This window comes from Streptomyces sp. NPDC006872, from assembly GCF_040635845.1.
In the GTDB taxonomy this organism is placed as follows: domain Bacteria; phylum Actinomycetota; class Actinomycetes; order Streptomycetales; family Streptomycetaceae; genus Streptomyces.
The window spans coordinates 179742-292588 of the sequence record NZ_JBEYIL010000009.1; the positions used below are offsets into that span (position 1 = coordinate 179742).

The window sequence follows — 112847 nt, forward strand, 5'->3', positions numbered from 1 at the left end:
TGTCGACGACGAACTTGTGGAACCAGTCCTCCTTCTCGCCGACCGTGCCCTCCTTCGACCAGAAGGACGGCATGCACCGCTTGGTGTTGGTCTCGGGGGTGGGCAGGCTGGAGGGGGTGCACTCGTTCGGCTTGTAGTTGACCGAGATCGTGCCGCCGGTCTCCGACTGGATGGCCCGGATGCGCCACTTGTACATCGGCAGCCGGTCGTCGGCGCCCGTGTCGACGCGGTTGGCGTCCTGCCGCTCGAAGAAGGTCAGCTTCGGGAGCTTGTTCGCGCCGTCCTTGCCGGAGTGGGTGATGGACTCCAGCCACATCGCCGGGGAGTGGGTGGTGTCGGCGCTCTGGTATTTGTGCGCCAGGTCCCACACGTCGACGTCCCCGTACGTCTTGCCGTCGGAGCCCAGCACCTGCGTGGTGACCTTCGACAGGCGCTTACGGGTGAAGAAGGTCGGCGACCACTGGTCCTTGCACTCGGTGTCGGAGGTGCAGATCTGCTCGAACGGCACGTCCGGCCAGCGGGTGGCGGTGGACTCCTTCAGGTCGCCCGGCTCGCAGTCGGCCGCCGCGCCGGTGCAGCGCTCGACGGTGGTGAAGACGACCTGCGCGGGGGCGGCGGTGGTGTTCTCCTTGCCCTCCTGCTCGCCGTACTCGACCCGCTTGAGCCAGCCGCCGCGGTCGTAGGAGACGACCTTGTCGCCGCGCACCGAGTCGTACTTGTTGGTCTCGGTGCCGTAGTAGTACGTCATCGTGTTGCCGTGGACGTCGACGACGTAGTCCAGGTTCCAGCGCCAGGTCTGCTGGCAGCGGGACTCCTTGAAGGTGTCCTTGTGGCAGGGCTCGTCCTTGTCGTCGCCGAAGACCGGGACCTCCCAGGAGGAACCGGTGTTCTCGGCGTCTGCGGCCTCGGACTCCCGCTTGCCCTTGCCGAAGTGGTAGCGGGTGCCGTCGGTGGTGGTGACGACCCAGTACTCCTTGTTGTCGTCCGAGTTGAAGCCGCCGGTCCTCCGCTCGATCTTCGTGCCGTCGTCCTGCTTCAGCCGCCACTCGTTCGCCGACTTCTTGACCAGCTCGCCGGCCCGGCCGCCGAAGTTCATGGTGGCGTTGTCGGAGTGCCAGCACAGGTCGTACTTCTGCGCGCCGGCCTCGTCGTGGCCGTCGTCCGTGCAGGAGCGGTAGGCGCGCTCGATGTAGCCGGCGCTGAGGTCGAAGCCCTCGCCGACCCAGGAGGTCTGGTTGTTGCTGGAGGCCGTACGGCCGTCCGTGGACGCCGAGTTGTAGCCCAGGCCCAGCTGCGGCGACGGGCCCGCGAGGGCGGGCGGCACGCGCAGCGGGTACTGCCAGGTGAAGGCGCCGGTCTGGCCCGCGACCTGCCAGGACGCCGAGGGCGCCAGCGAGGTCGCCGTGTAGGAGCCGGAACCGCCCGCGGGCGCCGCGGAGACGGCGAGCAGCGGCGCCTTGGCCCCCGCGACGGCCGCCGGGACGTCGGCGGTGAGCTTCTGGCCGCGCACGTCGTTGCTCGTGGCGAGCGGGGTGACGCCCTGACAGGCGGGCGCGTTCGGCGTGGTCAGCGCACAGGCGGGCAGCTGCACCAGCCGCAGCCGCTGCGCCCAGTCGCCGCCGTAGGCCTGGGCGAAGGAGGCGTAGTCGACCTGGACGGAGACCTTGCCCCCGACCGTCGTACGGCCGTCCGCGCGCGTCACCTTCAGCAGCAGGCCGTCGATGCCGGCCTTGCGGGCGGCGGCGTGGCCGAGGAGGTCGACCTTGGCCCGAGTGGGCGCGGCGGCCCGCGACTTGGCGGCCTTGGGGGCCGCGAGCCGGACGGGGAGACCGCCCGCGCGCAGCCCGTTACGGGCCGCCGTGGTCTGCCCCAGGGTGACGGTGGCGCTGCCCGGCTCGGGCCAGGCGGCCTTCGCGCTGGGCGTGGCGCCGTATCCGGTGAGGTGCTTGAGCGGGGTGCGCTGGCCGTCGGCCTCCACCACGGGGGTGGAGGTCACATCCTGCGTCTTGGGCCGCCGCTGCTCCCGGGAGTCGTCGTCACCGAGGGCGGGGACGGCCTGGAGCAGGGTCAGGGTCAGGGCCGCGGACACGGTCCCGGCCAGAGGTTTCGCCCACCTTCGGGCGTAATGTCTCCATGTTGAGCGCATGCGCGCTCCTCCCGTTTGTGATGTGGAATTCCCGGGCGCCCGAAGGGTGTTCGGGCGCCCGGGACAGCGGGTCTGGTCAGGAACCGCTCGCTGTTCAGGTGCTGGGCCCGTCCTGAGGCGGCCTTGGCGAAGTCCGGTGCGGTACCGCGCCCCGTAAGGGGCGCGGGGAACTGCGCGACCAGCCCCCACCGGCCCGCAGGATCATCACCTGGACTTCCAGCGGAGCGCTCAGTCGTTCGCGAGCCGGTAGATCTCCGTGCCGGAGAGCAGTCCGGGTACGAGGCGGACGTCGTCGATGTCGCCGGCGAAGAAGTCGTTCCACGCGCCCTTGTACTGGGCGCGGCCGATGTTCAGGCCCTTGGTGGCGTTCCAGACGTCGGTGACGGCGGCGCTGCCCTGCTCCTCGCCGTCGACGAAGAGGGTGAACCTGCGGGCCGCCGGGTCGTACGTGCCCGCCAGGTGCGTCCACTTGCCGACGACGGCCGGCCGCTCGCCGGTCGCCATGGCGCGGATGATTTCGGAGTCGGCGGTGTCCGAGACGTGCCGGCCGAAGATCCAGCGCTTCAAGGCCGTCGAGTAGTAGAGGTTGAAGCCGTTGCCCTGGCCGCCGGACTGGCCGATCACCGCGATGTTCTGGCTCAGCGAGGTGGGCCGCACCCACGCCGACACGGTGAACGCCTGCCCGGTGTGGACGGCGGAGGCGGCGGTGGCGTAGTCGCTGCTGCCGTTGAACCGCAGGGCCTTGTCGGCCGGCTGGTCGGCGGAGTGGTTGCCCGCGACCCAGTCGGCGCCCTTGACGGTCAGGGTGCGGTCGTGGCCGGAGGCGTCGGGCGCGGTGGCGCCGGTGGTCTGGTCGAGGCCGTAGACGGCGGCGGCGCAGGAGTCGGCGAGGACGTCGGCGCAGGCGCGGTCGGCGGTGAAGACGTACTTCTCCATCGGGCCGCGGTTGCCGGCCTGGTCGACGCTGCGCACGTAGAGCACGTTCGGCCCGAACGTGGACGGCGCCACCTCGATGGTGGCGTTGCCGCCGAGGCTCGCGGGTGTGGCGTGGCGGCCGGGGGTGTCGCTGCCGAGGTCCCACTCGTAGTACTCGACGTCGTTCTTGAAGACCGAGTCGGAGTTTCCGTTGGCGGAGACGGTGAAGTGCCGCTTGGCGCCCGCCGGGAGGTCGGCCTCGCCGTCCGTGGGCTTCACCAGCGGCTTGGTGTCGGGCCGCTCGGTGTCCACCACGAACTCGCACCAGTCGGACCAGTCCGAGTAGCCGGAGTCCTTCAGTTTGCCGGTGGAGCCGTCGTAGGTCTGGGCGTGCCACTTGTAGCCGTGGCCGTGCGCCAGCTCCTTGACCGGGATGCCCTTCTCGAACACGCCCTCGTTCTGCGGCCCGTCCTTGCCCTCGTACACCATGGGCCGGCCGTCGACCTGGTCCCAGACGCGGAAGGTGGCGGTGAGGTTCTGGCCGGTGCCGTCGGTGTAGGAGTCGGCGTCAGTGCCGTTGACCGCCATGGTCGGGGTGTCGTCACGGATCCACGGCCGCTTGGTGTTGTCGGTCGTGCAGGCCTTCTCCTCCGGGTTGCTCAGCCGCTCGTTGTACGGCTTGCCCGGGGTGGTGTTGTAGGTGACGACCAGCTTGGCGTTGTCGCCGCGGAACCGCTTCCAGGAATTCGGGTCGTCCTCGTCGGCGGCGCGCAGCGAGAAGGCGATCGGGTCGCCGGCGGCGGCCTTCTTACGGACGGTCGGGGTGAGGTTCTCGTTGTCCTCCTTGCTGCTGTCCTGGAAGTCGACCCAGCTCGCGGGCGCGTCGGGGCTGCAGCTGCTGCCGCGCCCGTAGGCCACCGTGCGGTCGACCATCAGGTCGCCGTCCTTGGGCTTGTTGTTCCAGTTGGTCGCGGAGTCGACGCCGCCTTCGTTCACCAGGTGCAGATTGACGGTGCTCGCCTGGCAGGAGAAGGAGAAGGTCTCGTAGACCTCGAAGACCGCCTTGGAGATGGTGCGGTTCTTCCACCCCGCGGTGGAGAACTGGAAGTACATGCGGTTGGTGTACGGCGAGGAGCTGCACACGTAGTACGTGCCGCCGATGGACTTGTACGAGCAGCGGCCCACGCCCTCGTCGTCCTTGAACTTGTGGAACTCGGTGCCCGGGTGGGCGCTGGAGACGTACAGCCACTCGCTCTTGGACATGCCGGCCTCCGGGTCGAGGTAGACCGGGAAGTCGGTGTCGGCGGCGGTCAGCACGGAAGCGTCGGGGACGACGGTGACCGCGTCCGCGGAGACGTCCAGGCCCATGTCGGCGACCTTCGCGGCGGCGTCGGGCGTGTCCTGGACGGGGGCGTCGGCGCCGGAGGCGGCCACGGCGTCGGCCGGGACCTGCTGCGCGGCGGTCGCGGAGTCCCACATCTTGGGGGCCTGGCCGCCGAAGAGACGCGCGCCGGAGGCGTCGACGGCTTCCAGACCGCCGTCCGCGCCGGCCTTGAGGTCGAGCCCGTCCGCCCGCACGGGCAGCCGCAGCCGGGCGAGCTCCGGGTTGCGGGCGGCCTCGGGCGTCTTGACCTCCAGCACGTAGGCGTACCCGGTGACCGAGGCGCTGGCGAGCAGGTCCACGCCGGGCAGTACCTCGCGGTACTCGGCGGTGTCGCCTGCCAGCACGGGCTCGGGCAGCGGCTTCGGCCAGCGCAGCGTGAAGGACCTGCCGTCCTCGCCGAGGGTCACGAAGTCCTGCGAGCCGCCGGCCGCGAAGGCCAGGTCGACGACGGCGGCCTTGGGGCCGACGGTTCCGTCGGCCCGGCGCACCAGCGTCGGATCGGCGGCGGCCCAACTGCCGTCCGCCCGGTGCACCCGCTGGGGTTGCACGCTGGTCTCACTGGTGAGCGAGCCGTCCGGATTGGCGAAGACGAGTTCGTCCTCGGTGCGTCGCGCCACGATCTCCACCGGTTCGCCGGTGGCGGCGGCCGCGGCGAACTCGGTCGCCTCGGCGCTGGTCGGTGTGGTGCCGGTCATGGCATCGGCGGCCTCGGCCGCGCTGGTGACGGCGGGCAACGCGCCCAGGACGACGGCGCTGCCGAGCAGCACACCGAGCGTCCGGGTACGACGAAGCCGCCGGAACCAAGGGTTGGTCATTCCCTTGTCTCCCCCTTGGAGCTCTCCCCAGAGCTCCCTACGACGAATATGAAGTTGATGTGGTCATGAAGTACTTGAGTGGCGAGGGAGAACGTATGGGACTTCCTTTACTGATTCAAGCCACTTTCCGTATCGACTGACCAGTTCCCTCGCGCCGGCGATGTGGATCCAGGGGGCTTGCCGAGGCCTCTTACCGCTCGCCCCGGGGAGCGCCGTACCACCGCCACCGGCTGAGACGCGCATGCCCCGGGATCTCCCCCCGGCCGGTGGCCCAGAGCAAGGTGGGCCACCGGTCGGTGCCGGTCGGCGCATCGGGAAACAGCCGCACGAGCACCCGGTCACAGAGCCCGGCATCCGGCGCCCACCCGATGCCGAGCCCCTCGGCGACGTCGTGCAGGTGCACCAGCGTCTCGACGACCCCCATGGCAGCGAAGCCCTCGGCGTCGGAGAGCCCGAAGACGTGATGGGCCCTGACGGTCGCCGGGGTCACCCGCACCATGGCCGCCAACAACCCCCCGCAGGCGTCCAGCACCCGCACGAGCCCGGCCGGACCGGCGCCACGGTCCGCGAAGATGACGTTCGCCGGCGCACCGGGCCTCTCCGCCCGCCACACGAAGGGCACCTCGGTGTCCAACGGCGGCTGCTCGGGCCCGAGTTGGGCGGCGTAGGCAAACAGATCATCGGCCAGATGCTCGACGGTCTCCCGACAACTCCACTCCAGGGAACCGGCATTGGCGTCCCAGTCGGCCGCCGCATCGGCACCTCGAAGTGCGGCGACGGCCAGCCGGACGGCGTACTGCACATCATCGGCGGTGACGGGGCCGGGGCCGGGGCCGGATGATCGGTTCACTTCAAGCATGGCGGGACCGTATCAACGATCACCTGACGGGAACCGCGCCTCTTCATCAGCCCAGGTGCGTAGGCGCGAACATCCGTAGTACCGCCGGGAGTACGAGCACCGACGGGCCGGAGGCGGACAGGGCCTTCGACAGGTCCGTCTCCAGGGTTTCCGGGGACGTCCGCACGGCCGGGACGCCGAAGGACTCCGCCAGGGCCACGTAGTCGGGGCGGGTCAGTTCCGTGGCCGTGGGTTCACCGAAGGCGTCCGTCATGTACTCGCGGAGGATGCCGTAGCCGCCGTCGTCGATGATCAGCCAGGTGACGTCGAGGGCATACTGCTTCGCCGTCGCCAGTTCCGCGATCGAGTACAGCGCGCCGCCGTCGCCGGAGACCGCGAGGACCGGGCGGGTGGGGTCCGCGACCGCCGCGCCCAGGGCCGCCGGGAAGCCGTAGCCGAGGCCGCCGGCGCCCTGGGCGGAGTGCATGTGGTTGGGGCCCTTGGCGTCGAACGCGGACCACGCCCAGTAACTGAGAATGGTCATGTCCCAGAAGGACGGGGAGGCTGCCGGGAGCGCCGCTCGCACCGACGCCAACACATCCTGTTCCAGGGTGAGTTCCTGGGCCGCGATACGGTCGGCCACCTTCGCCAGGACCTCGCGGACGCGCTCGGGCGCGGAAGGGTCCGGCCGCTCGGACACCGTCTCCAGCAGTGCCTGCAGGGCGAGGCGGGCGTCCGCGTGGATGCCGAGGGCCGGGTGGTTGGACTCGAGTTTGCCGAGGTCCGCCTCGATCTGGACGACGCGGCCGCGCGGCTTGAACGTGTGGTAGTTGGACGAGAGTTCGCCGAGGCCCGAGCCGATGACGAGGACGACGTCGGCGTCCTCCAGGAAGTCCGTGGTGTGCCGGTCCTCGATCCAGGACTGGAGGGAGAGCGGGTGCTTCCAGGGGAAGGCGCCCTTGCCGCCGGGGGTGGTGACCACGGGGGCCTGGATGCGCTCCGCGAGCTCGCGCAGCTTCTTCGACGCGTCCGCCCGCACCACTCCCCCGCCCGCGATGATCGCCGGGCGAGCGGCCGTCGACAGCAGGTGTGCCGCCACCGCCGTCAGTTCGGGGCGGGGCGGGAGTTCCTCCGGGAAGGCGTCGCCGCCCGTCACCACCGGGATCGCCGTCTCGGCCAGCAGCACGTCCTGCGGGATCTCCACCCACACCGGGCCGTGCGGCGCCGTCAGCGCCGACTTCCAGGCCGCCTCGATCGCGGACGGGATCTGGGACTGGGTGCGGACCGTGTGGACGGACTTCACCACGCCCCTGAAGGAGGCCGACTGGTCCGGGAGTTCATGGAGGTAGCCGTGCCTGCCGCCGCCCAGGCCGGCTGTGGGGATCTGGCTGCTGATCGCCAGTACCGGGGCCGAAGCCGCCGCCGCTTCCTGGAGTGCCGCCAGCGACGTCAGCGCTCCCGGGCCCGTCGAGAGGAGCAGCGGGGCGGCTTCCCCCGTGATCCTGCCGTACGCGTCCGCCGCGAAGCCCGCGTTGTTCTCCACCCGCAGGCCGATGTAGCGCAGCGAGGAGCGGCGCAGGGCGTCGAACATGCCCAGCGCGTGCTGGCCGGGCAGGCCGAAGACCGTCGTCGTGCCGAGCGCGGCCAGGGTCTCCACGACCAGGTCTCCGCCGATACGGCCGGGAGGAGGGCTGAGAGCAGCAGAGATCTGCGCCTCCGTCGGGCGGAGCACCAGGTCGTGGTCGTGAGTCACTTCGCTTCCGAGTCCTTCCGGGCCGCCGCGATCTGGCGGGACATGATCGTGGTCAGTTCGTACGCCGTGTGGGACGCGGCCACCGACGTGATCTCCGCGTGATCGTACGCGGGGGCCACCTCGACGACGTCCGCCGAGACCAGGTTGCAGGACGCCAGACCGCGCAGGATCTCGAGGAGTTCGCGGGAGGTCATGCCGCCCGCTTCCGGGGTGCCGGTGCCGGGGGCGTGCGCCGGGTCCAGGCAGTCGATGTCGATGGAGATGTAGAGCGGGCGGTCGCCGATGCGCTGCCGCAGCTGGTCGGCGATCTCGTCGGCGCCGCGGCGGTAGACGTCCGCCGACGTGACGATGCCGAAGCCCATCTTCTCGTCGTCGGTCAGGTCCTGCTTGCCGTACAGCGGGCCGCGCGTGCCGACGTGCGAGAGGGCCTCGGTGTCGAGGATGCCCTCCTCCACCGCCCGGCGGAACGGCGTGCCGTGCGTGTACTCCGCGCCGAAGTACGTGTCCCAGGTGTCGAGGTGGGCGTCGAAGTGGAGCAGGGCCACGGGTCCGTGCTTCTTCGCGACCGAGCGCAGCAGCGGAAGCGCGATGGTGTGATCGCCGCCGAGGGTCATCAGACGGGCGCCCGTGCCGAGCAGGTCGTCCGCGGCCGCCTCGATCGTCTCCACGGCCTCGTGGATGTCGAACGGGTTCACCGCGATGTCGCCGCCGTCCGCGACCTGGGCGAGGGCGAAGGGGGAGGCGTCCTGTGCGGGGTTGTACGGCCGCAGCAGCCGGGACGCCTCGCGGATCGCGTTGCCGCCGAAGCGGGCGCCCGGGCGGTACGAGACGCCGGAGTCGAACGGCACGCCCACCACGGCGACGTCGGCGCGGCCGACCTCGTCGAGCCGGGGCAGCCGGGCGAAGGTCGCGGGGCCCGCGTACCTCGGGATGCGGGAGGAGTCGACGGGGCCGCGGGGCGTCTCGTTGCCGCTCATGGTCGTATGCCTCTTTCTCTCGCTTCGTCGCCTGGTCCGCCATCGAGCGTAGGTGGCGGGAGAGCCGGCACGAAGTGTACGTTTCCACCATCCGTGGGGCAGATAATGGAGGGAACGCACACCATGGCGGAGCAGTCGGCCGTACCTCTCACCCCACCGGTACCCCTCGCCGCCCTCCTGGCCCGGGAGGATCTCGCCCTGCGCCAGATCGCCGGGCCCGCCGATCCCGGTGTCGTGCTGCACGGGGCGCACGCCTCGGAGATGACCGACCCGTATCCGTACCTGCTGGGCGGCGAGCTGCTGCTGACGGCGGGGGTGCACATTCCGCGGACGGCCGGGTCACGGGCCTACTTCGACGACTATGTGACGCGGATCGTCTCCGGCGGCGGCGCTGCCCTCGGGTTCGGGGTGGCGCCGGTGCACGACACGGTGCCGGAGGCGCTGGTCGCCGCCTGCGAGGCGCACGGGCTGCCGCTGCTGGAGGTGCCGCCGCGGACGACCTTCGCGGCCGTCGCCCGGGCCGTCTGGCAGCTGATGGAGCGCGCCCGCACGGCCGAGCTGCGCCGGGTGACGGAGGCGCAGGCGAGCCTCGCGGCCGCCGCCTCCCGGCCGGACCCGGTCCCTGCCGTCCTACGGCAACTGGCCCAGCGGGTCGCGGGGCGCGCGGTGCTGTACGGGCCGGAGGGGACGGAGATCGCGGGGGCGGGGCAGCCGTCCCCGGACGACCCTCCCCTCGCCGACCTCGCCCGCATCCTCACCGCCCGAGCCTCGGCCACCCCCACCTCGACCACCCCCACCTCGACCACCACTGCGACCACCACCTCGACCCCCACCTCCACCGCCAGCGACACCGCCCCCTCCGGCGCCCATCTCGCCGCCTACGCGCTGGGCGCCGGTCAGGGGTTCGTGCTCGGGGTCGCGGCGCCTCGGCGGGACCCCGGTGACCACACCATCGCCTCCGTCGCCGCCGTCCTGCTCTCCCTCCTCACCGGCGAGCAGCAGAGCGGCTCGGGAGCGGCTCGCTCCTCCGCGCTCGTCCGGCTGCTGCTGGGCGGCGCGCCCGAGGAGGTGGCGCCGCTGCTCAGCCGGGAATCCGGTCAGCGGTGGCTCGTCGTGCACGCACGGCCCGAGGGGCAGGCGCCCGACCCCGTGGCGGCCTCGGCGCTCGGGGCGGCGCTCGGGTCACCGCTGGTGGACCTGGCCGCCGACGTCGTCCGGGTCCTCATGCCGGCCGACCGGACGCCGGGGCCGCAGCCGGGCTGGACCCTCGGCGTCAGCGCGGCCGCGGACCCCGCCGGCTGGCCGGCCGCCGACGCGCAGGCGGCCCGCGCGCTGGCCCGGGCCCGCGCCACCCGCGCGGCCCTCGTCCGGCACGGTTCCGGCGCCGGTCTGCTCGGCCTGTTGCCGCCGGACGAGGCCCGCGCCCACGCCCGGACGCTCCTCGCCCCGCTCGCCGCGAGCGCCCCGCTCACCGAGACCCTGCGCACCTGGCTCTCCCTGCACGGCAGCTGGGACCGTACGGCGGTGGCGCTGTCCGTGCACCGCAACACCGTGCGGCAGCGGATCACCCGCTGCGCAACCCTGCTGGGGACGAACCTGGACGATCCAGACGTACGGATGGAGCTGTGGTTCGCGCTCAGAAATCAGTGAGTGACGCGTGTCCCAGCGGCCGGAACAGCCACGACGTGCACCGCCCGCTGCCTCACAATGGAGACCATGCCGATACCCGGGACGCCCAGCCGCGCCGAACTCGTCGACCACCTCGTCAGAACCCGTATCGCAGGTGATGTCGCCACACCGCGCGAGAACAACCTCTCCCACTACCGCCAACTGGCCAACGGCGTCCGCAACTTCTGGCTCGGCCTGGAACTCGGCGACCGCTGGAGCGACGAGCAGGACGTGCTCGCGGTGATGGCGGAGCGGGTCGGCGTGAACGACGATCCCGAGTACCGCTACGGCCAGGACACCATCGACCCCGAGCTGACGGTCGACGGCCTGGACCGGCTGGCGGCGCGGCTGCGCAAGGCGGCCGAGGGACGGCAGCGGGTCCTCTTCGCCACCGGACACCCCGGCGGCCTCCTCGATGTGCACCGGGCCACGGCCGCCGCCCTGCGCGCGGCCGGCTGCGAGATCGTCGTCATCCCGGAGGGGCTGCAGACGGACGAGGGGTACGTCTGGCAGCTCGCCGACGTGGCCGTCCTCGAACACGGCGCCAGCCTGTGGCACACCCACTCGGGCGAGCCGATGAAGGCCATCCTCACCGCGCTGGAGCGCGAGGGCCGCCCGCTGCCCGACCTGGTCGTCGCCGACCACGGCTGGGCGGGCTACGCGGGCCGGCACGGCGTCGACTCCGTCGGGTACGCCGACTGCAACGACCCGGCGCTGTTCATCGCCGAGGCGGAGGGCACCGTCCAGGTGGCGGTCCCGCTGGACGACCATGTCGTCAGCCCGCGCCACTACGACCCGATGGTCGCCTACCTCCTCGCCGAGGCGGGCCTCGGCGAGGAATCCGAGCAGGACTAACGGGGAGCCCGGACCACGCCTTCCTGGATCACCGATACCGCGAGGCGGCCGTCCTGCGTGTAGATGCGGGCCTGGCCGAGGCCGCGGCCGCCGTGCGCGGACGGCGACTCCTGGTCGTACAGGAGCCATTCGTCGGCGCGGAACGGGCGGTGGAACCACATCGCGTGGTCCAGGGACGCGCCGACGACGTCACCGACCGCCCAGCCGCCGCGGCCGTGAGCGAGCAGGACCGAGTCGAGGAGCGTCATGTCGGAGACGTAGGTGGCGAGGACGACGTGCAGCAGCGGGTCGTCGGCCAGCTTGCCGTTGGCGCGGAACCAGACCTGGGAGTGCGGCTCGCGCGGCTCGCCGTACTGCCCGTACGGCGGCTCGTCGACATACCGCAGGTCGACGGCCTGGCGCGCCTCCAGGAACTTCTCGACGATCTCGGGGGCGAGATGGCCGTAGCCGCGCAGCCGCTCCTCCGAGGTGGGGAGGGTGGCCGGGTCCGGGGCGGGCGGCATGGGGGCCTGGTGCTCGAAGCCCTCCTCGTGCCGCTGGAAGGAGGCGGACAGCGCGAAGATCGGCTGTCCGTGCTGGACCGCGAGGACCCGGCGCGCGGTGAACGAACGGCCGTCGTTCATCCGGTCGACCGTGTAGACGATCGGCGCGCCCGGGTCGCCGGGGCGCAGGAAGTACGCGTGCAGGGAGTGGGCGAGACGGTCCTCGGGGACCGTCCGTCCGGCTGCGACCAGCGCCTGCGCCGCGACCTGCCCGCCGAAGACGCGCGGGACGACGGCGGAGCGGGACCGGCCGCGGAAGATGTTCTCCTCGATCTGCTCGAGGTCGAGCAGATCGAGGAGATCCTGAAGTGCCTGGCTCATGGCGTCTAGTTGTAGCGGCCCGTAGTTGCGGGCTGCTTACAGACCCATGTCCTTCGCGATGATCGACTTCATGATCTCGCTGGTGCCACCGTAGATGCGGTTGACGCGGTTGTCCGCGTACAGGCGGGCGATCGGGTACTCGTTCATGAAGCCGTAGCCGCCGTGCAGCTGGAGGCAGCGGTCGATCACCCGGTGGGCGACCTCGGTGCAGAACAGCTTGGCGCTGGCGGCCTCGGCCGGGGTCAGCTCACCGGCGTCGAGCGCCTCCGTGGCGCGGTCGGCGACGGCCTCGGCCGCGTCCACCTCGGCCTGGCAGGCGGCCAGTTCGAACTTGGTGTTCTGGAACGCGGCGACCGGCTGGCCGAAGACGACACGGTCCTGCACGTACTGCTTGGCGAACCGGACGGCCGCCTTGGCCTGCGCGTACGCGCCGTAGGCGATGCCCCAGCGCTCGGAGGCGAGGTTGTGGCCGAGGTAGTAGAAGCCCTTGTTCTCCTCGCCGAGGAGGTCCTCGACGGGCACCTTGACGTCGACGAACGCCAGCTCGGCGGTGTCGGAGGTCTTCAGGCCGAGCTTGTCCAGCTTGCGGCCGACCGAGTAGCCCTCGGCCTTGGTGTCCACGACGAAGAGGGAGATGCCGTGGCGGCGGTCCTCGGCGGTGGGCGCGGAGGTGCGGGCGCAGACGATCATGCGGTCGGCGTGCACGCCGCCGGTGATGAAGGTCTTGGAGCCGTTGAGGACGTAGTGCGTGCCGTCCTCGGAGAGCTTGGCGGTGGACTTCATGCCCGCGAGGTCGGAGCCGGTGCCCGGCTCGGTCATCGCGATCGCCCACATCTCCTCGCCGGAGACGAACTTCGGCAGGAAGCGCTTCTTCTGCTCGTCGGTGGCGAGCAGCTTGATGTAGGGCAGGCCGAGCAGCACGTGCACGCCGGAGCCGCCGAAGGAGACGCCCGCGCGGGCGGTCTCCTCGTAGAGGACGGCCTCGAACTTGTAGGAGTCGATGCCGGCGCCGCCGTGCTCCTCGTCGACGCGGATGCCGAAGACGCCCAGCTCGGCGAGCTTGTAGTAGAAGTCGCGCGGCGCCTGGCCGGCCGCGAACCACTCGTCGTAGACCGGAACGACCTCGGCCTCGATGAAGGCCCGCAGGGTCTCCCGGAACGCCTCGTGATCCTCGTTGAACACCGTACGGCGCACCGCCGCCACCTCCACCTGGCTCAAGGGTCCATATCTAAGCGCTTGCTCAGAGTTTCACCGTACCGGCGGGTAGGGAGGGGCGTCCAGGGGGATCAGTCCGTAACGCTCGTCACTCCCCGGCCGCCGCGAAGGCCCCCCGCGCCATCCGGTGCAGCAGTCGGGCGGTGGCCGCACGGCCCGGCAGGGAACCCGGTCGGCCGAGGTGCGGGGTGGAGTTCAGCAGGCCGAAGACGGAGTGCACCGCGGAGCGGGCCGCGGGCTCGGCGAGGCCCGGGTACACCGCGCGCAGGGCCTCCACCCACAGCTCGACGTACTGCCGCTGGAGCTGGCGGACCAGTTTGCGGTCGCTCTCGCGCAGGCGGTCCAGCTCGCGGTCGTGCAGGGTGATCAGGGGACGGTCGTCGAGCGCGAAGTCGATGTGCCCTTCGATGAGCGAGTCGAGGACCGCCGCCGCAGACCCCCCGTCAGCCTCCGCCAGACGGTGCTTCGCGCCCGTCAGGAGCTGGCCGCTGATGCCGACCAGCAGCTCCGCGAGCATCGCGTCCTTGCCCGGGAAGTGCCGGTAGAGCCCGGGGCCGCTGATGCCGACCGCGGCTCCTATCTCGTCGACCCCGACCCCGTGGAACCCGCGCTCGGCGAAGAGCCGCGCGGCCTCCTTGAGGATCTGCTCGCGGCGGGTGGGGGCGTCGGTTCTCGTGGCCATGGAGGCAATTCTAGACAGGGGCGTTAGCGGTCGTTAACCTGGAGGAAATGGTTAACGCTCATTAACAGGCGATCACTGGGTGAGGGGACCGCGAGGATGGAACAGGCACCGGAGCTGACGAGCGCGGCCGATCCCGCCTCTCAGGCCTGGCGGGCCAACGAGCAGGCGCACCGCGCGCTCGTCGACGAGCTGCACGGCAAGCTCGCCGCGGCCCGCCTCGGCGGCGGGGAGAAGGCGCGGGCGCGGCACACCGCGCGCGGGAAGCTGCTGCCCCGGGACCGCGTCGACACCCTGCTGGACCCCGGGTCGCCGTTCCTGGAGCTCGCCCCGCTCGCCGCCGACGGGATGTACGAGGGACAGGCCCCGGCCGCCGGGGTCATCGCGGGGATCGGGCGGGTCGCCGGCCGCGAGTGCGTGGTCGTCGCCAACGACGCCACCGTCAAGGGCGGCACCTACTACCCGATGACGGTGAAGAAGCATCTGCGGGCCCAGGAGATCGCCCTGGAGAACCGGCTGCCGTGCCTCTGTCTGGTCGACTCCGGAGGCGCCTTCCTGCCCATGCAGGACGAGGTGTTCCCGGACCGGGAGCACTTCGGGCGGATCTTCTACAACCAGGCCCGGATGTCCGGGGCCGGTATCCCGCAGATCGCGGCCGTGCTGGGCTCGTGCACGGCCGGCGGCGCCTACGTCCCGGCCATGAGCGACGAGGCGGTCATCGTGCGCGGCCAGGGCACGATCTTCCTGGGCGGGCCCCCGCTGGTGAAGGCCGCCACCGGCGAGGTCGTCACGGCGGAGGAGCTGGGCGGCGGCGAGGTGCACGCGCGTGTGTCGGGCGTGACCGACCATCTGGCGGAGGACGACGCGCATGCGCTGCGCATCGTCCGGAACATCGTCGCCACGCTCCCCGCGCGCGGGCCGCTCCCCTGGTCGGTCCGGCCGACCGTCGAGCCCAAGGTCGACCCCTACGGGCTCTACGGCGCCGTCCCCGTCGACTCCCGTACCCCCTACGACGTACGGGAGGTCATCGCGCGCGTGGTCGACGGCTCCCGGTTCGCGGAGTTCAAGGCCGAGTTCGGGCAGACCCTGGTCACCGGCTTCGCCCGGATCCACGGCCACCCGGTCGGCGTCGTCGCCAACAACGGCATCCTGTTCTCCGAGTCCGCCCAGAAGGGCGCCCACTTCATCGAGCTGTGCGACCAGCGCGGGATCCCGCTGGTGTTCCTGCAGAACATCTCCGGGTTCATGGTCGGCCGGGACTACGAGGCCGGGGGCATCGCCAAGCACGGCGCCAAGATGGTGACGGCCGTGGCGTGCACGCGCGTGCCGAAGCTGACGGTCGTGGTCGGCGGGTCGTACGGCGCCGGGAACTACTCGATGTGCGGCCGGGCCTATTCACCCCGGTTCCTGTGGATGTGGCCGGGCGCGAAGATCTCCGTCATGGGCGGCGAGCAGGCCGCGTCGGTCCTCGCGACCGTCAAGCGGGACCAGCTGGAGGGGCGCGGCGAGGAGTGGCCGGCCGAGGCGGAGGAGTCCTTCAAGGCTCCGATCCGCGCCCAGTACGAGCGCCAGGGGAACGCCTACTACGCCACGGCCCGCCTCTGGGACGACGGCGTGATCGACCCGCTGGAGACCCGGCAGGTGCTGGGCCTGGCCCTGACCGCCTGCGCCAACGCGCCACTGGGCGACCCCCAGTTCGGCGTCTTCCGGATGTGAGGACCCATGTTTGAAACGGTGTTGGTGGCCAACCGGGGCGAGATCGCCGTCCGGGTCATCCGCACGCTCCGGGCGCTCGGCGTGCGCTCGGTGGCCGTCTTCTCCGACGCCGACGCGGACGCCCGGCACGTCCGGGAGGCCGACACGGCGGTCCGGATCGGCCCGCCGCCCGCGGCGCAGAGCTATCTGTCGGCCGAGCGGCTGCTGGCGGCGGCGGCCCGCACCGGCGCGCAGGCCGTCCACCCCGGGTACGGCTTCCTCGCGGAGAACGCGGCCTTCGCACGCGCCTGCGAGGAGGCGGGGCTGGTCTTCGTCGGGCCGCCCGCCGACGCGATCGCCCTGATGGGCGACAAGATCCGCGCCAAGGAGACCGTGCAGGCCGCCGGGGTGCCGGTGGTCCCCGGCGGACGCGACCCCGACCTGGCCGCCGCCGCCCGCGAGCTGGGCGCGCCCGTGCTGCTCAAGCCGTCGGCCGGCGGAGGCGGCAAGGGGATGCGTCTGGTGCGGGATCTGGCCGTGCTGGACGAGGAGATCGCCGCCGCCCGCCGCGAGGCCCGCGCCTCCTTCGGCGACGACACGCTCCTCGTCGAACGCTGGGTGGACCGCCCCCGGCACATCGAGATCCAGATCCTGGCCGACGGCCACGGGAACGTCGTCCACCTCGGCGAGCGCGAGTGCTCGCTGCAACGGCGGCACCAGAAGGTCGTCGAGGAGGCGCCCAGTGTGCTGCTCGACGAGAGGACCCGGGCCGCGATGGGCGAGGCGGCGGTCCAGGCGGCCCGCTCCTGCGGGTACCGGGGCGCGGGCACGGTGGAGTTCATCGTGCCGGGCGTCGACCCGTCGTCCTACTACTTCATGGAGATGAACACCCGTCTGCAGGTGGAGCATCCGGTGACGGAGCTGGTCACCGGGCTCGATCTGGTGGAGTGGCAGCTGCGGGTGGCGGCCGGCGAGCCCCTGTCCTTCGGACAGGAGGACGTCCGGCTGACCGGGCACGCGGTCGAGGCGCGGATCTGCGCCGAGACCGTGTCCGTCAAAGAGGGCGCGCGCGGGTTCCTCCCCTCCGGCGGGACGGTCCTGCGGCTGCGCGAACCCCAGGGCGACGGCGTCCGCACCGACTCCGGGCTCAGCGAGGGCACGGAGGTCGGCAGCCTGTACGACCCGATGCTGTCCAAGGTGATCGCCTACGGCCCCGACCGGGAGACCGCGCTCAGAAAGCTCCGGGCGGCCCTCGCGGAGACGGTCACGCTGGGCGTGCCGACCAACGCGGGCTTCCTGCGCCGGCTGCTGGCCCATCCGGCGGTGGTGGCGGGCGAGTTGGACACGGGGCTGGTGGAGCGGGTGGTGGACGAGCTGATCGCCTCCGAGGTGCCGGGGGAGGTCTACGCGGCGGCGGCGCTGCTGCGCCAGGCCGCGCTCGCCCCGGCGCCCGGCGCCGGCTGGGCAGACCCCTTCTCGGCCGCGGACGGCTGGCGCCTGGGGGGCGAGCGGGCCTGGACGGCACACCACCTGCAGGTGCCGGGGCACGACCCGGTGACCGTCCGCGTCCGCGGCGCGGCCGACGGCGGAGCCGAGGTGCTGGTGGCCGGGGAGGTCGCCCCGCGCCGGGGGTCCGGAGGCCTGCCCCCGCGGCCCGGCGGGGACGCCCGGTTCTCCTGTCTGCTCGACGGCGTCACGCACACCTTCACCGCGCTGCCGGACGGCACCTGGCTCGGCCGGGACGGCGACGCCTGGCAGGTGCGCGACCACGACCCCGTCGCCGCCTCCCTCACCCGCGGGGCCCACGCGGGCGCGGACTCGCTCACCGCGCCCATGCCCGGCACCGTCACGGTCGTCAAGGTGGCCGTGGGGGACGAAGTGGCCGCGGGGCAGAGTCTGCTGGTCGTCGAGGCGATGAAGATGGAGCACGTCATCTCCGCCCCGCACGCCGGCACGGTCGCCGAACTCGACGTGACCCCGGGCACGACGGTCGCCATGGACCAGGTGCTGGCCGTGATCACCCCGGCGGAGGAGGACCAGTGACACTCCCCATGGTCGTACCGGCCCCGGAGCTGCCCGCGCGGGTGCGCATCCACGAGGTCGGCCCACGCGACGGCCTGCAGAACGAGAAGTCGACCGTGCCGACGGCCGTCAAGGCGGAGTTCGTCCACCGCCTCGCCGAAGCCGGCCTCACCACCATCGAGGCCACCAGCTTCGTCCACCCCAAGTGGGTGCCCCAACTCGCTGACGCCGAGCAGCTGTTCCCGCTGGTATCGGACCTGCCGGTGGCGCTGCCGGTCCTCGTGCCGAACGAACGCGGGCTGGACCGCGCCCTCGCGCTGGGCGCGCAGCGCGTCGCCGTGTTCGCCAGCGCCACCGAGTCCTTCGCGAAGGCCAACCTCAACCGCACGGTGGACGAGGCGCTGGCCATGTTCGAGCCGGTGGTGGCCCGGGCGAAGGCGCAGGACGCGTGGGTGCGCGGCTATCTCTCCATGTGCTTCGGCGACCCGTGGGAGGGCGCGGTCCCGGTCGACCAGGTCGTCCGGGTCTGCCGCGCCCTGCTCGACCTGGGCTGCGACGAGTTGAGCCTGGGCGACACGATCGGCGTGGCCACCGCGGGGCACGTCCGGGCGCTGCTGAGCGCGCTGAACGAACAGGGCGTCCCCACGGGCGCGTTGGCCGTGCACTTCCACGACACCTACGGCCAGGCGCTCGCCAACACCCTCGCCGCACTCCAGCACGGCGTCACCACCGTCGACGCCTCGGCGGGCGGTCTCGGCGGCTGCCCGTACGCCAAGTCCGCCACCGGCAACCTCGCCACCGAAGACCTCGTGTGGATGCTGCAGGGCCTCGGCATCGACACCGGGGTCGACCTCGGCCGTCTCGTCGCCACAAGCGAGTGGATGGCCGCCCGACTGGGCCGACCCAGCCCGTCCCGTACCGTCCGCGCCCTCTCCCACCAGGAGTGAACGACCATGGACCACCGTCTCTCCCCCGAGCTGGAAGAACTCCGCCGTACGGTCGAGGAGTTCGCGCACGACGTCGTCGCGCCGAAGATCGGCGACTTCTACGAGCGCCACGAGTTCCCCTACGAGATCGTCCGCGAGATGGGCCGCATGGGCCTGTTCGGGCTGCCGTTCCCCGAGGAGTACGGCGGCATGGGCGGCGACTACCTCGCGCTCGGCATCGCGCTGGAGGAACTCGCGCGCGTCGACTCCTCCGTGGCGATCACCCTGGAGGCGGGCGTCTCGCTGGGCGCCATGCCGATCCATCTCTTCGGCACGCCGGAGCAGAAGCGTGAGTGGCTGCCGCGGCTGTGCTCCGGCGAGCTGCTGGGCGCGTTCGGCCTGACCGAGCCGGACGGCGGCAGCGACGCGGGAGCCACGCGCACCACGGCCCGTCTCGACCTCGACACGGACGAATGGGTGATCAACGGCACCAAGTGCTTCATCACCAACTCGGGCACCGACATCACCGGGTTGGTCACGGTCACGGCGGTGACCGGCCGCAAGCCGGACGGCCGGCCGCTGATCTCGGCGATCATCGTCCCGTCCGGCACCCCGGGCTTCACGGTCGCGGCTCCCTACTCGAAGGTCGGCTGGAACGCCTCCGACACCCGCGAGCTGTCCTTCTCCGAGGTCCGCGTCCCGGCGGCGAACCTGCTGGGCGAACAGGGCCGCGGATACGCGCAGTTCCTGCGGATCCTCGACGAGGGCCGCATCGCCATCGCGGCCCTGGCGACCGGGCTGGCGCAGGGCTGTGTGGACGAGTCGGTGAAGTACGCCAAGGAACGGGAGGCGTTCGGCCGTCCGATCGGCGCCAACCAGGCCATCCAGTTCAAGATCGCCGACATGGAGATGAAGGCGCACACCGCCCGCCTCGCCTGGCGGGACGCGGCCTCGCGGCTGGTGGCCGGCGACCCCTTCAAGAAGGAGGCCGCCCTGGCGAAGCTGTACTCGTCGACGATCGCCGTCGACAACGCCCGCGACGCGACCCAGGTCCACGGCGGCTACGGCTTCATGAACGAATACCCGGTGGCCCGGATGTGGCGCGACTCCAAGATCCTGGAGATCGGGGAGGGCACGAGCGAGGTGCAACGGATGCTGATCGCCCGTGAGTTGGGGCTGACCGGCTGACCCACGCGAGCCCCGCGCGTCTTCACTTCCGCGGGGCCATCGGCGATCTCGTACCTGAAACAGTCTCCCGAAACCCCTCACGCCTTCAATGCACAGGTATGGCACAGAGAGCGGGCACCCCCTGGACACGAGCTGAGGTTAGGCTAACCTTCGTTCCGAATCGTCCCCGGGTGATCCACCCCGTTCGAAGGTAGCCAGACACATGTCCAACGCCAGAGCCGCTCGTCCCACCCGCCGTGGCATCCTCGCCGCCGGCGGCGCCCTCGGCCTCGGTGCCGTGCTCGCCGCCTGCGGTGACGAGGACGCGAGCAGCAGCGGCTCGGAATCGTCGTCGGCGGCGAGCGCCTCGGCCAAGTCCGGCCCCTGGACGTTCAAGGACGACCGCGGCACCACGGTGAAGCTCGACAAGATCCCCGCGAACATCGTCGCGTTCACCGGCGTCGGCGCCGCCCTCTACGACTACGGCATCCAGGTCAAGGGCGTCTTCGGCCCGACCAGGACCACCGACGGCAAGGCGGACGTCCAGGCGGGCGACATGGACGTCGCCAAGGTGACGATCCTCGGCAACGTCTGGGACGAGTTCAGCGTCGAGAAGTACGCGGCCCTCGCGCCCGACGTGCTCATCTCCACGATGTTCGACAACGCCGGCACCCTCTGGTACGTCCCCGAGGCCTCCAAGGACAAGATCGCCAAGCTCGCCCCGAGCGTCGGCGTCTCCGTCTACGACCGCCAGCTGACCGCTCCGCTGGAGCGCATGTGGGAGCTGGCGGAGTCCCTCGGCGCGGACCTGACCGCGGCCGCCGCCACCGACGCCAAGAAGAAGTTCGAGGACGCGGCCGCCCGGCTGCGCGCCGCCGCGAAGGCCAAGCCCGACCTCAAGGTGATGGCCGGTTCCGCGAGCGCCGACCTGTTCTACGTCTCCGGCACCAATCTCTCCATCGACCTGGAGTACTTCAAGGCCCTCGGCGTGAACTTCGTCGAGCCGCCGGAGAGCGCGAAGGCGCAGGGCGGCGGCTGGTACGAGTCGCTGAGCTGGGAGAACGTCGACAAGTACGCGGCGGACATCATCATGATGGACGACCGCTCGTCGACGATCCAGCCTTCGGCGATCACCGAGGCCACCTGGAAGAAGTTGCCTGCGGTGAAGGCTGGGCAGGTCATCGCTCGTTCGCCGGAGCCGATTCTGTCGTATGCGAAGTGCGTGCCGCTGCTGGAGAACCTTGCTGAGGCTCTTGAGAAGGCGAAGAAGGTCGCCTGAGATCGGGTGACTTGAGGTTGTGGGTTGGCTGCGGGTCCGTTGTGGCTGGGCGCGCCCCGCGGCGGAGCCGCATATCGACACAGCCCCGCGCCCCTAAGTGAGCTGCCCCGCCCCACGTTCGAGGAGTCCCCCCGTCATGGCCACCGCCGCCGATTCGCCGTTTCGGTTCTTCTCTCTTCAGGTCACGGGCGTGAGGCGACTCGGATCGTCTCTTGTGCGGGTCGGTTTCACCGGCCCGGATCTGCAGTACTTCTTCTCCGACGGGTTCGACCAGTCCCTGTCGCTGTTCATTCCGCCGCCGGGGCAGGTCGAGCCGCGGGTTCCCGTCGAGCTCGGGGACGGATGGTGGCAGGGGTGGCGGGAACTGCCCGACGACGTGCGGGCGGTGATGCGCTCGTACACGCTGCGGGCGCTGCGGCGCGATCCCGACGAGATCGACATCGACTTCGTGCTGCACACCCCCGCCGGTCCCGCCTCCGAGTGGGCCTCCCGGGCCTCGGCCGGGGACCGGGTCGTGCTGCTGGGGCCGGCCGTCGCCGACAACCGGGCGATCCGGTTCCGGCCCCCCGCGGACACCGACCTGGTCGTGCTGTGGGGCGACGAGACCGCCCTGCCCGCCGTCTCGTCCATCCTGGAGTCGCTGCCCGCGGGGCTGCGGGTGCGGGCGTGGATCGAGGCCCACGACTCCGGAAACGTCCACGAGTTGACCTCTCCGGCGGACGCCGAGGTGACCTGGCTGCACGCCGGTCGCTCCCTCGACGCGTTCCGCGCCGCCCGGCTCCCCGACGCCGAGCACCCCTACGTCTGGATCGCCGGCGAGTCGGGGTCCGTGAAGGCGCTGCGCCGGCACTTCGTCGGCGAGCGCGGGATCGACCGGCGTCGCGTCACCTTCGTCGGGTACTGGCGGCTGGGGATGACCGAGGAAGAGCTGCGCGCGGCCGAGTAGCCGGGGCCCCTCTCCTACGCACCTCTCTCAGGCGCCTCTCTTAGGCACTTCCCCACGCACTTCTCCCACGTGATCACGGTCACGGCAGAGGCACAGCCTCGAACGTTTTAGTTAGGTTAGGCTTACCTAAGTTTGACCCGGAACCTTGAATTCCGTTCCCCGGAGGACCTCCACCATGCGCTCGCACCTGCTCAATGACACGACCGCGGAGCAGTACCGCCGCTCCGTGACCGAAGGAGTGGAGCGGGTGGCCGCAAGACTCGCCGCCACCGACCGTCCGTTCACCGGCGTCACGGTCGACGCCCTCGCGCCCCGCATCGACGAGATCGACCTCGACCAGCCGCTGGGCGACACCGCCGCCGTGCTGGACGAGCTGGAGGAGGTCTACCTCCGCGACGCGATCTACTTCCACCACCCGCGCTACCTCGCCCACCTCAACTGCCCGGTCGTCATCCCCGCCGTGCTGGGCGAGGCGGTCCTCTCCGCCGTCAACTCCTCCCTCGACACCTGGGACCAGTCGGCCGGCGGCACCCTCATCGAGCGCAAACTGATCGACTGGACGAACGAGCGCATCGGCCTCGGCCCCGCCGCCGACGGCGTGTTCACCTCCGGCGGCAGCCAGTCCAATCTGCAGGCGCTGCTGCTGGCCCGTGAGGAGGCCAAGACCGACTCGCTCGCCGACCTGCGCATCTTCGCCTCCGAGGTCAGCCACTTCAGCGTCAAGAAGTCCGCGAAACTGCTCGGCCTGGGCCAGGACTCCGTCGTGTCGATCCCCGTCGGCGCCGACAAGCGGATGCAGACCGTGGCCCTCGCCCGCGAGCTGGAGCGCTGCCGCCAGGACGGCCTCGTCCCCATGGCCGTCGTCGCCACCGCCGGCACCACCGACTTCGGCTCCATCGACCCGCTGCCCGAGATCGCCGAGCTGTGCGAGCAGTACGCCGCATGGATGCACGTCGACGCCGCCTACGGCTGCGGTCTGCTCGCCTCCGTGAAGTACCGGGACCGGATCGACGGCATCGAGCGTGCCGACTCCGTCACCGTCGACTACCACAAGTCCTTCTTCCAGCCGGTGAGTTCGTCCGCCGTGCTGGTCAAGGACGCGGCCACGCTGCGGCACGCCACCTACCACGCCGAGTACCTCAACCCGCGCCGCATGGTGCAGGAGCGCATCCCCAACCAGGTGGACAAGTCCCTGCAGACCACCCGTCGCTTCGATGCGCTCAAGCTGTGGATGACCCTGCGCACCATGGGCGCCGACGGCATCGGGCAGCTCTTCGACGAGGTCTGCGACCTGGCCGTCGAGGGCTGGAAACTGCTCGCCGCCGACCCCCGCTTCGACGTCGTCGTGGAGCCGTCGCTGTCCACCCTCGTCTTCCGCCACATCCCCGCCGCCGTCACCGACCCGGCCGAGATCGACCGCGCCAACCTCTACGCCCGCAAGGCCCTGTTCGCCTCCGGCGCCGCGGTCGTCGCGGGCACCAAGGTCGGCGCCCGCCACTACCTCAAGTTCACCCTGCTCAACCCCGAGACGACGGCCGACGACATCACGGCCGTCCTCGACCTGATCGCCGGCCATGCCGAGCAGTACCTGGGAGAGTCCCTTGACCGCGCTTCCTGAGCCCGCCCCCGTGAAGGACACCTACGACTTCGTGGGCATCGGGCTCGGCCCCTTCAACCTCGGCCTCGCCTGTCTCACCGAGCCGATCGACGCGCTCGACGGTCTCTTCCTGGAGTCCAAGCCCGACTTCGAGTGGCACTCCGGCATGTTCCTCGACGGCGCCCATCTGCAGACGCCGTTCATGTCGGACCTGGTCACACTGGCCGACCCGACCTCGCCGTACTCCTTCCTCAACTATCTGAAGGAGAAGGGCCGGCTGTACTCGTTCTACATACGCGAGAACTTCTACCCGCTGCGCGTCGAGTACGACGACTACTGCCGCTGGGCCGCGAACCGGCTGCGCAGCGTGCGGTTCGGCACGACGGTCGCCGAGGTGACCTACGAGGACGAGCTGTACGTCGTACGGACGACCGCCGGCGAGGTGTTCCGCGCCCGTCGTCTGGTCCTCGGCACCGGCACGCCCCCGTACATCCCCGAGGCCTGCGCCGGCCTGGGCGGCGACTTCCTGCACAACTCCCGCTATCTGCAGCACAAGGCGGAACTGCAGAAGAAGGAGTCGATCACGCTGGTCGGCAGCGGTCAGTCGGCCGCCGAGATCTACTACGACCTGCTCAGCGAGATCGACGTCCACGGCTACCGGCTGAACTGGGTCACCCGCTCCGCGCGCTTCTTCCCGCTCGAGTACACCAAGCTCACGCTGGAGATGACCTCCCCGGAGTACATCGACTACTTCCGCGAGCTGCCGGAACGCACCCGCTACCGGCTCACGGCCGAGCAGAAGGGCCTGTTCAAGGGCATCGACGGCGATCTCGTCGACGAGATCTTCGACCTGCTCTACCGGAAGAACCTCGGCGGCCCGGTCCCCACCCGGCTCATCACCAACTCCTCGCTCAACAGCGCGCGTTACGCCGACGGCTCGTACACCCTCTCCTTCCGTCAGGAGGAGCAGGAGAAGGACTACGAGCTGAGCTCACAGGGGCTGATCCTGGCCACCGGCTACAAGTACGCCGAGCCGGAGTTCCTCGCCCCGATCCGGGACCGACTGCGCTACGACTCCCACGGCAACTTCGACGTGGCCCGCAACTACGCCATCGACACCACGGGCCGGGGCGTGTTCCTGCAGAACGCCGGTGTGCACACGCACAGCGTCACCTCCCCCGACCTCGGCATGGGCGCGTACCGCAACAGCTACATCATCCGTGAGCTGCTCGGCAGCGAGTACTACCCGGTCGAGAAGTCCATCGCGTTCCAGGAGTTCGCCGTATGACCTTCACCTTCCGCCCCCTGGACCCGCTCAGCGACGCGGAACTGCTGCACTCCTGGCTGACGCACCCGAAAGCCGCCTACTGGATGATGCAGGACGCCGAACTGGTCGACGTCGAGCGCGCCTACATGGACATCGCCGCCGACCCGCACCAGCAGGCCCTGCTCGGGCTGCGGGACGGCGTACCGGTCTTCCTGATGGAGCGGTACGACCCGGTCCACCGCGAACTGGTCGGTCTGTACGAGCCGTTGCCCGGCGACGTCGGCATGCACTTCCTCACCCCGGCGACCGACACCCCGGTGCACGGCTTCACCCGGGCCGTCATCACGGCCGTGATGGCCCACCTCTTCGAGGACCCGACCGTGCGGCGGGTCGTCGTCGAGCCGGACGTGTCCAACACGGCCGTCCACGCCCTGAACGAGGCCGTCGGGTTCGTGCCCGAGCGGGAGATCCAGAAGCCGGAGAAGACGGCGTTGCTGAGTTTCTGCACCCGGGAGAGCTTCCTCGCGGCGACGGCGGTGTCCGCGTGAGCCTCTCCGACGCCGTGGCCCACCTCTCCCCCGAGCGCTGGGAGAAGGCCAACCGACTCCTCGTCCGCAAGGCCCTCGCCGAGTTCGCGCACGAGCGGCTGCTCGACCCACAGCTCCAGGGCGAGCACTACGTCGTCCGCAGCGACGACGGGCTGACGTACTACCGCTTCACGGCCGTCCGCCGCGCCCTCGACCACTGGCAGGTGGACGCCGACTCGATCACCCGCACCCGCGACGACGTCGAACTCCCGGTCGCCGCGCTGGACTTCTTCATCGAGCTGAGGAAGGCGCTGGGCCTGAGCGAGGCGATCCTCCCCGTCTATCTGGAGGAGATCTCCTCCACCCTCTCCGGCACCTGCTACAAGCTCACCAAGCCGCGGATCACGTCGGCGGAGCTGGTGGGCAGCGGCTTCCAGGCCATCGAGACCGGGATGACCGAGGGCCACCCCTGCTTCGTCGCCAACAACGGCCGGCTCGGCTTCGGCATCCACGAGTACCTGTCGTACGCGCCGGAGACGGCGAGCCCGGTCCGGCTGGTGTGGCTGGCCGCCCACAGGTCGCGCGCCGCGTTCACGGCCGGGGTCGGCATCGAGTACGAGGCCTTCCTGCGGGAGGAGCTGGGCGAGCAGACCGTCGAGCGGTTCGCCGGCGTGCTGCGCGAGCAGCGCCTCGACCCGGACGACTTCCTGCTCATCCCCGTCCACCCCTGGCAGTGGTGGAACAAGCTCACCGTCACCTTCGCGGCCGAGATCGCGCGCGGGAACCTGGTGTGCCTGGGCGAGGGCGACGACGAGTACCTGGCCCAGCAGTCCATCCGGACGTTCTTCAACTCCTCGCACCCCGAGAAGCACTATGTGAAGACGGCCCTGTCCGTCATCAACATGGGCTTCATGCGCGGACTGTCGGCCGCCTACATGGAGGCGACCCCGGCCATCAACGACTGGCTGGCGCAGCTCATCGACAACGACCCGGTGCTGAAGTCGTCCGGCCTGTCGATCATCCGGGAGCGGGCGGCCGTCGGCTACCGGCACCTGGAGTACGAGGCGACCACGGACCGCTACTCGCCGTACCGCAAGATGCTGGCGGCCCTGTGGCGGGAGAGCCCGGTGACCTCCCTCGGGGACGGCGAGTCGCTCGCGACCATGGCCTCCCTGATCCATGTGGACGACGAGGGCAGGTCGGTGGCCGGCGCGCTCGTCGAGCAGTCGGGCCTGGCCCCGACCGACTGGCTGCGCCACTACCTCCAGGCGTACTACACACCCCTGCTGCACAGCTTCTACGCCTACGACCTGGTCTTCATGCCGCACGGCGAGAACACGATCCTGGTGCTGAAGGACGGGGTCGTGCAGCGGGCGATCTACAAGGACATCGCCGAGGAGATCGCCGTCCTGGATCCGGACGCGGTGCTGCCGCCGGAGGTCCGGCGCATCCGCGTCGAGGTGCCCGAGGACAAGAAACTGCTGTCCCTCTTCACCGACGTCTTCGACTGCTTCTTCCGCTTCCTCGCCTCCGACCTGGCCCGCGAGGGGATCCTGGAGGAGGACGACTTCTGGCGCACGGTCGCCGACGTCACCCGCGCCTACCAGGAGGCCAACCCCGAACTGGCCGACAAGTTCCGCCAGTACGACATGTTCGCCCCCGAGTTCGCCCTGTCCTGCCTCAACCGCCTCCAGCTGCGCAACAACGAGCAGATGGTGGACCTGGCGGACCCGTCGGGCGCCCTCCAGCTGATCGGAACCCTGAAAAATCCCGTCACGGGGTTCTGATCGAGACACCCGGATCCCCCGAGTACGGTCCTCGGGGGATCCGTCGCGTCTCCGGACGGTTCTGCGTGCGGACAGCACGGGCATATGAACGTACAGCCCCATCACAGAGAGTGGCGCTACGGTCCGTGTCTTGCCGTGCCCGCTCCGTGGGGAGTCGATTCATGTACGAGCACCTCGCACAGCAAGCCCCGCACGACCCGAAGTCCGCCTCCGGGAACCTCCCGGAACACGCCCCTGCCGTCCGCGCGTACGCCGAGGCCTTCTGTCCGGAGCCGCGCGACGCCACCGACCTGGCCGGTCACGTCCTCGCGCGCGGCTCGCAGTTACAGGGGCCCGATTTACGGACGGCGCTCCTCGCCGACGTACGGCGCACCGCCGACAACTGGCTGCGCGACGGGCGGTCCGAACTGCTGCACCCGGAGTTCCGTGCCTGGTCGCAGCGGGCCGCCGAGGCCTTCGGCCCCACCGACACCCTGCGCCGCGCGGAGCACAGCTCGGTGTTCCTGGCCGCCTTCGAGCAGCTGGCCGACCAGTCGCGGGCCGCGCTGTGGCTGTGTCTGGCCGAGACCGGGGAGAGCGCGTCGGCGGCCAGGATCCTGAACACGTCCGAGGAGTTCGCCGAGTCCCTGGCGCAGTCGGCCCGCAGCCGCCTGGTCGACACCTTCCTGCGTCTGCGCGCCGACCGCACCGCCGACCCCGGTTGCGTCCACTACGGCGGCATGCTCGGCGTCATCGCCCGCGGCACACATCGTGAGGCGCCCGCGGAACTCGCGCAGCACCTGGACGCCTGCCGCTTCTGCGCCCATGACCTGCGGCTGCTGCGTACGCTCGCGTCGGGCGACGCGCAGGAGGTGCGGCGGCTGCTCGTCGACCAGGTGCTGGTGTGGGGTGGGCCCGCGTACCGCGAGGCCCGTCCGACGGACCAGGCGCCTGCCGCCGAGCCCGCCGCGCCTCCCGAGCCGGCCAGGGACGTCCGTCGCAGGCCCGAGAGCCGGCGGCGCAGACGGCCGGTGTACCTGGTGGCGGTCACGGTGGTCGTCACGGCCGTGCTGACCACGGCGGTGCTGAGACTGCTGTCCGGCTCCGACTCCGCCGAGGGGGCCGAGGAGACCGGACGTCCCGAAGCCGGAGTGAGCGCCTCCGCCTCACTCGCTCCGGAGGGGCCCGCCTCGCCCTCTCCGGAGGGTTCCGCCTCGGCCTCCGCGCAGGGGTCCGCGTCGGCGTCTCCCACGGCCGGCGCCTCCACGGGCACGATCACGCTGGAGAGCGTGTCCACCGGACGCTGCGTCACCGGCCCCGCCGACAGCGCCTCCCCGAGCCCCGGCGCCGCCCGCCCGCCCGATCCCGTCCTGGCCGCCTGCGACCGCGATGGCAGCAGCGGCAGCGGCAGCGGCGCGACGCAGCGGTGGCGGGTGGTCCGCCTGGAGAAGGGAGCGGTCGCCCTGGTGAACGTCGCGTCGAAGCTCTGCCTGGACATCGCGGGCGACCGGGTCGAGGGCGACGCGATGCAGCAGCGGCCGTGCGCGTACGAGCAGGGCGCCGACGCGCCCTTCCCCGAGGACCAGGCGTTCCTGCCGATGTCCGCGGCCGGTGACTCGTTCGTCCTGATCTGCCAGGACAACCCCGAGATCGCCCTCGGGGCACGCTCCGGCAGGCCCGCGATGCTGGCGACAGGCGCCTACGGCAAGGCGGTTCGCTTCGCGCTCGACGACGGGGCGGCGAACGCGCTGGGTTGGTGACCGCCCGGTGCCAGAATTCCCCCATGGCGGAAATCATCCAGAAGGACGGCACCTGGGTCTTCGACGGTGACGCGCTGCGGCTGACGCCGGGCCGGGACAAGGGCGTCTCGCCGCTGCGCCGGGAGCTGGGTGAACTGACGGTCCCGCTGGGGGCGTTGGCGGGGATCTCGTTCGAACAGGGCAAGAAGGCCGGGCGGCTCAGGCTGCGGCTGCGGGACGGCTCCGATCCGCTGCTGCTGGCCACCGGCGGCCGGCTGACCGAGCCGCACGACCCGTATCAGCTGACCGTGGAGTCCGACCGGTACGGGGTCGCCGAGTACGTCGTCGACGAGGTGCGCCACGCGCTGACCCTGGAGCAGGCGCCGGCCGGACCGGTGGGCGCGTATCTGCTGCCGGGTCCGTCCGTGCCGGTCACGGCCGCCGCGGGGGACGGCACGGCGAGCTTCGACGGCGACCGGGTCCGGCTGGAGTGGAACTGGAAGACGGAGGACGCCAAGTCCGCCGCCGGGGCCCGCACGATCGGGCTCTCGGACATCACGGGCGTCGAATGGCAGCCGGCGGTCGGCCTGGAGAACGGCCATCTGCGGTTCACCGTGCGCAATGCGCCCACCAAGGCCCCGCCGAAGTACGACCCCAACGCCGTCGAGCTGTGGGGCTTCAAGAAGGATCCGCTGATGGCGCTGGTCGCGGCGGCGGTACAGGCCCGGCTGCCGCATCCGGCCGCCGCCCCCGACGACGCCGTGCCCCTGGAGCCCTCCCCCGCCTCACCCGGCGGCTCCGGGGACGACCACGACGCCCTGCTGCGCCGGCTGCGGGAACTGGGCGAGCTGCACCGGGACGGGATCCTGACGGACGACGAGTTCGCCATGGCCAAACAGGCGGTCCTCAAGCGCCTGTAGGGCGCCCGAGGACCGCCTGCGGGTGTCAGGAATCGTGCGCCCCGCCTTCCGGGCGCATCCGGGAGCTACTTCGCCTTGCGGGCCACCGTGAAGTGGTCGACCTGCTCGCCGGTCTCGGCGATGCCGCGCACCGTCAGCGTGGCCGTGCGGCCCTTCGACGCCGGGGTGACGTCGACGCGCAGGAACGAGTAGTCGAGGTAGCGCACGCGCGACCAGGTGACGGTCTCGTTGACCTTGCCGTCCTTGGTGTTGATGAAGGAGGCGACCGAGTCGACCTCGTTCTCGTGGCCCTCGTAGGACAGCGGAGCGGTGAACGCGTACAGGCTGCGGCCGGCCGCGCCCGCCGTCACATAGACGACGCCCTCGGTCTCGGGGTACGAAGTCCCGCCGATCGGGAGCTTCTTGACGACCGCGCCCGCCTTGATGACATCCGTCCGCTCGTACTGGTGGTTGTGGCCGTTGATGACCAGGTCCACCGTGTACTTCTCGAACAGCGGCACCCACTCCTGGCGCACGCCCCCCTCCGAGGCGTGCGCGGTGGAGGTGCAGTAGGCGCAGTGGTGGAAGAAGATCACGATGAAGTCGACGTCCTTGGACGCCCGGAACTTCTTCAGTTGGCCTTCCAGCCACTTGGTCTGGGTGCCGCCGGAGATGCCGAGGTTGGCCGGGATCTCGAAGGAGATGTCGTTGGCGTCCAGCGAGATGACCGCCGTGTTGCCGTAGACGAAGGAGTAGACGCCCGGCAGGTTCTTCTTGTCGGGGCCGTTGTCCGGGAGGTTCCAGCGGGCTTCCTCGCCGCCGTAGCCGTTGGGCGAGTACCAGGCCTCCATGTCGTGGTTGCCGTAGGCCGGCATCCACGGGACGGACTTGGCGACGGACTCGGTCTGGGCGAGGAACTGGTCCCACACCCGCGAGTCGAAGCCGGTGTCGGCGGTCTTGCCCGCGCCGGCCGGATCGGCGTACGCGATGTCGCCGGCGTGCAGGTGGAAGGCCGGGTTCTGGCCGAGGAGGAGGCTGTTGTTGGCCAGGCCGTGGTAGCCGACGCCCTCGTCGCCGAAGGCGGTGAAGGTGAACGGCTCCTTGTGCGCGGGGGCGGTGGTGAAGGTGCCGATGGTGCCCGCGTACTGCGGCGCGGCCGGGTCGAAGCCGTCGTGGCCGACGCCGTAGTAGTACGTCTTGCCGGGCTTGAGGTGGGTGAGCTTGGCGTGCACGTAGTACTGGGTGTGGTTGCCGCTCGCGCCGACCCCGGTCGGGGTGAACAGCGAGCGCACCTCGGCCTCGATCTTGACGGAGAGGTGCGAGGCGTGGGTACCGATCCGGACGAAGGGCTTCTTCACCGGGAGCGGGACCTGCCAGGAGATGCTGATCTCGGTGCTGGGGTCGTTGCCGAAGGCGAGGTGACGACCGAAGGGGGCGACGAGCGAGCCGTTGACGTACTCGGTCTGCGTCTGGGGCTGGGCCGGAACGGCGGCCTGGGCCGTGCTGCCGGCCACGAAGGCGCCGCCGGTGACGGCGCCGAGCGTGACCGCACCGCCGCGGATCATCGTGCGGCGGGAGAATCTTGCGCGCAGATACTCGTGCTGCTCCGCCATGCTCATGCGCTCGGCGAGCTGCTCGGGTACGCCCATGCGAGGAGTGTCCATGACGTCTGAAACTCGTCGCCCCGGGAGACGGACCGCCAGACGCCAAATGGACGGTTCACGAACAGGCTCTCATAACACATTCAAGGTTCACCCAAGGCTTCTTAACAGGCGTCTGCCCGAAATCGGGCAGGTTTCTTGCGAAACCCGCTCGCGTCCCTCAGGATCTACCGGGTGCACGACGAACTTGTTGATCATCTGACGCGGTCCACGCCCCTCCAGCGGGGCGAGGCGCTGCGGGTGATCCAGGACGTGCTCGCCTACTTCGACGAGACGACCGAGGACTACGTCCGTCGCCGCCACCGCGAGCTCCAGGCCCAGGGCCTGGTGAACGCGGAGATCTTCGAACGGATCGAGGCGGATCTGAAATACCGGGCGGTCGCACCGCCGGAGCTCACGCTCAGGCAACTGCGCCGCATGGTCTACGGCTGATCCACGGCCGGTCTACGGCTGACCTGAAAGCTTGGGGATACCTATATATGTGCGGAATCGTCGGATACATCGGGAAGCGTGACGTGGCCCCGCTGCTGCTGGAGGGGCTCCAGCGGCTCGAGTACCGCGGGTACGACTCGGCGGGCATCGTCGTCACCTCCCCGAAGACGGCCGGCCTGAAGATGGTCAAGGCCAAGGGCCGGGTCCGTGACCTGGAGGCCAAGGTCCCGGCGCGCTTCAAGGGCACCACCGGCATCGCCCACACCCGCTGGGCCACCCACGGCGCGCCCTCCGACGTGAACGCCCACCCGCACATGTCGGCCGACCTCAAGGTCGCCGTCGTCCACAACGGCATCATCGACAACGCCTCCGACCTGCGGAAGAAGCTCGAGGCCGACGGCGTCGAGTTCCTCTCCGAGACGGACACCGAGGTCCTCGTGCACCTCATCGCCCGCTCCCAGCAGGAGAAGCTGGAGGACAAGGTCCGCGAGGCGCTGCGCGTCGTCGAGGGCACTTACGGCATCGCCGTGATGCACGCCGACTTCAACGACCGCATCGTCGTCGCCCGCAACGGCTCGCCGGTCGTCCTCGGCATCGGCGAGAAGGAGATGTTCGTCGCCTCGGACATCGCCGCCCTGGTCGCCCACACCCGCCAGATCGTCACGCTCGACGACGGCGAGATGGCCACCCTCAAGGCCGACGACTTCCGCACCTACACCACCGAGGGCACCCGCACCACCGCGGAGCCCACCACCGTGGAGTGGGAGGCCGCCTCCTACGACATGGGCGGCCACGACACCTACATGCACAAGGAGATCCACGAGCAGGCCGACGCCGTGGACCGCGTGCTGCGCGGCCGCATCGACGACCGCTTCTCCACCGTGCACCTCGGCGGCCTCAACCTGGACGCCCGCGAGGCGCGCCAGATCCGCCGCGTCAAGATCCTCGGCTGCGGCACCTCGTACCACGCGGGCATGATCGGCGCCCAGATGATCGAGGAGCTCGCCCGCATCCCCGCCGACGCCGAGCCCGCGTCCGAGTTCCGCTACCGCAACGCGGTCGTCGACCCCGACACGCTGTACATCGCCGTCTCCCAGTCCGGTGAGACGTACGACGTCCTCGCGGCCGTCCAGGAGCTGAAGCGCAAGGGCGCGCGGGTGCTGGGCGTGGTCAACGTGGTCGGCTCGGCGATCGCCCGCGAGGCGGACGGCGGCATGTACGTGCACGCGGGCCCCGAGGTCTGCGTCGTCTCCACCAAGTGCTTCACCAACATGACGGTGGCCTTCGCGCTGCTCGCCCTGCACCTGGGCCGCACCCGCGACCTCTCCGTGCGCGACGGCAAGCGGATCATCGAGGGCCTGCGCAAGCTGCCCGCGCAGATCGCCGAGATCATGGAGCAGGAGGCGGAGATCGAGAAGCTGGCCGAGGATCTCGCCGAGGCCCGCTCGATGCTCTTCATCGGCCGCGTCCGGGGCTACCCGGTCGCCCGTGAGGCCTCCCTGAAGCTCAAGGAGGTCTCGTACATCCACGCCGAGGCCTACCCGGCCTCCGAGCTCAAGCACGGCCCGCTGGCCCTCATCGAGCCCGCGCTGCCGACGGTCGCGATCGTTCCGAACGACGACCTGCTGGAGAAGAACCGCGCGGCGCTGGAGGAGATCAAGGCCCGCAGCGGCCGGATCATCGCGGTCGCCCACCAGGACCAGGAGAAGGCCGACCAGACGATCGTCGTCCCCAAGAACGAGGACGAACTCGACCCCATCCTCATGGGCATCCCCCTCCAGCTCCTCGCCTACTACACGGCGAAGGCCCTCGGCCGGGACATCGACAAGCCCCGCAACCTCGCCAAGTCGGTCACGGTCGAGTAGGGCGGTCAAGGGGCGCGGGGCTGTATCGATTTGCGGCTCCGCCGCGTGGGCGCGAGAAGCCCCACCGGCCCGCAGAGGCCGATGGGACGAAACGGCCCCCCACGTGATGCCAACCATCCACGTGGGGGGCCGCCATGTCGCCGGGGAAGCCCAACCCCCCGGCACGGCTGCCGAGTTCAGCCCGCGGCCGTCACACCGGGGCGGGCAGCGCGTCGCGGAAGCGCAGTGGGCCAGTGCGCCAGTGCCGCCGTGGCCGCGTACCACGCGACCGCCCCCGCCGCGACGGCGAACCAGCCGCCGACCTTGGTCAGCCCGTCGCTGTCGGCGAACCGCGCGACGGCCATCAGCACGAGCGCCACGCAGAACAACCCGTAGGCGCCCTGGCCGAGTTGGTCGCCGCCCGCGAGGGTCAGGGAGAGCGCCACAAGGGCGAACAGAAGCAGGAAGAGCCCTGCGGCGTTGTCGGAGACCTGGGTCCCGGCCGAGACCGCCCAGGTGAACCAGAACGCGCCCAGGACGGTGTAGGCGGTGCCGGTGGCCGTGTCGCGCTCCCGTAGGGCGAACAGGCCGGCGACGAACAGCGCGACGCCGCCGATGTAATGGGCGATGGATACGGCGTCCGCAGCCGTCACGCCGTCGATGAGGTCGGTGTACCCGAGACCGAACGCCAACAGGGTGACGCCCAGGGCGAGTCGGCCGGCGATCGTGGTGGTGCTGCTTCCCGCAGAGACGTCGTTGTCCACGGCGGGCTCCCTTCATGCATGTGCAGTTGTGTGAGCGGTATATGCCCTTCACAAAGGCACAAACACTCCTACGCGCCAGTAGATTTATGCCGCGCGCACACGGTGCACAAAAGGAGCCGGAGGTACCCAGATCTCATCTCACCTGGGAGAACGGCGAGTTACGGAATGACAACGACGGGCCGCTTCGCCCGCTTGGCGAGCCGCCCCGCGACGGACCCGAAGATCCGCCCCACGATGCCGTGCGTCGAGCCGACGACGATCGCGTCGGCCTCGTACTCCCGCCCCACTTCCTCGAGTTCATGGCAGATGTCGCCACCGCGCTCGACAAGGATCCACGGCACCTCGGCGAGGTACTCCGCACATGCGAGCTCCAGACCGAGCACCTCGGTGCGGTGGTCCGGCACATCGACGAAGACGGGCGGCTCGCAGCCGGCCCACACCGTGGTGGGCAGCCGGTTGGCGACATGGACGATGATCAGGCCCGCGCCGGAGCGGTGGGCCATGCCGATGGCGTACGCGAGGGCGCGTTCGCTGGACGTGGAGCCGTCGAAGCCCACGACGACGCCGTGCTTGAAGGCGGGGTCGCAGGTGGGGCGTGTCTCTTCCGCCGCCAGGGGCTCGGCCGCCGTGGGGTCGGCGACGGGCCGCTTGCGGTCCGCGGGTTCGAAGAATTCGTGACCGGCCATGACTGTCTCGGCGAATCGATCCTTATACGGGTGGACGGCGGTGAGCGGCGGAGCTGTCCGGGAATCATCTTCCCAACCCCATACCCCCAAGGGTACGGCGGCACGCCTCCTGGGCCCAGAGCCCGCACGCCCTCGGTGAGGGTTCCAGGGAGCATGCACGAGCGGACGCCCGTAACGCAATGGTTGCTGCCCCGTACAGGCGGTTTGCACAGGATTCACTTACACGGAACCGACCCGCACCAGTGACCGTCCGTCCAAGCACGCGTTGAACCCGGTGCACCGCAGCCCTACCCCGCCGCCGCCCCGCCCACGCCCCGCCCACACCCCAGGAAGGAGCCCGCCCCGTGCCCTCGTCCCGCGCCCGTCCCGAGTCCCGCCCCGACGACGACCGGACGACCGATCTGATCCGCTGGGCGGCCTTCAGCTGTGTCCTGGTTCCGGTGGTCCTCCTCTGGTACGGCAGCTCGCTGGCCGGCGCCGCCGGCACCGCCCTCGGGCTCGCGGCCGTCACGGCCGTCTGCCGGCTGCTGCTGCGCCGGTCCGAGCGCTGCGCGGCCCGGTTGCTCACCGATGAGGACGCGCCCCAGGCGCACCACCGGGGGCGCCATCAGCGCACCGGAACGGGATCACACCGGGGCGGTCGGCACTCCGGAGGAAACTCACCGGTCGGTTGACCGGTTTTCACGCACGGACACGGTGGTTTTCAGCCAACTTCCCGCCACTGTGCATTCCTTGCCGTAACCACCCCCCACCCCCCGTTCCACCTGCACGGAAAGGGCCTCAGGGGCCCTGCGCACCCTACGGGGATTGGCCACCGCACCGAGGCGCACTTCCCTGCACGGCCCACGAGTGCAACGCTTCGTGATCGAATGCTTCACGCCAAGTTGCCATGTCGACAATCTGCCGGGTGGGGAACTGGCCACGCCGGCATCATGCGACACAGTAGATTCGATCTTGACTGTCTACGGCGGGGGACTCGTGCAGGACCGAGGGGAAACGTGCAGGAGCGACACAACCGAGGAGCCGCGACCACCGAGGGGGGCTTAGCAGGATGAGCCACGACTCCACTGCCGCGCCGGAAGCCGCGGCCCGGAAACTGTCCGGGCGACGCCGCAAGGAGATCGTCGCGGTGCTGCTGTTCAGCGGCGGCCCCATCTTCGAGAGTTCCATTCCGCTGTCGGTGTTCGGGATTGACCGCCAGGACGCCGGCGTGCCGCGCTACCGCTTGCTGGTGTGCGGCGGCGAAGAGGGCCCGCTGCGGACCACAGGGGGCCTGGAACTCACCGCGCCACATGGCCTGGAGGCGATCGCGCGGGCGGGCACGGTCGTCGTGCCGGCCTGGCGTTCGATCACCTCACCGCCACCGGAGGACGCGCTCGACGCGCTGCGCCGGGCGCACGAAGAGGGCGCCCGCATCGTGGGCCTGTGCACCGGCGCGTTCGTGCTGGCCGCCGCAGGTCTGCTGGACGGCCGTCCGGCCACCACGCACTGGATGTACGCGCCGACGCTGGCCAAGCGCTATCCGTCGGTCCACGTGGATCCACGAGAACTCTTCGTGGACGACGGCGACGTACTGACGTCGGCCGGCACCGCGGCCGGAATCGACCTATGTCTGCACATCGTGCGGACAGATCACGGTAACGAGGCGGCGGGCGCGCTGGCCCGGCGTCTGGTGGTACCACCGCGCCGATCGGGCGGCCAGGAGCGCTATCTCGACCGGTCTTTACCGGAGGAGATCGGCGCCGACCCGCTGGCCGAGGTCGTCGCCTGGGCGCTGGAACACCTCCACGAGCAGTTCGACGTGGAGACGCTGGCGGCACGCGCCTATATGAGCCGTCGCACCTTCGACCGCCGCTTCCGGTCGCTGACCGGCAGCGCGCCGCTGCAGTGGCTGATCACCCAGCGGGTGCTGCAGGCGCAGCGACTGCTGGAGACGTCGGACTACTCGGTGGACGAGGTCGCGGGTCGCTGCGGCTTCCGCTCGCCGGTGGCCCTGCGCGGCCACTTCCGCCGTCAGCTCGGCTCGTCGCCGGCGGCGTACCGGGCGGCGTACCGGGCGCGCAGACCGCAGGGCGAACGCTCGACGGACAACGAGCCGTCGCCGCCGCCACCGCCCCCGTCGCTGCACCCTGACGCGCCGGGGCCGGTGCCCCCGCAGCTCAGGCGTACGGCCTCGGTGGCGTCCCTGCCGTCGGAGCACGCACGCGACGCGTACGCGACCTCGCGAGCGAGCCTGCCGGGGCAGCGCAGCGGGACGTGACCGGAGCATGACCGTGGCATGACCTCAGAAAGCGCCGGACAGGTGAGGCATTTCAGCCCGTCCGGCGCTTTGAGGACGAGGCCCGCACGAACGCGGGGCACCTCAAAAGCCGACGTCAGCTTTAGGGTGGTCGCATGAACGATCGCATGGTGTGGATCGACTGCGAGATGACCGGCCTCTCGCTGTCCGACGACGCTCTCATCGAGGTAGCCGCCCTCGTCACCGACTCCGAGCTGAACATCCTCGGTGACGGCGTGGACATCGTCATCCGCCCGCCGGCCAAGGCACTGGAGACGATGCCGGAGGTGGTGCGTCAGATGCACACCGCGTCCGGACTGCTCGACGAGCTGGCCGGCGGTACGACGCTGGCCGAGGCCGAGCAGCAGGTCCTGACATATGTACGGGAGCATGTGAAGGAGCCGGGCAAGGCTCCCCTGTGCGGAAACTCCGTCGGCACCGACCGCGGGTTCCTGGCACGGGACATGACCGACCTGGAGGACTACCTCCACTACCGGATCGTCGACGTGTCGTCGATCAAGGAGCTCGCCCGGCGCTGGTACCCGCGGGCGTACTTCAACAGCCCGGAGAAGAACGGCAACCACCGCGCGCTCGCCGACATCCGCGAGTCCATCGCGGAACTGCGCTACTACCGCGAGGCCGTCTTCGTGCCGCAGCCCGGACCGGACTCCGACACCGCGAAGTCGATCGCCGCGAAGCACGTCCTGCCCGCCCCGTAGGGGCGTCAGGGCGGTCCCGGAAAAGCCGTGCGCGAGCACCCCTTCGGACCCTGTACACTTTTTCTCGGCCGGTAGGGAGACCACAAAGTCCAACTGCCGGGCGTGGTGGGTGTAGCTCAGCTGGTAGAGCACCTGGTTGTGGTCCAGGATGCCGCGGGTTCGAGTCCCGTCACTCACCCTGAGTCATCAGCCGGTGACCTCCCGTAAGGGCGGTCACCGGCTGATGTGTTTCCCGGGACTGCTCATGGGAGCGATCAATGCGATCAACGCGGTCAGGCGAAGTCGTCCACGCCGAGCCGATCGGCACCGCCCGGCTCGACCTCCTCCCCCTGCGCGTCGAACACGCGCCGGAGATGGCGGCCGTCCTGGCCGACCCCGCCCTCCACACCTTCATCGGCGGCGCCCCCCACACCCCGCAGGCCCTGCACTCCCGCTACGAACGCCTGGTCGCCGGCTCCCCGGACCCGGCCGTCTCCTGGTGCAACTGGGTTCTGCGGCTGCGCGACGCCGACTGTCTGACCGGCACCGTCCAGGCGACGATCACGGACCGGGGCGAAGCCGCGGAGATCGCCTGGGTCGTCGGGGCCCCCTGGCAGGGCCGCGGCCTCGCCTCCGAGGCGGCGACGGGACTCGTCGGATGGCTGCGGAAGCAGGGCGTGCGCACGATCGTCGCCCATGTCCACCCGGACCATCACGCATCGGCTGCCGTGGCCCGCTCCGCCGGCCTCTCGGTCACTTCCGAGCAGCAGGACGGCGAGGTGCGGTGGCGGCTCTGAGGTCGCGATCGGGCCGCGGCCGGGAAGGGGTCAGGAAGAGGCCCGTCCCACCAGTTCCGTCGCCAGGACGACCTGGCGGCGTTCCAGGCCGCGGGAGGCCGCCGGGCGGCGGTCGGCGATCTCGGTGAGGAGCAGGTCCAGCATCCTGCGGCCCATCTCCTCGATCGGCTGGCGGACACTGGTCAGGGGCGGGTCCATATGGCGGGCGATGGCCGAGTCGTCGTAACCGACCAGGGCGACGTCCTCCGGGATACGGCGGCCCGCCTCGCGCAGGGCCTGGCGGGCGCCGGCCGCCATGACGTCGGAGCCGGCGAAGACCGCGTCGAGGGACGGGGTGCGGGCGAGCAGCTCGCGCATCGCACGGTGGCCGCCCTCCTCGGTGAAGTCGCCCGGCGCGATGAGGCCTTCGTCCGCCGCGTAGCCCGCGTCGCGCAGGGCGTCGCGGTAGCCGTCGACGCGCCGTTGCGCGCCGTAGACGTCCAGGCGGCCGGTGATGTGGGCGATGCGGGTGCGGCCCCCGGACAGCAGGTGCTCGACCGCCGAGCGGCCGCCGCCGTAGTTGTCGGAGTCCACGGACGGCAGCGTCTCCGCGGCGGAACGCGGGCCGCTGATCACCGCCGGGATCTCCAGCTGGGCCAGCAGATCCGGCAGCGGATCATCGGCGTGGACCGAGACCAGGAGGACTCCGTCCACCCGGTGCGCCGCCAGGTACTGGGCCAGCCGACGTCGTTCGCGGTCGCTGCCCGCGAAGATCAGCAGCAGCTGCATCTCCGTCTCGGACAGCTCCGCGCCCACGCCTCGCAGCATGTCCGAGAAGTACGGCTCCGCGAAGAACCGTGTCTCCGGTTCGGGGACGACCAACGCGATCGCGTCCGTGCGGTTGGCGGCGAGGGCACGGGCGGCGGTGTTCGGGACATAGCCGAGCTCGGCGACCGCCGCCTCCACCGCCGCGCGGGTCGCGTCGCTGACCCTCGGCGAGCCGTTGATCACCCGGGAGACCGTGCCGCGGCCGACGCCGGCGCGTGCGGCCACCTCTTCGAGGGTCGGCCTACCACCGCTGCGCCCCCGCGTTCCGTGGCTTGCCATGGGCTCCGCCTTCCCGCCGCTTTTCGTGCTGGCCTGGAATGTAACAGTCCCGTCGGGTCGGTCACCGGCCCTGGGGGCCGCCGCCCCCGGACCCCCGCTTCGGCCCTGAACCGGCCTCGCCCTTCGATGCCGGACGGGCCGAAAGACACCGAAAGCGCTGTCTCCCCGAGTTAGCTAACAGGCAGATAACTGAACGCATCCTTCCGCGCTCCCACCCTTGACACCCCCGCTCGAACCGACGACTCTTCAACACATCACTTGTGGGAGCGCTCCCACGGTACCTGACACATACACATCCCGCACGTTCCCCGCCCGAGCCGCAGCGAGTAACTAACGGGCCCAACAATGCAGTTGGCCGGGGGGTCGGCACGTCAGGGCAACAGGAGGACGTAATGCGAGCACGTACCCGAACCGCCCGCCGGGCGGTTGTCCTCGCAACCGTCGCGACGCTGGGCGCCGGGCTGCTGGCCGGCTGTGCCGACGATGGCGGCGACGACGCTTCCGACGGTTCCTCGTCGGACAGCGGCAAGGGCAAGACCACGATCACCATGGGGCTGTTCGGCACCATGGGCTTCAAGGAAGCCGGGCTGTACACCGAGTACGAGAAGCTCCACCCCAACATCAAGATCGCCGAGAACGTCACCGAGAAGAACGAGAACTACTACCCCGCGCTTCTCAACCACCTCACGACCAACAGCGGCCTGATGGACGTTCAGGCCATCGAAGTCGGCAACATCGCCGAGGTGGTGGCCACGCAGGCGAGCAAGTTCGAGGACATGTCGAAGGTCTCGGGCGTGGACAAGAGCAAGTGGCTGGACTGGAAGTGGTCGCAGGCCACCACCAAGGACGGCCAGACGATCGGTCTCGGCACCGACATCGGCCCGATGGCCCTCTGCTACCGCAAGGACCTCTTCGAAGCGGCCGGTCTGCCCACCGACCGCGAGGCGGTCGGCCAGCTGTGGGCGGGTGACTGGAACAAGTTCATCGCCACCGGCCAGCAGTACAAGAAGAAGGCCAAGGCGGGCACCTTCTTCATGGACTCCCCCGGCGGCCTGATCAACGCGATCCTCAGCAGTGAGAAGGAGAAGTTCTACAACTCCGCCGGCGAGGTCATCTACAAGACGAACCCGGCCGTGCAGGCCGCCTTCAACCTGACCGCGAAGGCCGCCGAGGAGGGCCTGGTCCAGGCCCAGACGCAGTTCCAGCCGTCCTGGGACACGACGATCGCGAACAGCAAGTTCGCGACCATCGCCTGCCCGCCGTGGATGCTCGGCACGATCAAGGGCAAGGCGAAGGCCGAGGACGCCGGCAAGTGGGACGTGGCCGTCGCGCCCAAGTCCGGCAACTGGGGCGGCTCCTTCCTGGGCGTCCCGAAGAGCGGCAAGCACGTGAAGGAGGCCGAGGCGTTCATCACCTGGCTGACCGCGCCCGAGCAGCAGGCGAAGCTGTTCAAGGTGCAGGGCTCCTTCCCGAGCGCGCCGAGCGCGTACACCATGCCCGAGGTCACCGGCGCGAAGAACGAGATGACCGGTGACTCACCGATCGGCACGGTCTTCTCCGAGGCCGCCAAGACCGCCCCGGTGCAGGTGATCGGCCCGAAGGACCAGATCATCCAGCAGGGTCTGACCGACAACGGCGTCATCCTCGTGACGAAGGGCAAGTCGGCGGCGGAAGCCTGGAAGACGGCGACCAAGACCATCGACAACAACCTGGACAAGTGACCCGCATGGCCACCCGCCACGACACCGCCGCGCCCCCCGCGAAGGAGGGGGGCGCGGCCCCGGGCCGCCCGGCCACCGTTCCCACGGAGGCGGAGCAGCGGCATCGGGCCCGGCTGTCCCGCCGCTGGCAGCGCGACAAGCGCTGGAGCCCGTACGCGTTCGTCTCGCCGTTCTTCCTGCTGTTCCTCGCGTTCGGCCTGTTCCCGCTGCTCTACACGGGCTGGGCGTCGCTGCACCAGGTGGAGCTGACCGCGCCCACCGACATGACATGGGTGGGGATGCGCAACTACACGCGCATCTTCGACGACGACTTCTTCTGGAACGCGGCGAAGAACACCCTGACCATCGGGATCATCTCGACCGTTCCGCAGTTGCTGATGGCCATGGGCCTGGCCCACATCCTCAACTACAGGCTGCGCGCCTCGACGTTCTACCGGGTCGCGATGCTCGCGCCGTACGCGACGTCGATCGCGGCCGCCTCGCTCGTCTTCGTGCTGCTCTTCGGGCGCGACTACGGCATGATCAACTGGGCGCTGCACTTCGTCGGGATCGACGCGATCGACTGGCAGAACGACAAGTGGCCGTCGCAGATCGCGGTGTCGTCGATCGTCGTCTGGCGGTGGACGGGCTACAACGCGCTGATCTATCTGGCCGCGATGCAGGCGATCCCGCAGGATCTGTACGAGTCGGCGGCGCTGGACGGCGCGAGCCGCTGGAAGCAGTTCCTGCACGTCACGCTGCCGTCGCTGCGGCCGACGATCCTGTTCACGGTCGTCGTCTCGACGATCGGCGCGAGTCAGCTGTTCGGCGAGCCGCTGCTGTTCGACGCCAACAAGGGCGCGTCGGGCGGTGCGGAGCACCAGTTCCAGACGCTGGGCCTGTATCTGTACGAGCAGGGCTGGGTGAACCAGCACCTGGGCCGGGCCTCGGCGATCGCCTGGACGATGTTCCTGATCCTGATCGTGGTCGGCATCGTCAACTACGTCATCTCGCGCCGGCTGCGCGCCAGTAGTTAGGAGTACCGGCCGTGACGACGACGACAACGACCGTGAAGTCCGTGGCACCCGAGGACGCCGTGCCGACGGCCCGCAAGGTGCGCCGGCCGAAGTCCGCGCGGGCCGGCGGGCAGATGCACGGCGGCCCGATCGCGTACGCGATCCTGGCCGTGTTCACCATCGTCTCGCTGTTCCCACTGGTGTGGACGGCGATCGCCGCCTCGCGCGACAACAACCGGCTGGCGCAGAACCCGCCGCCGTTCGTGTTCGGCTCGAACCTCTTCCACAACCTGGACGTGGCCTGGAACGACGCCAATCTGGGCAAGGCGTTCGTCAACACGACGATCGTGGCGGGGACTTCGGCCGCGACCATCGTCTTCCTCTCCACGATCGCCGGCTTCGCCTTCGCCAAGCTGCGGTTCCGCGGCCGGGGCGCGCTGATGCTGATCGTGATCGGCACGATGATGGTGCCGCCGCAGCTGAGTGTGATCCCGCTGTACATGCTGGTCGCCAAGCTGGAGTGGACGGACCAGCTGCAGGCGGTGATCCTGCCGTCGCTGGTCAGCGCGTTCGGGGTGTTCTTCATGCGGCAGTACCTGATCCAGGCGCTGCCCGACGAGATCATCGAGGCGGCCCGGGTGGACGGCGCGAGCAGCTGGCGCGTGGTGTGGCACGTGGTGTTCCCCGCGGCGCGCCCCGCGATGGCGGTGCTCGGCATGCTGATGTTCGTCCAGACGTGGAACGACTTCCTGTGGCCGTTCCTGGTGCTGAGCCAGACCGGCAACCCGACCGTGCAGGTGGCGGTCGCGGGCCTCGGCCGCGGGTACACCCCCGACCAGTCCCTGATCATGGCGGGCGCGCTGCTGGGCACGCTGCCGCTGCTGCTGGTCTTCGCGATCTTCGGCAAGCAGATCGTGGGCGGCATCATGCAGGGCGCGGTGAAGGGCTGACGCCTTCGTTTCCAGGGGGTCGAGTCATCGCGGCCTCGGCCCCCTCCGCACGACTTCCCCCCAACCTCCGTCGGTCTCGCCGACCATTCATGGGAGCGCTTCCATGCCTGAGCCCACTACTCCGGTGACCTTTCCTCCCGCCTTCCTCTGGGGCGCGGCGACCTCCGCCTACCAGATCGAGGGGGCGGTGCGGGAGGACGGCCGCACGCCGTCGATCTGGGACACCTTCAGTCATACGCCCGGCAGGACCGCCGGTGGTGAGACCGGTGACATCGCTGTCGACCACTACCACCGCTACCGCGACGACGTGGCGCTGATGGCGGAGCTGGGCCTCAACGCGTACCGCTTCTCGATCTCCTGGTCCCGGGTCCAGCCGACGGGCCGCGGCCCCGCGGTGCAGGTGGGCCTGGACTTCTACCGCCGTCTGGTGGACGAGCTGCTGGCGGCCGGCATCCAGCCCGCCGTCACGCTCTACCACTGGGACCTCCCCCAGGAGCTGGAGGACGCGGGCGGCTGGCCGGAGCGGGACACGGCGTACCGGTTCGCGGAGTACGCGCAGATCGTCGGGGAGGCGCTCGGCGACCGCGTGGAGAACTGGATCACGCTGAACGAGCCGTGGTGCAGCGCGTTCCTGGGCTACGCCTCCGGCGTGCACGCACCGGGCCGCACCGACCCGGCGGCCTCGCTGAAGGCGGCCCACCACCTCAACCTCGCCCACGGCCTGGGCACTTCGGCGCTGCGCGCGGCCATGCCGGCCCGCAACTCGGTGGCGATCAGCCTCAACTCGTCGGTGGTGCGGCCGCTCTCGCCGGGCGATCCGGCGGACCTGGCGGCGGTCCAGAAGATCGACGACCTCGCCAACGGCGTCTTCCACGGTCCGATCCTGCGCGGCGCGTACCCGGAGACGCTGCTGGCCGCCACGTCCTCGCTGACGGACTGGTCGTACGTCCTCGACGGCGACCTGCGCACGATCAACCAGCCGTTGGACGCACTGGGGTTGAACTACTACACGCCGACGCTGGTCTCGGCGGCGGACACCACGGTGAAGGGCCCGCGCTCGGACGGCCACGGCGCGAGCGAGCACTCCCCCTGGCCGGGCGCGGACGACGTCGCCTTCCACCAGACCCCGGGCGAGCGCACCGAGATGGGCTGGACGATCGACCCGACGGGCCTGCACGAACTGATCATGCGCTACACGAGCGAGGCCCCGGGCCTCCCGCTCTACGTCACCGAGAACGGCGCGGCCTACGACGACAAGCCCGACCCGGACGGCCGCGTCCACGACCCGGAGCGCATCGCCTACCTGCACGGCCATCTCTCGGCGGTCCGCCGGGCCATCGCCGACGGCGCGGACGTCCGCGGCTACTACCTCTGGTCCCTTCTCGACAACTTCGAGTGGGCGTACGGCTACGAGAAGCGGTTCGGCACGGTCTACGTCGACTACGCGACGCTCGCCCGCACCCCGAAGTCGAGCGCCCACTGGTACGGCGAGGCGGCCCGCACGGGGACCCTGCCGGGCGTCGAAACGGCCTGACCGACGGGCCACCCGGCCCACATGACCATCTGACCCGGGGATAGGGGAAGGGGCGCGGCACGCTGAGGGGGCGTGCCGCGCCCCGCTGCCTTGCGACCGCCGGCGCCGGGAGGCTCGGCCGCTGAAGGGGCCGGGTCAGGACACGAGGGTCTGCTCCTCCAGTTCGGTCAGTCGCACCGTGCACAGGCCGCCCCGCTCGGCCTTTACGTCCGTCACCTTGAGCTGCGTGCCCGGCGAGAGGATGAATTCCTCCTCGTCGGTGAACGCGGAGAATCTGCGGATGCCCACCGCCCGGACGGGGACCACCTCGAACAGCGTCCGCTTGCCCCGGCTGCCGAGGAACGCCCGCGCCACGCCGATCTTGGACGTGCACGAGGACACACCCCACCAGGTCACGGTCCGCCCCAGTGGGTACTGCGCACGCAGGTCCAGCGACACTCCGCGCCACAGGGGCTCCGTGCGGGCGGGAAGCTGCGACACCGCCGAGAACAGCAGCCGCAGATACGGCAGGTACGGGATGACCTTGGCCCGGTCCGGGGCGCGCAGGACGGCGTTGATCTCCCGGTAGAACGCGGACTCGCAGGTATAGAGGTAGAGGGCGGCGATCGCGTCGGCGGGCAGGCCGTCGGCCGCTTCGTCCGCCCGCCGCTTGCCGAACTCGTGCGACCGCGTGACGTGCCGGTCAAGGCCGGACAGCAGCTCGGCGACCGGGGCGACCGCGTCGTGGAAGTCCATGAGCGGGGTGTCGAACACTCCGGTGATCGCGGGGAGGACGAGTCCCTCGTCCTTGACGCTGGAAAGCCGCTCCAGGTACAGCTGGTGCAGCTCCATGGTGGACGCGATGAACGCGCCCATGCGTGCGGCGGTGCCGCTGTCCGTCCCGCCGGCCTCCGCCGCGTGCTTGTCCCAGCCCTTGCTCGGCAGCCAGTCGATCTCGTCGACGCCCAGCGACGCGAGGGCCGCGTTCACCGTTCCGAAGTGCTCGTCGTCGCAGAAGATGTCGCCCTGCGCCGCGGGGTTGGGGTGGTCGATGTGCCGGACCTCGACGTCCGGGTACTTCTTCTGCAGCCGCAGGACGACCTGCTTCAGGCTGCGCGCGTGAGCGCCCCACCACGCGAAGACGACGGCACGGTCCGCGTCGTCCTCGGCGTTCTGCTTCGCCCTGAGGATCTCCTCGACGATCCGCTCGGCGACCGGACGCCAGAACGCGGTGTGCGGGTCGGCTCCCCTCGGCCCGTCGCTGCTGGCGGTGAGGGCCGCGTTCAGCAGCAGCACACCCTGGGTGAGCATCGCCTGGAACCATTCCGGCGGCTGGACGGTGTCCTGCTTCTTCAGAAGCGCGCGGATGTCGGCGATCGGCGTCTTCTTGGGTATGCCGTACTTCCACATCGCCGCCGCCTTGATGATGCAGCGGATGCTGACGACCCTGCCGAACTGGCTGTCCTTCCAGTCGTGGAAGGTGTTGTCGAACATGGCGATGCCGGTGGCGCTCTCCGGCCGCGGGTAGGGGTTCTGGCCGAAGACGACGACCTTCCACTTGTGCGGCGGGTTGGGCTTGAGCGCCTGGAAGGTCAGTTCACGGACGGGAACGACCTGCGGGGCGCGGCCCGGGCCGATGAACGCGGCCGCGTCCGGCTGCGCCTCGATGACCGGCTTCAGCAGGGGAAGCCACGGCTCGCCGCCGCCCTTGAACAGTTCGGCGAGAGCCAGCGGGTCGTTCGGGTCGGGCTGGGCGGGGGTGGTGGCATCGATCATGGCCGGGAGGCTAGCAGCGGGGTACGACAACCCGATCTCCCAACTGCGTTGTCAGTGGGGCACGGTAGCGTCGTGAGCAGTGGAAAGACCGTTTCTCACGTGGGAGTGCACTATGACCGTGGACCGCGAACAGGCACCGCTCAAGGTCGTGTTGACCGACATCAACGCGAGCGTGGTGGAGGCCTGGCGGGCGGCGTTCGCCGACACCCCCGAGATCGAGATCCGCAAGGGCTCGATCCTCGACGAGGAGGTCGACGCCTGGGTCAGCCCGACCAACTCGCGGGGCCGGATGGACGGCGGGGTCGACGCGGTCGTCAAGCGGCACCTCGGAGCCGGTATCCAACTGCGCGTGCAGCGGGCGATCCGCGACCGGTTCGCGGGAAGCCTCCCGGTGGGAAGCGCGGTGTGTGTGCCGTCCGGGGCGGTCAACCCGAAGTTCCTGATCTCGACGCCGACGATGCAGAAGTCCTCACAGAATGTGAGCGAGACCCTGAATGTGGCCCTGGCGTGCGCCGCCGCGTTCCAGGCGATCCACCGGCAGAACGAGCAGGCGCCGGGCAGCATCGAGTCGGTGGCGCTCGTCGGCATGGGTGCCCAGACCGGCCGGGTGCCGGCCCGGGTGTGCGCCAATCTGATGTGGACCGGCTACACACTGTTCAACGACCACCACTTCGAGGACTACGACGACCTGCGCGCCACGATCGTCGCGCAACTCGACGACATCGAGAACACGCCCGCCGAAGAGCGGGTGCGCATCGTTCCGCCCAAGCGCTCCGCCTCCCGTCGCTGACCGGGGTTCTCTCGGAGTGACGGGGTGGGTGTCGGGATCGGGGTACGTCGGCCGCAGGCCCCCCGGCGGACAACCGGAGGGCCTGCGTCCCGGCTATCCGACGCGCGGTTCCCGTACGACCGCCACCCCGCCCGGCGGGACGGAGACCAGGCCGTTCGACGGCACCGGCTTCCCGCCGAGGAGTTCGACCGAATCGGCGGCGACCACGACCTCGGCGCCCTCCCCGCTGTGGTCGATCAGAAAGAGGTAGTCGGCGTCGGCACCGCGTCGTCGGGCCGCCTCCACGCCGTGCGGCACTCCGTCCGCCACCGGCCGCACCCCCGCCTCCTCGCGGATCCGGTCCAACAGGGCCGTCAGGGTGGCCGGGTCGGGGAGGGTCGCCAGGTACCAGGCCGTTCCCGACCCGTGGTCGTGCCTGGTCACCGCCGGGACGTCGGTCAGCGGGCCGTCCGTGTACGACGTCACCGCCGCCGCGCCCGCCAGGCCCACCCGCTCCGACCACAGGGACGCCGTGCCGCCGCCGGTCAGGCCGACCGTCTCGCCCGGCAGCAGCGGGAACAGCTCGTCCGTGCGGACGCCCAGTGCCTCCCGGAACGCGCCCGGGTAACCGCCCAGCCGCACATGGCAGTTCACGTCCACGGCCCCGCTGTGGAAGCCGACGGCCAGGGTGCCGCCGCGCTCGGCGAAGCCGGTGAGATTCGCGGCGCCCGCGTCGTCCACCAGATACAGGCTCGGGGCCAGGACCAGGCGGTACGCCGACAGGTCCGCGTCCGGGCGGACGAAGTCCACCGCGACGCCCGCCCGCCACAGCGGCTCGTACCAGGAACGGATCAGGTCGAGGTAGCGGACCTCCTCGCTCGGCTGTGAGGGCAGCTCCAGGGCCCAACGGGCGTCCCAGTCCCAGACGATGGCCGTCTCGGCCGTGCCGACCGCGCCCCGCACCTCCGCCAGCGCCCGCAGGTCCGCGCCCAGCGCGACCACGTCCCGCCAGATGACGCTGTCGGTGCCGGCGTGCGGCAGCATCGCCGAGTGCCACTGTTCGGCGCCCGCCTTCGCCGCCCGCCACTGGAAGTAGGCGATGCCGTCCGCGCCGTGGGCCACGTGCGCGAGCGCGTTGCGGCGCAACTCCCCTGCCGTCTTCGCCCGGTTGACCGGCTGCCAGTTCACCGCGCCCGTCGAGTGCTCCATCAGCAGCCAGGGGCGGCCGCCCGCGAGCGAGCGCACCACGTCGCCGCTCATCGCGATGTCGATCTCCGACTCGGGGTCGGTCGAGCGGAGGTAGTGGTCGTTGGAGACCACGTCCAACTCCGGTGCCCAGCGCCAGTAGTCCAGCGCGTCGAAGTTGTACATCACCATGAAGTTGGTCGTGGCGGGGAGCGCCGGGGCGGCCTCCGCGAGCACCGCCCGCTCCGCCGTGCACAGCGACAGCAGCTCGTCGCTGCAGAAGCGGCGCCAGTCCAGGCGGTGGGTCGGGTTCGGGACCGCGCCGGTCGCGCGCGGCGGCAGGATCTCGTCCCAGTCGTAGTACCACTGGCTCCAGAACGTGGTGCCCCAGGCGTCGTTCAGCGCGGCCAGGTCGTTGTCGTACCTGCCGCGCAGCCAGGTCCGGAACGCCTCGGCGCTCGTGTCGCAGTAGCACTCCGCGTTGTGGCAGCCGTACTCGTTGTGGACGTGCCACATGACCACCGCCGGGTGGTCGGCGTACCGCTCCCCCAGCGCGCGGGCGATCCGCAGCGCGGCCTCCCGGTACGCGGGGCTGCTCGGGCAGAACGTCTGACGGCTGCCGTACGACAGTCGCCGGCCGTCGCGGTCCACCGGCAGCGCCTCGGGGTGGGCCCGGAAGAACCAGGCCGGCGGCGCGGCCGTCGGGGTGGCCAGGTCGGCCGCGATGCCGTGGGCGTAGAGCATGTCGAGGACGCGGTCGAGGCGGGAGTAGTCGTAGACGCCCTCGGACGGCTCCAGCAGCGCCCAGGAGAAGATGTTGACGCTGACCATGTTCACGCCGGCCTCGACCATGAGCCGCATGTCCTCGGCCCAGACCTCCTCGGGCCACTGCTCGGGGTTGTAGTCGCCGCCGTAGGCGAGGCCCGGGACGTTCAGTTCACGGCTCATCGCTCGCCTCCCGCGAGGAGGCGGCGCGTCGTCTCCACGCCCCACTGGTCGAGGGAGAGCAGACGGTCGCTGGAGGCGACCAGACCGCCGGTGGCCTCGACATGGGCGGCCCAGCGCTCACGGGTCTCCACGGCCGGGCGGGCCATCAGGCAGTCGGGGTCGTTGACCCAGAGGCGGCCGTGCTGCCACTGGCGGCCGACGCCGGTGAACTCGGCCGGGTCCTGGCCGGGCTGGCTGTAGTCGTCGGCCTCGGGACGGCGGTGCGGGGCCGTGTCGGGGCTGACCCGCATCGCGTCGAACAGGCCGATGGACGGCAACAGGGGCGCCCCGCAGCCGAGCAGGTAGGCGTCCGCGCCGATCGCCTCGCGGATCAGCTCGATCCCGGAGCGGTACGCCTGCAGTGCGTCGACGTCCTGGTGGCGTACGCCGTCCAGGGCGCCCGCGTACAGGAAGTCGACCTTGAAGTAGTCGTAGCCCTCGGTGCGCAGGGTCCGGAAGACGTCCGTCAGGTAGGCCGCCGCGTCCGGGTGGGTGGTGTCCAGGACGTTCAGGTCGTGGTCCCAGTTGTGGCCGGCGTGCGCGAGGCCGCCGTCGGCGGACCGGACCAGCCAGTCGGGGTGCCGCTCGGCCAGCTCGCTGCTCGGGTCGACCAGGAAGGGCGCCGTCCAGATGCCGGCCCGGCGGCCGCGGGCGCGGATCGCGTCGGCGATGCCGGCCCGGGAGCGGAAGCGGCCGGAGAGGGTGAGCCAGTCGCCCAGGGCGCGCTGGTAGCCGTCGTCGATCTGGACGACGTCGATGGGCAGGTCGAGGACCTCCATGGCGCGGAGGTTCTCGTGGATGTCGTCCTCGGTGACCTGGGTGAAGTACTCGTACCAGGAGCACCAGACGGTGGGCGCCGGGCGGGGCGCCGGGAGCCCGAGGCCGGCGGCCCAGTCGGCCAGCACCTCCTGGATCCCCGTGCCCGTGTACTCCTTCACCGGGCCGTCGGCGCTGATCTCGGCCACCCCGTCCTGGGCGACCAGCCGGATGGACGGCGCCTCGCGCGTCGGCTCCGGCGCCGCCCACAGACGTACCGGCGATCCGTCACCGGGGTCGAGGGCCAGCAGCCCCTCGCCCTGGAAGGCTCCGGCGGGGACGCCGACGCCCGGGCGGTAGCAGACCGTCGCCCAGTTGTCGTTCGTCGGGCGGTACGGGTACGCGTCGAGGGCGTATGCGCCGCTGGGGCTCCAGGACTGCCAGCCCTCCTCGTGGACGCGGGCGCGACGGGGGTCCACGGGGACGGAGGCCACCGGGGTGAAGGGGTGGGGCACGGGTGTCTCTTTCGCGGGGAGGGGGCCGTCAGCCCTTGTTGGCGCCCAGGGTCAGGCCGCTGACGAACTGGCGCTGGAGCACGAAGTACACGATCAGTGTGGGGATCGCGGTGAGCAGGGCGCCGGCCGCGACCAGGTTGGGGTCGGTGAAGTACTGGCCGGAGAGGTTGTTCAGGGCCGAGGTGATCGGCATGTTCTCACCGGTGGAGATCAGGACGATGGCCCAGAAGAAGTCGTTGTAGATCCAGATGGAGAGGAGGGTGGCCAGGGCCGCCATCGCGGGCTTGCACAGCGGGAGCACGATCTGCCAGTACAGCCGCCAGACGGACGCGCCGTCGACGAGTGCCGCCTCGGTCAGCTCGTGCGGCAGCGAGCGCATGTAGTTGCTCAGCACGAAGGCGCAGAAACCGGCCTGGAACGCCACATGGATCAGGACCAGGCCGAGCGCGGAGTCGTAGAGCTTGCCGCTGACGGTGATGCCGGGGAGGTCCACCAGCAGGTACAGGCGGTACAGCGGGGTGATGATCACCTGCTGCGGGAGCAGGTTGCCGGCCGTGAACACCAGGAGCAGGAACAGGTTGACCCGGAAGTCGAAGCGGCTGACGTAGAACGCCACGCAGGAGGAGAGGAACAGGGTCAGCAGCACCGCCGGGACCGCGATCAGCAGCGTGTTCCCGAAGTAGTGCATCATGTCCGACTGCTCGAACGCGTTGGTGAAGTTGTCGAGGCTCAGCTTGTCGGGCCAGGAGACATAGCCCTTCTCGCTGGTCTCCGCGTACGGGCGCAGGGCCGCGAACAGGGCCCAGAGCAGGGGCGCGAGCCAGGCCAGGGCCGTGCCGGCGAGGAAGACGTGCAGCAGGATCCGGGCGGGGCGCAGGGGGGTGCGCTGCTTGCCGACGAGGGTCGCGCTCATGCTCGTCGCTCCTTCCGGAAGGTCGCGATCAGGTACGGGATGATCACGGCCAGGGAGATCACCAGCAGGACGACGGCGATCGCCGAGCCGTATCCGATGCGGCTGGACTCGCCGATGATGTTGTTGGTGACCAGGATCGACAGCAGTTCCGTGCCCTGGGCGCCCTTGTTGAAGACGAAGACGAGGTCGAAGGCGCGCAGGGCCTCGATGATCGTCACGACGAGGACGACGGTGTTGGTGGGCCGCAGGGTGGGGAAGATGACGTTCTTGAACGTCTGCCACTCGTTCGCGCCGTCCAGCGAGGAGGCCTCGCGCAGGGACGGGTCGACGCCCTTCAGACCGGCCAGGTAGAGGATCATCATGTAGCCGGTGTGCCGCCAGCAGGCGGCGACCAGGACGGCCCAGAGATTGAGGTCGGGGTCGCCGATCCAGTCGATGTAGTGGCCCGGCTGGTTGGCCCCGATGAGGCTGTTGATCAGGCCGGTGTCGGGGTTGTAGACCAGCTGCCAGACGAATCCGGTGACCGCCAGCGACACCACGACCGGCAGGAAGAAGGCCGTCTGGTAGACGCGGCTGAACCGGATCTTCTTGTCCAGCTGGATCGCCAGGAAGAGCCCGAACGGGGTCGGGATCAGGATGAGCACGACGAACCAGACGACGTTGTGCTGGACGGCGGGCCAGAACTGCGGGTTGTTGGTGAACAGCTCGCGGAAGTTGTCCAGCCCCACCCACTTGATCGAGTCGAAGCCGATGCCGTCCCAGGTGGTGAAGGCGAGGGCGATGGAGGCGAGGGCGGTGAGCCAGACGAGGGCCACGTGCAGGATCGTCGGCACGCCCGCCATCAGGGCGAGCGTGAACCGGTCGCGGCGGGTCAGCAGGCGCCGGTGGCCCTGCGGAACCCGCTTCTTCGAAGGCGCGGGGCCCGGAGGCGGCACGGCGGCCGCCTCCGGGTTCTGGGTGCTGATCGGCGTGGTCATGAGGACGCGAAGATCGTCTTCTTCTGGCGCTCGATCGAGGTGAGCAGGCTGTCGACGCCCTTGGGGTCGCGGACGAACTTCTGCAGCGCGGGCTGCATCACCGTCGAGGTGAAGTCCGGGCGGCTGTCGCGGTCCATGAACTGCGTGAGGTGCTTGGCGCCGCTGATCATCTCGTACGCCTTCTTCTGCAGCGCCGTGTACGAGGAGGTGTCGGCCTTGCTGGAGGCGGCGACGACGTTCGGGTCGGCCTTGAGGTAGATCGACTCGGCCTCCGGGGTGCCCAGGTACTCCAGGAGCTTGACGGCGGCGTCCTTGCTCTTCGGGGCCTTGGAGAGCATGAAGCCGTCGGTGGGCGCCTCGACGGTGTCCTGGCCGTAGGCCGGGTCGATCTCCGGGAAGGCGAAGAAGTCGAGGTCGTCGGCGTCGGCCTGGTTGGTGAACTGCTGGCCCACGAAGGTGCCCAGCAGGTACATGCCCGCCTTCTTGGAGACGAGGGTCTGGGCGGCGTCCTGCCAGGTGCGGCCGACGGCGCCGTCCTGGTGGTAGGGGAGGATCTCGGCCCAGTTGTCGAAGGTCTTGCGGACCTTGGCGTCGGTCCAGGAGGCCTTGCCGGCCATCAGCTCGACGTGGAAGTCGTAGCCGTTGGTGCGGAAGTTGATCTGGTCGAAGGTGCCGAGCGCGGGCCAGGCGTCCTTGTCGCCGAAGGCGATCGGGACGAGCCCGTCCTTCTTCATCTGCTTGCAGAGCGCGACCAGCTGGTCCCAGGTGGTGGGGACGGTGTAGCCGTACTTCTGGAAGACGCTCTTCCGGTAGAACAGCGCCCAGGGGTACGTGTACAGCGGCACGAAGTAGTACTTGCCGTCCGCGCCCTTGCTGAGCGCCTTCATCGCGTCGGGGAAGTTGCCGCCGATCTTGTCCCAGACCTCGTCGATCGGGGTGGCGAGCTTCTTGGCCGCGAAGAACTGCATGCGGTAGCCGGCGAACCAGTTGAACACGTCGTCCGGGGTGCCCTGGAGGTAGGAGTTGATCTGCTCCTGGAACGTGTTGTGGTCCTTGGTGTTCACGTCGACCGTGATCCCGGACTGCTTCTTGAAGGCGGCGTAGATCTCCGCGAAGGCCTTCTTCGGGACGGCGTCGGAGGCGTTGGAGCCGAGGGTGACGGCCTTCGGGTCCGCCGCGGTGCCGCTGCCGCCGCAGGCGGACAGCAGGGGTATGCCTGCGCCCAGAACGGCCGCGCCGCCTATGCCGCGCAACAGTGTGCGACGGCTCGGGGAGGGGAGAGCGATGCGGCCGGAGGGGGAGAGGTGGTGCATGAACGGCTCCTGACGCGAGGTTCGGCCACGCAGTGTGGCTGAAAGCTGATCGCAATCGACCAGAAATCAACTTGACCGAACACGGGGTGGCGCAATAACAGCCGTATGTCCGGTCATGCGTCAAGAGCCACTGGCTTCATTTGTCGAAACGTAATCGACACGCCTTGATCACCTTTTGACTGATTCCTTGATCAACAGGCGCTGGAGCAGCGCGCAGCAGGTGACAGCAGATGGCAGGCAGCGGGCCCGTCACCTGGGCGCGGTGCGTCCGCGTCGGCGCATGGAACCCCGGTGGCCCCTTCGTACGGGGTCGCTTCCGGCAAGTTGTATCCAGACGCGTATCTCCGTGCCGCCCAGCACCGACGAGCCGATGCGTACGTCGCCGCCGGTGGACTCCGCGAGGCGGCGGACTATGTCCAGGCCGAGGCCGGTCGAGCCGGGGGTTCCGGAGCCTCGGCCACGGGCCATCGCCGTCTCGGGGTCGGGGATGCCCGGCCCGGCGTCCGACACGAGGACGATCACCGCGTCCTCGCCGTTGTGGACGTCGACCGCGAAGGCCGTGCCCTCCGGGGTGTGGCGGAAGACATTGCCGAGGAGGGCGTCCAGGGCGGCGGCCAGGTCGGTGCGGGCCACGGGTACACGCACCGGACGGTCGACGCCGGCCGTGCGCACCTTACGGCCCTCGTCCTCCGCGAGCGCCGACCAGAACGCCATCCGCTCCCGGACCACCTGCGCCGCGTCGCATCCGGCGCCGGGACCGGGGGCCGTCGTCTGCGGCTTCGCCTCCCGGGCCGTGCGGATGATCGTGTCGACCTCGCGCTCCAGCTGGGCGACGGCGGTCCTCGTCTGCTCCGCCGCCGGGGAGTCGCCGAGGGAGGCCGCGTTGAGGCGGAGCACCGTGAGCGGGGTGCGCAGGCGGTGGGAGAGATCTGCCGCCAACTCCCTTTCGTTGGCCAGGAGTTGAACCACCTGGTCGGCCATCGAGTTGAACGCGACCGCCGCGAGGCGCAGTTCGCTCGGACCCTCCTCCGGCACCCTCGACCCGAGCTTCCCCTCCCCCAACTCGTGCGCGCCCTCCACCAGTCGGCGGGCCGGCCGCACCATCCTGACGCCCAGCCGGTCGGCGACGGCCACCGAGCCGACGACCAGCGCCGCCCCGACCGCCGCCAGCACCGCCCACGCCGTGCCGACGCCGTTGCTCACCTCGGACTCGGGCACGTACACCTCGATCACCGCGGTCCCCAGGCTCAGCGCCACGGGCTGGAGCAGCGCCGATCCCCCGGGCACCTCGGTGGTGGAGGCGCGGCCCAGTCTCCGCACGGCCGCGATGTCCGCGTCGGCGGCGCGCTGCCGGCCGAGGTCGACGGCGGTCCGGCCGTCGCCCGCCGGCAGGTGCACCGCCATGCCGTCGTCGGAGCCCGCCGAGGCCACGACCCGCTCCAGCTGGTCCCGGTCGGTCGTGATGGACAACGCCGGCACCACGACCGCGGCCTCCCGCTCCGCGTTGGAGAACGCGCGGTCACGGGCCATCTCCTTGACGACGAGCCCGAGCGGGACCGCGAAGGCGACCACGACCATCGTGGTGACCGCCAGACACACCCTGACCAGCGCCCACCTCATCGCACCGGCCCCGCTTCCCCCGGCGGTTCGAGCTTCACCCCGACGCCCCGCAGGGTGTGCAGATAGCGCGGCCGCGCCGCCGTCTCGCCCAGCTTGCGCCGCAACCAGGACAGATGGACGTCGATGGTCTGGTCGTCGCCGTAGGACTGCTGCCACACCTCGGCAAGCAGCTCCCGGCGCGGAACCACGACTCCCGGCCGGCCCGCGAGAAAGGCCAGCAGGTCGAACTCACGGCGGGTGAGGTCGAGCCGGACGCCGTCCAACTCGGCCTGTCGGCGCAGCGGGTCGACGGTCAGGCCGCCGACGTGCAGCACGGGCGAGGACGGCGGGGCGTCGCCTGAGCCGGGCCGCCGGGACCGTCGCAGGACCGCCGCCATCCTTGCCGACAGGTGCTCCGCCGAGAACGGCTTGGTCAGGTAGTCGTCCGCGCCCGCGTTCAGCAGCCGGACGATCTCCGACTCGTCGTCGCGCGCGGTGGCGATGATCACCGGCACGTCCGTGATGCCGCGCAGCATCTTCAGCGCCTCGGAGCCGTCCAGATCGGGCAGTCCGAGGTCCAGGACGACCACGTCGAAGCGGAAATGGGCGACCTCGCGCAGCGCCTCCAGCGCCGTGCCGACGCTGCGCACCAGGTACGAGGCGTCGGTCAGCTGCCGGATGAGCGCCGAGCGCACGAACTGGTCGTCCTCGACCACGAGCACACTTGCCATGCGCCGCAACCTACGCCATGCGACCGAGCCCGGCCGGGGCCTGTGGACAACTCCCCCGCTGTGGACAAACGGTGGCCCCTCGGGGGGACACCTGTGAGGCGGGTGAGGCAGGATGGCGCGCTATGCGGAGCGCACTCCTACACGTACTGGCCTGGACGCTGGCCACGGGCGCGGCGGTCACGCTGTCGTGGTGGGGTGTCCACACGGTCATGGCGGGCACCGTCTACGACCCGCCGCGCGCCCTTCCGTTGGCGGTGGGCGAGGCCGACTCGGCGACCCGGGAGGCCGAGCCGCCGCCCTCGCCGAGCCCGTCGCGGACGGCCTCGAAGAGTCCGGCGACGCCCTCGGCGCCCACGACCCCCGCGCCCGCCGCGTCCCCGACGCCGAGCCGCACGGCCGTCGCCTCCACCCCGTCCGGCAGCGGGTCCGCCGAGGTGTCCGGCACGGTCAAGAGCTACGACACCGACGGCGGCCGGGTCGTCCTCGACCTGACCGAGACGTACGCGACGCTCGTGTCGGCCACCCCGGGCCCGAACTGGTCGGTGCAGGTGTGGAAGACGGAGTCCTGGATCCGGGTGGACTTCGCCTCCGGCGCGGACCGGGTGACGGTCTTCTGCACCTGGCACGACGGCCCGCCACGGGTCGACGTGCAGAACTACTGAACCATTGACGGCGGTTCTTCCACCGGAACACCGAACTACCGGAACACCGAGGGCGGCGGCGCCGGTGAGGCCACCGCCGACGCGTCCGCGACCGGTGCCGCTCCGCCGCTGAAGTCGGTGAGCGCGCGGCCGTGCTCGACCCGGCCCGGGTGCGGGTCGGAGGCGGCCCGGCGGGTCAGTTCGGCGATCGGCAGGGACAGGTCGGAGGCGACGAGCACGGCGTTGCCGAACCGTTTGCCCCGCAGCACGGTCGGGTCGGCGACCAGCGCGAGGTGCGGGAAACGGGCCGCCGCGGTGGCGATCTGGCCGCGCAGGTGCGCGAGCGGCGGGCCGTCGGCGAGGTTGGCGGCGTAGCTCCCGCCGGGCTTCAGCGCCCTGCGGACCTCGTCGAGGAACTCGGTCGAGGTGAGGTGGGCGGGGGTGCGGGCGCCGCTGAACACGTCGGCCACGACGAGATCCGCCCACCCGTCCGGCACCTTGGCGAGACCTTCCCGGGCGTCGAGGGACCTCACCCTGATCCGCGCCCCCGGGTCCAACGGCAGCTCCCGGCGTACCAGTTGGACGAGGGCCGCGTCCCGTTCGACGATCTGCTGGGTGGAGCGGGGCCGGGTCGCGGCGACATAGCGCGCGAGGGTGAAGGCGCCGCCGCCGAGGTGCACGACCTGCAGGGGCTTGCCGGGTGGGGCGGTGAGGTCGATGACATGACCGAGGCGCCGCTGGTACTCGAAGGAGAGAAAGGCGGGGTCGTCGAGGTCGACGTGCGACTGCGGGGCTCCGTCGATGAGCAGCGTCCAGGCCCGCGCCCGGTCCCGGTCGGGTATGAGCTGGGCGAGGCCGCCGTCGACCGTCTCGACGACGGCAGCGTCGGCGTCCCGCTCGCGCCGGGTGTTCCTGGACTTTGCCATGGCAGCATTTTCGCAGGCCGCGGGCGCTCCCCGCGCGCTCAGTCGATCCCGGCGACGAGGCAGGTCACGGACACCGGCTCAACGGCAGCTGTCCGCCGCCTCGATCAGCCGGGCCGCCTCGCCCAACGCCCGGCGCAGCACCGCCGGATCCGTCGCGAGGTCCGCCTCGCCGGGGGGCACCAGCCAGTCCGAGCCCTCGTTCGGGGGCTCGGGGACGAGTCTCAGTCCCCGGCCGTCGGTCTCCGTGCAGGTGCTGCCCGGCACGTCCCAGGCCGCCGCCGTCCCGGCCGGCACGACGAAGCCGAGGGTGTCGTCGCCGTCGTCGTGCAGGACGGGTCCCACTCCGTCCCCCGCCGACGCTCTCCGCAGGATGTCGACCGCCTCCAGCCCCTGACGGGTGGGCACCGTCACTAGGTCGCACGCCGCCCCCGACGGCATACAAGGATCGTTGCTCTGGCTGGTCTCCATTCCGGCCTCCACCGCGCAGCCCGCTGTAGGACCTGTCCGGGTCCACAAGGCTCAACGCCCGGGCGCGTCAAGGGCTACGGCGGAAGTCCGCCGCAAAGGATGGCAGTTCATGGCAGATCACGGATGAGATATCCGGTTTGTAGCCAAACACCGCATGGCGGCCCGACCACAGCAGGTACGTTCTTGCCCGCCGGGAACAAGGGTGCCACACGGACAAGTCACCCCGAATCCGGCATGGTTCGACGGTTCGCACGAGAGGACCCGGCCATGGCGTCGTCAACGGTGACCCCACCTCGGCCCGACCGGCCACCACGGCCCAACCTCGCCTTCCGGCACCTGCGCGGACAGCGCTCGCCGGCCGAGTTCGCCGCGCTCGTACGGCGGGCCGCTCGCGAGATCGGCGAGCTGGTCAGCTGTGACGCGCGTTACATCGGTCGGGTCGAGTCGGGCGAGATCCGCTGCCCCAACTACGCGTACGAGCGGGTGTTCCTGCACATGTTCCCCGGTCGCACGCTTGTCGACCTGGGGTTCGCGCCCCGCGCGTCCGTGCGCGGACGAGGGGCGCGCACAGCCGAGGACGCGCCCTGTGCGCACACCACAAGACCGGAGCGCACTACCAGTGACGAGCGGGACACGGGTGAGACGGGTGGGGCGCATGAGCCGTATGACACGCAGGACCCGTACGACAAGTACCACAACCACGAGGAGAGCGACGTGCTGCGTCGCGCATTCATGACCGGCGGAGGCGCCACCATGGCCGCCGCCACTCTGGGCCCCCTGAGGCTCGCCCCCGACGCATCGGCGGCGGAACGTCCCGTGCGCCGCGTGGGGACGAGCGAGGCGGGCGCCCTGGAAGAAGCGGTCCGCAGGATCCGGCTGCTGGACGACCGGCACGGGGCCGACGGCCTCTACCGGCGCGCGGCCGCCCCGCTGCGCGCCGCCTACGCGCTGCTGGACGCCGGGACGACCCGCCAGACGACCGCCGACCGGCTGCACTCGGGCGCCGGTGAGCTCGCCATCTCCGTCGGCTGGCTCGCGCACGACTCGGGCCGCTTCGACGACGCCCGCTCGCACTACGCCGAGGCCCTGGCGACCGCCCGGATGACCGGGGACCAGGCGCTGGAGGCGCACGCCTTCTGCAACACGGCGTTCCTCGCGCGGGACGCCGGCCGGCCCCGCGAGGCCGTCCGCGCCGCCCAGGCCGCCCAGCGCGTCGCCCGTCCGCTGGGCTCGCCCCGGCTGATGTCGCTGCTCGCGCTGCGCGAGGCGGGCGGCTGGGCGGGGCTCACCGACCGCGCCGGCTGTGAGCAGGCTCTCGTCCGTGCGCAGGCCCTCTACGACCGCGGGCCCTGCGACAACGACCCCGAGTGGATGAGCTTCTACGGCGAGGCCGAGCTGGAGGGGCTCAAGGCGCAGTGCTGGTCCACGCTGGGCGACTGGCCGCGCGCCGCCCGGCACGCGCGACGGGCGGCGGACCTCCAGGACCCGCACTTCACCCGGAACATCGCCCTGTACACGGCCGAGCTGGCGGACGACCTCGCGCGGGGCGGCCGTCCCGACGAGGCCGCGGTGGCCGGGATCCGGGTCCTCGACCTGCTGGACCAGGTCCAGTCGTCCCGGATCCAGACGATGCTGGCGGGAACGGCGCGGGTGCTGCTGCCGCACCGGCGGGCGGGCGGCGTCTCGACCTTCCTGGAGCGGCACGCCTCGACGCCGCGGAAGGCCTGAGCCCCGCACGGCGCCGAACCCCGCAGGGAGTCCTACCCGAGGTGCCCGAGGTCGTTCCAGCTCTCGATCGCCGGTTCGCCGTAGGCCCAGCCCAGGATCGACAGGGACGTCGGGTTCAGGCGTATTCGGGCCGCGAAGTCCAGCGGCAGACCCAGCCAGCGTGCCCCGATGGAACGGAGGATGTGACCGTGGGCGAAGACCAGGACGTCCCGGTCGGCCGAGCGGGCCCAGGCGACGACCTCGTCGGCGCGGGCGGTCACCTCGGCGAGGGTCTCGCCCTCGGGGACGCCGTCGCGCCAGATGAGCCAGCCGGGCCGGACGGCCTGGATCTCGGCGGGGGTCAGACCCTCGTAGGCGCCGTAGTGCCACTCCATGAGGGTGTCCCAGCGCATGGCCCGCTCGCCGAAGCCGGCGAGTTCGCACGTCTCCCGCGCGCGTGCCAGCGGGCTGGTGCGTATCTCGAGGTCGGCGAGACCGTCGAAGGGCGCCCGGTGCAGCCGCTCGCCGAGCAGTTTCGCGCCCCGGCGGCCCTCCTCCAAGAGGGGCACGTCGGTCCTGCCGGTGTGTCTGCCGGACAGCGACCACTCCGTCTGCCCGTGCCGAGCCAGCAGAATGCGCGGTGCCATGGGGGACCTTTCCGGGGAAACCCTGGCAGGGACCAGGGGAGAAATCAGAGGCGGGACCCCTCCATCATCGCTCACCCTGAACAGGGGCAACCCGGTGGGCGATCTCAGCGTCTTTGAGAGCCGGGGCGCTCATTCCGAGCGCGAACATACGCCGTAAAGTGGCCCGTCCCGCGCCAGAGGCGCCGCAGCGACGACACAGCGACATGAAGGGGGAGGCGATCGGATGCCGCAGACCGAGACACCAGGCACCGAGGCGGCCCCGCGGACAAGGCTGCGCTGGTGGACCGAGCTGCCTCTGATCCTGCTGGTGTACGCCTGCTACTCGGGGGGCCGGCTGCTCGCTCGGGGCGATGTGACGACCGCCGTCGACCACGGCCTGGCGATCCTGCGCATCGAGAAGTTCCTGCACATCAACGCCGAGCACCCGCTCAACCGGCTGTTCAGGAGCGAGGCGTGGATCGGCGTGCCGGCCGACTTCTGGTACGCCTCGCTGCACTACCTGGTGACGCCCGCGATCCTGATCTGGCTCTTCCGGTCCCGGTCCCTGCACTACCGGGCGGCCCGCACCTGGCTGATGACGTCCACGTTCATGGGCCTCATCGGCTTCACGCTGCTGCCCACCTGCCCGCCCCGGCTGCTGTCGGCGAGCCACGGCTTCGTGGACACGATGGCCCAGTACAGCTCGTACGGCTGGTGGGGCGGCGAGGCGAGCGCGCCGCGCGGCATGGGCGGCATGACCAACCAGTACGCGGCCATGCCGAGTCTGCACGTGGGCTGGGCCCTGTGGTGCGGGGTGATCCTGTGGCGCCACGGCGGCACCCGCCTGGCGAAGACGGCGGCCGTCGTCTACCCGCTGGTCACGACGATCGTGGTGATGGGCACCGCCAACCACTACTTCCTCGACGCGGTCGCGGGCGCGGCCGTGATGGGCGTGGGGCTGCTGCTGACGCCGTTGGCGATGCGGAGCGCGAACCGCGCCCGGGTGTGGTTCGCGGACCGGGTCCCGCTGGTCCCGGCGGACTCTCAGGGCGCTTCGGCCTCGATTGTCAGTGGCGGATGCCAGACTTCCCCGGGTGAGCGAATTCCACGGCAGCGCGAGCAACGGCTTCGACCCGGAGCCGAGCCGAGTGCCTCTCCCTCGGACGCGGGGGACGGCGCTCCGGCAGCGGCTCGCTGAGCTGCGCGGCCCCGACGTACCGGCCAAGGCGCTGGACGCCCGGGCCCTCGCGGCGCTGGCCGCGAACCCGGGCTGCAAGCGGCGCGCGATCCTCGACGGCGCCGGGGTGAACAAGGCCGCGCTGGCGGACGCGCTGGGCTCGCCGTCGGCCTTCGGGCAGTCCCAGTTCGCCCTCACGCGTGGCAACGCGTTCGAGGCGAAGGTGAAGGCGGACGGCGGCGCGGAACTGCTGCGGCTGGTGCACGAGCGGCTGGACCCGGCCGCCGCGCCGCCCGTCGCCGCCGCCGTGCCCGACCTGTCCGCGATCGGCCCCGAGGGCCGCACCGCCCGCACCGCGCTGGCGCTGCGCGAGGCCACCGAGGCGACCGGCACATGGACGCTCCTGGACCACCCGATGATCGCGCTCGACGTCGCCGGCTCCCCCGCCTTCCTGGAGCCGGACGCGGTGGTGGTGCACCCGGACGGCAGTTGGACGGTCGTGGAGATCAAGTCCTTCCCCATGCTGGACGGTTCGGCGGACCCCGCGAAGGTCGGCGCGGCCGCCCGCCAGGCCGCGGTCTACGTCCTCGCCCTCGAGCAGGTCGCCGCCCGTCTCGACCCGGCCCCGCGCGTACGCCACCGCGTGCTGCTGGTCTGCCCCAAGGACTTCTCCAACCTGCCCACCGCCTCCGCCGTGGACGTGCGCAAGCAGCGCGCGGTCACCAGCCGCCAGCTGGCCCGCCTCACCCGCATCCAGGACATCGCCGACGCCCTCCCCGAAGGCACCTGCTTCTCCCCCGAGCTGCCCGCCGAACAGCTCACGGCGGCCGTCGAGGCCGTCCCGGCGACGTATGCGCCCGAGTGCCTGGCCGCCTGCGAAATGGCGTTCCACTGCCGCGACCGCTCCCGCGCGGCCGGCGCCGTCACCTCGCTGGGCCGGTCGGTGCGTGCCGAACTGGGCGGGCTGACGACCGTCGAGGCCGTTCTGGCGGCGGCCCGCGGGGAGGCCGGGGATCCGGACGATCCGGCGGTGGCCGCGCTGCGCAGAGCGGCCGAGCTGCGCACCGAAGCCCTGAGCGAAACCCTGGGGGCGATGTGTCGCTGATCGCCGCCCTCGCCCGGCTGGAGGCCGTCAGCAGCGGCCGCGCCCAGCCCATCGCCACCGCCCTGCACCGACGGCTGTCCGACCGGCCGCTGGTCTTCGTGCCGCTGACCACCGCCGGTGAGGCCGGCGCCCCGCTGGGCGCACTGGTCGGCACCGACCGGGCCGCGCCGCGGCTGCTCGTCGTACCGCAGCCGCGCGATCGCGATCTGCGGTTCGCGTTCCTCGCCGAACTGGCCGACGTCGTCCTGCCGTACATCGACTCCTACGCCGAGGCCGTGGAGGCCGCCGAGCGCAGCGAGACCGACCCGGAGACCGGCAAACGCGTCAAGGTCGAGGTCGAGCTGTGCGCCGACGCGCCCCAGCTGATCGTCCCGAGCCGCGCGGGCGTCGACCTCGTCCGTCTGCTGGGCCGCTCCATGCGCTTCCGGCGGACGGCGGAGCAGGATCCGGAGACGCCGTATCCCGCGCCCCCGCGCGTGCCGCTGCTCGGGCGGTGGCTGACCCACTTCGGGGAGCGGTCCCGGGTGCCCGGATCCTCGCTGCTGGTGGCGCTCACGGAGCTGCTGGGCCGGCACTGGGCGACCGGACAGTCCAGCCTGGAGGACCAGCACCTGGGGGCGCTGCTCGCCTGGATCGCCCCGCCGGACGGCGAGACGGGCACCGAGGCGGCGCTGCGGGCCGAGCTCGCGCGGGACGCGGACGGGCAGTTGCTGTGCCCGCCGGCCGGCCCGGCGACCGATCCCGCGTTCGACAACAGGCTGCTCGCCCCCGCCATCGAGCGCTACGACCGCGCACGCACCGCCCTGGCCGCCGCCGAGGACGGTCTGCAGGCCGACGACCGGCTGGGCGCGCTCACCGCCGCCGAGCGGGAGATCCACGAGCTGGTGCGGAGCCGGACGCTGCCCACCTGGAACAGGGTGTGGGAGGGCCTCGACCTGCTGCGGGCGCTGCCCGAGGGCGCGCATGTCGAGGAGCGGTGGACCCGCGACCGCTGGTCGTTCACCGGCCACCGCGACCGGGTCGTGGCCGGCGAGCCCCCGCAGCCGCGCCGGGACGACGCGGTGACCGCCGCCAACAAGCTCGCCACGCGCGAGCGCGAACAGGCCCGTCTGGAGGCCCAGGAGGCGCTGGACGACCCGCTGGTCATGGCGGGGCGGCGGCTGGGCGGGGAGGCGTTCGCGGGCGAGGTCGTGGACGTCGTCATGCAGTACAGCGAGAGCAAGCGGCCGAGCCCGCGCCCGCTGGTCACCGTGCGGACGGACGACCGGCCGCAGCTCGCCGAGCGGGCGAAGGTCTACCGGTCGCTGGGCGGGAAGCCGCAGGCGGCGGAGTTCGTGCAGCGGGACGGCGAGGAGGACGAAGGCCTCTTGGTGCTGCGGATCGTCGACAAGATGGGCCGCGGCAAGGAACCCGAGCAGGGGTCGGTGCCGGAGAAGGGCGATCTGCTCTGCTTCACGCTCTTCGAGCACGAACAGCGCGGCGGCGCGAAGCTGCCCGACCCGGAGGACACGCCGTGGACGCACGGCGGGCCGCCCGGGGAGCAGGCGCCCGAAGTCCCCGATTCCGTCACCCCGGAGGATGTCCTGTGACCACCGAGGCCGCTTTCGACCCCGGTGCCGCCGCCGGCCGCGCCACCGACGCGATCCTTCGGGACACCTTGCACGGCACCGCGCGCGGGGTGGTCGTCGACTCCCCGCCGGGGGCCGGAAAGTCCACGCTGGTGGTCCGCGCGGCGCTCGAACTCGCGGATGCGGGGCGGTCGTTGATGGTGGTCGCGCAGACCAACGCCCAGGTCGACGACCTGGTGGTGCGGCTCGCCGAGAAGAACCCCGAGCTGGCCGTGGGCCGACTGCACAGCAGTGACGCCGACCCGTACGACAAGGCGCTGGAAGAGCTGCCGAACGTGAAGAAGTCGGCGAAGGCGGCGGAGCTGGCCGGGCTGCCGGTGGTGATCTCCACCGCCGCGAAGTGGGCGCATGTGAAGGTCGACGAGCCATGGCGGCACGCGATCGTGGACGAGGCCTACCAGATGCGGTCGGACGGGCTGCTGGCGGTGGCCGGGCTGTTCGAGCGGGCGCTGTTCGTGGGCGACCCGGGGCAGCTGGACCCGTTCTCGATCGTGGGCGGCGAGCAGTGGGCGGGCCTGTCGTACGACCCGTCGGCCTCGGCGGTGAGCACGCTGCTCGCGCACAACCCCGAGCTGCCGCAGCACCGGCTGCCGGTCTCCTGGCGGCTCCCGGCGTCGGCCGCGCCGCTCGTCTCCGACGCGTTCTACCCGTACACCCGGTTCCGCAGCGGCACCGGGCACGGCGACCGGCGGCTGTCCTTCGCGGTCGCGTCGGACGGCTCCGGCGCCGACCGGGTGATCGACGAGGCGGCGGAGTCGGGCTGGGGCCTGCTGGAGCTGCCCGCTCGGCACACGCCTCGCACCGACCCGGAGGCGGTGCGGGCGGTCGCGTCGGTGGTCCGGCGGCTGCTGGACCGAGGCGGCGCGGCCACCTCGGAGCGCTCCCCCGACCCGACCCCGCTGACGGCCGCCCGGGTCGCCGTGGGCACGGCCCACCGCGACCAGGCGGCGGCGGTACGGGCGGCACTGGCGGAGCTGGGCGTCGTGGACGTCACCGTGGACACCGCGAACCGGCTCCAGGGCATGGAGTTCGACGTCACGGTCATCCTGCACCCGCTCTCCGGGCGCCCCGACGCCACCGCCTTCCACCTGGAGACGGGCCGCCTGTGCGTCCTGGCCTCCCGGCACCGCCACGCGTGCGTGGTCGTCTGCCGAGCAGGCGTCGGCGACCTCCTGGACGAATACCCCTCGACGGAACCCGTCCAGCTGGGAACCCTCGTGAAGTTCCCGGACGGCTGGGAGGCCAACCACGCGGTGCTGGCACACCTGACGGAACACCGCGTGCCCTGGGCACCGTGACCGGCCCGCCGCCCGCTCGCCAACCGGGGCCGACCGCAGCGCCGCCCCCTCGCCGGACGGAGTCCGGCACGCCGCCGGAGGCGGCCGAAGAACACAGCCCGGACGGCTGGGAGGCCAACCACGCGGTACTGGCACACCTGACGGAACACCGCGTGCCCTGGGCACCGTGACCGGCCCGCTCCCCTTCCGTCGGCCGGGAACATCGTGTCGCTCGGGAAGCTTGAGAGTTCGGGGCCGAGTGCCTCTTGCGCCACCGGGGGACAATGGAAGGTGGTCCGCATCCGAAACCGCACGAGGAGGACAAGACATGGCGGAGCCCACGCCGCGTCGGAACGAACCGCGGCTACGCCCCGCGCCCCTGCTCTTCGAGCCCGCGGAGGCAGCCGGTGACCCGGAGCACTTCTTCGACCTCGAGTCGATAGACGACCCGGGGGCGCTGCTGACCCGCGCGACGGAGCTGACGCTCGCGTTCCGGGCGGCGGCCGACCGGGCGGTGGAGTTCCAGGCCCTGGCGGCCGCGCAGCTCGCCGATCCGCGCCGCTTCGACCGGCTGACGGCGGCGGACATCGCCGAGCGCGCCGAGTGGACCGAGGACTACGCGAAGAAAATGGTCGAGTTCGGCCGCGATCTGCTGCGGGGCGACGCCGAGGGAAGGGGGCACGTCGACCCTGTCTAGAGCCTGTCCTGGACGCCCCGGACGACACAGGTGGCATATGCCGGGTGGGCAAGATACTCCATTCCTCCCGCTCCCGTCCCGGTTTCCCGCAACCCTGTGAAATCAGCCGCTCACTGCCGGTAGACCTGTACGCATGAGCCGCGCATACGACGAACCCATCGGCGTCACCCCGGACGGCGCCGCCTGGCTGGCCTCCGCCGGAACGTATCCGCGCAGCACGCTCGCCCTCTGGGAGGAGCGGCCGCAGGCCCCGGTGGTCCTGCCCTGCGGCTCGGTGTTCGACATCGTCAGCGCGCCGGCGATGTTCGGCCGGCTGATGCTCGACCGGCTCTGGGGCGACGGGCCGGGCTCCGGGCCGGTGGCCGCGTTCCGTGCGCGGACGCTGCTGTTCGCGGCGCCGGGCACGGCCCAGCGGCTGCCCTCGCTGCTGGAGTGGGAGGAGTGGAGCGCCGACGGCCGCCGGGACGGCCGTACGGCAAGCGTGCCGCCGCTGCTGTGCCACGGCACCGGCGACGCGGTGACGGTGCCCGCACTCAACCCGGCCGAGACCGGCTCCGCCACCCGCTGGATGGTCGCCCCGGACACCCGTCACCCATGGCTTCCGGGTCCGGAGATCCTGCTCTGGGCGGCCGTCCGGGCGGCCCGCGCGGCCGTGCGGATATCGATTTTTCCTCCCGCCGATCAGGATGCTAAGGTCTACGACGTCAGCAGGCGCCGCTAGCTCAGTTGGTTAGAGCAGCTGACTCTTAATCAGCGGGTCCGGGGTTCGAGTCCCTGGCGGCGCACGACATCGATAGCGAGACTTGTTCGCAGAAAGCGCGAACCAGTCTCGCTATCGTCATTTCTGCGCGGCTGCGCCGCGCGTTGTGGGGGCTCCGCCACCCACACCCCCTCAGGCAAAGGCCCCTCGCGGAAGCGAGGGGCCTTCTGCATGCCGTCGAATGCCGCCGGAATGTCGTCAGAGCTTCGTGCCGGGGGTGATCTTCACCGTCCACTCGCCCGAGGCCGTGCGGTCCTCCACGTCCACCCGGACGCCGTTGTCCGGCACGGTGAAGTGCTCGCCGAGGGCGACCGGGGCGTCCGCGAGGGGTGGGTAGACGGAGTTCTCCCAGCAGGCTTCGCTGCGCGGGTGGGCGTCGACGACCTCGACCGGTCCGCGGCCGGAGCGGGCGCCGCTGCTGACGCGGTAGACGAGGATGCCGGCGCGACAGGCCGCCCGGTCCGCGCCCACCGGGCCGCGGGCCTCGAAGGCGAGCACGCTGTCCGTGCCCGTGCGCACCACCGCGAGTTTCGCGCCGCCGCCGAGGCCGAAGGCCGGCGCTCCGGAGGCGCGGGAGACCGGCACGTCCGGTCCGGCGGCAAGCGGTTCCAGGGTGAGCCGGGTCGGGCCGGGGCCCCGTACGCACAGCACCTGGCGCGGTTCCAGCCAGCCCAGCTTCCACTTGTGCCAGGCGAACAGTTCCGGGGCGAGACCGAACTGGCTGCCCATCAGGTCCCAGTCGCCGACGTAGGTGTCCCAGTCGCCCTTGCCGTCGACGGGGCGGTGGTAGAGGTCGGGCAGGTCGAAGACATGGCCGGTCTCGTGGGCGAGGACGAGCCGGTCCGGAGGGTGCTTCTCGAACACGGTGACGACGCGGCGGATGTCCGTGCCGTCGGCGTGCAGCGGGGATTCGAGGTTGACGACCTTCGTGGCGTCCGAGTCGACGCCGGGCGCGTCCGGGTCGGCCACGAAGTAGACGAGGTCGTAGCGGGAGAAGTCGACGTGCGGGTCGGCGGCGGCCAGCGCGTCGTGCAGGTAGGCGGCCCGGCCCTCGGGGCTCCAGTCGCGCTGTATGGCGTAGGCGGTGGACGGCTTCGGCATGCGGATCCAGCGCTGCAGCGGATGCGGGCGCAGGGTGAACCTGCCGTAGGACGCCTCCTGGAAGAAGCGGCTGGTGGCCGGGAAGTGGTCGGCGGCCAGTTCGGCGGGCGTGGCCATGGGAGCCCGGTCCGGGAAGGACAGGAAGACCATCACGGCGTCGAGGGAGCGACTCGGGCGGGGATAGGCGCTGTTCCAGGTGTCCACGCCCTCCGAGTGGTGGGCGGCGGTACGGGTCAGGGCGCAGGGGGCGGTGGAGAAGGGGTCCGCGACCGAAGGGCCGCTGACCAGGGAGTTCGCGGCGAACGCCGAGAGGGTGGTGAACAGGGCCGCGGTACTGCGCAGTCGGGGGCGCTGCAGAAGTCGCAAGGGCTGCGACGGTCGCAAGGGTCGCGGCAGTCGCGGGAGTCGCGGCACAGAGACCTCCGGGGCGGTTCACGGGACACCGCCACCCAGCCTGTGTGAATTTGTAGTACTACGCCCTGTTTGTCTGCCCCAGACGAGTGAGGCGGCCGAAAGCGGGCATCACCTCGACACCCCCGGAATTCTCACGGAACGTCACAAGCGGTCGCCCGGCCGCAGAACCGGGCCAGGTGCGGGCAGAAACGATCTGTCAGAAGAGTGGGTTGTTCCGGGACACTGGGCAGTGGCTGCGCGGATCCTGGGGCAGCCTCTATGATCGGCAGACTTTCCTGCACGGACAGAGATCGAGTGCACTGCGGGAGCGAGCGGTGAGCGGAACGTCCGAAGGGCCGACGCCCGCGGCAGACCTCGACTGGTCAGCCGTCACAGAGAGTGACATCGACAGTACGGACAGCGGGCCACCGGCCTACCGCTCCGTCTTCGCGGCAGCACCCCTGGCCATGGCGGTGGTCGACCGCCAGGGGCTCGTCGTCGACGCCAACGAAGCGCTCGGCGAGCTGCTCGGCGGCGGAGTGACGGGCCTGGTCGGGCGGGTCGCCTCCGACCTGCTGGACCTGGCGTCCGACGCCCGGACCTGGCACGCCTACCGCGAGGTGCTGCGCGGCCGGCAGGCGAAGCTGCGCTGCACACGGCGGCTGAAGCAGCCCGACGGGCGCTCGCTGTGGGCGCAGGTCACCGTCTCCCCGCTGGATACGGACACGCCCGGCGTGCTGCTGTCCGTGGCCGACGTCAGCGCCCACCGCGACCTCCAGGCGAGGCTGCGGCACCTCCAGATGCACGACCCGGTGACCCGGCTGCCCAACCGCACCCTGTTCTTCGAGCGGGTGTCGGCCGCGCTGGAGGCGGAGGCGTACGAACAGAGCGGGACCGGCCGGATCGGCCTGTGCTACCTGGACCTGGACGGCTTCAAGGCGGTCAACGACACCCTCGGTCACCGGGTGGGCGACCGGTTGCTGGCCGCCGTCGCCGAACGGCTCACCGAGTGCGCCGGGGAGGCCGGGCGGGCCCGGCCGAGCGTGCCGCTGGTGGCCCGGCTCGGCGGGGACGAGTTCGCGCTGCTGGTCGAGGACTCCACCGGCACCGAACAGCTCGCCGACCTCGCCGAGTCCGTGCTCAAGGCGCTCCAGGTCCCCTTCGACCTGGCCGGACACCGGCTGAACATGTCGGCGTCGATCGGCGTCGTGGAGCGGCACGCGGCCGGCACCACCGCGACCGGTCTGATGCAGGCCGCCGACACGACGCTGTACTGGGCGAAGACGGACGGCAAGGACCGCTGGACGCTGTTCGACCCCGAGCGCAACGCCCATCTGATGACCCGGCAGGCCCTGGCCTCCACGCTCCGGCCCGCCATCGAGCGCGGCGAGTTCCGGCTCGACTACCAGCCGCTGGTGGGGATGTCGGACGGCCGGCTGCGCGGGGTGGAGGCGCTGGTGCGCTGGGATCACCCCCGGTTCGGGCTGCTGCCGCCGAATCGGTTCGTCGCGCTGGCCGAGGAGGACGGCTCGATCGTGCCGCTCGGGCGATGGGTTCTGGCCACCGCCTGCCGGCAGGCCCGCCGGTGGCAGCTGGACAACCCCGACGAGCCGCCGCTGTTCGTCAGCGTCAACGTGGCGGTCCGTCAGGTGTGGGACTCGGACCTGGTGACGGACGTGGCGGAGATCCTCGCCGAGACCGGGCTCGCGCCGCATCTGCTCCAGCTGGAGCTGACCGAGTCCGCGGTGATGGGCTCGGCGGGACGGCCGCTGCAGGCGCTGCAGGCCCTCAGCGACATGGGCGTGGGCATCGCCATCGACGACTTCGGGACCGGGTACTCCAACCTCGCCTACCTGAGCCGACTGCCGGTCTCGGTGCTGAAACTGGACGGGTCCTTCGTGCGGGGCTTCCAGTACGAGGGCCAGGGCTCTCCGCCGAACCCGGCCGACCAGGTCGTCGTCGAGGCGATGATCGACCTCGCCCATCGGCTCGGGCTGACCGTCACCGCAGAGTGCGTGGAGACGTCCGCGCAGGCGACCCGGCTGCGCAGCATCGGCTGCGACACCGGGCAGGGGTGGCTGTACTCCCGTCCGGTGTCGCCGGATCGTATCTCCGAGCTGCTGGGCACCGAGTCGCACGGCACCGAGTCCTACGCGGTCGGCAACCCGTAGGCGTCCGCGACCAGTTCGTAGGAGCGCAGCCGCAGTTCGCCGCGATGGGCGTGGCTGGTGAGCATCAACTCGTCGGCGCCGGTGCGCTTGTGGAGGTCGTCGAGGCCGGTGCGGACCTCGTCGGCCGTGCCGTGGACGATGTTCGCGGTCCAGGAGTCGACGAACTCCCGCTCCAGCGGGCTGAACTCGTGGGCCTCCGCCTCCTCGGGGGAGGGGAAGAGGCCGGGGCGGCCGCTGCGCAGCCGGACCATGTTGAGGCCGGTGGCCAGGATCTGACGGCGCGCTTCACGCTCGTCGTCGGCGGCGAGCACCGAGACGCCGATCAGCGCGTACGGCTCGGCGAGCGTCTCGGACGGCCGGAAGGACTCCCGGTAGAGGTCGAGGGCCGGGACGGTGTTCTGCGCGGAGAAGTGGTGCGCGAAGGCGAAGGGCAGGCCGAGCAGTCCGGCGAGGCGGGCGCTGAAGCCGGAGGAGCCGAGCAGCCAGATCGGCGGCCGGTGCGCCGACTGCACCCCGCCGGGGGACGTGCCCTGGATCGGGCCCGGGATCGCGTGGATCCGGCGGTAGCGGTGGCCGTCGGGGAAGTCGTCGTCCAGGAAGCGGGTGAGCTCGGCGAGTTGCTCGGGGAAGTCGTCCGCGCCCTCGTGCAGGGTGGCGGTCCGGCGCAGGGCGGCGGCCGTGGCCCCGTCGGTGCCCGGGGCGCGGCCGAGGCCGAGGTCGACGCGGTGCGGGGCCAGCGCCTCCAGGGTGCCGAACTGCTCGGCGATGACGAGCGGCGCGTGGTTGGGCAGCATCACACCGCCCGAGCCGAGCCGGATGCGGTCGGTGTGGGCGGCGAGGTGAGCGAGGATCACGGCGGGCGAGGAGGAGGCGACGCCCGGCATCGAGTGGTGCTCGGCGACCCAGTACCGGTGAAAGCCCCGCGACTCGGTGAACCGCGCGAGGTCGACGCTGGTGCGCAGGGCGTCGGCGGCGGTGCTCCCGGACCCGACGGTGACCAGATCCAGCACGGAGAGGGGCACCGGGGCGGTGCCCCGTACGACGCCGCGAATCCCGTCCGCCACCGTCGCCTCGATCCCGCTCCGGTCCGCCGCGCTCTCGTCCGCCACCGTCTCGTCTGCCGCCACGGGGGTCCTCCTGTTGTCGGCCGTGTGCTGTCCTCGCAGCACTAACAGGAGGCTGTCTCCGTTTATTCCCCATCGGAGGATTCCGGGTACCGGGAAGGCGTCACACCTGTACGAGCGGCTCCCGGGTGAACAGGATGCCCAGGCTTGGCGCGTTCACACGGCGGTCGGTGAGGCGCAGGGCCTCCCAGACCGTGACCTGGTTGGCGGTGAGGACCGGCTTGGCAAGTTCCGTTTCCAGGGCTGGGAGATAAGCGGCCGTGTGGAGGGCTGTGCCGGGGAGGAGGATCGCCTGGGCGTCCGGGGAGTCGGCCGCCCGGGCCAGGGCGGTGACCTCTGCCTCGCCCCAGGTGCTCACCTCGGCCGCGGTGTCGATGCCGGCGCTGTGGACGCCGGTCACCTCCAGGCCGCCCGCGGCCAGGAAGTCGGCGAACAGGCCGGCCACGTCCTGCGGGTAGGTCGCCCCGACCGCGACCCGGACGGACCCGAGTTCGCGGGCCGCGTGCACGAAGGCGAAGGAGGTGGAGGAGGCCGGCATCCCGGCGGCCGTGGCCAGGGCGCGCACCTGCTGCTGGGCCCCCTCCCGGCCGAGCACGAAGCTGCCGCTGGTGCAGGCCCACACGATCGCCTCCGCGCCCGCGAGCCGCAACTGCTCGACGCCCTTCGCCAACCGCTCCGGCGCGCCCATCTCCCTCAGCGCGTCCACCCGGTACGCGTCCTCGTCGATGTCCGTGTGGACCAGATCCAGCCGGACGTCGCTGCCCAGGAGCTGTTCGATGCGGGGGTAGTCGTCGTCGGCCGAGTGGCCCGGGTAGAGGAAACCGAGTGCGGTCATGTCCAGCCTTCCTGCTGCCAACGGCGCTTGATACCGTCCCACCGCCCGGGTACCCAGTTGGCGCAGCGTCGCCCACACGGTCACCTGGTTGGCCGAGACGGTCGGCAACGAGTCGTGGGCGCGGGCGTGTTGACGACGGCCTGCTCGGGTGCGAACGTGGTCAATCCGCGCACGTCAGACAGCGCGTCAGACAGCGCATCAGGCACGTGCTCACCAGCGAGCTCACCGGCGAAGGGGCACCGGATGGCCGACGTCCCCACGCTCCTCGTCCTCGACGCCGAGCCGCTCCCCCGGCTCGGGCGGCTCACCGGGCAGGTCCGGGTGCTGCACACCGACGAGGCCTCGCTGCCCGCGCGGCTCCCGCAGGCGGACGTCCTGCTGGTCTGGGACTTCGCCTCGCATGCGGTGCGCGCCGCCTGGCCCGGCGAGGGGCCCCGGCCGCGCTGGGTGCACACCGCGAGCGCGGGCGTGGACCATCTGATGTGCCCCGAGCTCGCCGCGTCGGACACCGTGGTGACCAACGCGCGCGGGATCTTCGACGAGCCGATCGCCGAGTACGTCGCCGCGCTGGTCCTGGCGATGGCCAAGGACCTGCCGCGCACCGTGGAGCTTCAGCGGCGGGGCGAGTGGCGGCACCGGGAGAGCCGGCGGGTGGCCGGGACCCGGGCCGTGGTCGTCGGGTCCGGGCCGATCGGGCGGGCGATCACCCGCACGCTGAAGGCGCTCGGCATGACGACCGCGATCGTCGGCCGGGTCCCGCGCACCGGCATCCACGGCCCCGAGGACCTGGACCGGCTCCTCGCCCGCGCCGACTGGGTGATCGCGGCCGCCCCGCTCACCGAGCAGACGACCGGCATGTTCGACCTGCGCCGGTTCGGCGTGATGCAGCCGTCCGCCCGGTTCGTGAACGTCGGCCGCGGGCCGCTGGTCGTCGAGGACGCGCTGGTACGGGCGCTGGAGCGGCGCTGGATCGCGGGCGCGGCCCTGGACGTCCTGACCGCCGAGCCCCTCGCCCCCGACAGCCCGTTGTGGCAGGTCCCGGGGCTGCTGATCTCGCCGCACATGAGCGGCGACACGGTCGGCTGGCGGGATGAGCTCGGCGCGCAGTTCGTGGATCTGTTCGAGCGGTGGGCGGCGGGCCGGCCGCTGAAGAACGTGGTCGACAAGCAGCGCGGATACGTGCCCGGACACTGACGGTGACACCGACGGTCCCCACACTCCCCTCACAAAGCACCTCCGCATAAGTCGTGTGGACCCGGGTAGCCGCGCCGCCATGGCTCCACCGATCAGTCAGGCAAGTCATCGCACACACACGACCGGAACCTCACGCCGATCGCTGCTCGCGGGGGTGGCGGCGCTCGGCGCACTGGGCACGGCAGGCTGCTCAAGGGTGGCGACGGCGTCGTCCGCGCCCGGCGGCGATCTGCTGGAGCGCCTGCGCGCACAGGGCGTCGTACGGCTCGGGATCGCCGGTGAGATTCCGTTCGGCTACATCGACGAGCACGGGCAGCTCACGGGTGAGGCACCCGAGCTGGCGAAGGTGATATTCAAACGGCTCGGAGTGGCGAGGGTGCAGCCCGTGCCCACCGAGTTCGGGTCGCTCATCCCGGGGCTCGGCTCCCAGCAGTTCGATGTCGTGGCCGCCGGGATGTACGTCAATCCGGAGCGCTGTGAGCAGGTGATATTCGCCGACCCGGACTATCGGATGCTGGATGCCTTCATCGTCCGCAAGGGGAACCCGAAGGGGTTGCACACCTACCGGGACGTGGTGGAGAAGGGCGCGAAGTTCGCCACCGGGACCGGGTACGCGGAGATCCAATACGCCGTCGAGGCGGGGTACGAGGAGGGCGACATCCTCATCGTGCAGGACCAGGTCGCCGGGCTGAACGCGGTCGAGGCGGGGCGGGCCGACGTCTTCGCCGGGACCGCGCTCACCACCCGCGAGGTCGTCAGGAAGTCGTCCAAGGCCGAGTCGACCGAGGGCTTCGCCCCGCTCGTCGGCGGCAAGCCGCATGTCGACGGGGGCGCGTTCGCGTTCCGGTCCACCGAGACGGGGCTGCGGGACGCCTTCAACGTCGAGCTGCGGAAGCTGAAGAAGAGCGGGGAACTGCTGCGGATCCTGCGGCCCTTCGGGTTCACCCGGGCCGAGATGACCGACCTGACCGCGAAGGAGCTCTGCGGCGGATGACCTCGGGACTCTGGGAACTCGTCCTCAAGGGGATCTGGACGACCGTCCAACTGCTGGTGTTCAGCGCCCTGTTGGGGGCCGCCGTCGCCTTCGTCGTCGGGATCGCGCGCATTCACCGGCGGTGGGTCGTCCGCTTCCTCGCGGGCTTCTACACCGAGGTGTTCCGCGGGACCTCGGCCCTCGTGATGATCTTCTGGGTGTTCTTCGTGCTGCCGCCCGCCTTCGGCTGGCAGCTGGTGCCGATGTGGGCGGGCACGCTCGCGCTGGGGCTGACGTACGGCGCGTACGGCGCGGAGATCGTGCGCGGCGCGCTGGGGGCCGTCGACCCGGCGCAGCGGGAGGGCGGGATCGCGCTCGGGTTCACGCCCGGGCAGCGGATGCGCAGGATCCTGTTGCCGCAGGCGGTGCCGGAGATGATCCCGCCGTTCTCCAACCTCCTCGTCGAACTGCTCAAGGGCACCGCGCTGGTGTCCGTCATGGGCATGGGCGATCTGGCCTTCAGCGGCAATCTGATCCGCCTCGCCCTCCAGGAGAGCGCGGAGATCTACACGTATGTACTGCTCATCTACTTCGTGATCGCGTTCCTGCTCACGCGGGTGATGCGCGGGCTCGAGAGCCGGCTGAAGGCGGGTGTGCGATGAACTGGGACTGGGACGCCGTCCGCGACTTCATGCCGTTGTTCCGGGACGGGCTGCTCGTCACCCTCCAGGCGCTGGTCCTCGGCTCGCTGATCTCGTTCACGCTGGGTCTGGCGTGGGCGCTGCTGATGCGGGTGCCCACCGGCTGGGTGCAGTGGCCGGTCGGGATCGTGACCGAGTTCGTGCGGAACACCCCGCTGCTGGTGCAGTTGTTCTTCCTCTTCTATGTGCTGCCCGAGTGGGGGCTGACGCTGTCGGCGATGACCACCGGGGTCGTCGCGATCGGGCTGCACTACTCGACGTACACGATGCAGGTCTACCGGGCCGGCATCGAGGCGGTGCCCGTCGGCCAGTGGGAGGCGGCGACCGCGCTGAACCTGCCGAGGGCGCGGACCTGGCGTGCGGTGATCCTGCCGCAAGCGGTCCGCCGGGTCGTTCCGGCGCTCGGCAACTACGTCATCTCGATGCTCAAGGACACGCCGCTGCTGATGGCGATCACCGTGCTGGAGATGCTCGGCCGGGCCCGCCTCTTCTCCCAGGAGCACTTCCGGTTCACCGAGCCCCTCACGGTGATCGGCGTGGCCTTCATCGTCATCTCCTCTCTCGCCTCCCTCCTTCTGCGCACCCTGGAGCGACGCCTTGTCCGTTGACACTCTCAAGCAGCCCGCCGACACCCCCGAGACCACCGAGCTGATACGGCTGGAACAGGTCACCAAGCGGTTCGGGGACAACACCGTCCTCGATCACCTCGACTTCTCCGTGCGGCCCGGCCGGCACGTCACCCTCATCGGGCCCTCCGGCTCCGGCAAGACCACGATCCTGCGGCTGCTGATGACCCTGACCAAGCCCGACGAGGGCACGATCACCGTCGACGGGCAGCAGTTGTTCCCGGCCCCCGAGAAGCAGGTCCGCGAGATCCGCAAGAAGATCGGGATGGTGTTCCAGCAGTTCAACCTGTTCCCGAACATGAGCGTGCTCAGAAACATCACCGAGGCCCCGATGACCGTGCTCGGCCTGTCCGCGGACGAGGCCGAGGCGCGGGCGCGGGAGCTGCTGGACCTGGTGGGCCTGGCCGACAAGTGCGACGCGAGGCCGTCCCGGCTGTCGGGCGGACAGCAGCAGCGGGTCGCGATCGCGCGGGCGCTGGCCATGCGACCGCAGGTGCTGCTCCTGGACGAGGTCACCTCGGCGCTGGACCCGGAACTGGTCGCGGGCGTCCTGGACGTCCTGCGGGACATCGCCCGGACCACGGACATCACGATGCTCTGTGTGACCCATGAGATGAACTTCGCCCGGGACATCTCCGACCAGGTCCTGATGTTCGACGCGGGCCGGGTCGTCGAGGCGGGCCCGCCGGAGCAGATCTTCGGCTCGCCGGAGCAGGAACGGACACGGGAATTCCTCAGCGCGGTGTTGTGAGGTCGCGAGGTCACCGCAGAGCAACCTGCCTTTGGCATATGCCATTGGGTCAGTACCGCAGTTGGGCGAGCCGAACCTGCAACACATTCTCGCCAACAACCCCTCCCTCCGGCCCCCTTGGCCGTTATCGTGGAAGGTGATTCGCTGCCAGGAAAGCGACCAGGGGGGAAACCGTGGCGCTGAAGCACGAGCCGACCACGCCGTCCCACTCGACCCAGGAAGCACTGCGCGTCCTGGAGACGGTGGCGCGGCACTCCACCGGTGTCACCGACGCCGAACTCGCCCGCCAGACCGGCCTCGCCGGGGAGCGCCTGACCCCGCTGCTGCGCATGCTGCGCCGCGAGGGCTACGTCGAGCAGGTCGCCGACGGGGCGTATGTCACCGGCGACGCCCTGACCCGTCTGGGTTCCGCGCACCAGCGCGAGCAGGCCCTGCGCGACAAGCTCCAGCACACGCTCGACCGGCTCCGCGACTCCGTCGGCGCGGCCGTCTACATCAGCCGGTACGTGGACGGCGAGGTCACGATCACCCAGTACGCCGACGGCCCCGCCACGCCGTCCGTCAACGAGTGGGTCGACTTCCGCTACTCCGCCCACGCCACCGCGCTCGGCAAGAGCCTGCTCGGTCAGCTCGACCACAACGGCCGGCGCGACCACCTCTCCCGGCACAAGATGGCCCGGCTCACCTCGCGCACCATCACCAGCGACAAGCTGCTGCTCTCCCGCCTGGAGTCCCAGCCGCCCACGGTCCCGGTGCTCGACCTCCAGGAGTACGCGATCGGCACGGTCTGCGCGGCCGTCCCGATCACCGCCGGCTCCACGGCGGGCTGCCTGGCCCTCTCCCTGCCCGTCGCCCACGCCCACCGACTCCGCCAGGCCGCCGAGACCCTGAACAGGAACGCGGCACCGGTACTGCTGTCGCTGGCGATCTAGGACCGGCCGTAGGGCCTGCCCGGCCGACGGTCAGAAGCACCCCTGAGAACCGGGTAGTATTTTCTCCGTCGCCAGCCGCCGCAAGCGGAGGGCGAGAGTCATGCGCCGCTAGCTCAGTTGGTTAGAGCAGCTGACTCTTAATCAGCGGGTCCGGGGTTCGAGTCCCTGGCGGCGCACAGATGAAGGGCCTCTCGTGGAAACGAGGGGCCCTTCGGCTTGCTCCCCGACCTGCCCGCCGGCTTGCTCCCCGACCTGCTCCGCCGCCTCCCGCTCCGTGAGCCTGCGGTAGACGGACTCGCCCGGCGGTCGCCACCACACCGGATCGGCGCACCGCACCCCCTCCCTCCGCAGCAGCGCCCGGTGGATCTTGTTCGTGGCCGTGACGGGCATCCGCTCCACCACCCGCACGAACCGGGGCGTCATCTTCGTCCCCAGGTCGGGCTGGGCGAGCAGGAACTCGGCGAAGCCGAGCGGATCGAAGGTCCCGGCCAGCGTCGCCATCACCTGGTCCCCGGTCACCGGGTCCGGCACCGCGTAGACGGCGACGGCGGCCGCCCCCTCATAGCGGGCGAGGATGTTCTCGATCATCGCGGCGGCCAGGTTCTCGCTGTCGACGCGGAGCCGGTCGTCGGTGCGGCCCGCGAAGTAGAGGAAGCCGTCGGGGTCGCGGTAGAAGAGGTCGCCGGTCCAGTACTCGCCGTCGGCCCGGCGTCGCTCCGCCTCCGCCGCCGGGTTGCGCCAGTAGCCCTCGAAGGGGTTCGGCCCCCGGTTGACCAGCTCCCCTATCGCCTCGTCCCCGTTCAGCAGCCGGCCGCTCGCGTCGAGAACGGCCGGCGGACACTCGGCTCCCGTCTCCGGGTCGAGGACGACGAGCCCGGGTACCGCCCGTCCGACCGCCCCCGTCGGCGTCCCCGGCGACCACTGCACGGCCGCCCCGCCCTCCGACGAGCCGTAACCCTCGACCAGCCGCACCCCGAACCGCCGTTCGAAGGCCGCCGCGTCCACCGCCCCCGCCTCGGTGCCGAAGCCGAGCCGCAGCACATGGTCCCGGTCCTCGGGCCCCGGCTCGGTGGCCAGGACGTACTGGATCGCCCGGCCCACATACGTGAAGTACGTCGCCCGGTAGCGCCGGACGTCCGCCAGGAACCGCGACGCCGAGAAGCGCCGCCGCAGCGCCACCCCGGCCCCGGCCGCCAGCGCGGGCGCCCAGTCGGCGATCACCGCGTTGCCGTGGAACATCGGCATACAGACGTAGTGGACGTCGTCCGGGCGGACGGAGAACTGCCCGGCCAGCGAGCGCCCGGCGGCGGCCAGCCGGCCCTGGGTGCAGATCGCGGCCTTGGGCGCACCGGTCGAGCCGGAGGTGAAGTAGAGCAGCAGCGGGTCGGCGGGCCTGGCGCGGGAGGGGTCGGGGCGGGCGTCCGCATACGGGGCGAGGAGTGCGTCGTACTCCTCGGTGCCGGTGATCAGCAGGCGGACCCCGGGCAGGTCGAGGCCCCTGAGGAGGGCGAGATGGGCGGGCTCGGTGATCAGCAGTCGGCACTCGGTGTGCAGGATGTCCCGGGCCAGTTCGGGGCCCCGCCGGGTGGGGTTGATCCCGGCGACGGCCGCGCCGGCGAGGGCCGCGGCGGACAGCCAGAGCGGGAACTCCGGGGTGTTGTCGAGCAGCGCCCCGAGGTGCGCCGGCCCCTCCCGGGGCAGCAGCTCGGCGAGCAGCGCCGCACGGGCGGCGGCCCCGGCCGCGATCTCGTGGTGGCTGAGGACCAGGTCCTCGAACCACAGCCCCGGACGGTGGTCGTCCCACCGCACTGCCAGCAGTTCCGCGACGGACTCCATGGCTGCGCAGGGTAGCTGACGGTCCGTCAGATGTGGAGGGTGGGCGAGTCGTGGATCCGCCACCGTCGCGGGGCCTACGGCATGAAGTCGTCCGTCTCGGCGAAGATCCAGTGGGCGGTGACCATGAAGAAGACGCAGAAGGCGATGAACACGGCGAAGAAGGCCACCAGACAGCCGGTGCCCGCGAGGAGCCTGCCGCGCCCCGGCGTGAGGGCCGTGGCGCTCTCGGGACGGTCCGGCGTGTAGTACACGGTGACGATGTCGCCCTCGACGGTCGTGCCGGGACCGCCGCCCTCGTCGAAGCGGAAGGGCCGCCCGTCCCTCGTGGTGAACTCGTAGACGTGGTGCAGAGTGGTGTGCACCGAGGTGTCGCCGCCACCGCCGCTCGTGCTCGTGTACGCCCGTAGACAGCGGCCCTCGGCCGTGATCCCGCTGTTCCAGGCCGCGCTGACCTGCCGGGCACGGCCGAGGGTCCGGTAGAGCATGAAGACCGCGCCGGCGATCATGATCAACGGCACGATGTAGAACAAGGCTTCCATGAGCTCCCCCGATGTCCTGACGCCGACCTGGTCATGTCGGCGTGCAGGGAAAGTACCCGCGCGCGGGCCCGGAGGAGCTCAAGGGATGCTCAGAACACTCGGAGCGCTCAGAACGCTCAGAACGTGACGTCGGAGCAGGCGTAGAACGCATTGGTGGTGTCGGCGATCGTCCACACCGCGACGATCATGTGACGTCCGCTGAGCCCGGACGGCAGCGTGCCGCTGTGCGAGAGGGTCGAAGGGGGCCGCTGACCGTTGTAGGGCACGGTCAGGAACGGGGTGAGGTTGAGGTCGGAGCGGGCCAGGTTGTGGTTCTGGTTCCAGCCCGTCTTGGTGACGTAGTACTTGAAGTCGGTCGTGGCGTGCATCGCGGTGAACTGCCAGCGGAACGTGTAGCTCTGGCCGCCGGTCACCTTGGTGGTGGGCCATGCCCCGCCCGAGGGGGTCTTCGGGCTGTCGAGCTGGGCGAAGCGCGTGTTGTTGCCGGAACAGATCCGGCCGTCCGCCGCGCCGGAGCCCGGGAAGCCCTTCGGGCCCTCGACGCTCTGCGGTTCCCACTGGATGTCGCCGCAGTTGGTGACGGAGCCGTTCTGGCAGAGCTTCTGCCGGCTGATGGGGAGGTCGGTGTAGCCGTGGCCGCTCGCGCCCCCGGCGGTGAGCACGAAGGCTCCCGCCGTGGTGAGCCCGAGCGCGGCGGCGTACCACTTGGTCTTTTTGCGCATGCTGCCGCTCCTGGAGAACGTGGGGAGTTCAGTGAGGAGTTCCTGCGGAGCTCCTGCGGGGCTCCGCAGGCTGTGCGCGCGCACGCTTGCAGGTCTAGACCAAGTCTCAGGTTATGGGCGTTTCTTGAACATGTCCATACCAATCACGGGACCCGATTCAAGGGGTCTGCTCCTGCCGTCCCGAGCAGAAGGCGACCGTCAGGTCCTTCACCAGCGCCTTGCGCTCGTAGTCGTCGAGCTCCACGAGCCCCCGCATGGTCAGCCGCGTCACCGTGTCCTCCACCGAGTCGACGACCGACGTCAGCACGGTCGCCCGGTGCTGGGCGTCGAGCGCCGCGATCCGGCGGCGGTGCATCGCGGCGGCGACCTCGGGGGCGTACTCGACCCGGACCGGCCGCACCGAGAACACCTCCAGGCCGATCGCGCCCGCGTCCCGCGCGACCAGCCGGGTCAGCGCCTCCCCCGCCGCCTCCGCCGAACCCCGCCCGGCCCCCGGCGTCTCCACCGGGATCCGGGCCAGCGCCGCCTCGACGCACTCGCGCAGATACGTCTCGTGGTCCTCGAGGCCGAGCGTGGCCCGCGCGGTGTCCCGCACCCGCCACACGACCAGGGCCACCACCCGCAGCGCGACCCCGCTGCCGTCGGCGGCGGGCATCGGCTCGCTGCGCCAGTGCCGCAGCCGCACGTCCACCCGACGGCGCAGCAGCAACGGGTTCACCCACAGCAGACCGGTGCGCCGCACGGACCCCCGGTAGCGGCCGAACAGACCGAGCACCCAGGCCCGCCCGGTCCGCCCCCGGGCGAGGCCGCCGAAACCGAACAGTCCCAGCGCGCCCGCACCGGCGTAGGCCGCCCACTGCTCCGGGCCGAGCCCGGCCCCCGCGAGCTCCGGCAGCCGCAGCGCCTGCACCGCGAGCGGCGGCAGCACCCCGGCCCACCACGAGGCGGCCACGCACCCGGCCGCCCCGCAGGTCCCGGCCAGCACGCCCGCCGCGCCGGGCAGCACCCGGGCCGGCCGCTCGACCAGGTCGGGGTCGACCTGCGCCACCGGCCGGGGCTTGGCCTGCATCGGCCGGCGCAGCCGCGGCTGCTCACCGGTGCTCGTCCGGCTGCCCACCACGGCGGGCCCCAGCGGCACCGGCCGCGGCTCGGGTTCGTCGCGGAAGAGCAGGTGGACGGGGATCTCGGTCGTCGCCTCGTTCTGGATGAGCCGGGTGGGCCTGGTGGGCCCCTCGGGCTCGGGCGTCTGTGAAGTGGTCGTGTTCATTGCGTGCCTCCAGCCTCCGCGCCAGATACGCCATGAGTGCGAGTGGAACTACAGGGGCGAGTGATTCAGCGAGTAACTCACCAAGTGGTTCGGCGAGTGGTTCGGCGAGTCACTCAGCAGGTGGTTCGGCGAGTGACTCTGCAGGTGGTTCGGCGAGTGGTTCAGCAAGCGGTTCTACGAGAAGAGCCGACGCCAGGTCTCCGGGCCCGGGTAGCCGTCCGCCGCGCCGCCGCGCCAGCCCTGGGCGCGCTGGAAGGCCTCGACTCCGCGTCGGTCCGGCTCGCCCCAGCGCGGCCCCGGACCCGTCGTGTAGTACTTGCCGAACCCTTTCTTCATCAGCTGCCGCCCCAACTGCGTGACGTAGGGGCTCTGTGCGCCGGGCCGGAACACACCCCGGCCCGGGTACGGGGGAACGCGCGACGCCGAGGGAGGGACGGGCGCGGTAGAGGCGGGCGGCCCGGCCACACCGGTCGCCGCGATGTTCCTGCCCTGGCCGGTGACCAGCAGCGACCAGGTCCTCGGGCCGGGCAGGCCGTCCGCGTCGGCGCCGCTCCAGCCCTGGGCCCGTTGGAAGGCCTGGGTGGCCCGGCCGTCGGCGTTCGACCAGCGCGGGCCGGGTCCCGCGGGGTAGAAGCGCCCGCCGCCGCGCTCGATGAGGAGCTTGCCCAGCAGGGTGACGTACGGGTTGTTCGCGCCAGGCCCGAAAGCGCGCCGCCCCGGGAACGGCGTCGTCGTCGCGGCGGCCCCGGAGCCGGGCCGGAACCCGCCACCGCTCCCGCTCCCGCTCGCGCTCACGCTGTTGGTGTTGGTGTTGGCCACCTGCTGCGCGGTGCCCGGCGCGGGCGTCGTCAGGCCCTTGTAGCGGTAGGGGATGTAGCGGCTGGAATTGCTCCAGTACGCGTATGGCGTGGCCTGACGGCGGGTGGTCGGACGGGTCTGCTCATAGACGATGTAGTAGCTGTGCGTGTAGTCCGTCCAGCCGCCGAAAATGACGACGTGCGAGCCTTTCTCGGGGTCGGACGGATTGTGGAACAGCAGAATGTCGCCGGGCTGGAGTTCCTTCCTGGAAATGCGCGTCCCGTACTGGTGGAGACTGCCCGTCCACTCGTTCCCCGGCAGGTTCCAGGCCATGGAGACGAAGCCCGAGCAGTCCTGCCGGTAACCGTCGTACCAGTAGGTGCTCATGCTGTACGGCACCTGCGCCGAAACCCAGTCCTTGGCCCTTTTGATGATGTCCGACCGGGTCGTCGGGGGCGTTCTGACCGGTCCCGCGAGCCCGCCGGGCCGGGCCGGCTGCCCGGCCGGGCCGTGCAGCGGCGCCTTGCCGCCCTGGGGAGTGTCGGGCTCGTCACCTGCGGGAACGCGGGGCCGGTCGGGGGTCTGCGGGGCGGCGAGGGCGGGTGCCGCGTGGGTGGCGGCAAGCGCTGCGGCCGTCGCGGTGGCGACGACCAGGGCTCGGTGGGCGGCCGGGCGGCCGCCGAACGGGGCGGGCGGCGAATTCGGGATCGTCCGCCGCCGCGATACGCATCCGGGGCAGTCGCAGTCGCTCTCGGGATCGAATTCCTCGAATACCGGAGTCTCCATGCGATTCCCCTCACACTCCAGATGAAAATGTCCGCGCCTGTGCACGTTCGCCAGTTTCTCAACTGTCTTCCCGACGCGCATGCTGACGGTCCGAATGATGTACGCGACACCCGCCCGGCCCAGTGGCGGCCCGGAGCGGGGGCCAGGGGCTCGGGGCTCGGGGCGCGTGGTCCTGGGCACCGTCGAAGGTCCTGTAGAGTTGTCGCGTCAGCAGGCGCCGCTAGCTCAGTTGGTTAGAGCAGCTGACTCTTAATCAGCGGGTCCGGGGTTCGAGTCCCTGGCGGCGCACAGACACCGAAGGCCCCTCGCGAAAGCGAGGGGCCTTCGGCATTGTCGGCTTTCTTTCCGCTCCCGCGGCTCGGGTGCCTTCCGTAGGGCCGTCGCCATCTAGGCCCCGGCGTACATCCGTTCTAGAGTCGACTGGACGGCCCCGACCTGTGGCGGGCCCTTCACCTACCGTGACTTCGCAGCCTCCCGCGCCGGACGCCGGGTTACTCCCGCAGCCCGGGCGCGCGCGGTCGAGGACCGGTCCGGTCGGCGGTTTCGGGGGAGCGGGCCGCTGACCGGGCCCGGTAGCCGCGGAGTCGGCGCTAGACGGCCGTGCCGGTCAGGTATGCCGAGACGATCACGTTGGCCGTGTAGCTGTGGCTGACCCGGTCGAAGGCGCCGCCGCAGGTGATGAGGCGCAGTTCGGCGCGGCCCGACTGACGGGTTCCGTAGGCCTGCTGGGCGTCGAAACGGTCGCGCTGGACGACCGTGACGTCGTCCACGGTGAATTCGGCGACCTTGCCGTCGTCCCGGACCACCCGTACCGTCTCGCCGGCCTTGAGCGTGCTGAGCTTGTAGAAGACGGCGGGTCGGGTCTCGGTGTCGACGTGCCCGACCAGCAGGGCGGTGCCCTTGGCGCCGGGTTGCGCGCCGTCGGCGTACCAGCCGACCACGCCCGCCTGGTCGAAGGGCGGTGGGTCGACAGCCCCCTCGGGGTCCAGGCCGCGGGCGACGACCGGAGCCTGCACCCCCAGTTCGGGTATGTCTATGCGCTGCGGCAGCGCCTGCCCCAACGGCTGGGCGGCGGGCGGGAGTTCGACGTCCGGCGGACGGCCCACCGCGGCGATGTCGCCGGTGGCCGGGGCGGATACGCCATGCCGTACGTCGGTCACCTCGCGCCCCCACAGCCACAGCCCGAGCAGCAGCATCGCCCAGGCCAGGCCCGTGAGGAAGCGACCGGAAGAGCGTTCACGATCGGACATGGCTCAGTCCGCCCTGTTTCTCCGGCGCACCCCGCGGAACACGACGGCGGTCGCGGCGACGCCCACGAGCACCAGACCGATGACCGCCTGCACGGTTCCGGGCCCCCGGCTGTCCACCCGCACCCGGGCGTCCTCGGCGGCGGCGGCGAGCGGGGCGGTGCCGCCGCCGCCGGCGTGGACCGGGGCGACGGGGGTGGCGGGGGTGGCGGGGGCGGGGGAGATGCCGGGGGAGGTGCCGGGCGGGGTCAGACCGTCCGACTCCGGCAGTCCGGGAGACGTCGGCCCGACGACCTTGATACGGCCCTTCACCTTGAGGTCGACGCAGGTGATCTGCACGTCGTAGGTGCCTGCCGTGATCGAGGAGCGGACCTGGGTGTCGCCGGAGAGCGTGCCGCCCGAGCCGACGAGCTGCGCGTCCGCGACGAAGACGACGGAGACCGCGGTGGCCGTCCTGCCGCCGCAGCCGCTGACCTTCAGCGTGATCTGGGAGCCGGGTGCGGGCGTGGACGGTGTGACCAAGATGCTGCCGGCTCCGTCCGCGCCGCCTTCGCCCGAGGCGTAGGCCGTGGGGATGAGCACCGCGGCGGCGACCGCGACACCCGTACAGAGAGTGACTTTCAGTGAACTCATCGTGAACCTCCAGCTATCTGGAGACTCCCCCGCCCCGAGCCGATGCGCACCCTCAGGCGGGGTCTCGCTACTCCGTACGGGTCTGCTTCGCTCCGTGCCGGGTTTCGGATCCGCCCGTGCCGGGTTCCGGATTCGTCCGTGCCGGGTTTCGGATCCGTCCGTGACGGGTTCCGGATCCGTCCGTGACGGGTTTCAGATCCGGTCGACGAGGTCCGCGATCGAGTCCACGATCTTCGACGGACGGTACGGGAAGTTCTCGACCTGCTCGGGCCTGGTCAGACCGGTCAGCACCAGGTAGGTCTGCATCCCGGCCTCGATGCCCGCCAGCACATCGGTGTCCATGCGGTCGCCGATCATCGCGCTGGTCTCCGAGTGGGCGCCGATGGCGTTCAGCCCGGTGCGCATCATCAGCGGGTTGGGCTTGCCCGCGAAGTACGGGTTCTTGCCCGTCGCCTTGGTGATCAGCGCGGCGACGGCTCCGGTGGCCGGCAGCGGGCCCTCGGTGGAGGGGCCGGTCTCGTCCGGGTTGGTGCAGATGAAACGGGCGCCGTCGTTGATGAGCCGGACGGCCTTGGTCATCGCCTCGAACGAGTAGGTGCGGGTCTCGCCGAGGACGACGTAGTCCGGCTCGTGGTCGGTGAGGATGTAGCCGATGTCGTGCAGCGCGGTGGTCAGGCCCGCCTCGCCGATGACGTACGCCGTACCGCCCGGCCGCTGGTCGTCCAGGAACTTGGCGGTGGCCAGCGCGGAGGTCCAGATGTTCTCGACCGGCACGTCCAGGCCCATACGCTGGAGGCGGGCCTGCAGGTCTCGCGGGGTGTAGATCGAGTTGTTGGTCAGGACCAGGAACGGCTTGCCGGAGTCACGCAGCTTCTTCAGGAAGGCGTCGGCGCCGGGGATCGGCACGCCCTCGTGGATGAGCACACCGTCCATGTCGGTGAGCCACGACTCGATGGGCTTGCGGTCTGCCATGTGCGGGATCTCCCTGCCGTACGCGAGTACGCGGTCGTTGCGTGTGTACGCGGTCGTTCGCGTGTTCGCGGTCGCTGCGTGCGCCCCACCCTAATCACAGGCCGGATCTTGTGGGAATGGCCGGTTTCGGACCGTCCACGGGCTGGGACGTGGGCAGGGCGTGGGCAGGGCTCGGCCCCGGTTCAACGGCGTCGGCGGGCCAGGAGGACAGCCGCGCCCGCGGCGAGGAGACAGACGGTGCCGGCGATGAGGGCGGCGGGTGAGGAGAGGCCGGTCATGGCGAGCTCCTCGGCCTCCTCGGCGAGGGAGAACCGGCCGGTTTCCGTGGCGGAGGGGGTGGGGGTGGGGGTGAGGGTGGGGGGAGCGGTGGGGTTCTCGGCTGCGGCGGGGGCGGACTCGGAGGCGGCAGGGTCGGGGACAGCCGGGGCGGGATCAGGCTCGGGGTCGGGGTCGGGGTGCGGGTCGGTCTCGACGGCGAAGCGGTAGTCGTTCGACTGCCCGATCCAGTCGCCGTCGTCACCGTGCCGCTGGACGACGGCCGCGTTGGCGGTGACTGCGTTGGGCACGGTGTCCGAGGTGAGGGCCAGGCGCAGCTTGACGGTGAGGGTCCGACCGGGGCCGACGGTGAAGCCGGGGAAGGGGGGAAGGCCGTCGGGTTCGGCGTCGGGGTGGTCGGAAGCGTGGTCGTCCACGTCGTCGTCGGTGAACGCTCCGACCAGTTCGTCGTCGTCCGTGGGCTCGAAGCGGACCGGGTGTGGTTGTCCGTCGGCGTAGAACTCCAGGCGGGGCTGGGTCGGCTTCAGGGCTCGTTCGGCGTCGACGAGGACGACGACCGGGTGGATCTCGGTGCAGGTACGGCGGGTGGTGTTGGTGAGGTCGAGGTACCAGATGCCGTATCCGCCCCCGGCCCGGTAGGAGTCCGGGCCGCCGTGGAGGCGCGTGGTGAGGGGGAAGCCACCGGCTTCGGGGCCCGAGCAGCTCGGGCCGGCTTCCGCGTGCGCGGGCGCGGGAAGGAGGGCGGCGGCCGCGGCAAGACAGAGGGAGACAGGCGGGCACAGTCGCATGAACACGTGAGCCTGCCGGAGGAATCGGCACAAACAGCAACGGCACACCGCACGACCGTACGAATCCCCTCGTTCAGTCGTACCCCCTCCGGGGGGCGGGGTCGGCACGCGGGGGCGACCTGGGGTCGGGGCAGCACGGGGCGGAGGGCACGGGGGCAGGGCGAGGCGGAACAGGGGCGGGGACAAGGCGGAGCGGAACAGGGCGCGGGCCGGGTCGGGCAGGGGCGGAACGGCGATCGCTGCCGCGGCGCGGAGGTGCCATGAGCGCGGCTCGCGGTGGGGGCGCGAGCCCGACACGGAGGTGGCGTCAGCCCTGGCCGGACGACGAGAGCCCCACACCGAGGCGGCGCGAACCCGGCACCCAGGCGGCGCCGACCCTGGCCGGACGGCGCCGGCGCGGAGGCGGCTTGAGATCCGGGCGGCAGCGTCAGCCCTGGTCGGGGCAGCGTGGGCGCGGCGCATGAGGCGGTGTCCGCCCCGGCCGGGGCGGGGCGGGGCGGGACCGGGACGTGCGGTCGGGCTGGGGTGGGGGTAGCCGGGGGTCAGCCGTCGGGTCTTCCGAATACCGGGGCCAGGAGGAGTTGGGCCGCTCCCTCCGCCACGCCGCGCGCTCCGCCGGGGGCGAGGCGTACCGGTACGGCGGCCTGCGACGACCCCTCGCGGCGGGCGCGGGCGTCGAGGACGGCCGCGACTCCGCGGACGAACCGCTCCGGCGCCGCCGCGATCGTGCGACCGCCCAGCAGCACCGCGTCGATGTCGAGCAGACCCGCCAGGTTCGCGGCGCCCTCGCCGAGCACGCGTGCCGCCTCGGCCACGTCCCCCCGGGCGAGGGCCGCGAGGCACAGCGCCTCGATGCAGCCGCGGTTGCCGCAGGGGCAGGGCGGCCCGTCCAGCTGGATGACCTGGTGGCCGAACTCCCCCGCGCCGGTGCGCGCGCCCCGGTGCACGGTCCCGCCGATCACCAGGCCCGCGCCGAGGCCCGTCCCGAGGTGGAGGCAGGCGAAGGAGCCCTGCTCGCGGCCGACGCGTTCACCACCGCCCTCCTCACCAAAGCTCTCCTCACCACCGCCCTGTCCGGCGATGCCGTGCCCGGCACCGCCATGCTCACCGACGCCGCGCTCACCGCCGACGGCGAGGCGGAGCGCGGCCGCGTTGGTGTCCTTGTCGACGACCACCGGCAGGCCGAGCCGCGCCGCCAGCACGTCCCGCAACGGGAACCCGTCCCACTCGGGGAAGCCGGTGACGCGGTGCAGCACCCCGCGGGCATGGTCGAGGGGGCCGGGGAGGGCCACACCGACGCCGAGGAGGGACGACGCGACGGCCCCGGCGACACCGGTCGACCGGATCGAGGCGTCCTCGACGGCCTCCCCCACCTCCCGCACCACCGCCCCCAGCACGGCCTCCGCCCCCGCGCCCAGGAACAGCGGGACACACCGCTCCCCCACCACCCGCCCGTCGAGGTCGGCCAGGACCACCCGCAGCTCGTCCCGGTCGAGGTGGACGCCGACCGCATGGCCGGCCTCGGGGACCAGTCGCAGCACCGTGCGCGGCTTGCCGCCGGTCGAGGCGCGGCGGCCCGCCTCCGCGGCCAGCCCCTCGTCCCGCAACCGGGCGGTGATCTTGCTGACGGCCTGCGGGGTCAGCCGGGTGCGCTCGGCGAGTTCGAGGCGGCTGATGCCGTCCGGCCCGGCCGACCGCAGCAGATCCAGCACCAGCGCGGTGTTGTGGCTGCGCAGGGCCAGCAGGTTCACGCCGGTCGTGCGGTCCGGGCGATGCGCGCCCTCCGTGCCGTCCGGGCGGGCGCCTCCGTTCCTCAGGTTCACGCCCCCATTCTCTCTCCTGCTTGCACTTTGGCAACAGCGTTGCGAAAGTGGAGTTCATGAGTGCTACTCCCCTCCGCGTGGGCCTGATCGGCTACGGCCTCGCTGGCTCCGTCTTCCACGCCCCGCTGATCGGCGCGACCGAGGGCCTCGCCCTCGACGCGGTGGTCACCTCGAATCCCGAGCGGCAGGAGCAGGCCCGCGCCGAGTTCCCGGACGTCCGGGTCACTGCCACGCCCGACGAACTGCTCGCCCGGGCCGACGAGCTGGACCTGGTCGTCATCGCGTCCCCGAACAAGACGCACGTCCCGCTCGCGACCGCCGCCCTGAAGGTGGGTCTGCCGGTCGTCGTCGACAAGCCGGTGGCCGGGACCGCGGCCGAGGCCCGGGAGCTGGCCGCCCTCGCCGAGGAGCGCGGGCTGCTGCTCTCCGTCTTCCAGAACCGCCGCTGGGACAACGACTTCCTGACCCTGCGCCGACTGCTGGACGAGGGCGAGCTGGGCGACGTGTGGCGCTTCGAGTCCCGGTTCGAGCGGTGGCGGCCACTGCCGAAGGGCGGCTGGCGGGAATCCGGCGATCCCACAGAGATCGGAGGTCTCCTCTACGACCTCGGCAGTCACGTCGTCGACCAGGCACTGGTCCTCTTCGGCCCGGCGGCCTCCGTCTACGCCGAGGCGGACATCCGTCGGCCCGGCGCGGAGACCGACGACGACACGTTCATCGCGATCACGCACGCGAACGGCGTCCGCTCCCACCTCTACGTCTCCGCGACGACCGCCCAACTCGGCCCGCGTTTCCGGGTGCTGGGCTCGAAGGCGGGATACGTGAAGTACGGCCTGGACCCGCAGGAGGCGGCGCTGCGGGAGGGCGAGCGCCCCGCCGGCCCGGCCGATTCCGCCGACTCCGCCGCCTGGGGCACGGAGCCGGAGGAGCTGTGGGGCCGCCTCGGCTCCGGCGAGTCCCCGCTGACCGGCGGCGGAGAACCCGTACGGACCCTCCCCGGCGACTACCCGGCCTACTACGCTGCGGTGGCCAAGGCACTGATCGACGGCGGCCCGGGCCCGGTGACCGCCGTCGAGGCGGCCGCCGCCCTCGACGTACTGGAGGCGGCCCGCCGTTCGGCACGAGACAAAGTGGCGGTGACGCTGTAATGGGCACCCACGAGATCACCCCGAAGTTCACCCCGGAGATCACCCCGACCCTGGAGGAGCTCCAGGGTCAGGAACGGCGACTGGTCTTCCGCCAGTTCACCCACGACGACGCGTGGGCGCTCGGCTCACTGCTGGTGGAGCTGGCCCGCGAGCGCCAGGCGCCGGTCGCCGTCGACATCCACCGCTCCGGCCAGCAGCTCTTCCACGCGGCCCTGCCCGGCTCGGCCCCGGACAACGACGCGTGGATCGCCCGCAAGCGCCGGGTGGTGGAGCGCTTCGGCGCCTCCTCCTACCTGGTGGGCGCCCGCTGCCGCGCCAAGGGCACGACGTTCGAGGACTCCTCCCGCCTGGACCCCGACACGTACGCGGCCCACGGCGGCTCCTTCCCCATCAACGTGGAGGGCGTGGGCATCGTGGGCGCGGTGACGGTCTCGGGCCTGCCCCAGCTGGAGGACCACCGCTTCGTGGTCGAGGTACTGGAACAGTTCCTGGAGAAGTACCTGGGCTGACGCGCCCCTTCAGGGGCGCGGGGAACTGCGCGACCAGCCACCGACGGCCTTGGCCTCGACGAACAGCCGCAGTTCCCCGGCCCCCACAGCGGAGTGCTTACGCGTCCTTGAATTCCTGGCGTTGCCTGCCCAACCCGGAGATCTCCAGTTCGACGACATCCCCCGCCCGCAGATACGGCTTCGGCTCAGGCGCCCCCAGCGCCACCCCCGCCGGCGTCCCGGTGTTGATGACGTCCCCGGGGTACAGCGTCATGAACTGGCTGACATACCGCACGACCTCCCCCACCGGGAAGATCTGCTCGGCGGTCGTCCCGTCCTGCTTCAGCTCCCCGTTGACCCAGAGCTTCAGGGAAAGCCCCTGCGGGTCGCCGACCTCGTCCGCCGTGACGAGCCACGGCCCCAGCGGATTGAACGTCTCGCAGTTCTTGCCCTTGTCCCAGGTCCCGCCCCGCTCGAGCTGGAACTCCCGCTCGGACACGTCGTGCGCGACGGCGTACCCGGCGACATGCGCGAGGCCTGCCTCCGCCGACTCCAGGTAGCGGGCGGTACGTCCGATGACGACCGCCAGCTCCACCTCCCAGTCGGTCTTGGCGGACCGGCGAGGAACGAGCACGGTGTCGTACGGTCCGACGACCGTGTCCGCCGCCTTGAAGAAGACGACGGGCTCGGGCGGCGGCTCGGCCCCGGTCTCACGGGCGTGGTCGTGGTAGTTGAGCCCGATGCACACGATCTTGCCGATCCGTGCCAGCGGCGGCCCGATCCGCAGCCCGGTCGCGTCCAGCGCCGGCAGCTCCCCCGACTCGGCGGCGGCCCGGACCCGGCCGAGCGCGGCCTCGTCGGCGAGCAGCGTGCCGTCGACGTCCGGGACGACCCCGGAGAGATCCCGCAGAATCCCCTCGGGGTCGAGCAGCGCGGGGCGCTCCGCTCCCGGCGTACCGACTCGCAGCAGCTTCATGGTGACTGTCTCCCTCGATCGCGAGCGCCGTCCGACGGGTGCAGCCATCGGATGACTGGTCGATCCTCCAAGCTGGACGTCCGCTCCGCAATACCCGGTTCACGTACTGGACCGTCACCGGCGCCGCCCGGTCCCGCAAACGGTCCCGCAACCGGTCCCTTCGCCAGTCCCGTCACCGGTACAGGAATGCCCGTTCGATCGCGCTCCATGTCGTGCTGGTGATCACGTACAGCGCCGCGGCCAGTGGTACGACGGCCACGGTGACCAGCGTGAAGAAGGACAGGAACGGCATCACCTTGGCGACCGTGCCGAGCCCGGGCACGTCCGGACCGGCGGCGGGCTGGGGCAGCGGCGTCCGCTTCGCCCGGACGAAGTTGAAGGACGCGACGGCCGCGACGACGGCGAACAGCCCGAGGTAGACCAGCCCGGCCGCGCCGAACATCCCGCCGCCGGTCAGCGCGTCCGTCCAGCGGTCGCCGAGGGGCGCGGCGAACAGCTCGTGGCTGAGCAGTTCGTTGCTCGCGCCGCCGATCGAGGAGCTGGAGAAGAGGTGGTAGAGGAGGAAGAAGGCGGGCAACTGGCAGAGGCTGGGCAGCAGTCCGGACAGCGGCGACACCTTTTCCTCGGCATGCAGCTCCAGCACGGCCCGCTGGAGCCTCTCGGGGTTCTTGGCGTGCTTCTTGCGCAGTTCGGCGATCCTCGGCTGCAACGCCGTCCGGGCCTTCTGCCCGCGGGCGGCCGCCCGGGACAGGGGGTGGACGAGGAGCCGTACGAGTGCGGTGAACAGGACGATCGCCGAGGCCGCGGCGGCGGCGCCGAACAGGGGCTGGAGCAGGTCGGCGAGCTGCTCGACCAAACTGGCGAAAACGGACATGGGTGAGGAGCCCTCCGGGGGTCTCGTCGTGCCGGACGTCGACTTCGTGGCGGCATGACGACCCGCGCGGGGTCACGGAGTTGAGCCGGGCAAGCCGGCGGAGGGTGCCCTACGCGACGGTCGTCGGGAGGGCGTGGCCGGGGGCCCTGGGGCGGGGCCGGCCCGAGGCGTCGGGGTCGCGTTGCGGCAGGAAGGCCGTCCGCCTGGCCCGGTCCCTGATGGCCGTTCGCACCCGGGTGGGCGGGACGGCGGGGGCGCTGCGCGCGGCGACGAGCGTGCAGACGGCGAGCGCGGAACCGGCGGCGGCGGTCGCGGCGAGCGCGACGGCGGCGGAGAGGCCGCCGGCGTCCAGCAGCAGGACGTCCACGAGGAGGACGAACAGGAGCAGGGCGGGGCGCGGCACGAACCGACTGCGCGTCACGTTCCCTCCCCTCCGTCCAGCACAGAACCGAGTACGGAATCCCCTACAGGATCCAGCGCAGAACCGACTGCTGCCTCGGTCCCCAGTCCTCGGTCCCCAGTCCTAGGTTCCTCGGTCCTCGGTTATACCTGACCGGCCTGGCCCGTATCGAGCGGCTCCAGGAGCTTCTTCGGCTTCAGCAGCGCGCGGCTGACCGGATCCGCCGGGTCGGGGTCGGCCCCCGGTCCCGGCACCATGAGGACGTCCGGGACCGGTACGACAGTTCCGCAGACGGGACATTCGCCGTACGGGCCGAGCTCGGTGCCGCAGTCCGCGTGCCGGAAGATCCGCAGCTGGGCCTCGCCGAAGTGCTGACGGCCCCACAGTCCGAGCGAGCGCAGGGTCGGCCACAGGGCCGTGCCGCGGTCGGTGACGACGTACTCGTCGCGCGGCGGGGACTGCTGGTACCGGCGCTTCTCGAGGATGCCCTCGGCGGTCAGCGCCTGGAGGCGGGCGGCCAGGACGGCGCGCGGGATGCCCAGGTGGACGAGGAAGTCGTTGTAGCGCCGGACGCCGTAGAGCGCGTCGCGGACGACGAGGAGCGTCCAGCGCTCGCCGACGATCTCCAGTGCCCGAGCGATCGAGCACTCCTGTGTCGCGTAGTCCTTGCCGAGTGCCATGACGTCCACTGTAGCCAGTTTCCGACCTTAGGTTCAATGAACGAACCTACCGTGCTAGCCTTCCGTGGCATGAGTGGGTTCATTGAACGAACTAAGGTTCCGGAGCGCGACGCGCGGGCCGAGCGGGGTGCGCAGGGCGTGCGGGGCGTGCGGGGCGTGCGGGGCGTGCAAGGCATAGGGGCCGAGCCGGCGCCCGCGTCCCGTCCCGGCGCCACCCTCGCCGTGACCAGCGCGGCCACCGCCCTCGCGCTGATGACCTACACCGCCCCGGCGGTCACGCTCGTGGACACCGCCGCCGAGCTGCACACCGCGCCGTCGGCCCAGGCCTGGCTGCTGAACGGCACCCCGCTGGGACTGGCCGCGGTGCTGCTGGTGGCGGGCAGCCTGGCCGACGATCACGGCCGCCGCCGGGTGTTCGTATGGGGGACGCTCGCCCTCGCCCTCACCACCCTGCTGGGCGGCCTCGCGACGACGACCCTGCAGTTCACGCTGACCCGGGTCGCGCAGGGCGCGTCCAGCGCGGCGCTGCTCGCGAGCAGCCTCGGCCTGCTGGTGCACGCCTTCCCCTCCCCGCGCGACCGGCTGCGGGCGACCGGGGTGTGGGGGGCGTTCGTCAGCGCGGGCATCGCGGTGAGCCCGCCGCTCAGCGGCTCGCTGCCCGACTGGCGGCTGGTCTACTGGCTGCTGGGCGCGGCCACCCTGCTGGTCGCCGTCGTCGCCTCCCGCGTCCTGACGGAGTCCCGCTCCCCGCGCGGCGGCCGCCCGGACCTGCTCGGCGCGAGCGCCTTCGGAGCGGCGACGGTCGCCCTGATCGCGGCGCTGACCCTCGGCCGGGACGGCTGGCTGCGGGCGCCGGTGGGGCTGTTGCTGCTGGCGTCGGCGGTGCTGCTGACCGCGTTCGTGCTGGTGGAGCGGCGGACGGCGACCCCGATGATCGACCTGGGCCTGCTGCGCAGAGCGGACTTCGTCGCCTCCTCGCTCGGCGGGCTGGTGACCGGCCTGGCGGTGATCGGCCTGTTCACCTTCCTGCCGACCGTGCTGCAGCGGACGCTCGGCATGTCCCCGATGGCCACGGCCTGGCTGTTCCTGCTCTGGTCCGGCCTGTCCTTCGTCGTCGCCCTCCAGGCCCGCCGGCTGGCCGGCCGCGTCGCCCCGCGCACCCAACTCGCCCTCGGCTTCGCCCTGCACGCGGTGGGCACGCTGACCCTGCTCGGCGCGGTGGACGCGGGTTCCTGGCGCCGGATGCTGCCGGGCCTCGTCCTCGCGGGCATCGGCAGCGGCCTGCTGAACGCCGCGCTGCCCCATCTGGCGGTGGAGTCGGTGCCGACGGCCCGGGCGGCCATGGGCTCGGGGGCCCAGCAGACGCTGCGCTACGTCGGCTCCTGCGCGGGCGTGGCCCTGACGATCGCCATCGCGACCGGCACCGGCGGCGGCCTCGCCCACGGCGCGGACCTGGCGATGACGGTGTCCGCGGGACTGGCGACGCTGGGCGCGGTGGGAGTGATGGCGGTACGGGGGCGGGGGTGACGCGGGGCGCGGAGGCGGAGGTTACGCCGGTGCGGGGTGACGCGGGGCACGGAGGCGGAGGTTACGCCGGTGCGGGGGTGACGCGGGGCGCGACGGACCCCGACCGGCTTGAGCGAAACCAGCTTGTATCAAGGGTTTGACACAAGATCCCGCCCACGGCATCTTGTACTCACCCTTTGATACAAGAGATACAAGTGCTCACCGGGGGATCCGCCATGCTCGACACCGTCTCGCCCGAAAGACTCCTGGCCCGTGCCGACCTCTGCGCCCGCTGGGCCGGGCTCGCCCTGGGCTTCGTGGTCGTCCAACAACTGCTCACCATGGGCGGCGACGAGCTCGCCATGCCCTTCGTCTCCGCCGTCACCGCCTTCGGTCTGTGCGCCGTCGGCGGGGTCCTGCTCGGCGACTCCCTCACGCCCGCCCCGCAGGAAGCGGTCCGCACCGCCGGTCTCGCCCCGCGCCGGGTCCGGGACCACGTACCGCCCCGCATGGCCCCGCTGCTCGTCTTCCAGACGGCCTGCATCGTCGTCCTGCTGACGATCGGGGCCGCCGCGGCCTCCCCCGACAGGTCCGGCCGGACGGGCCGCAGCCTCGCCGTCACCTGCTCCACCGTGACCAGACACCTCGGCCCGTGGCCCGGCCTCTACTACGCCGCCCCGGTCCTCGTCTCCCTCACCCTCGGCACCGCCGCCTGCGTCTGGTCCCTGCGCCGAATCGCCCACCGCCCCGGGGACAACCAGCAGCGCCACGACCGCAGTTGGGCGATCACCGGAGCCTGGGGACTGCTGGTCTCCAGCCAGCTGCTGCTCGTCGTCGGGATGATCGCGAGAGTGCTGTTCTACTCGAAGTGCGCCGGAATGCTGGGCAACGTCACGGCCCTGGTGATCTACCCCCTCGGCCTGCTGAGCCTGTTCGCCCTCGGGTGGTCCCTGTTCACCATCGTCGCGCCCCGGGCCGTGGACGATGAGTGAACCCGCCGTCCGCGTCGACACCACCAGCCAGGTGCCGCCGTACGAGCAGATCCGCGCCCAGCTGGCCTCGCTGATCGTCACCGGCCGACTGGTGGAGGGTGAACGCCTGCCGACCGTACGACAGTTGGCCGCCGACCTGGGCCTGGCGCCGGGCACGGTGGCCCGCGCCTACCGCGAACTGGAGGCCGCCGAGCTGATCCGCACCCGCCGGGGCGCGGGCACCCGGGTCGCGGCCCTCCCCGCCGAACCCCAGCACCCCGACGCCGACCGGCTCACCACCCTGGCCCGCGACTTCACCTCGGCGGCACGCGCCCTGGGCGCCGGCACCGAGACCATCCTGAACGCGGTCCGAGAGGCTCTGGAGCAGCGGTCATAGGTCCGGGAAAAGCGGCCGTCCGGGAAAACCGGCTGTCCGGGAAAACCGGCTGTCCGGAAAGACCGGCTCAGGACTTCGGCTTCGTGGAGGTCAGTTCCCCCCAGACCACCAGCCGATAGCGCGAGGTGTACTCGGGCGTGCAGGTGGTGAGGGTGAGGTAGCGGCCGGGGGCGTCGTAGCCGTAGGCGGGCTTGGTGAGGGAACGGGGTACGGGCCGGATGACACCCGAGTCGCGGGGTGAGGTCTGCGGCAGGATCTCGTCGACGGTGTAGGTGTAGGTCGCGTTCCTGGTCTCCACCTCGACCTTGTCGCCCTTTTTGAGGCGGTTGAGGTACCGGAAGGGCTCACCGTGCGTGTTGCGGTGTCCGGCGACCGCGAAGTTCCCGTTCTGGCCCGGCTGTTGGGTGCCGGCGTAGTGGCCGACGTACCCCTTGTTGAGGACCTTCTGCTTGCTGGTGCCCTCGGCGACGGGGACCCGGAGGTCGAGGCGGGGAATGCGGAGGACGGCGTAGGCCTGGGACGACTGCCGACTGCCGCCACCGGAGTCGACTCTCGTGCCGCCGCCACCGCCACTATCGCTGTCACTGTTTTTCTTGCTGTCGCCGGCGTTGTCGCCACTGCCGTCGGTGCCGGTATCGGTGTCGGCGTCGGGGGCTGCCTCCCACTCCCGTTCCAGCGCCTCGACCCGCCGCTCGGCGCCGTCCTTGGCCTCCCGGTTGGTCCACCACAGCTGATGGACGACGAGGAGCAGGACCAACACCCCGGCGGTGACGAGGAGTTCCGCACCGCTCCAGAGCACCCGCCGGTACCGGGCGCGCCGTCGCCGGGTGCTGTGCTGTACGAGGGGAATGCGCACGCGGGCACGATAAGGGCAAGAGAACGAGGTCTCCAGAGCGGCACCCGTACGACCTGGCCGTTCGCCCCCTCGAACCGGTGCGGAGCCAGATACGGAACCGGGTGCGGAGTCAACCCCTCCCCCTTCCTCCACAGGTTGGAGAAAGGGCTGTCAGAACTCTCGACAACCCCAGGCGTCACGCCCGATGCTTCGATTCGGCCGAACGGGACCGGCCACGACTCGGAGTGGAGTGACCATGATCCGACGTAGAACACTGCTGGCCGCCTCCGGCGGTGCACTGTTCGGAAGCGCCCTAGCCGCAGGCACAGCCCACGCCGACGCGACGATCTCCGTCAACCCGTCGACGACGTACGGAACCTGGGAAGGCTGGGGCACCTCCCTGGCCTGGTGGGCGAACGTCTTCGGCGCCCGCGACGACTTCGCCGACATCTTCTTCACGACCAACTCGGTGTCCTACAACGGCAAGACGCTCCCCGGCCTCGGCCTGAACATCGCCCGCTACAACCTGGGCGCGTGCAGCTGGAACTCGGTGAGCGGCTCCAGCATGGTGGCCTCCGCCAACATCCCCGGGTTCAAGCAGATCGAGGGCTTCTGGCAGGACTGGAACAACGAGGACCCGACGTCCTCGGCCTGGGACTGGACGGCGGACGCCGCCCAGCGCGCGATGCTCCAGAAGGCGACGGCGCGCGGTGCGACGACCGAGCTCTTCGCCAACTCCCCCATGTGGTGGATGTGTCTGAACCACAACCCGTCCGGCGCGTCGGACGGCGGCAACAACCTCCAGTCCTGGAACTACCGCCAGCACGCCTCCCATCTGGCGGCCGTGGCCCTCTACGCCAAGAACAACTGGGGCGTGAACTTCGCGACGGTCGATCCCTTCAACGAGCCGTCGTCGTCCTGGTGGACGGCGACCGGCACGCAGGAGGGCTGCCATATGGACGCGACCGTCCAGTCGGCCGTACTGCCGTACATGCGCAGCGAGTTGGACAAGCGCGGCCTGACGGCGACGAAGATCTCGGCGTCGGACGAGACGAACTACGACCTCGCCCGCACCACCTGGAACTCCTTCTCGTCGACGACGAAGGGGTATGTGAACCGGGTCAACGTCCACGGGTACCAGGGCTCGGGCGGCCGCCGAGACCTGCTCTACACCGACGTGGTGACAACGGCCGGCAAGGCGTTGTGGAACTCCGAGACCGGCGACAACGACGGCACGGGCCTGTCGATGGCGAGCAACCTGCTCTACGACTTCCGCTGGCTGCACCCGACGGCGTGGGTCTACTGGCAGGTCATGGACCCGTCGACGAACTGGGCGATGATCGCGTACGACGCGAGCACGCTGGCGGCGGGCGCGGTCACGACGAAGTACTACGTGATGGCCCAGTTCAGCCGTCACATCCGCCCCGGCATGACGATCCTCGACACGGGCGTGAGCTACGCGGCGGCGGCGATCGACAAGACGGCGAAGCGCCTGGTGATCGTGGCGGCGAACACCTCGTCCTCCGCCCAGACCCTGACCTTCGACCTCTCCCGCTTCACGACGGTGACGGGCGGCTCGTCCGGCCTGGTCCCCCGCTGGAACACGGTGACGAGCGGAACGGGCGACCTCTACACGGCCCGCTCGGACACCTACCTCAGCGGAAAGACGATCAGCGTGCCGTTCGCGGCGGGCGCGGTGCAGACGCTCCAGGTGGACGGAGTGACGATCTAGTTCGGCTGAGGGAGCTGAGGCAGGCCCGATGCCTGCCCCGGCTCCCCTGGCCTGCAGATATCTCTCCTTTGTCACCCGGCGGCGCTACCGTGTCCCCCATGCGCCCCGACACGCCTGCCGAGAACGTCGACCACACCACCGAAGCGGCACGCCTGGAGCGGACCGCCGGCCTGTATCCCGAGGACGCGGAAGCCCTGCTGCTGCAGGCCGCGGCCCATCTGGAACTGGCCGGCGACCGCCCCGCCGCGACGACCCTCTACGACCGTCTGCTGTCCGCCCCCGAGGGGCTGGACAACGTCCATCTGGTCCGAGCCCTGAAGGCCTCGAACCTGTGGGAGTACGGCCACGAGGCGGAGGCCCGAGCGATCATCGACGGCATCCGCGCCGCGGCGCCCCGCGACCCGGCCCCCTGGGTGATCGTCGCGGAGTCGCTGGAATCCCACGACGAGCTGGAAGCGGCGCAGGAGACGTTCACCGAGGGGACGACGGCACTCCTCACGAACGGGGCGGAGCCCCCGCACGCATCTCACCCCCTCCTCTTCGGCCGCCACCGCGTACGCCGCATGCTGGGCGCCGCCCACGACGACTGGGACGTCCTCGCGGACACCCTCCACTCCTCCCCCGTCTCCCTGGACGAGCTCCACGACCCCAAGCGCGTCTGGTCCCTGGGCTCGGACAACCCGGCGGAACTGGAGGCGGAGATCTCCCGCCTGCGTGCGGAACTGGGCGCATACCGGGAGGAACTGTCCCGGCCGTTCCCGGTGGCGGTCCTGCACTGGCCGACGGGCGAACTGGCGGAGCTGGTGGCCGCGTACCCGACGCTGGAGGCGGAGTACCTCTCCCACGAGACCCACCTCACGACGATAGAGGCGTCGCTGAGGGAGCTCGCGGCCTCAGGGACGGGCAACCTCGGCATCGTGACCGGCACGGTCCCGTCCTACGAGGCCTTCGCAGCCTCGGAGGGGTCATCCCCGGGGGACTCGGACTTGCTGCCGCAGTACGCGACGACGCTGGCGGCGCGGGGGCGGGCGGTGGCTTGGCCTCCGGAGCGGGGGGCTGGGTGTTGGTGTGGTTCGGGGTCGGCCTATGAGAGCTGCCACGGAGCCTAGGCAGCGCGGCTGGGCGGCGCGGGAGGGCGGCGCGGGAGGAGTCGTCGCCTCACCCGGATTCGCCGGATTCGTCGATCCGTCGACCGACGAGGGGCGTTGACGGTTCAATGGCCTGGCTGAAGATCCGTCACTCAACTGGTCATGGGGGCTCTGGATGTTGTCGGATGTGTTGGTCGCGCTTGCCGTTTCGGGCGGAACGGCAGTGGTGACGGCGGCGGGAACAGACGCCTGGGTCGAGACCAGGACGACGGTGGCCCGGCTCCTGGGCCGAGACGGCCAACGGGAAGAGGCGGTGCTCCAGCGCCTCGACCGGACGGCCGCCGACCTCGCCCAGGCAGCCGCCGGAGACGCACAGGGAGAGCTGGAACAGCTACGCGCCGACGAGTCCGGGTCCTGGACGACACGTTTCCGGGACCTTCTCCAGGACCTCCCGGAGCAGGAAAGGGACGAGGCCGCCGAGGAGCTGCGGTCGCTGGTCAAGCACGTCCAGCAACACGGCCCCAACTCCGGCGCCTCCGCCGGTGACGGTGGCGTGGCGGTCGTCGGCGGCGATGTGACGGTCAGGGCCACCCATGGGTCGATGGCCGCGGTCACGGTGAACGGCGGCATGCACATGGACCCTCCGCAGCCGGGGCCGGCCCAGGACTGACCGCCCCCGGCTTGGCAGGTCCACAGCGAGGCGCCCGCAGCGCGCTTCTGGGACGACTGCGGCACGTTCTGGGCTTCGGCGCGCCCAGCGCCAGCAGTGAAGCCCAGGCCCCGCACACCGCCGCCCCCACCACCCCCACTCCCACCCGCACCACCGCCGTCGCCTCCCACGGAGGCGTGGCAATCGGCCACGTGGACCGCGTCGACATCCGGGAGCGACGTGCCCGGCGTGTGCGGCTGCTGATCGTGCCCATCGTGGTGACAGCCGGAACGATCACGGCCATCACCCTCCTACCGGACTCAGGGGACTCACCCCCTCAGACAGCCCCGGACCGGACCTCTCCGGCGCCCTCGCTCTCGACGTCGCCGTCGGCACCGTCTTCCGGATCGCCGTCCGCCACCAGCTCCCCGTCGGCGCCTGCCGCGCACGCGACCGACTCCGCGGAGGCGGTGGCCCAGCCGGTACAGACGGATGCCGGGAGCACCCGTGACACCGGGACCCCGTCCTCCGAGAAGTCCGAGGCCGCCGCCCTCTCCCCGGCTTCCGCGTCGACCCTCCGAAACACCTCCAACGACCAGTGCGTCTTCGGCGACGAGGACGACGTCTACCTCGGCTTCGGCGCATGCAGTTCCAGCGACGTCTACACATGGACGTTGCGCTCCACCGGCGGCAGCACCTTCGAACTGGTCAACCAGGCAAGCGGCAAATGCCTGTCGGCGCCGTTCAACAACGACTACGCGGCCCAACTGGAAGCCTGCGCCGGCCCCGGCGGAACCGGCTACGTGCAATGGCAGTTCGGGGCGACCACCTCAGCAGGCAAGACCCTGAAGAACACGACGACCGGCCATTGCCTAGTGATCGCCGCCCCCGCCTTCGGCGGCGCGAAGCAGGTAATGGTGACCACGTGTGACAGCGGCGAGCCCGAGCAACTGTGGAGGACGGGCGGGACGGCTGGGGGTGGCTGACCGTGCTTCACGCCTGCGTGCCCTTCACCGAGGCCCTGCTCAGCCGACGCTCGGCCCGTCAGGCCGCATCGCATCCGAGATGGACTTGACGCCGCCATGTGCGCTGAAACCCCCGTCGACGGGAATCTCCGCTCCCGTGATGAAGGAGGACGCGTCGGAGAGCAGGAAGACGATGAGGGGCGCGACGTCGTCGACGGTGCCGCTGCGACCGAGAGGCGTCTCCCGGATGGTCGTCTCGCGGAAAGCCGGGGTCGCGGCAGCGGTCATCTCCGTCTCGATGTAGCCGGGGTGCACGGTGTTGACCCGGATCCCTCTCGGCCCCAACTCCGTGGCCGCGATCTTCGAGACGCCCCGCAGCGCCCACTTGCTGGCGGTATAGGCGACCGGGTAGTAGCCGGTGTACGCGGTGGACGACCCCACATTGACGATGGACGACCCCGGCGGCATCAGCGGCGAGAGGTACTGAATACCCAACAGCGGCCCGGCGGTGTTCACCGCGTGCACTCGCCCGAAATCCTCAGCCCGCACCTCCCCGAGCCGGGCCCGATGAATGACGCCCGCGTTGTTGACCAGCCCGTGAATGTGCCCGTACGTCTCCCGAAGCTCAGCGGCAAGCCCGGCCCAGTCGTCCTCACTGGCGACGTCGAGCCGCCGACAGTCGCCTTCCGGGCGGACGTCAGTGGCGATCACCTTGGCACCGGCCTGAGCGAGGGCCTCGGCTTCGGCTGCGCCTTGGCCTCGGGCGGCGCCGGTTATTACCACGACCTTGCCGGTGAGGGGGCGGGAGGGCTGGTCGCTTTCGGTGGCGCGAGTCATGGCGGACAACCTAGCTTCGCAAGGTGGCGATCAGCCCTCTTGTGTCAGTGCCCCCTGTTAAAACTGTTCATGGCGCAACAAGCGATCGAGGGGGACCAGCGTGGGTCAGCCAGGGGATCTGTCACAACCTGTCCCGGGTGTGTACGAAGAGCTCATCACCGAAGGCATGCAGGCACAGATCGAGCAGCTGAATGCCTCCGGTTGGAAGCCGATCCACGCTGAGGTCAGCGCCGAGTCCTCGCCGCATGTGCTGGCGCGGTACATCGGCGAAGCCGTGGGGCGGCGGTTGAGTCAGCTACCTCATGACAAGCAAGTGGCCGCGGCCAACCAGATCATGCAGTCCCTGGTCAGCTCCGCGCCGGATCCGGACGTGGACTCGGCCGGAACCGCCATCGTCGATGGTCCCCGCCAGCTCCTCGCGCTGGCCGAGCAGGAGGCTCCTGGCGTCTACGCCATCAGGCCCCTGACTCCCCTGTCCGAGACAGCGCTGATCACCAATGCGCCGGATGATCCGAGCTTGGGTGCGGAGTTGCGGGCAGAGCTCGCCACCGCTGACCGCATCGATCTGCTCTGCGCGTTCGTCAAGTGGTACGGGATAAGAGTTCTTGAGGACTCGCTCCGTGCGGCCAAGGAACGTGGCGTCCCCATCCGGGTCATCACGACCACCTACATCGGCGCTACCGATCGCCACGCCTTGGACAGGTTGGTGCGCGAGTTCGGTGCAGAGGTCAAGGTCAACTACGAGATCAGATCAACGCGTCTGCACGCCAAAGCCTGGCTCTTCCGCCGTAACACGGGCTTCGACACGGCGTACGTGGGCAGCTCCAACCTGTCGAAGGCTGCCTTGCTCGATGGCTTGGAGTGGAACGTACGACTGTCCTCGGTCGCCACTCCGAGGGTGCTCGACAAGTTCGAGGCCACCTTCGACGCGTACTGGGCCGACACGGCCTTCGAAGCGTACGACCCCGATCGCGACGGTGAGCGGCTCGCTGAGGCGCTCGCTCGGGCGGGCGGCACCGGACCTGCCGGAGAAATCAAGATCAGCCTCTCTGGTCTTGAGGTGCATCCCCTCCCGCACCAGAAGGACATGTTGGAGCGCCTCCGCGTTGAGCGCGACGTTCGTGGCCGCAATCGGAATCTCCTCGTTGCGGCAACAGGGACAGGCAAGACCGTCATGGCCGCACTGGACTACCGAAGCATGCGCAACGCACGCGGCGGGGAACTCCCCCATCTCCTCTTCGTTGCCCACCGCAAAGAGATCCTGAATCAGTCCCTGCGGACTTACCGAGAGGTGCTCGACAACGCCTCCTTCGGCGAGCTCCTCCACAGTGGCAAGGAACCACGCGACTGGACACATGTCTTCGCCAGCGTCCAGTCGCTCAACCTCCAGCGTCTGGAGCAACTCGACCCCGAGCACTTCGACGTCATCGTCATCGACGAGTTCCATCACGCCACCGCCGAGACGTACAGACGGGTCATCGAGCACTTCAAGCCGGCCGAGCTTCTGGGCCTCACGGCCACCCCGGAGCGGATGGACGGGCGCAATGTGCAGGACGAGTTTTTCAATGGTCGGATCGCCGCCGAGCTAAGGCTCTGGGAGGCCCTAGAAAACGATCTGCTCTGCCCCTTCCACTACTTCGGACTGCCAGACGGCACGGATCTGACCCGCCTCGACTGGCGTTCGGGCGTCTATGACAGGGATCAGCTTGGCCGCCTCTACACGGCTGACGAGGCTCGGGCACGCATCGTCATCAAGCAGGTCGAGGACAAGATCTCAGCCCCCGCAGCAATGCGCGCGCTGGGATTCTGCGTAACCAAGGACCATGCGCACTTCATGGCGGAGTGTTTCCGTCGAGCGGGATTCCAAGCGGCGGCTCTCGACAGTGACTCCAGGCCCGAGGTGCGCCAACAGACGCTTGACGATCTCAAAGCGGGTCGCATCCAGGTGATCTTCTCCGTTGACCTGTTCAACGAAGGTCTGGACATCCCCGACGTCGACACGCTTCTGCTTCTGCGCCCCACCAACAGCGCGACCGTCTTCCTCCAGCAGCTCGGGCGTGGTCTGCGCCGTACTCCGAACAAGCCTGTCCTGACCGTGCTCGACTTCATCGGTCAGCACCGAGCCGAGTTCCGATTCGAAGAGCAGTTCCGGGCTCTGACCAACCTCTCGCGCAACCGCCTCGTCGACAGCATTGAGCAGGGCTTCCCGCAGTTGCCGTCCGGCTGCCAGATCATCCTGGAGGGCAAGTCGAAGGATCTGGTCCTCGACAACATCCGCACTCAGCTCAAGGCCACCATCACTACGTTGGCTAAAGAGGTGAGGGACTACAGCACCCCGAGGCTGGCCGACTACCTTCGCGAGAGCCGACGCGATATCCAGGAGCTCTACAAGAGCGACAACTCCTGGACCAAGGTGCTGCGTAAGGCGGGCTTCCTCCGCGAGGAGGCGCCCTCGGGTGAGGCTGACCTCCTCAAGCGCGTCCACGCCTTCCTGCACGTCGACGACCCGGACCGAATCCACGCATATCTACGGCTGCTCGCAGACGACGCCCCCGACTACGACTCTCTGTCGGTGCGGGAGCAGGCGTACGCCCGCATGCTCTTCTTCAACTTGTGGGACAACGCGGGCGGTTTCTCCAGCTATCGCAATGGCCTTGAATCGCTGCGCGCCCAGCCGGTGTTGCGTGATGAACTCCAGCAGGTCCTGTCGTACGCCCTTGAAGAGGCTGACCACTTCCCCCTCCCGCTGGAAGGTCCGTTGTCCCGCATCCCCTTGAAGATCCACAGCTCCTACAACCGCTCCGAGATCCTCTCGGCACTGGGAGTTGCCCAACTGGGCGGCCAGATGCCGCGAGACTTCGGACAAGGAGTGCGTTGGGTGGAGGAGTTCAAGACCGACGCTCTTCTGATCACCTTGGAGAAGAGCGAGCGCGACTTCTCCCCCACGGTCCGCTACAAGGACTACGCACTCAGCCCGACCCGCTTTCACTGGGAGTCTCAGAGCACCACTCCGGAAAACTCTGCGACTGGTCTGCGGTACCAGCAACACGCCCAGCAGGGGAGCCACGTCCTGCTCTTCCTGCGCCGCTACAAGCGCAACAGCATCGGCAAGGCCGAGCCATGGATGCTCCTTGGACCGGCCGCATACGCGGGGCACACCGGCAGCAAACCCATGGCGATCACGTGGGATCTAGACCAAGAACTTCCTGCCGATGTGAGCTCGTACGCCTCAATCACAAGCTGACCCTGCCCTCTGGCTAGGCAGACGTGTGAGCTTCTGCCTCAAAGTGTCTCTGGGCTCGGTCCAGAAGCTCGTCGGCGTCGCGGCCGCGCTCGTGAAGCCAGAGGAGGAGGTCGGTGATGATGGCAATCGCCGCTTCCTCCGCGCGGGCCAAGCTCAGTCGATGAGAGCCAGCAATCGCCACGCCCGACGCCACCTCTGCCCTGTAGAGCTCCAACAGCCCTTCGGCTCTACTCGAGCGCGGGCTGTTACGCGTCGAGACGGGCAAGTCCCACTCCGGCGCCAACTCGCACCACGTCACTTTCCGATTGCCGTGAAGTTCAACGCCCCAGCGCACGGCAGTGGCGTCGACGAGGGCCATGCCTCGACCGCCCTCGGAGTCGACTCCCGACTGGAGCAAGGTGGGGAGGGCACGGGTGTCAGGGTCTTGGATCTCGATCCGCAGGTGAGCACCGTTCATGGAGACCGCGAGAGTGGTCGGCGTCCCTGTGCCCACGTGCGCGATGACGTTGGAAACCAACTCAGTCACGCAGAGTTGAGCGTCGTCGACTACTTCGGGCAGCCCCCACAGGTTCAAGTGAAGGCGCATCAACCGGCGGAGGGCGGCCATCTCCTCGGCCTCCGCCACGAAGTCGAGGCTCCACGGCTTCCTGTGCGTGCGCAGGTCGTTGTGCATCACGGCAAGTCCCTCCCGCAGGGCTTCAGTTGCTGCGTGCAACTGAGAACATACTGAGAGTTGCATTGGAACTCTCAAAATGGAACTCTCATGACGGATCAAGAGGAGCGCGAGGCCGGTGAGCACGCCCCCGGCGCACGCTGTCTTGTCCTCGCGCACCACAGACCCGCACGATCGAACGGATCAACACGAAGGGCCTAGAACATGGCAGTCGGACCCACCACCCGCAGGCGCCAACTCGGCGCGGATCTGCGCCGCCTTCGTGAGGCCAGAGGCCTCACCCTGGAAGAGGCCGGCGCACACGTGGGCATCTCCAAGGCGACTCTGAGTCGCTACGAGACCAAAGAGGGCACCGTCAAATGGCCAGCGGTCGACGCCCTGTGCCGCGAATACGACGCTTCCGACGAAGAGCGGCTCGCCCTGGTCGAACTCGCCAAGGGAGCCAGGATCCAGGGTTGGTGGCGCTCACTCGCCGACCCCATCCCCGAGTCCATGAATCTCATGCTGACGCTTGAGGATGAGGTCGTCCGCGAGGACCACTACGCCTGCATGTACATCCCTGGACTCCTCCAGACACGCGCCTACGCCGAGGCCGTACACCGGGCCTCAGAGGTGCAGTGCTCAGAACGGGAGGTCCAGCACATGGTCGACATTCGTATGAAGAGGCAGGAACTACTCGATCGCAAGGAGCCGCCCCACCTCTGGTGCGTGATTGATGAGGCGGCACTACGACGCCGAGTGGGTGGCACTGATGTCATGCAAGAACAACTACGCCATCTGCTCACGGTGTCCCAACGCCCCCATGTGACGGTCCAGGTGCTGCCCTTCTCAAATGGGGCTCACGCAGCCGCCGTTGGCAGCTTCGCTGTCCTTCGGGGCCCGACCCGTGAGCTGGACGTGGTCTACGTGGACCTGATCGGCGGTGGGCTCTTCATGGAGAAGCCGCAAGAACTTGAGCGCTATAGGCTGGCGTTCGAATACCTCAGTGCACAGGCACTCGATCTGGAATCTTCAGCTGAGATTGTCGATCGCATAAGCAAGGAGCCCTGATGACCTCGCCCTCGACGGACCAGTGGTTCAAGTCCACCTACAGCGGCGGCAGCGGGACCGAGTGCGTGGAGTGTGCGCTAGGCGAGAGTTGCACTCTTGTACGTGATTCCAAGCAGGAGAGCGGACCTGCCGTAGTTATCCGGCATCAGGCTTGGGACTTCTTTGTGGACGCGCTCCGGCGGGGAGACCTGGACAACTGACGAGGCCAGCCCGGGGAGGGCGCACGCGGCCTCAGCCCACGCCGGGTCCCCCGAGTCGGGCCCGCAAACCTCACGCCGAACTTGAGAGGCACAGAGGTGGATGTTGGACAAGGCCCTGCAGTTCGCTCGTCCACGCCCCGACCTACCTCGTCGTGGGGCTCCTCCGGAACAAGCCAGAACAGGCGCCCTACTCAAGAAGCGGAATCCCCGGTCATCCTTCTTCCTGGAAATCTTCAACAACTGAAGCAATTTCCCTGACGAGGCTTTCACCCACAGTAAGCGACTCTTGCAGGATCGGCGACGCCTGATTAAAAACAACGCACGCCGCCACCAACGCCAACAAGGCCTTTTTCCAGCGGCTTGCGTTCTCTTCGCGAACATTGACCAAAGAGGCGCCAGTCTGAGCCAGAGAGCCGATAACAGTGCTCGCCTCCTCTGCCACTCTTGCTCCACCAAAAAGGCCAGCGTTATTAATCAGCCAGATCAGGTGGCGGAGTTGAGAAATCAGCTGATCCCTTACAGGGCCATCGATTTCCCTTTCATCCATGGATGTAAGTAGCTCGATCCACTCATTACAGCGATCGACCATCTCACTCAAGTCCGCACTGCGGGGCGCCGCATCGGACCCCCCAAGATTTCCGGATATCAGATCTGCTGTAAATTCCAGGTGATCCAACTTATCGTCATCGATGATTGATTGGAGCGCACGAGACTCGTCCATCCAATTAATCGCCGGCTGCATGACCGCAACCCACCAGGCGCCAACATGACGCTCACACCGAATACGCGCCCTCTCCGGAAGCGCACTCACCTGGCGAATTGTCATTTGCAGAAGAGTCACAACTTCGGAATGTCGGCGGGCGAACTCATGACTGCCCCACTCGGCACCAAGGACTTCAGACCAGGCCGAGGAAACATTCCCCTCCGTTGATGAGCGGACACGCGCTATCAGCGCGTACAAGTGGTGCGCGGCGGTGTTCTCGTTCGAAAAGCTCATGTCCCCTGCCCGAGGTCGTGCTTGCCGACTGTGCTTGAACGCTGAATGTAGCAGTCGGCGGGGGCTAGCGACCTAGCCTGAGCATGACGCGCCCCCAAGGACGGGTTGCCCCCTAGTCTGGCGAGTTCTCACCCCACTCACAGCGAGGCGGAGGTAGGCTCACCTTCCCCAAGGCGACTGGAGGACACTCATGGCTATCATCAAACAGGCACAGCGACAAACGCTAGGCCAACTAATCGGTGCCAATAATCCCATCGTCACCGTCCCCGATGACAGCCAACGCCAATACGCCTGGACAAAAAAGGAAGTTGATGTTTTTTGGGCAGATATCGAGAAGTTCAAGGACTCTCGCGAAAGCGGACGCGAATCATCGGCAGAGTACTTTATAGGCCCCGTTGTTACCATCACCGGCGACTCGAAACAGGGGCGCTCACTACTTGACGGCCAACAGCGCCTAACGACCTCTACGATTCTCATAGCGGCGATCAGAGACATACTTTGGGGGATGCGATCACCTGAAGGAATATCAACCGCCAACAATATCCAGCGAGACTACATCGCACGGAAGTCCGGCCGGAAGGAGCCGATGGAGTACTTCCTTATACTCTCCCTTTTTGATCGCGACTTCTTTCGCGATCACATCCAAGATTGGAGTGAAATTACCGGCGCTTGCGCCAAAATTGAAAAGCCTGGACGACCTTCGCATCATCTCATTTTGGATGCGTACAATAACTTTCGATCCAAGATTAACAATCGACTTCAGGCGTACATCGAAGACGAAGCACGCATGGATTACCTCGACGCACTGCGCGAATGCTTGATCAACGGTCTCGTGTTCGTTGAGATCCAGACCCCGTCATCCGGCGACGCCAACGAAGTATTCGAAACCATAAATTCTCGAGGGAAGGATCTTTCCACCGTAGACCTCGTTCGAAACTTCTTGATGGAGAAGGCCACGAGCGAGCACGAGAAAATGCGAGTAAATGACGCGTGGCGCTCTCTATTGGACGGCTTCGAACGCCGGGAAGAGATTGAAAAATTCTTGCGCCACTTCTGGGTTTCGAAGCATGGCGATGTAAAGTCACACAGCCTTTATGCGACCATTCGGAAAGATCTTAGTGCCCATTTCGATAAGCGTCCACAATCGTACGGCGTTGGGGCATTCTCTGCCGAACTTGAAGGGGCTGCTGGTCGGTACGCGGAATTGATTACGGGCAGTACTGGTGATGCCGATTTCGACGCTGCTCTGAACGAGATCAAGGCTATGAGTGCAGATGCCCTATACCCGCTCTTGCTGTCTGCTTCCGGAGGGAATCCGTACCCACAACTGCAAATTCTCATAGAGGCTTCCATAAGCTACTACGTCCGCTGGACGGTAGTCGGCCGCAGGGAATCCACCCTTCTCGAGGAGAACGTATTTAGTGCAGCCAAGGAGCTTTCTAGAGGCGCCAACCTCGAAGGCGTACTGCAGAAGATCTTTGGCTGGATACCGGACGATGAGACCTTTAAGGCAGATTTCCTCGAAGCTTCAATCCCCAAGCCGTCTCAAGCTCGGTATCTTCTGACGAAAATGGAGCAGTACCTGCGCCTGAAGAACGACGTTCATGAAGAACTGGTGATGGGGGACGGGAAGGTTCATGTCGATAATATCTATCCTCAGAAGCCGAGCAATGACCTGATTCTCGATGATCACCAAGATTGGGTCAGCAGGCTGGGGAACCTAACGCTTCTTACGGGAAAGAAGAACCAGGCACTGTCTGCTCTCGCTTTCCCGGAGAAATCCGACCTCTACACCAACTCTGCACTTCTTATCTCCGCAAAAACGGAGATCGATAAATTGTGGGACGGCCAGAAATGGAAATGGCGAGTCGACGGCATCAAGGCTCGCCAAGCCAAGTTGGCAGGATATGCCCTTGAAGTGTGGCCTAACGGCAGCCGCTGGGCGTAAACGGTTCTGCCGAGAGGTCGCTTGAAGCGCATCGCTGCCTGGCATGTCGAAGGACGGCTCCCAGTGAGGAGTAGCAACCTTCTCGGGCAGCCCCGAAGATTTCGCCAGCCGAGTTCGTCGCATCGGATGAGCCGTCTCCGGGTCAGGCAAGCCTGTGTTCCCATAGCAACGAAGGGCTCTCCCCGATCCAGTGCGAGCGGTGCTTGGTCGTGATCTTTCTGCCGCCGATCCAGTAGGTGTGCACGCGGTCTGTGACGTGGAGCCGTACCGCGCTCATGTCGGGGTGCCCGGCGTCCTGCCAGCTCATGAGGGCCTGTTCGATGTCGTTCCACAGCGCGACGGGGCCTCCCTGGCGGACCGTCCAGCCGGAGACGTCCTCCGTGAATGCGGCGAACGACTCGCGGTCGGGGTCGAACAGGTACAGCGCCAGGGTGCCATCGCTTCCCGTGGCGCGTACAAGCTGGGCGGCCGGTGCGGCGAGTTGAGCGAGGAAGGCCGGCATCCACTCGTCCAGCAAGGTGGGCGGTACCTTCACCAAACGTTCCGTGTCCGGGTAGGCGGTGCGGGCAGACAGATCCCCTGCGAGCGGAGGTGCTGCCTGTGAGCGGGCGTGCATGAAGGAGGAGCGGCCGACGATCCGTCCCTCGGCGCTGCCGTCCTCGTTCACCGTGACCTTCGCCAGGCCGGTGCCGTACGACCAGGAGCCGACTGTGCCGAGAATGATGCCGCCGGGCCTGGTCTGGCGGACCCAGGTGTAGGGGATACGGCGTACGGCGCAGGTGGCGATCACTCGGTCGTAGGGAGC

At 70.4% G+C, this 112847-nt stretch carries 98 protein-coding genes and 4 tRNA genes (2 of these 102 cut by a window edge); 57 read left to right on the top strand and 45 right to left on the bottom strand.

The window, feature by feature from the left end; genetic code table 11:
- The 5 genes from ABZ725_RS26730 to speB all read right to left on the bottom strand — a co-directional run.
- On the bottom strand, positions 1-2146 hold the beginning of the coding sequence (locus ABZ725_RS26730; protein ID WP_358805107.1) for an RHS repeat-associated core domain-containing protein. 4271 nt of this gene lie to the left of the window's left edge; only the first 2146 of its 6417 coding nucleotides appear in the window; it begins with the start codon at positions 2144-2146; the stop codon falls past the left edge of the window.
- Positions 2147-2374: 228 nt separating this feature from the next.
- Positions 2375-5260, bottom strand: a complete 2886-nt coding sequence (locus ABZ725_RS26735) for a LamG-like jellyroll fold domain-containing protein (protein ID WP_358805108.1) — start codon at positions 5258-5260, stop codon at positions 2375-2377.
- A gap of 190 nt (positions 5261-5450) precedes the next feature.
- On the bottom strand, positions 5451-6119 hold the full coding sequence (locus ABZ725_RS26740) for a hypothetical protein (protein ID WP_358805109.1): 669 nt from the start codon (positions 6117-6119) through the stop codon (positions 5451-5453).
- Between the two features lie 46 nt (positions 6120-6165).
- Positions 6166-7851 (bottom strand): thiamine pyrophosphate-binding protein, encoded by a 1686-nt coding sequence (locus ABZ725_RS26745; protein WP_358805110.1) that lies wholly within the window; start codon positions 7849-7851, stop codon positions 6166-6168.
- Positions 7848-8828 (bottom strand): agmatinase, encoded by a 981-nt coding sequence (gene speB, locus ABZ725_RS26750; protein WP_351906628.1) that lies wholly within the window; start codon positions 8826-8828, stop codon positions 7848-7850. The genes ABZ725_RS26745 and speB overlap by 4 nt, the downstream gene beginning before the upstream one ends.
- Before the next feature lie 105 nt (positions 8829-8933).
- Here speB and ABZ725_RS26755 point away from each other — a divergent pair, with 105 nt between their 5' ends.
- Together ABZ725_RS26755 and ABZ725_RS26760 are read left to right on the top strand one after the other, a co-directional pair.
- A complete protein-coding gene (locus ABZ725_RS26755) occupies positions 8934-10478 on the top strand; it encodes a PucR family transcriptional regulator (RefSeq protein ID WP_358805302.1) in 1545 nt (514 codons plus the stop codon).
- Positions 10479-10544: 66 nt separating this feature from the next.
- Entirely contained in the window at positions 10545-11351 is an 807-nt protein-coding gene (locus ABZ725_RS26760; RefSeq protein WP_358805111.1) for a phosphatase, read from the top strand.
- Here the strand turns inward: ABZ725_RS26760 and ABZ725_RS26765 are convergent.
- From ABZ725_RS26765 to ABZ725_RS26775, 3 genes are all read right to left on the bottom strand, one after another.
- On the bottom strand, positions 11348-12214 hold the full coding sequence (locus tag ABZ725_RS26765; RefSeq protein WP_358805112.1) for an acyl-CoA thioesterase II: 867 nt from the start codon (positions 12212-12214) through the stop codon (positions 11348-11350). The genes ABZ725_RS26760 and ABZ725_RS26765 overlap by 4 nt on opposite strands.
- Before the next feature lie 36 nt (positions 12215-12250).
- Positions 12251-13408 (bottom strand): acyl-CoA dehydrogenase family protein, encoded by a 1158-nt coding sequence (locus ABZ725_RS26770; protein WP_358805303.1) that lies wholly within the window; start codon positions 13406-13408, stop codon positions 12251-12253.
- Between the two features lie 109 nt (positions 13409-13517).
- Positions 13518-14111 (bottom strand): TetR/AcrR family transcriptional regulator, encoded by a 594-nt coding sequence (locus ABZ725_RS26775; RefSeq protein ID WP_358805113.1) that lies wholly within the window; start codon positions 14109-14111, stop codon positions 13518-13520.
- Between the two features lie 96 nt (positions 14112-14207).
- Between ABZ725_RS26775 and ABZ725_RS26780 the strand changes: the two genes are divergently transcribed.
- From ABZ725_RS26780 to ABZ725_RS26835, 12 genes are all read left to right on the top strand, one after another.
- The gene (locus ABZ725_RS26780; protein ID WP_358805114.1) at positions 14208-15824 is read left to right on the top strand and encodes a carboxyl transferase domain-containing protein; all 1617 of its coding nucleotides are present in this window, start codon (positions 14208-14210) and stop codon (positions 15822-15824) included.
- A 6-nt stretch (positions 15825-15830) separates the two neighbouring features.
- Positions 15831-17846, top strand: coding sequence for a biotin carboxylase N-terminal domain-containing protein (locus ABZ725_RS26785; RefSeq protein WP_358805115.1), 2016 nt, complete (start codon positions 15831-15833; stop codon positions 17844-17846).
- Positions 17847-17854: 8 nt separating this feature from the next.
- The gene (locus ABZ725_RS26790) at positions 17855-18772 is read left to right on the top strand and encodes a hydroxymethylglutaryl-CoA lyase (RefSeq protein ID WP_358805304.1); all 918 of its coding nucleotides are present in this window, start codon (positions 17855-17857) and stop codon (positions 18770-18772) included.
- A gap of 6 nt (positions 18773-18778) precedes the next feature.
- Positions 18779-19939, top strand: a complete 1161-nt coding sequence (locus tag ABZ725_RS26795) for an acyl-CoA dehydrogenase family protein (protein WP_351906650.1) — start codon at positions 18779-18781, stop codon at positions 19937-19939.
- A 202-nt stretch (positions 19940-20141) separates the two neighbouring features.
- The gene (locus ABZ725_RS26800) at positions 20142-21197 is read left to right on the top strand and encodes an ABC transporter substrate-binding protein (RefSeq protein ID WP_358805116.1); all 1056 of its coding nucleotides are present in this window, start codon (positions 20142-20144) and stop codon (positions 21195-21197) included.
- Positions 21198-21333: 136 nt separating this feature from the next.
- Positions 21334-22143: a siderophore-interacting protein gene (locus tag ABZ725_RS26805; protein WP_358805117.1), complete on the top strand. Its 810-nt coding sequence runs from the start codon at positions 21334-21336 to the stop codon at positions 22141-22143.
- 175 nt (positions 22144-22318) lie between these two features.
- Positions 22319-23761: a lysine decarboxylase DesA gene (gene desA / locus ABZ725_RS26810; RefSeq protein WP_358805118.1), complete on the top strand. Its 1443-nt coding sequence runs from the start codon at positions 22319-22321 to the stop codon at positions 23759-23761.
- Positions 23745-25028 carry a SidA/IucD/PvdA family monooxygenase gene (locus tag ABZ725_RS26815; RefSeq protein WP_358805119.1) on the top strand — a complete coding sequence of 428 codons (1284 nt, stop codon included), beginning with the start codon at positions 23745-23747 and terminating at the stop codon, positions 25026-25028. Before desA ends, ABZ725_RS26815 begins: the two co-directional genes overlap by 17 nt.
- A complete protein-coding gene (locus tag ABZ725_RS26820) occupies positions 25025-25555 on the top strand; it encodes a GNAT family N-acetyltransferase (RefSeq protein ID WP_358805120.1) in 531 nt (176 codons plus the stop codon). Before ABZ725_RS26815 ends, ABZ725_RS26820 begins: the two co-directional genes overlap by 4 nt.
- The gene (locus ABZ725_RS26825) at positions 25552-27321 is read left to right on the top strand and encodes an IucA/IucC family siderophore biosynthesis protein (protein WP_358805121.1); all 1770 of its coding nucleotides are present in this window, start codon (positions 25552-25554) and stop codon (positions 27319-27321) included. Before ABZ725_RS26820 ends, ABZ725_RS26825 begins: the two co-directional genes overlap by 4 nt.
- Before the next feature lie 161 nt (positions 27322-27482).
- On the top strand, positions 27483-29060 hold the full coding sequence (locus ABZ725_RS26830) for an RICIN domain-containing protein (RefSeq protein WP_358805122.1): 1578 nt from the start codon (positions 27483-27485) through the stop codon (positions 29058-29060).
- Between the two features lie 23 nt (positions 29061-29083).
- A complete protein-coding gene (locus ABZ725_RS26835; protein ID WP_358805123.1) occupies positions 29084-29959 on the top strand; it encodes a DUF4429 domain-containing protein in 876 nt (291 codons plus the stop codon).
- A 65-nt stretch (positions 29960-30024) separates the two neighbouring features.
- Here ABZ725_RS26835 and ABZ725_RS26840 read toward each other — a convergent pair whose 3' ends face one another.
- Positions 30025-31587, bottom strand: a complete 1563-nt coding sequence (locus ABZ725_RS26840) for a metallophosphoesterase family protein (RefSeq protein ID WP_358805124.1) — start codon at positions 31585-31587, stop codon at positions 30025-30027.
- Positions 31588-31773: 186 nt separating this feature from the next.
- On the opposite strand from ABZ725_RS26840, the gene ABZ725_RS26845 reads away from it, so the two are divergent.
- A complete protein-coding gene (locus ABZ725_RS26845; protein WP_351906680.1) occupies positions 31774-32031 on the top strand; it encodes a hypothetical protein in 258 nt (85 codons plus the stop codon).
- Between the two features lie 47 nt (positions 32032-32078).
- Positions 32079-33896, top strand: coding sequence for a glutamine--fructose-6-phosphate transaminase (isomerizing) (glmS, locus tag ABZ725_RS26850; RefSeq protein ID WP_358805125.1), 1818 nt, complete (start codon positions 32079-32081; stop codon positions 33894-33896).
- Between the two features lie 176 nt (positions 33897-34072).
- Here the strand turns inward: glmS and ABZ725_RS26855 are convergent, their stop codons facing one another.
- Together ABZ725_RS26855 and ABZ725_RS26860 are read right to left on the bottom strand one after the other, a co-directional pair.
- Positions 34073-34639 (bottom strand): GPR1/FUN34/YaaH family transporter, encoded by a 567-nt coding sequence (locus ABZ725_RS26855; RefSeq protein ID WP_351906686.1) that lies wholly within the window; start codon positions 34637-34639, stop codon positions 34073-34075.
- Between the two features lie 158 nt (positions 34640-34797).
- Positions 34798-35325 carry a universal stress protein gene (locus ABZ725_RS26860; RefSeq protein WP_351906689.1) on the bottom strand — a complete coding sequence of 176 codons (528 nt, stop codon included), beginning with the start codon at positions 35323-35325 and terminating at the stop codon, positions 34798-34800.
- A gap of 344 nt (positions 35326-35669) precedes the next feature.
- Between ABZ725_RS26860 and ABZ725_RS26865 the strand changes: the two genes are divergently transcribed.
- From ABZ725_RS26865 to ABZ725_RS26885, 5 genes are all read left to right on the top strand, one after another.
- Positions 35670-35999, top strand: a complete 330-nt coding sequence (locus tag ABZ725_RS26865; protein ID WP_358805126.1) for a hypothetical protein — start codon at positions 35670-35672, stop codon at positions 35997-35999.
- Positions 36000-36376: 377 nt separating this feature from the next.
- Entirely contained in the window at positions 36377-37585 is a 1209-nt protein-coding gene (locus ABZ725_RS26870; RefSeq protein WP_351906695.1) for a helix-turn-helix domain-containing protein, read from the top strand.
- 134 nt (positions 37586-37719) lie between these two features.
- The gene (gene orn / locus ABZ725_RS26875) at positions 37720-38322 is read left to right on the top strand and encodes an oligoribonuclease (protein ID WP_358805127.1); all 603 of its coding nucleotides are present in this window, start codon (positions 37720-37722) and stop codon (positions 38320-38322) included.
- Between the two features lie 105 nt (positions 38323-38427).
- Positions 38428-38500 (top strand) — tRNA-His (locus ABZ725_RS26880).
- A 79-nt stretch (positions 38501-38579) separates the two neighbouring features.
- Positions 38580-39098, top strand: a complete 519-nt coding sequence (locus ABZ725_RS26885) for a GNAT family N-acetyltransferase (RefSeq protein ID WP_358805128.1) — start codon at positions 38580-38582, stop codon at positions 39096-39098.
- Positions 39099-39128: 30 nt separating this feature from the next.
- Here the strand turns inward: ABZ725_RS26885 and ABZ725_RS26890 are convergent, their stop codons facing one another.
- Positions 39129-40184, bottom strand: a complete 1056-nt coding sequence (locus ABZ725_RS26890) for a LacI family DNA-binding transcriptional regulator (protein ID WP_358805129.1) — start codon at positions 40182-40184, stop codon at positions 39129-39131.
- Positions 40185-40576: 392 nt separating this feature from the next.
- Here ABZ725_RS26890 and ABZ725_RS26895 point away from each other — a divergent pair, with 392 nt between their 5' ends.
- The 4 genes from ABZ725_RS26895 (at position 40577) to ABZ725_RS26910 (ending at position 45384) form a co-directional block, all read left to right on the top strand.
- A complete protein-coding gene (locus ABZ725_RS26895) occupies positions 40577-41905 on the top strand; it encodes an ABC transporter substrate-binding protein (protein ID WP_358805130.1) in 1329 nt (442 codons plus the stop codon).
- A gap of 5 nt (positions 41906-41910) precedes the next feature.
- Positions 41911-42921, top strand: coding sequence for a sugar ABC transporter permease (locus ABZ725_RS26900; RefSeq protein WP_358805305.1), 1011 nt, complete (start codon positions 41911-41913; stop codon positions 42919-42921).
- 32 nt (positions 42922-42953) lie between these two features.
- On the top strand, positions 42954-43850 hold the full coding sequence (locus tag ABZ725_RS26905; protein WP_351906813.1) for a carbohydrate ABC transporter permease: 897 nt from the start codon (positions 42954-42956) through the stop codon (positions 43848-43850).
- A gap of 103 nt (positions 43851-43953) precedes the next feature.
- Positions 43954-45384, top strand: coding sequence for a GH1 family beta-glucosidase (locus ABZ725_RS26910; RefSeq protein ID WP_358805131.1), 1431 nt, complete (start codon positions 43954-43956; stop codon positions 45382-45384).
- Between the two features lie 135 nt (positions 45385-45519).
- Here ABZ725_RS26910 and ABZ725_RS26915 read toward each other — a convergent pair whose 3' ends face one another.
- On the bottom strand, positions 45520-47139 hold the full coding sequence (locus ABZ725_RS26915) for an ADP-ribosyltransferase domain-containing protein (RefSeq protein WP_358805132.1): 1620 nt from the start codon (positions 47137-47139) through the stop codon (positions 45520-45522).
- Positions 47140-47251: 112 nt separating this feature from the next.
- On the opposite strand from ABZ725_RS26915, the gene ABZ725_RS26920 reads away from it, so the two are divergent.
- A complete protein-coding gene (locus ABZ725_RS26920; protein WP_358805133.1) occupies positions 47252-47929 on the top strand; it encodes a macro domain-containing protein in 678 nt (225 codons plus the stop codon).
- Between the two features lie 93 nt (positions 47930-48022).
- On the opposite strand, the gene ABZ725_RS26925 is transcribed toward ABZ725_RS26920, so the two are convergent.
- The 7 genes from ABZ725_RS26925 to ABZ725_RS26955 all read right to left on the bottom strand — a co-directional run bounded on the left by ABZ725_RS26925 (position 48023) and on the right by ABZ725_RS26955 (position 56884).
- Entirely contained in the window at positions 48023-50041 is a 2019-nt protein-coding gene (locus tag ABZ725_RS26925) for a beta-galactosidase (protein ID WP_358805134.1), read from the bottom strand.
- Positions 50038-51351, bottom strand: a complete 1314-nt coding sequence (locus ABZ725_RS26930) for a glycoside hydrolase family 36 protein (RefSeq protein ID WP_358805135.1) — start codon at positions 51349-51351, stop codon at positions 50038-50040. Before ABZ725_RS26930 ends, ABZ725_RS26925 begins: the two co-directional genes overlap by 4 nt.
- 28 nt (positions 51352-51379) lie before the next feature.
- Positions 51380-52264, bottom strand: coding sequence for a carbohydrate ABC transporter permease (locus tag ABZ725_RS26935; protein ID WP_351906724.1), 885 nt, complete (start codon positions 52262-52264; stop codon positions 51380-51382).
- Positions 52261-53241, bottom strand: coding sequence for a sugar ABC transporter permease (locus tag ABZ725_RS26940; RefSeq protein WP_351906727.1), 981 nt, complete (start codon positions 53239-53241; stop codon positions 52261-52263). Before ABZ725_RS26940 ends, ABZ725_RS26935 begins: the two co-directional genes overlap by 4 nt.
- Complete coding sequence (locus ABZ725_RS26945; protein ID WP_358805136.1) at positions 53238-54554, bottom strand: ABC transporter substrate-binding protein; 1317 nt, start codon at positions 54552-54554, stop codon at positions 53238-53240. The genes ABZ725_RS26940 and ABZ725_RS26945 overlap by 4 nt, the downstream gene beginning before the upstream one ends.
- A gap of 249 nt (positions 54555-54803) precedes the next feature.
- Complete coding sequence (locus ABZ725_RS26950; protein WP_358805137.1) at positions 54804-56174, bottom strand: HAMP domain-containing sensor histidine kinase; 1371 nt, start codon at positions 56172-56174, stop codon at positions 54804-54806.
- Entirely contained in the window at positions 56171-56884 is a 714-nt protein-coding gene (locus tag ABZ725_RS26955) for a response regulator transcription factor (protein ID WP_358805138.1), read from the bottom strand. Before ABZ725_RS26955 ends, ABZ725_RS26950 begins: the two co-directional genes overlap by 4 nt.
- A gap of 122 nt (positions 56885-57006) precedes the next feature.
- Between ABZ725_RS26955 and ABZ725_RS26960 the strand changes: the two genes are divergently transcribed.
- On the top strand, positions 57007-57546 hold the full coding sequence (locus ABZ725_RS26960) for a hypothetical protein (RefSeq protein ID WP_358805139.1): 540 nt from the start codon (positions 57007-57009) through the stop codon (positions 57544-57546).
- Positions 57547-57581: 35 nt separating this feature from the next.
- Here the strand turns inward: ABZ725_RS26960 and ABZ725_RS26965 are convergent, their stop codons facing one another.
- Positions 57582-58451 (bottom strand): fused MFS/spermidine synthase, encoded by an 870-nt coding sequence (locus tag ABZ725_RS26965; RefSeq protein ID WP_358805140.1) that lies wholly within the window; start codon positions 58449-58451, stop codon positions 57582-57584.
- Between the two features lie 78 nt (positions 58452-58529).
- Positions 58530-58919, bottom strand: a complete 390-nt coding sequence (locus ABZ725_RS26970; protein WP_358805141.1) for a hypothetical protein — start codon at positions 58917-58919, stop codon at positions 58530-58532.
- A 267-nt stretch (positions 58920-59186) separates the two neighbouring features.
- Between ABZ725_RS26970 and ABZ725_RS26975 the strand changes: the two genes are divergently transcribed.
- Positions 59187-60647: a hypothetical protein gene (locus tag ABZ725_RS26975; protein ID WP_358805142.1), complete on the top strand. Its 1461-nt coding sequence runs from the start codon at positions 59187-59189 to the stop codon at positions 60645-60647.
- Positions 60648-60679: 32 nt separating this feature from the next.
- Here ABZ725_RS26975 and ABZ725_RS26980 read toward each other — a convergent pair whose 3' ends face one another.
- Positions 60680-61273, bottom strand: a complete 594-nt coding sequence (locus tag ABZ725_RS26980; RefSeq protein ID WP_358805143.1) for a histidine phosphatase family protein — start codon at positions 61271-61273, stop codon at positions 60680-60682.
- A 223-nt stretch (positions 61274-61496) separates the two neighbouring features.
- Between ABZ725_RS26980 and ABZ725_RS26985 the strand changes: the two genes are divergently transcribed.
- From ABZ725_RS26985 to ABZ725_RS27015, 7 genes are all read left to right on the top strand, one after another.
- Complete coding sequence (locus tag ABZ725_RS26985) at positions 61497-62450, top strand: phosphatase PAP2 family protein (RefSeq protein WP_358805144.1); 954 nt, start codon at positions 61497-61499, stop codon at positions 62448-62450.
- Positions 62401-63534: a hypothetical protein gene (locus tag ABZ725_RS26990; RefSeq protein WP_358805306.1), complete on the top strand. Its 1134-nt coding sequence runs from the start codon at positions 62401-62403 to the stop codon at positions 63532-63534. The genes ABZ725_RS26985 and ABZ725_RS26990 overlap by 50 nt, the downstream gene beginning before the upstream one ends.
- A complete protein-coding gene (locus tag ABZ725_RS26995; protein ID WP_358805145.1) occupies positions 63525-65123 on the top strand; it encodes a hypothetical protein in 1599 nt (532 codons plus the stop codon). The genes ABZ725_RS26990 and ABZ725_RS26995 overlap by 10 nt, the downstream gene beginning before the upstream one ends.
- The gene (locus ABZ725_RS27000) at positions 65120-66460 is read left to right on the top strand and encodes an AAA family ATPase (protein ID WP_358805146.1); all 1341 of its coding nucleotides are present in this window, start codon (positions 65120-65122) and stop codon (positions 66458-66460) included. The genes ABZ725_RS26995 and ABZ725_RS27000 overlap by 4 nt, the downstream gene beginning before the upstream one ends.
- 307 nt (positions 66461-66767) lie before the next feature.
- Positions 66768-67136, top strand: a complete 369-nt coding sequence (locus ABZ725_RS27005; protein WP_358805147.1) for a hypothetical protein — start codon at positions 66768-66770, stop codon at positions 67134-67136.
- Positions 67137-67269: 133 nt separating this feature from the next.
- Complete coding sequence (locus ABZ725_RS27010; protein WP_358805148.1) at positions 67270-67857, top strand: bifunctional DNA primase/polymerase; 588 nt, start codon at positions 67270-67272, stop codon at positions 67855-67857.
- Positions 67848-67921, top strand: a tRNA-Lys gene (locus tag ABZ725_RS27015). Before ABZ725_RS27010 ends, ABZ725_RS27015 begins: the two co-directional genes overlap by 10 nt.
- 173 nt (positions 67922-68094) lie before the next feature.
- On the opposite strand, the gene ABZ725_RS27020 is transcribed toward ABZ725_RS27015, so the two are convergent.
- Positions 68095-69363, bottom strand: a complete 1269-nt coding sequence (locus tag ABZ725_RS27020) for a M6 family metalloprotease domain-containing protein (RefSeq protein WP_358805149.1) — start codon at positions 69361-69363, stop codon at positions 68095-68097.
- Positions 69364-69725: 362 nt separating this feature from the next.
- Here ABZ725_RS27020 and ABZ725_RS27025 point away from each other — a divergent pair, with 362 nt between their 5' ends.
- Complete coding sequence (locus tag ABZ725_RS27025) at positions 69726-71561, top strand: EAL domain-containing protein (protein WP_358805150.1); 1836 nt, start codon at positions 69726-69728, stop codon at positions 71559-71561.
- Here ABZ725_RS27025 and ABZ725_RS27030 read toward each other — a convergent pair.
- The gene (locus ABZ725_RS27030) at positions 71540-72637 is read right to left on the bottom strand and encodes an LLM class flavin-dependent oxidoreductase (protein ID WP_358805307.1); all 1098 of its coding nucleotides are present in this window, start codon (positions 72635-72637) and stop codon (positions 71540-71542) included. The genes ABZ725_RS27025 and ABZ725_RS27030 overlap by 22 nt on opposite strands.
- Before the next feature lie 151 nt (positions 72638-72788).
- A complete protein-coding gene (locus ABZ725_RS27035) occupies positions 72789-73520 on the bottom strand; it encodes an aspartate/glutamate racemase family protein (RefSeq protein ID WP_358805151.1) in 732 nt (243 codons plus the stop codon).
- 243 nt (positions 73521-73763) lie between these two features.
- Between ABZ725_RS27035 and ABZ725_RS27040 the strand changes: the two genes are divergently transcribed.
- The 7 genes from ABZ725_RS27040 to ABZ725_RS27070 all read left to right on the top strand — a co-directional run bounded on the left by ABZ725_RS27040 (position 73764) and on the right by ABZ725_RS27070 (position 78873).
- Positions 73764-74714 carry a D-2-hydroxyacid dehydrogenase gene (locus tag ABZ725_RS27040; protein WP_358805152.1) on the top strand — a complete coding sequence of 317 codons (951 nt, stop codon included), beginning with the start codon at positions 73764-73766 and terminating at the stop codon, positions 74712-74714.
- Between the two features lie 79 nt (positions 74715-74793).
- Complete coding sequence (gene ehuB / locus ABZ725_RS27045; protein ID WP_358805153.1) at positions 74794-75708, top strand: ectoine/hydroxyectoine ABC transporter substrate-binding protein EhuB; 915 nt, start codon at positions 74794-74796, stop codon at positions 75706-75708.
- Positions 75705-76349 carry an ectoine/hydroxyectoine ABC transporter permease subunit EhuC gene (gene ehuC / locus ABZ725_RS27050; protein WP_358805154.1) on the top strand — a complete coding sequence of 215 codons (645 nt, stop codon included), beginning with the start codon at positions 75705-75707 and terminating at the stop codon, positions 76347-76349. The genes ehuB and ehuC overlap by 4 nt, the downstream gene beginning before the upstream one ends.
- Positions 76346-76996 carry an ectoine/hydroxyectoine ABC transporter permease subunit EhuD gene (gene ehuD, locus ABZ725_RS27055; protein WP_358805155.1) on the top strand — a complete coding sequence of 217 codons (651 nt, stop codon included), beginning with the start codon at positions 76346-76348 and terminating at the stop codon, positions 76994-76996. Before ehuC ends, ehuD begins: the two co-directional genes overlap by 4 nt.
- Entirely contained in the window at positions 76986-77765 is a 780-nt protein-coding gene (ehuA, locus tag ABZ725_RS27060) for an ectoine/hydroxyectoine ABC transporter ATP-binding protein EhuA (protein WP_351906779.1), read from the top strand. Before ehuD ends, ehuA begins: the two co-directional genes overlap by 11 nt.
- 173 nt (positions 77766-77938) lie before the next feature.
- On the top strand, positions 77939-78697 hold the full coding sequence (locus tag ABZ725_RS27065; RefSeq protein WP_358805156.1) for an IclR family transcriptional regulator C-terminal domain-containing protein: 759 nt from the start codon (positions 77939-77941) through the stop codon (positions 78695-78697).
- Positions 78698-78799: 102 nt separating this feature from the next.
- A tRNA-Lys gene (locus tag ABZ725_RS27070) sits at positions 78800-78873 on the top strand.
- Here ABZ725_RS27070 and ABZ725_RS27075 read toward each other — a convergent pair.
- From ABZ725_RS27075 to ABZ725_RS27095, 5 genes are all read right to left on the bottom strand, one after another.
- Positions 78839-80533 carry an AMP-binding protein gene (locus ABZ725_RS27075; RefSeq protein ID WP_358805157.1) on the bottom strand — a complete coding sequence of 565 codons (1695 nt, stop codon included), beginning with the start codon at positions 80531-80533 and terminating at the stop codon, positions 78839-78841. The two genes, ABZ725_RS27070 and ABZ725_RS27075, sit on opposite strands and share 35 nt — an antisense overlap.
- 74 nt (positions 80534-80607) lie before the next feature.
- Positions 80608-81072, bottom strand: a complete 465-nt coding sequence (locus tag ABZ725_RS27080; RefSeq protein WP_358805158.1) for a DUF3592 domain-containing protein — start codon at positions 81070-81072, stop codon at positions 80608-80610.
- Positions 81073-81188: 116 nt separating this feature from the next.
- The gene (locus ABZ725_RS27085) at positions 81189-81794 is read right to left on the bottom strand and encodes a lytic polysaccharide monooxygenase (RefSeq protein WP_351906787.1); all 606 of its coding nucleotides are present in this window, start codon (positions 81792-81794) and stop codon (positions 81189-81191) included.
- 157 nt (positions 81795-81951) lie between these two features.
- The gene (locus ABZ725_RS27090) at positions 81952-83061 is read right to left on the bottom strand and encodes an SPFH domain-containing protein (RefSeq protein WP_358805159.1); all 1110 of its coding nucleotides are present in this window, start codon (positions 83059-83061) and stop codon (positions 81952-81954) included.
- Between the two features lie 174 nt (positions 83062-83235).
- The gene (locus ABZ725_RS27095) at positions 83236-84645 is read right to left on the bottom strand and encodes a peptidoglycan-binding protein (protein WP_358805160.1); all 1410 of its coding nucleotides are present in this window, start codon (positions 84643-84645) and stop codon (positions 83236-83238) included.
- A gap of 214 nt (positions 84646-84859) precedes the next feature.
- Between ABZ725_RS27095 and ABZ725_RS27100 the strand changes: the two genes are divergently transcribed.
- A tRNA-Lys gene (locus ABZ725_RS27100) sits at positions 84860-84933 on the top strand.
- A gap of 302 nt (positions 84934-85235) precedes the next feature.
- Here the strand turns inward: ABZ725_RS27100 and ABZ725_RS27105 are convergent.
- The 5 genes from ABZ725_RS27105 to ABZ725_RS27125 all read right to left on the bottom strand — a co-directional run bounded on the left by ABZ725_RS27105 (position 85236) and on the right by ABZ725_RS27125 (position 90312).
- A complete protein-coding gene (locus ABZ725_RS27105; RefSeq protein ID WP_358805161.1) occupies positions 85236-85895 on the bottom strand; it encodes a class F sortase in 660 nt (219 codons plus the stop codon).
- A 3-nt stretch (positions 85896-85898) separates the two neighbouring features.
- Positions 85899-86525 (bottom strand): hypothetical protein, encoded by a 627-nt coding sequence (locus tag ABZ725_RS27110; protein WP_358805162.1) that lies wholly within the window; start codon positions 86523-86525, stop codon positions 85899-85901.
- Positions 86526-86717: 192 nt separating this feature from the next.
- On the bottom strand, positions 86718-87497 hold the full coding sequence (locus ABZ725_RS27115; RefSeq protein WP_358805163.1) for an HAD-IIA family hydrolase: 780 nt from the start codon (positions 87495-87497) through the stop codon (positions 86718-86720).
- Between the two features lie 182 nt (positions 87498-87679).
- Positions 87680-88561, bottom strand: a complete 882-nt coding sequence (locus ABZ725_RS27120; protein ID WP_358805164.1) for an LPXTG cell wall anchor domain-containing protein — start codon at positions 88559-88561, stop codon at positions 87680-87682.
- A gap of 542 nt (positions 88562-89103) precedes the next feature.
- Positions 89104-90312: an ROK family transcriptional regulator gene (locus ABZ725_RS27125; protein ID WP_358805308.1), complete on the bottom strand. Its 1209-nt coding sequence runs from the start codon at positions 90310-90312 to the stop codon at positions 89104-89106.
- Positions 90313-90440: 128 nt separating this feature from the next.
- On the opposite strand from ABZ725_RS27125, the gene ABZ725_RS27130 reads away from it, so the two are divergent.
- Complete coding sequence (locus ABZ725_RS27130; RefSeq protein WP_358805165.1) at positions 90441-91532, top strand: Gfo/Idh/MocA family oxidoreductase; 1092 nt, start codon at positions 90441-90443, stop codon at positions 91530-91532.
- Entirely contained in the window at positions 91532-92041 is a 510-nt protein-coding gene (locus ABZ725_RS27135) for a heme-degrading domain-containing protein (RefSeq protein WP_358805166.1), read from the top strand. The genes ABZ725_RS27130 and ABZ725_RS27135 overlap by 1 nt, the downstream gene beginning before the upstream one ends.
- 97 nt (positions 92042-92138) lie before the next feature.
- Here the strand turns inward: ABZ725_RS27135 and ABZ725_RS27140 are convergent, their stop codons facing one another.
- The 4 genes from ABZ725_RS27140 to ABZ725_RS27155 form a co-directional block, all read right to left on the bottom strand.
- A complete protein-coding gene (locus ABZ725_RS27140; protein ID WP_358805167.1) occupies positions 92139-92996 on the bottom strand; it encodes a fumarylacetoacetate hydrolase family protein in 858 nt (285 codons plus the stop codon).
- Between the two features lie 172 nt (positions 92997-93168).
- The gene (locus ABZ725_RS27145; RefSeq protein ID WP_358805168.1) at positions 93169-93870 is read right to left on the bottom strand and encodes a YidC/Oxa1 family membrane protein insertase; all 702 of its coding nucleotides are present in this window, start codon (positions 93868-93870) and stop codon (positions 93169-93171) included.
- Between the two features lie 109 nt (positions 93871-93979).
- Complete coding sequence (locus tag ABZ725_RS27150; protein ID WP_351911707.1) at positions 93980-94291, bottom strand: DUF6412 domain-containing protein; 312 nt, start codon at positions 94289-94291, stop codon at positions 93980-93982.
- A 122-nt stretch (positions 94292-94413) separates the two neighbouring features.
- Positions 94414-94950: a helix-turn-helix domain-containing protein gene (locus ABZ725_RS27155; protein WP_351911708.1), complete on the bottom strand. Its 537-nt coding sequence runs from the start codon at positions 94948-94950 to the stop codon at positions 94414-94416.
- A gap of 69 nt (positions 94951-95019) precedes the next feature.
- Here ABZ725_RS27155 and ABZ725_RS27160 point away from each other — a divergent pair, with 69 nt between their 5' ends.
- From ABZ725_RS27160 to ABZ725_RS27170, 3 genes are all read left to right on the top strand, one after another.
- Entirely contained in the window at positions 95020-96477 is a 1458-nt protein-coding gene (locus ABZ725_RS27160; RefSeq protein ID WP_358805169.1) for an MFS transporter, read from the top strand.
- A 215-nt stretch (positions 96478-96692) separates the two neighbouring features.
- Positions 96693-97448, top strand: a complete 756-nt coding sequence (locus ABZ725_RS27165) for a hypothetical protein (protein ID WP_358805170.1) — start codon at positions 96693-96695, stop codon at positions 97446-97448.
- Positions 97441-97824 (top strand): GntR family transcriptional regulator, encoded by a 384-nt coding sequence (locus ABZ725_RS27170; protein ID WP_351911711.1) that lies wholly within the window; start codon positions 97441-97443, stop codon positions 97822-97824. The genes ABZ725_RS27165 and ABZ725_RS27170 overlap by 8 nt, the downstream gene beginning before the upstream one ends.
- A 67-nt stretch (positions 97825-97891) precedes the next feature.
- Here the strand turns inward: ABZ725_RS27170 and ABZ725_RS27175 are convergent, their stop codons facing one another.
- Complete coding sequence (locus ABZ725_RS27175) at positions 97892-98680, bottom strand: class E sortase (RefSeq protein ID WP_358805171.1); 789 nt, start codon at positions 98678-98680, stop codon at positions 97892-97894.
- Between the two features lie 235 nt (positions 98681-98915).
- On the opposite strand from ABZ725_RS27175, the gene ABZ725_RS27180 reads away from it, so the two are divergent.
- The 4 genes from ABZ725_RS27180 to ABZ725_RS27195 all read left to right on the top strand — a co-directional run bounded on the left by ABZ725_RS27180 (position 98916) and on the right by ABZ725_RS27195 (position 103114).
- Positions 98916-100391, top strand: coding sequence for a beta-1,6-galactanase (locus ABZ725_RS27180; protein ID WP_358805172.1), 1476 nt, complete (start codon positions 98916-98918; stop codon positions 100389-100391).
- Positions 100392-100489: 98 nt separating this feature from the next.
- A complete protein-coding gene (locus tag ABZ725_RS27185) occupies positions 100490-101500 on the top strand; it encodes an SEC-C domain-containing protein (RefSeq protein WP_358805173.1) in 1011 nt (336 codons plus the stop codon).
- Between the two features lie 166 nt (positions 101501-101666).
- Positions 101667-102149, top strand: coding sequence for a hypothetical protein (locus ABZ725_RS27190; RefSeq protein ID WP_358805174.1), 483 nt, complete (start codon positions 101667-101669; stop codon positions 102147-102149).
- Between the two features lie 11 nt (positions 102150-102160).
- The gene (locus ABZ725_RS27195; protein WP_358805175.1) at positions 102161-103114 is read left to right on the top strand and encodes a ricin-type beta-trefoil lectin domain protein; all 954 of its coding nucleotides are present in this window, start codon (positions 102161-102163) and stop codon (positions 103112-103114) included.
- Positions 103115-103153: 39 nt separating this feature from the next.
- On the opposite strand, the gene ABZ725_RS27200 is transcribed toward ABZ725_RS27195, so the two are convergent.
- Entirely contained in the window at positions 103154-103930 is a 777-nt protein-coding gene (locus ABZ725_RS27200) for an SDR family oxidoreductase (protein WP_358805176.1), read from the bottom strand.
- 166 nt (positions 103931-104096) lie between these two features.
- On the opposite strand from ABZ725_RS27200, the gene ABZ725_RS27205 reads away from it, so the two are divergent.
- Entirely contained in the window at positions 104097-107174 is a 3078-nt protein-coding gene (locus tag ABZ725_RS27205) for a DUF3427 domain-containing protein (RefSeq protein WP_358805309.1), read from the top strand.
- A 13-nt stretch (positions 107175-107187) separates the two neighbouring features.
- On the opposite strand, the gene ABZ725_RS27210 is transcribed toward ABZ725_RS27205, so the two are convergent.
- Positions 107188-107847 carry an ATP-binding protein gene (locus tag ABZ725_RS27210; protein WP_358805310.1) on the bottom strand — a complete coding sequence of 220 codons (660 nt, stop codon included), beginning with the start codon at positions 107845-107847 and terminating at the stop codon, positions 107188-107190.
- Positions 107848-108051: 204 nt separating this feature from the next.
- Here ABZ725_RS27210 and ABZ725_RS27215 point away from each other — a divergent pair, with 204 nt between their 5' ends.
- Entirely contained in the window at positions 108052-108897 is an 846-nt protein-coding gene (locus ABZ725_RS27215; RefSeq protein ID WP_358805177.1) for a helix-turn-helix transcriptional regulator, read from the top strand.
- A complete protein-coding gene (locus ABZ725_RS27220; protein WP_358805178.1) occupies positions 108897-109097 on the top strand; it encodes a DUF397 domain-containing protein in 201 nt (66 codons plus the stop codon). Before ABZ725_RS27215 ends, ABZ725_RS27220 begins: the two co-directional genes overlap by 1 nt.
- Before the next feature lie 211 nt (positions 109098-109308).
- Here the strand turns inward: ABZ725_RS27220 and ABZ725_RS27225 are convergent, their stop codons facing one another.
- Positions 109309-110094 carry a hypothetical protein gene (locus ABZ725_RS27225; protein ID WP_358805179.1) on the bottom strand — a complete coding sequence of 262 codons (786 nt, stop codon included), beginning with the start codon at positions 110092-110094 and terminating at the stop codon, positions 109309-109311.
- A gap of 190 nt (positions 110095-110284) precedes the next feature.
- On the opposite strand from ABZ725_RS27225, the gene ABZ725_RS27230 reads away from it, so the two are divergent.
- A complete protein-coding gene (locus ABZ725_RS27230) occupies positions 110285-112042 on the top strand; it encodes a DUF262 domain-containing protein (RefSeq protein ID WP_358805180.1) in 1758 nt (585 codons plus the stop codon).
- 142 nt (positions 112043-112184) lie between these two features.
- Here the strand turns inward: ABZ725_RS27230 and tgmC are convergent, their stop codons facing one another.
- Positions 112185-112847, bottom strand: partial view of an ATP-grasp peptide maturase system methyltransferase gene (gene tgmC / locus ABZ725_RS27235; protein ID WP_358805181.1) — the 3' portion only. The gene runs 552 nt beyond the window's last position; only the last 663 of its 1215 coding nucleotides appear in the window; the start codon falls outside the window, past its right edge; it ends in the stop codon at positions 112185-112187.

Excerpts from the sequence above, each read along its gene's own strand:
- ABZ725_RS27140 (WP_358805167.1), bottom strand. The coding sequence starts at position 92,996 with ATGAAGCTGCTGCGAGTCGGTACGCCGGGAGCGGAGCGCCCCGCGCTG.
- ehuB (WP_358805153.1), top strand. The coding sequence starts at position 74,794 with ATGGCTCCACCGATCAGTCAGGCAAGTCATCGCACACACACGACCGGA.
- speB (WP_351906628.1), bottom strand. The coding sequence starts at position 8,828 with ATGAGCGGCAACGAGACGCCCCGCGGCCCCGTCGACTCCTCCCGCATC.
- ABZ725_RS26860 (WP_351906689.1), bottom strand. The coding sequence starts at position 35,325 with ATGGCCGGTCACGAATTCTTCGAACCCGCGGACCGCAAGCGGCCCGTC.
- ABZ725_RS26835 (WP_358805123.1), top strand. The coding sequence starts at position 29,084 with ATGGCGGAAATCATCCAGAAGGACGGCACCTGGGTCTTCGACGGTGAC.
- ABZ725_RS27115 (WP_358805163.1), bottom strand. The coding sequence starts at position 87,497 with ATGGCAGACCGCAAGCCCATCGAGTCGTGGCTCACCGACATGGACGGT.
- ABZ725_RS26775 (WP_358805113.1), bottom strand. The coding sequence starts at position 14,111 with ATGGCCACGAGAACCGACGCCCCCACCCGCCGCGAGCAGATCCTCAAG.
- ABZ725_RS26785 (WP_358805115.1), top strand. The coding sequence starts at position 15,831 with ATGTTTGAAACGGTGTTGGTGGCCAACCGGGGCGAGATCGCCGTCCGG.
- ABZ725_RS27110 (WP_358805162.1), bottom strand. The coding sequence starts at position 86,525 with ATGAGTTCACTGAAAGTCACTCTCTGTACGGGTGTCGCGGTCGCCGCC.
- ABZ725_RS26975 (WP_358805142.1), top strand. The coding sequence starts at position 59,187 with ATGGCGTCGTCAACGGTGACCCCACCTCGGCCCGACCGGCCACCACGG.
- ABZ725_RS27085 (WP_351906787.1), bottom strand. The coding sequence starts at position 81,794 with ATGCGCAAAAAGACCAAGTGGTACGCCGCCGCGCTCGGGCTCACCACG.
- ABZ725_RS27005 (WP_358805147.1), top strand. The coding sequence starts at position 66,768 with ATGGCGGAGCCCACGCCGCGTCGGAACGAACCGCGGCTACGCCCCGCG.
- ABZ725_RS26805 (WP_358805117.1), top strand. The coding sequence starts at position 21,334 with ATGGCCACCGCCGCCGATTCGCCGTTTCGGTTCTTCTCTCTTCAGGTC.
- ABZ725_RS27215 (WP_358805177.1), top strand. The coding sequence starts at position 108,052 with ATGGCAGTCGGACCCACCACCCGCAGGCGCCAACTCGGCGCGGATCTG.
- ABZ725_RS27105 (WP_358805161.1), bottom strand. The coding sequence starts at position 85,895 with ATGTCCGATCGTGAACGCTCTTCCGGTCGCTTCCTCACGGGCCTGGCC.
- ABZ725_RS26830 (WP_358805122.1), top strand. The coding sequence starts at position 27,483 with ATGTACGAGCACCTCGCACAGCAAGCCCCGCACGACCCGAAGTCCGCC.
- ABZ725_RS26820 (WP_358805120.1), top strand. The coding sequence starts at position 25,025 with ATGACCTTCACCTTCCGCCCCCTGGACCCGCTCAGCGACGCGGAACTG.
- ABZ725_RS26795 (WP_351906650.1), top strand. The coding sequence starts at position 18,779 with ATGGACCACCGTCTCTCCCCCGAGCTGGAAGAACTCCGCCGTACGGTC.
- ABZ725_RS26900 (WP_358805305.1), top strand. The coding sequence starts at position 41,911 with ATGGCCACCCGCCACGACACCGCCGCGCCCCCCGCGAAGGAGGGGGGC.
- ehuC (WP_358805154.1), top strand. The coding sequence starts at position 75,705 with ATGACCTCGGGACTCTGGGAACTCGTCCTCAAGGGGATCTGGACGACC.
- ABZ725_RS27120 (WP_358805164.1), bottom strand. The coding sequence starts at position 88,561 with ATGCGACTGTGCCCGCCTGTCTCCCTCTGTCTTGCCGCGGCCGCCGCC.
- ABZ725_RS26945 (WP_358805136.1), bottom strand. The coding sequence starts at position 54,554 with ATGCACCACCTCTCCCCCTCCGGCCGCATCGCTCTCCCCTCCCCGAGC.
- ABZ725_RS26940 (WP_351906727.1), bottom strand. The coding sequence starts at position 53,241 with ATGACCACGCCGATCAGCACCCAGAACCCGGAGGCGGCCGCCGTGCCG.
- ABZ725_RS27080 (WP_358805158.1), bottom strand. The coding sequence starts at position 81,072 with ATGGAAGCCTTGTTCTACATCGTGCCGTTGATCATGATCGCCGGCGCG.
- ABZ725_RS27165 (WP_358805170.1), top strand. The coding sequence starts at position 96,693 with ATGCTCGACACCGTCTCGCCCGAAAGACTCCTGGCCCGTGCCGACCTC.
- ABZ725_RS26740 (WP_358805109.1), bottom strand. The coding sequence starts at position 6,119 with ATGCTTGAAGTGAACCGATCATCCGGCCCCGGCCCCGGCCCCGTCACC.
- ehuD (WP_358805155.1), top strand. The coding sequence starts at position 76,346 with ATGAACTGGGACTGGGACGCCGTCCGCGACTTCATGCCGTTGTTCCGG.
- ABZ725_RS26870 (WP_351906695.1), top strand. The coding sequence starts at position 36,377 with ATGAGCCACGACTCCACTGCCGCGCCGGAAGCCGCGGCCCGGAAACTG.
- ABZ725_RS26760 (WP_358805111.1), top strand. The coding sequence starts at position 10,545 with ATGCCGATACCCGGGACGCCCAGCCGCGCCGAACTCGTCGACCACCTC.
- ABZ725_RS26800 (WP_358805116.1), top strand. The coding sequence starts at position 20,142 with ATGTCCAACGCCAGAGCCGCTCGTCCCACCCGCCGTGGCATCCTCGCC.
- ABZ725_RS26765 (WP_358805112.1), bottom strand. The coding sequence starts at position 12,214 with ATGAGCCAGGCACTTCAGGATCTCCTCGATCTGCTCGACCTCGAGCAG.
- ABZ725_RS26950 (WP_358805137.1), bottom strand. The coding sequence starts at position 56,174 with ATGAGGTGGGCGCTGGTCAGGGTGTGTCTGGCGGTCACCACGATGGTC.
- ABZ725_RS26960 (WP_358805139.1), top strand. The coding sequence starts at position 57,007 with ATGCGGAGCGCACTCCTACACGTACTGGCCTGGACGCTGGCCACGGGC.
- ABZ725_RS26890 (WP_358805129.1), bottom strand. The coding sequence starts at position 40,184 with ATGGCAAGCCACGGAACGCGGGGGCGCAGCGGTGGTAGGCCGACCCTC.
- ABZ725_RS27225 (WP_358805179.1), bottom strand. The coding sequence starts at position 110,094 with ATGAGCTTTTCGAACGAGAACACCGCCGCGCACCACTTGTACGCGCTG.
- ABZ725_RS26915 (WP_358805132.1), bottom strand. The coding sequence starts at position 47,139 with ATGATCGATGCCACCACCCCCGCCCAGCCCGACCCGAACGACCCGCTG.
- ABZ725_RS26885 (WP_358805128.1), top strand. The coding sequence starts at position 38,580 with ATGCGATCAACGCGGTCAGGCGAAGTCGTCCACGCCGAGCCGATCGGC.
- ABZ725_RS27075 (WP_358805157.1), bottom strand. The coding sequence starts at position 80,533 with ATGGAGTCCGTCGCGGAACTGCTGGCAGTGCGGTGGGACGACCACCGT.
- ABZ725_RS27010 (WP_358805148.1), top strand. The coding sequence starts at position 67,270 with ATGAGCCGCGCATACGACGAACCCATCGGCGTCACCCCGGACGGCGCC.
- ABZ725_RS26935 (WP_351906724.1), bottom strand. The coding sequence starts at position 52,264 with ATGAGCGCGACCCTCGTCGGCAAGCAGCGCACCCCCCTGCGCCCCGCC.
- ABZ725_RS27185 (WP_358805173.1), top strand. The coding sequence starts at position 100,490 with ATGCGCCCCGACACGCCTGCCGAGAACGTCGACCACACCACCGAAGCG.
- desA (WP_358805118.1), top strand. The coding sequence starts at position 22,319 with ATGCGCTCGCACCTGCTCAATGACACGACCGCGGAGCAGTACCGCCGC.
- ABZ725_RS27090 (WP_358805159.1), bottom strand. The coding sequence starts at position 83,061 with ATGAACACGACCACTTCACAGACGCCCGAGCCCGAGGGGCCCACCAGG.
- ABZ725_RS26970 (WP_358805141.1), bottom strand. The coding sequence starts at position 58,919 with ATGGAGACCAGCCAGAGCAACGATCCTTGTATGCCGTCGGGGGCGGCG.
- ABZ725_RS27040 (WP_358805152.1), top strand. The coding sequence starts at position 73,764 with ATGGCCGACGTCCCCACGCTCCTCGTCCTCGACGCCGAGCCGCTCCCC.
- ABZ725_RS26925 (WP_358805134.1), bottom strand. The coding sequence starts at position 50,041 with ATGAGCCGTGAACTGAACGTCCCGGGCCTCGCCTACGGCGGCGACTAC.
- ABZ725_RS27210 (WP_358805310.1), bottom strand. The coding sequence starts at position 107,847 with ATGCACAACGACCTGCGCACGCACAGGAAGCCGTGGAGCCTCGACTTC.
- ABZ725_RS27220 (WP_358805178.1), top strand. The coding sequence starts at position 108,897 with ATGACCTCGCCCTCGACGGACCAGTGGTTCAAGTCCACCTACAGCGGC.
- ABZ725_RS27160 (WP_358805169.1), top strand. The coding sequence starts at position 95,020 with ATGAGTGGGTTCATTGAACGAACTAAGGTTCCGGAGCGCGACGCGCGG.
- ABZ725_RS26910 (WP_358805131.1), top strand. The coding sequence starts at position 43,954 with ATGCCTGAGCCCACTACTCCGGTGACCTTTCCTCCCGCCTTCCTCTGG.
- ABZ725_RS26895 (WP_358805130.1), top strand. The coding sequence starts at position 40,577 with ATGCGAGCACGTACCCGAACCGCCCGCCGGGCGGTTGTCCTCGCAACC.
- ABZ725_RS27145 (WP_358805168.1), bottom strand. The coding sequence starts at position 93,870 with ATGTCCGTTTTCGCCAGTTTGGTCGAGCAGCTCGCCGACCTGCTCCAG.
- ABZ725_RS27205 (WP_358805309.1), top strand. The coding sequence starts at position 104,097 with ATGCAGGCACAGATCGAGCAGCTGAATGCCTCCGGTTGGAAGCCGATC.
- ABZ725_RS26755 (WP_358805302.1), top strand. The coding sequence starts at position 8,934 with ATGGAGGGAACGCACACCATGGCGGAGCAGTCGGCCGTACCTCTCACC.
- ABZ725_RS27130 (WP_358805165.1), top strand. The coding sequence starts at position 90,441 with ATGAGTGCTACTCCCCTCCGCGTGGGCCTGATCGGCTACGGCCTCGCT.
- ABZ725_RS27180 (WP_358805172.1), top strand. The coding sequence starts at position 98,916 with ATGATCCGACGTAGAACACTGCTGGCCGCCTCCGGCGGTGCACTGTTC.
- ABZ725_RS26965 (WP_358805140.1), bottom strand. The coding sequence starts at position 58,451 with ATGGCAAAGTCCAGGAACACCCGGCGCGAGCGGGACGCCGACGCTGCC.
- orn (WP_358805127.1), top strand. The coding sequence starts at position 37,720 with ATGAACGATCGCATGGTGTGGATCGACTGCGAGATGACCGGCCTCTCG.
- ABZ725_RS27155 (WP_351911708.1), bottom strand. The coding sequence starts at position 94,950 with ATGGCACTCGGCAAGGACTACGCGACACAGGAGTGCTCGATCGCTCGG.
- glmS (WP_358805125.1), top strand. The coding sequence starts at position 32,079 with ATGTGCGGAATCGTCGGATACATCGGGAAGCGTGACGTGGCCCCGCTG.
- ABZ725_RS27230 (WP_358805180.1), top strand. The coding sequence starts at position 110,285 with ATGGCTATCATCAAACAGGCACAGCGACAAACGCTAGGCCAACTAATC.
- ABZ725_RS26735 (WP_358805108.1), bottom strand. The coding sequence starts at position 5,260 with ATGACCAACCCTTGGTTCCGGCGGCTTCGTCGTACCCGGACGCTCGGT.
- ABZ725_RS26980 (WP_358805143.1), bottom strand. The coding sequence starts at position 61,273 with ATGGCACCGCGCATTCTGCTGGCTCGGCACGGGCAGACGGAGTGGTCG.
- ABZ725_RS27035 (WP_358805151.1), bottom strand. The coding sequence starts at position 73,520 with ATGACCGCACTCGGTTTCCTCTACCCGGGCCACTCGGCCGACGACGAC.
- ABZ725_RS27095 (WP_358805160.1), bottom strand. The coding sequence starts at position 84,645 with ATGGAGACTCCGGTATTCGAGGAATTCGATCCCGAGAGCGACTGCGAC.
- ABZ725_RS27170 (WP_351911711.1), top strand. The coding sequence starts at position 97,441 with ATGAGTGAACCCGCCGTCCGCGTCGACACCACCAGCCAGGTGCCGCCG.
- ABZ725_RS26985 (WP_358805144.1), top strand. The coding sequence starts at position 61,497 with ATGCCGCAGACCGAGACACCAGGCACCGAGGCGGCCCCGCGGACAAGG.
- ABZ725_RS26790 (WP_358805304.1), top strand. The coding sequence starts at position 17,855 with ATGGTCGTACCGGCCCCGGAGCTGCCCGCGCGGGTGCGCATCCACGAG.
- ABZ725_RS26955 (WP_358805138.1), bottom strand. The coding sequence starts at position 56,884 with ATGGCAAGTGTGCTCGTGGTCGAGGACGACCAGTTCGTGCGCTCGGCG.
- ABZ725_RS26920 (WP_358805133.1), top strand. The coding sequence starts at position 47,252 with ATGACCGTGGACCGCGAACAGGCACCGCTCAAGGTCGTGTTGACCGAC.
- ABZ725_RS27200 (WP_358805176.1), bottom strand. The coding sequence starts at position 103,930 with ATGACTCGCGCCACCGAAAGCGACCAGCCCTCCCGCCCCCTCACCGGC.
- ABZ725_RS26780 (WP_358805114.1), top strand. The coding sequence starts at position 14,208 with ATGGAACAGGCACCGGAGCTGACGAGCGCGGCCGATCCCGCCTCTCAG.
- ABZ725_RS27135 (WP_358805166.1), top strand. The coding sequence starts at position 91,532 with ATGGGCACCCACGAGATCACCCCGAAGTTCACCCCGGAGATCACCCCG.
- ABZ725_RS26840 (WP_358805124.1), bottom strand. The coding sequence starts at position 31,587 with ATGGGCGTACCCGAGCAGCTCGCCGAGCGCATGAGCATGGCGGAGCAG.